Source organism: Gluconobacter roseus, from assembly GCF_046058915.1.
GTDB classification, from domain to species: domain Bacteria; phylum Pseudomonadota; class Alphaproteobacteria; order Acetobacterales; family Acetobacteraceae; genus Gluconobacter; species Gluconobacter roseus_A.
This window is the reverse complement of sequence record NZ_CP175538.1, coordinates 289,868-402,979: the sequence shown is the minus strand read 5'-3', so window position 1 is coordinate 402,979 and position 113,112 is coordinate 289,868. Positions and strand designations below refer to the sequence as shown.

The 113,112-nt window shown below is 59.3% G+C and carries 104 protein-coding genes, 3 tRNA genes and 4 pseudogenes (1 of these 111 running past the window's edge); 69 read left to right on the top strand and 42 right to left on the bottom strand.

What is annotated here, in order from left to right:
• The 4 genes from ACJ2A4_RS01935 to ACJ2A4_RS01920 form a co-directional block, all read left to right on the top strand.
• On the top strand, positions 1–2,417 hold the 3' portion of the coding sequence (locus tag ACJ2A4_RS01935; RefSeq protein ID WP_408873397.1) for a glycosyltransferase. It extends 676 nt beyond the left edge of the window; the window shows 2,417 of its 3,093 coding nt (coding positions 677–3,093); the start codon falls outside the window, past its left edge; its stop codon occupies positions 2,415–2,417.
• 106 nt (positions 2,418–2,523) lie between these two features.
• Positions 2,524–3,948, top strand: coding sequence for a M20/M25/M40 family metallo-hydrolase (locus ACJ2A4_RS01930; protein WP_408873396.1), 1,425 nt, complete (start codon positions 2,524–2,526; stop codon positions 3,946–3,948).
• A gap of 2 nt (positions 3,949–3,950) precedes the next feature.
• The gene (gene pdxA / locus ACJ2A4_RS01925; protein WP_408873395.1) at positions 3,951–4,952 is read left to right on the top strand and encodes a 4-hydroxythreonine-4-phosphate dehydrogenase PdxA; all 1,002 of its coding nucleotides are present in this window, start codon (positions 3,951–3,953) and stop codon (positions 4,950–4,952) included.
• Positions 4,952–5,650: a pyridoxine 5'-phosphate synthase gene (locus ACJ2A4_RS01920; protein ID WP_408873394.1), complete on the top strand. Its 699-nt coding sequence runs from the start codon at positions 4,952–4,954 to the stop codon at positions 5,648–5,650. The genes pdxA and ACJ2A4_RS01920 overlap by 1 nt, the downstream gene beginning before the upstream one ends.
• A 44-nt stretch (positions 5,651–5,694) precedes the next feature.
• On the opposite strand, the gene ACJ2A4_RS01915 is transcribed toward ACJ2A4_RS01920, so the two are convergent.
• Positions 5,695–6,294 carry a hypothetical protein gene (locus ACJ2A4_RS01915; RefSeq protein WP_408874070.1) on the bottom strand — a complete coding sequence of 200 codons (600 nt, stop codon included), beginning with the start codon at positions 6,292–6,294 and terminating at the stop codon, positions 5,695–5,697.
• A 188-nt stretch (positions 6,295–6,482) separates the two neighbouring features.
• Here ACJ2A4_RS01915 and ACJ2A4_RS01910 point away from each other — a divergent pair, with 188 nt between their 5' ends.
• A complete protein-coding gene (locus ACJ2A4_RS01910; protein ID WP_011253749.1) occupies positions 6,483–6,707 on the top strand; it encodes a DUF3126 family protein in 225 nt (74 codons plus the stop codon).
• Positions 6,708–6,711: 4 nt separating this feature from the next.
• Here the strand turns inward: ACJ2A4_RS01910 and ACJ2A4_RS01905 are convergent, their stop codons facing one another.
• On the bottom strand, positions 6,712–7,233 hold the full coding sequence (locus tag ACJ2A4_RS01905) for a DUF2939 domain-containing protein (RefSeq protein ID WP_408873393.1): 522 nt from the start codon (positions 7,231–7,233) through the stop codon (positions 6,712–6,714).
• Between the two features lie 101 nt (positions 7,234–7,334).
• Here ACJ2A4_RS01905 and ACJ2A4_RS01900 point away from each other — a divergent pair, with 101 nt between their 5' ends.
• The 4 genes from ACJ2A4_RS01900 to pyk all read left to right on the top strand — a co-directional run bounded on the left by ACJ2A4_RS01900 (position 7,335) and on the right by pyk (position 10,944).
• Positions 7,335–8,105, top strand: coding sequence for a HesA/MoeB/ThiF family protein (locus ACJ2A4_RS01900; protein WP_408873392.1), 771 nt, complete (start codon positions 7,335–7,337; stop codon positions 8,103–8,105).
• An 8-nt stretch (positions 8,106–8,113) separates the two neighbouring features.
• Complete coding sequence (locus ACJ2A4_RS01895) at positions 8,114–8,479, top strand: hypothetical protein (protein WP_408873391.1); 366 nt, start codon at positions 8,114–8,116, stop codon at positions 8,477–8,479.
• A gap of 84 nt (positions 8,480–8,563) precedes the next feature.
• Positions 8,564–9,490 (top strand): SH3 domain-containing protein, encoded by a 927-nt coding sequence (locus ACJ2A4_RS01890; RefSeq protein WP_408873390.1) that lies wholly within the window; start codon positions 8,564–8,566, stop codon positions 9,488–9,490.
• A gap of 23 nt (positions 9,491–9,513) precedes the next feature.
• The gene (gene pyk / locus ACJ2A4_RS01885) at positions 9,514–10,944 is read left to right on the top strand and encodes a pyruvate kinase (protein WP_062510514.1); all 1,431 of its coding nucleotides are present in this window, start codon (positions 9,514–9,516) and stop codon (positions 10,942–10,944) included.
• Between the two features lie 48 nt (positions 10,945–10,992).
• Here the strand turns inward: pyk and ACJ2A4_RS01880 are convergent, their stop codons facing one another.
• Both ACJ2A4_RS01880 and ACJ2A4_RS01875 read right to left on the bottom strand, forming a co-directional pair.
• Positions 10,993–11,874 carry a prephenate dehydrogenase/arogenate dehydrogenase family protein gene (locus ACJ2A4_RS01880; protein WP_408873389.1) on the bottom strand — a complete coding sequence of 294 codons (882 nt, stop codon included), beginning with the start codon at positions 11,872–11,874 and terminating at the stop codon, positions 10,993–10,995.
• Positions 11,871–13,046 carry an HpnL family protein gene (locus ACJ2A4_RS01875; protein ID WP_408873388.1) on the bottom strand — a complete coding sequence of 392 codons (1,176 nt, stop codon included), beginning with the start codon at positions 13,044–13,046 and terminating at the stop codon, positions 11,871–11,873. Before ACJ2A4_RS01875 ends, ACJ2A4_RS01880 begins: the two co-directional genes overlap by 4 nt.
• A gap of 134 nt (positions 13,047–13,180) precedes the next feature.
• Here ACJ2A4_RS01875 and hpnA point away from each other — a divergent pair, with 134 nt between their 5' ends.
• Genes hpnA through hpnC form a run of 3 tightly spaced genes read left to right on the top strand, consistent with a single transcriptional unit; the run spans position 13,181 to position 16,178 of the window.
• Positions 13,181–14,176 (top strand): hopanoid-associated sugar epimerase, encoded by a 996-nt coding sequence (hpnA, locus tag ACJ2A4_RS01870; RefSeq protein ID WP_408873387.1) that lies wholly within the window; start codon positions 13,181–13,183, stop codon positions 14,174–14,176.
• Positions 14,176–15,318, top strand: a complete 1,143-nt coding sequence (locus ACJ2A4_RS01865) for a glycosyltransferase (protein ID WP_408873386.1) — start codon at positions 14,176–14,178, stop codon at positions 15,316–15,318. The genes hpnA and ACJ2A4_RS01865 overlap by 1 nt, the downstream gene beginning before the upstream one ends.
• Positions 15,315–16,178 (top strand): squalene synthase HpnC, encoded by an 864-nt coding sequence (gene hpnC / locus ACJ2A4_RS01860; RefSeq protein ID WP_408873385.1) that lies wholly within the window; start codon positions 15,315–15,317, stop codon positions 16,176–16,178. Before ACJ2A4_RS01865 ends, hpnC begins: the two co-directional genes overlap by 4 nt.
• Positions 16,179–16,202: 24 nt before the next feature.
• Here hpnC and ACJ2A4_RS01855 read toward each other — a convergent pair whose 3' ends face one another.
• Both ACJ2A4_RS01855 and ACJ2A4_RS01850 read right to left on the bottom strand, forming a co-directional pair.
• Positions 16,203–17,372, bottom strand: a complete 1,170-nt coding sequence (locus tag ACJ2A4_RS01855) for a pyridoxal phosphate-dependent aminotransferase (RefSeq protein WP_408873384.1) — start codon at positions 17,370–17,372, stop codon at positions 16,203–16,205.
• A gap of 34 nt (positions 17,373–17,406) precedes the next feature.
• On the bottom strand, positions 17,407–17,853 hold the full coding sequence (locus tag ACJ2A4_RS01850; protein ID WP_408873383.1) for a cupin domain-containing protein: 447 nt from the start codon (positions 17,851–17,853) through the stop codon (positions 17,407–17,409).
• Positions 17,854–17,989: 136 nt separating this feature from the next.
• Between ACJ2A4_RS01850 and hpnD the strand changes: the two genes are divergently transcribed.
• From hpnD to ACJ2A4_RS01830, 4 genes are all read left to right on the top strand, one after another.
• Positions 17,990–18,865, top strand: coding sequence for a presqualene diphosphate synthase HpnD (gene hpnD / locus ACJ2A4_RS01845; RefSeq protein ID WP_408873382.1), 876 nt, complete (start codon positions 17,990–17,992; stop codon positions 18,863–18,865).
• Between the two features lie 5 nt (positions 18,866–18,870).
• Positions 18,871–20,166 carry a hydroxysqualene dehydroxylase HpnE gene (hpnE, locus tag ACJ2A4_RS01840; protein WP_408873381.1) on the top strand — a complete coding sequence of 432 codons (1,296 nt, stop codon included), beginning with the start codon at positions 18,871–18,873 and terminating at the stop codon, positions 20,164–20,166.
• Between the two features lie 73 nt (positions 20,167–20,239).
• A complete protein-coding gene (gene shc / locus ACJ2A4_RS01835; protein WP_408873380.1) occupies positions 20,240–22,234 on the top strand; it encodes a squalene--hopene cyclase in 1,995 nt (664 codons plus the stop codon).
• Complete coding sequence (locus ACJ2A4_RS01830; RefSeq protein WP_408873379.1) at positions 22,234–22,866, top strand: hypothetical protein; 633 nt, start codon at positions 22,234–22,236, stop codon at positions 22,864–22,866. The genes shc and ACJ2A4_RS01830 overlap by 1 nt, the downstream gene beginning before the upstream one ends.
• 58 nt (positions 22,867–22,924) lie before the next feature.
• Here ACJ2A4_RS01830 and ACJ2A4_RS01825 read toward each other — a convergent pair whose 3' ends face one another.
• Both ACJ2A4_RS01825 and ACJ2A4_RS01820 read right to left on the bottom strand, forming a co-directional pair.
• Entirely contained in the window at positions 22,925–23,731 is an 807-nt protein-coding gene (locus tag ACJ2A4_RS01825; RefSeq protein ID WP_408873378.1) for an RlmE family RNA methyltransferase, read from the bottom strand.
• Entirely contained in the window at positions 23,728–24,849 is a 1,122-nt protein-coding gene (locus tag ACJ2A4_RS01820; protein ID WP_408873377.1) for a Ppx/GppA phosphatase family protein, read from the bottom strand. The genes ACJ2A4_RS01825 and ACJ2A4_RS01820 overlap by 4 nt, the downstream gene beginning before the upstream one ends.
• 158 nt (positions 24,850–25,007) lie before the next feature.
• On the opposite strand from ACJ2A4_RS01820, the gene ACJ2A4_RS01815 reads away from it, so the two are divergent.
• From ACJ2A4_RS01815 to ACJ2A4_RS01805, 3 genes are all read left to right on the top strand, one after another.
• Positions 25,008–25,081: transfer RNA gene (locus ACJ2A4_RS01815), tRNA-Gln, on the top strand.
• Between the two features lie 150 nt (positions 25,082–25,231).
• Positions 25,232–26,725, top strand: coding sequence for an IMP dehydrogenase (gene guaB / locus ACJ2A4_RS01810; RefSeq protein ID WP_408873376.1), 1,494 nt, complete (start codon positions 25,232–25,234; stop codon positions 26,723–26,725).
• A gap of 55 nt (positions 26,726–26,780) precedes the next feature.
• The gene (locus ACJ2A4_RS01805) at positions 26,781–28,145 is read left to right on the top strand and encodes an RsmB/NOP family class I SAM-dependent RNA methyltransferase (RefSeq protein ID WP_408873375.1); all 1,365 of its coding nucleotides are present in this window, start codon (positions 26,781–26,783) and stop codon (positions 28,143–28,145) included.
• On the opposite strand, the gene ACJ2A4_RS01800 is transcribed toward ACJ2A4_RS01805, so the two are convergent.
• Positions 28,111–28,635: an N-acetyltransferase family protein gene (locus ACJ2A4_RS01800; RefSeq protein WP_408873374.1), complete on the bottom strand. Its 525-nt coding sequence runs from the start codon at positions 28,633–28,635 to the stop codon at positions 28,111–28,113. The two genes, ACJ2A4_RS01805 and ACJ2A4_RS01800, sit on opposite strands and share 35 nt — an antisense overlap.
• 92 nt (positions 28,636–28,727) lie before the next feature.
• Between ACJ2A4_RS01800 and ACJ2A4_RS01795 the strand changes: the two genes are divergently transcribed.
• Entirely contained in the window at positions 28,728–30,536 is a 1,809-nt protein-coding gene (locus ACJ2A4_RS01795) for a cation:proton antiporter (protein ID WP_408873373.1), read from the top strand.
• 6 nt (positions 30,537–30,542) lie between these two features.
• On the opposite strand, the gene ACJ2A4_RS01790 is transcribed toward ACJ2A4_RS01795, so the two are convergent.
• A complete protein-coding gene (locus ACJ2A4_RS01790; RefSeq protein WP_408873372.1) occupies positions 30,543–31,055 on the bottom strand; it encodes a L,D-transpeptidase in 513 nt (170 codons plus the stop codon).
• 160 nt (positions 31,056–31,215) lie between these two features.
• Here ACJ2A4_RS01790 and ACJ2A4_RS01785 point away from each other — a divergent pair, with 160 nt between their 5' ends.
• Positions 31,216–31,950, top strand: coding sequence for a response regulator transcription factor (locus ACJ2A4_RS01785; protein ID WP_408873371.1), 735 nt, complete (start codon positions 31,216–31,218; stop codon positions 31,948–31,950).
• Positions 31,951–31,973: 23 nt separating this feature from the next.
• Here ACJ2A4_RS01785 and ACJ2A4_RS01780 read toward each other — a convergent pair whose 3' ends face one another.
• Complete coding sequence (locus ACJ2A4_RS01780; RefSeq protein WP_408873370.1) at positions 31,974–32,771, bottom strand: exodeoxyribonuclease III; 798 nt, start codon at positions 32,769–32,771, stop codon at positions 31,974–31,976.
• A gap of 83 nt (positions 32,772–32,854) precedes the next feature.
• Between ACJ2A4_RS01780 and ACJ2A4_RS01775 the strand changes: the two genes are divergently transcribed.
• From ACJ2A4_RS01775 to ACJ2A4_RS01760, 4 genes are all read left to right on the top strand, one after another.
• Entirely contained in the window at positions 32,855–33,853 is a 999-nt protein-coding gene (locus ACJ2A4_RS01775) for a dipeptidase (protein WP_408873369.1), read from the top strand.
• Between the two features lie 315 nt (positions 33,854–34,168).
• Complete coding sequence (gene uvrC, locus ACJ2A4_RS01770) at positions 34,169–36,106, top strand: excinuclease ABC subunit UvrC (RefSeq protein ID WP_408873368.1); 1,938 nt, start codon at positions 34,169–34,171, stop codon at positions 36,104–36,106.
• Positions 36,107–36,196: 90 nt separating this feature from the next.
• Positions 36,197–36,799, top strand: a complete 603-nt coding sequence (pgsA, locus tag ACJ2A4_RS01765; RefSeq protein WP_194259971.1) for a CDP-diacylglycerol--glycerol-3-phosphate 3-phosphatidyltransferase — start codon at positions 36,197–36,199, stop codon at positions 36,797–36,799.
• Positions 36,800–36,901: 102 nt separating this feature from the next.
• The gene (locus ACJ2A4_RS01760; protein ID WP_408873367.1) at positions 36,902–37,507 is read left to right on the top strand and encodes a hypothetical protein; all 606 of its coding nucleotides are present in this window, start codon (positions 36,902–36,904) and stop codon (positions 37,505–37,507) included.
• Between the two features lie 48 nt (positions 37,508–37,555).
• On the opposite strand, the gene lexA is transcribed toward ACJ2A4_RS01760, so the two are convergent.
• Positions 37,556–38,272, bottom strand: coding sequence for a transcriptional repressor LexA (lexA, locus tag ACJ2A4_RS01755; RefSeq protein ID WP_408873366.1), 717 nt, complete (start codon positions 38,270–38,272; stop codon positions 37,556–37,558).
• A gap of 302 nt (positions 38,273–38,574) precedes the next feature.
• Here lexA and rpmG point away from each other — a divergent pair, with 302 nt between their 5' ends.
• On the top strand, positions 38,575–38,742 hold the full coding sequence (gene rpmG / locus ACJ2A4_RS01750; protein ID WP_011253780.1) for a 50S ribosomal protein L33: 168 nt from the start codon (positions 38,575–38,577) through the stop codon (positions 38,740–38,742).
• A gap of 83 nt (positions 38,743–38,825) precedes the next feature.
• Here rpmG and ACJ2A4_RS01745 read toward each other — a convergent pair whose 3' ends face one another.
• Together ACJ2A4_RS01745 and eno are read right to left on the bottom strand one after the other, a co-directional pair.
• Positions 38,826–39,155, bottom strand: a complete 330-nt coding sequence (locus tag ACJ2A4_RS01745) for an FtsB family cell division protein (protein WP_408873365.1) — start codon at positions 39,153–39,155, stop codon at positions 38,826–38,828.
• Between the two features lie 142 nt (positions 39,156–39,297).
• Positions 39,298–40,578 (bottom strand): phosphopyruvate hydratase, encoded by a 1,281-nt coding sequence (eno, locus tag ACJ2A4_RS01740; protein ID WP_408873364.1) that lies wholly within the window; start codon positions 40,576–40,578, stop codon positions 39,298–39,300.
• A 102-nt stretch (positions 40,579–40,680) separates the two neighbouring features.
• On the opposite strand from eno, the gene ACJ2A4_RS01735 reads away from it, so the two are divergent.
• The gene (locus ACJ2A4_RS01735; protein ID WP_408873363.1) at positions 40,681–41,157 is read left to right on the top strand and encodes a DUF3429 domain-containing protein; all 477 of its coding nucleotides are present in this window, start codon (positions 40,681–40,683) and stop codon (positions 41,155–41,157) included.
• On the opposite strand, the gene kdsA is transcribed toward ACJ2A4_RS01735, so the two are convergent.
• From kdsA to tpiA, 4 genes are all read right to left on the bottom strand, one after another.
• Positions 41,154–41,978: a 3-deoxy-8-phosphooctulonate synthase gene (kdsA, locus tag ACJ2A4_RS01730; protein ID WP_408873362.1), complete on the bottom strand. Its 825-nt coding sequence runs from the start codon at positions 41,976–41,978 to the stop codon at positions 41,154–41,156. The genes ACJ2A4_RS01735 and kdsA overlap by 4 nt on opposite strands.
• Entirely contained in the window at positions 41,975–43,606 is a 1,632-nt protein-coding gene (locus tag ACJ2A4_RS01725; RefSeq protein WP_062510462.1) for a CTP synthase, read from the bottom strand. Before ACJ2A4_RS01725 ends, kdsA begins: the two co-directional genes overlap by 4 nt.
• Before the next feature lie 103 nt (positions 43,607–43,709).
• Positions 43,710–44,051 carry a preprotein translocase subunit SecG gene (secG, locus tag ACJ2A4_RS01720; RefSeq protein WP_011253786.1) on the bottom strand — a complete coding sequence of 114 codons (342 nt, stop codon included), beginning with the start codon at positions 44,049–44,051 and terminating at the stop codon, positions 43,710–43,712.
• Positions 44,048–44,863 carry a triose-phosphate isomerase gene (gene tpiA / locus ACJ2A4_RS01715; RefSeq protein ID WP_408873361.1) on the bottom strand — a complete coding sequence of 272 codons (816 nt, stop codon included), beginning with the start codon at positions 44,861–44,863 and terminating at the stop codon, positions 44,048–44,050. Before tpiA ends, secG begins: the two co-directional genes overlap by 4 nt.
• Before the next feature lie 183 nt (positions 44,864–45,046).
• Between tpiA and ACJ2A4_RS01710 the strand changes: the two genes are divergently transcribed.
• The 12 genes and pseudogenes from ACJ2A4_RS01710 (at position 45,047) to ACJ2A4_RS01655 (ending at position 58,097) form a co-directional block, all read left to right on the top strand.
• Positions 45,047–46,984 (top strand): peptidyl-prolyl cis-trans isomerase, encoded by a 1,938-nt coding sequence (locus tag ACJ2A4_RS01710; RefSeq protein ID WP_408873360.1) that lies wholly within the window; start codon positions 45,047–45,049, stop codon positions 46,982–46,984.
• On the top strand, positions 46,984–48,396 hold the full coding sequence (trpE, locus tag ACJ2A4_RS01705) for an anthranilate synthase component I (RefSeq protein WP_408873359.1): 1,413 nt from the start codon (positions 46,984–46,986) through the stop codon (positions 48,394–48,396). Before ACJ2A4_RS01710 ends, trpE begins: the two co-directional genes overlap by 1 nt.
• Before the next feature lie 59 nt (positions 48,397–48,455).
• On the top strand, positions 48,456–49,052 hold the full coding sequence (locus tag ACJ2A4_RS01700; RefSeq protein ID WP_408873358.1) for an anthranilate synthase component II: 597 nt from the start codon (positions 48,456–48,458) through the stop codon (positions 49,050–49,052).
• Positions 49,049–50,140 carry an anthranilate phosphoribosyltransferase gene (gene trpD / locus ACJ2A4_RS01695; protein WP_408873357.1) on the top strand — a complete coding sequence of 364 codons (1,092 nt, stop codon included), beginning with the start codon at positions 49,049–49,051 and terminating at the stop codon, positions 50,138–50,140. Before ACJ2A4_RS01700 ends, trpD begins: the two co-directional genes overlap by 4 nt.
• Positions 50,137–51,063: an indole-3-glycerol phosphate synthase TrpC gene (gene trpC, locus ACJ2A4_RS01690; RefSeq protein ID WP_408873356.1), complete on the top strand. Its 927-nt coding sequence runs from the start codon at positions 50,137–50,139 to the stop codon at positions 51,061–51,063. Before trpD ends, trpC begins: the two co-directional genes overlap by 4 nt.
• Before the next feature lie 154 nt (positions 51,064–51,217).
• Positions 51,218–52,222 (top strand): pyruvate dehydrogenase (acetyl-transferring) E1 component subunit alpha, encoded by a 1,005-nt coding sequence (gene pdhA, locus ACJ2A4_RS01685; RefSeq protein WP_408873355.1) that lies wholly within the window; start codon positions 51,218–51,220, stop codon positions 52,220–52,222.
• A 3-nt stretch (positions 52,223–52,225) separates the two neighbouring features.
• Positions 52,226–53,593 (top strand): pyruvate dehydrogenase complex E1 component subunit beta, encoded by a 1,368-nt coding sequence (locus ACJ2A4_RS01680; RefSeq protein WP_408873354.1) that lies wholly within the window; start codon positions 52,226–52,228, stop codon positions 53,591–53,593.
• A 5-nt stretch (positions 53,594–53,598) separates the two neighbouring features.
• Entirely contained in the window at positions 53,599–54,831 is a 1,233-nt protein-coding gene (locus ACJ2A4_RS01675) for a pyruvate dehydrogenase complex dihydrolipoamide acetyltransferase (RefSeq protein WP_408873353.1), read from the top strand.
• 3 nt (positions 54,832–54,834) lie between these two features.
• Positions 54,835–56,241, top strand: coding sequence for a dihydrolipoyl dehydrogenase (gene lpdA / locus ACJ2A4_RS01670; RefSeq protein WP_408873352.1), 1,407 nt, complete (start codon positions 54,835–54,837; stop codon positions 56,239–56,241).
• 5 nt (positions 56,242–56,246) lie between these two features.
• Positions 56,247–57,211 (top strand): annotated as a pseudogene (gene lipA / locus ACJ2A4_RS01665) (lipoyl synthase).
• The gene (locus tag ACJ2A4_RS01660) at positions 57,211–57,690 is read left to right on the top strand and encodes a type II toxin-antitoxin system RatA family toxin (protein ID WP_408873351.1); all 480 of its coding nucleotides are present in this window, start codon (positions 57,211–57,213) and stop codon (positions 57,688–57,690) included. Before lipA ends, ACJ2A4_RS01660 begins: the two are co-directional and overlap by 1 nt.
• An 86-nt stretch (positions 57,691–57,776) precedes the next feature.
• Entirely contained in the window at positions 57,777–58,097 is a 321-nt protein-coding gene (locus ACJ2A4_RS01655) for a hypothetical protein (protein WP_408873350.1), read from the top strand.
• Between the two features lie 76 nt (positions 58,098–58,173).
• On the opposite strand, the gene ACJ2A4_RS01650 is transcribed toward ACJ2A4_RS01655, so the two are convergent.
• From ACJ2A4_RS01650 to ACJ2A4_RS01640, 3 genes are read right to left on the bottom strand one after another with little or no spacing between them, the layout of a single operon-like run.
• Positions 58,174–58,659, bottom strand: coding sequence for a CinA family protein (locus ACJ2A4_RS01650; RefSeq protein WP_408873349.1), 486 nt, complete (start codon positions 58,657–58,659; stop codon positions 58,174–58,176).
• Complete coding sequence (locus ACJ2A4_RS01645) at positions 58,649–60,538, bottom strand: lytic transglycosylase domain-containing protein (protein ID WP_408873348.1); 1,890 nt, start codon at positions 60,536–60,538, stop codon at positions 58,649–58,651. Before ACJ2A4_RS01645 ends, ACJ2A4_RS01650 begins: the two co-directional genes overlap by 11 nt.
• Complete coding sequence (locus tag ACJ2A4_RS01640; RefSeq protein WP_062510436.1) at positions 60,522–61,124, bottom strand: YjbE family putative metal transport protein; 603 nt, start codon at positions 61,122–61,124, stop codon at positions 60,522–60,524. Before ACJ2A4_RS01640 ends, ACJ2A4_RS01645 begins: the two co-directional genes overlap by 17 nt.
• Before the next feature lie 91 nt (positions 61,125–61,215).
• Here ACJ2A4_RS01640 and purB point away from each other — a divergent pair, with 91 nt between their 5' ends.
• From purB to ACJ2A4_RS01595, 9 genes are all read left to right on the top strand, one after another.
• Positions 61,216–62,547, top strand: a complete 1,332-nt coding sequence (purB, locus tag ACJ2A4_RS01635; protein WP_408873347.1) for an adenylosuccinate lyase — start codon at positions 61,216–61,218, stop codon at positions 62,545–62,547.
• A 135-nt stretch (positions 62,548–62,682) separates the two neighbouring features.
• On the top strand, positions 62,683–63,447 hold the full coding sequence (gene purC, locus ACJ2A4_RS01630; protein WP_062497937.1) for a phosphoribosylaminoimidazolesuccinocarboxamide synthase: 765 nt from the start codon (positions 62,683–62,685) through the stop codon (positions 63,445–63,447).
• Positions 63,444–63,686, top strand: coding sequence for a phosphoribosylformylglycinamidine synthase subunit PurS (purS, locus tag ACJ2A4_RS01625; protein WP_194259993.1), 243 nt, complete (start codon positions 63,444–63,446; stop codon positions 63,684–63,686). The genes purC and purS overlap by 4 nt, the downstream gene beginning before the upstream one ends.
• Positions 63,683–64,087, top strand: coding sequence for a Rap1a/Tai family immunity protein (locus ACJ2A4_RS01620; protein ID WP_408873346.1), 405 nt, complete (start codon positions 63,683–63,685; stop codon positions 64,085–64,087). Before purS ends, ACJ2A4_RS01620 begins: the two co-directional genes overlap by 4 nt.
• The gene (gene purQ, locus ACJ2A4_RS01615) at positions 64,084–64,785 is read left to right on the top strand and encodes a phosphoribosylformylglycinamidine synthase subunit PurQ (RefSeq protein ID WP_408873345.1); all 702 of its coding nucleotides are present in this window, start codon (positions 64,084–64,086) and stop codon (positions 64,783–64,785) included. The genes ACJ2A4_RS01620 and purQ overlap by 4 nt, the downstream gene beginning before the upstream one ends.
• Entirely contained in the window at positions 64,782–66,986 is a 2,205-nt protein-coding gene (purL, locus tag ACJ2A4_RS01610) for a phosphoribosylformylglycinamidine synthase subunit PurL (protein ID WP_408873344.1), read from the top strand. Before purQ ends, purL begins: the two co-directional genes overlap by 4 nt.
• Before the next feature lie 5 nt (positions 66,987–66,991).
• Positions 66,992–67,222 carry a BolA/IbaG family iron-sulfur metabolism protein gene (locus tag ACJ2A4_RS01605; RefSeq protein WP_011253808.1) on the top strand — a complete coding sequence of 77 codons (231 nt, stop codon included), beginning with the start codon at positions 66,992–66,994 and terminating at the stop codon, positions 67,220–67,222.
• Between the two features lie 89 nt (positions 67,223–67,311).
• Positions 67,312–67,647 carry a Grx4 family monothiol glutaredoxin gene (gene grxD / locus ACJ2A4_RS01600; protein WP_062510429.1) on the top strand — a complete coding sequence of 112 codons (336 nt, stop codon included), beginning with the start codon at positions 67,312–67,314 and terminating at the stop codon, positions 67,645–67,647.
• A gap of 175 nt (positions 67,648–67,822) precedes the next feature.
• Entirely contained in the window at positions 67,823–68,164 is a 342-nt protein-coding gene (locus tag ACJ2A4_RS01595) for a hypothetical protein (RefSeq protein ID WP_244926371.1), read from the top strand.
• Positions 68,165–68,168: 4 nt separating this feature from the next.
• Here ACJ2A4_RS01595 and ACJ2A4_RS01590 read toward each other — a convergent pair whose 3' ends face one another.
• The 3 genes and pseudogenes from ACJ2A4_RS01590 to ACJ2A4_RS01580 all read right to left on the bottom strand — a co-directional run bounded on the left by ACJ2A4_RS01590 (position 68,169) and on the right by ACJ2A4_RS01580 (position 70,995).
• A complete protein-coding gene (locus ACJ2A4_RS01590) occupies positions 68,169–68,501 on the bottom strand; it encodes a YraN family protein (protein ID WP_408874069.1) in 333 nt (110 codons plus the stop codon).
• 60 nt (positions 68,502–68,561) lie between these two features.
• Positions 68,562–69,536, bottom strand: a pseudogene (gene hemB / locus ACJ2A4_RS01585) (porphobilinogen synthase); the annotation flags it as partial.
• A gap of 16 nt (positions 69,537–69,552) precedes the next feature.
• On the bottom strand, positions 69,553–70,995 hold the full coding sequence (locus ACJ2A4_RS01580; RefSeq protein ID WP_408873343.1) for an APC family permease: 1,443 nt from the start codon (positions 70,993–70,995) through the stop codon (positions 69,553–69,555).
• Between the two features lie 92 nt (positions 70,996–71,087).
• Between ACJ2A4_RS01580 and glyA the strand changes: the two genes are divergently transcribed.
• Positions 71,088–72,392 (top strand): serine hydroxymethyltransferase, encoded by a 1,305-nt coding sequence (glyA, locus tag ACJ2A4_RS01575; protein ID WP_408873342.1) that lies wholly within the window; start codon positions 71,088–71,090, stop codon positions 72,390–72,392.
• A 256-nt stretch (positions 72,393–72,648) separates the two neighbouring features.
• Entirely contained in the window at positions 72,649–72,810 is a 162-nt protein-coding gene (locus ACJ2A4_RS01570; RefSeq protein ID WP_408873341.1) for a hypothetical protein, read from the top strand.
• Positions 72,811–72,833: 23 nt separating this feature from the next.
• Here ACJ2A4_RS01570 and ACJ2A4_RS01565 read toward each other — a convergent pair whose 3' ends face one another.
• Positions 72,834–73,436 (bottom strand): succinylglutamate desuccinylase/aspartoacylase family protein, encoded by a 603-nt coding sequence (locus tag ACJ2A4_RS01565; protein WP_408873340.1) that lies wholly within the window; start codon positions 73,434–73,436, stop codon positions 72,834–72,836.
• A 316-nt stretch (positions 73,437–73,752) separates the two neighbouring features.
• Here ACJ2A4_RS01565 and ACJ2A4_RS01560 point away from each other — a divergent pair, with 316 nt between their 5' ends.
• The gene (locus ACJ2A4_RS01560) at positions 73,753–74,946 is read left to right on the top strand and encodes a glycosyltransferase family 4 protein (RefSeq protein ID WP_408873339.1); all 1,194 of its coding nucleotides are present in this window, start codon (positions 73,753–73,755) and stop codon (positions 74,944–74,946) included.
• Positions 74,946–76,019 (top strand): glycosyltransferase family 4 protein, encoded by a 1,074-nt coding sequence (locus tag ACJ2A4_RS01555; protein WP_408873338.1) that lies wholly within the window; start codon positions 74,946–74,948, stop codon positions 76,017–76,019. Before ACJ2A4_RS01560 ends, ACJ2A4_RS01555 begins: the two co-directional genes overlap by 1 nt.
• Here ACJ2A4_RS01555 and ACJ2A4_RS01550 read toward each other — a convergent pair.
• Positions 76,016–77,185 carry a DEAD/DEAH box helicase gene (locus ACJ2A4_RS01550; protein ID WP_408873337.1) on the bottom strand — a complete coding sequence of 390 codons (1,170 nt, stop codon included), beginning with the start codon at positions 77,183–77,185 and terminating at the stop codon, positions 76,016–76,018. The genes ACJ2A4_RS01555 and ACJ2A4_RS01550 overlap by 4 nt on opposite strands.
• A 62-nt stretch (positions 77,186–77,247) precedes the next feature.
• Here ACJ2A4_RS01550 and ACJ2A4_RS01545 point away from each other — a divergent pair, with 62 nt between their 5' ends.
• From ACJ2A4_RS01545 to ACJ2A4_RS01535, 3 genes are all read left to right on the top strand, one after another.
• Positions 77,248–78,180, top strand: a complete 933-nt coding sequence (locus ACJ2A4_RS01545) for a mitochondrial fission ELM1 family protein (RefSeq protein ID WP_408873336.1) — start codon at positions 77,248–77,250, stop codon at positions 78,178–78,180.
• A gap of 12 nt (positions 78,181–78,192) precedes the next feature.
• On the top strand, positions 78,193–80,079 hold the full coding sequence (locus tag ACJ2A4_RS01540; RefSeq protein ID WP_408873335.1) for a hypothetical protein: 1,887 nt from the start codon (positions 78,193–78,195) through the stop codon (positions 80,077–80,079).
• Between the two features lie 94 nt (positions 80,080–80,173).
• Positions 80,174–80,248: transfer RNA gene (locus ACJ2A4_RS01535), tRNA-Val, on the top strand.
• A 24-nt stretch (positions 80,249–80,272) separates the two neighbouring features.
• Here ACJ2A4_RS01535 and ACJ2A4_RS01530 read toward each other — a convergent pair.
• Complete coding sequence (locus ACJ2A4_RS01530; RefSeq protein WP_408873334.1) at positions 80,273–81,493, bottom strand: tyrosine-type recombinase/integrase; 1,221 nt, start codon at positions 81,491–81,493, stop codon at positions 80,273–80,275.
• Between the two features lie 357 nt (positions 81,494–81,850).
• On the bottom strand, positions 81,851–82,663 hold the full coding sequence (locus tag ACJ2A4_RS01525; protein WP_408873333.1) for a hypothetical protein: 813 nt from the start codon (positions 82,661–82,663) through the stop codon (positions 81,851–81,853).
• Positions 82,664–82,782: 119 nt separating this feature from the next.
• Here ACJ2A4_RS01525 and ACJ2A4_RS01520 point away from each other — a divergent pair.
• Together ACJ2A4_RS01520 and ACJ2A4_RS01515 are read left to right on the top strand one after the other, a co-directional pair.
• A protein-coding gene (locus ACJ2A4_RS01520; protein WP_275877879.1) for an IS5 family transposase occupies positions 82,783–83,539 on the top strand; the annotation gives its coding sequence in 2 pieces (ribosomal slippage) (positions 82,783–83,108 and positions 83,107–83,539; 759 coding nt in all).
• 304 nt (positions 83,540–83,843) lie between these two features.
• The gene (locus ACJ2A4_RS01515; protein ID WP_408873332.1) at positions 83,844–84,923 is read left to right on the top strand and encodes an IS5 family transposase; all 1,080 of its coding nucleotides are present in this window, start codon (positions 83,844–83,846) and stop codon (positions 84,921–84,923) included.
• A gap of 200 nt (positions 84,924–85,123) precedes the next feature.
• Here ACJ2A4_RS01515 and ACJ2A4_RS01510 read toward each other — a convergent pair.
• Positions 85,124–85,646 (bottom strand): annotated as a pseudogene (locus tag ACJ2A4_RS01510) (transposase).
• 896 nt (positions 85,647–86,542) lie between these two features.
• Between ACJ2A4_RS01510 and ACJ2A4_RS01505 the strand changes: the two are divergent.
• The 4 genes from ACJ2A4_RS01505 (at position 86,543) to ACJ2A4_RS01490 (ending at position 91,052) form a co-directional block, all read left to right on the top strand.
• Entirely contained in the window at positions 86,543–87,007 is a 465-nt protein-coding gene (locus tag ACJ2A4_RS01505; protein WP_408873331.1) for a DUF1348 family protein, read from the top strand.
• A gap of 736 nt (positions 87,008–87,743) precedes the next feature.
• Positions 87,744–88,925, top strand: a complete 1,182-nt coding sequence (locus ACJ2A4_RS01500; RefSeq protein WP_408873330.1) for a zinc-dependent alcohol dehydrogenase — start codon at positions 87,744–87,746, stop codon at positions 88,923–88,925.
• Positions 88,926–89,186: 261 nt separating this feature from the next.
• Positions 89,187–89,972: an SDR family NAD(P)-dependent oxidoreductase gene (locus tag ACJ2A4_RS01495; RefSeq protein ID WP_408873329.1), complete on the top strand. Its 786-nt coding sequence runs from the start codon at positions 89,187–89,189 to the stop codon at positions 89,970–89,972.
• Positions 89,973–90,194: 222 nt separating this feature from the next.
• Positions 90,195–91,052 carry an SDR family NAD(P)-dependent oxidoreductase gene (locus tag ACJ2A4_RS01490; protein WP_408873328.1) on the top strand — a complete coding sequence of 286 codons (858 nt, stop codon included), beginning with the start codon at positions 90,195–90,197 and terminating at the stop codon, positions 91,050–91,052.
• Positions 91,053–91,573: 521 nt separating this feature from the next.
• Here the strand turns inward: ACJ2A4_RS01490 and ACJ2A4_RS01485 are convergent.
• Positions 91,574–92,179 carry a nucleoside 2-deoxyribosyltransferase gene (locus ACJ2A4_RS01485; protein ID WP_408873327.1) on the bottom strand — a complete coding sequence of 202 codons (606 nt, stop codon included), beginning with the start codon at positions 92,177–92,179 and terminating at the stop codon, positions 91,574–91,576.
• Between the two features lie 278 nt (positions 92,180–92,457).
• Here ACJ2A4_RS01485 and ACJ2A4_RS01480 point away from each other — a divergent pair, with 278 nt between their 5' ends.
• Positions 92,458–93,663 (top strand): tyrosine-type recombinase/integrase, encoded by a 1,206-nt coding sequence (locus ACJ2A4_RS01480; RefSeq protein ID WP_408873326.1) that lies wholly within the window; start codon positions 92,458–92,460, stop codon positions 93,661–93,663.
• A 240-nt stretch (positions 93,664–93,903) separates the two neighbouring features.
• On the opposite strand, the gene ACJ2A4_RS01475 is transcribed toward ACJ2A4_RS01480, so the two are convergent.
• Positions 93,904–94,683, bottom strand: a complete 780-nt coding sequence (locus ACJ2A4_RS01475) for an HNH endonuclease (protein ID WP_408873325.1) — start codon at positions 94,681–94,683, stop codon at positions 93,904–93,906.
• A gap of 318 nt (positions 94,684–95,001) precedes the next feature.
• A pseudogene (locus tag ACJ2A4_RS01470) lies at positions 95,002–95,231 on the bottom strand (transcriptional regulator).
• A gap of 166 nt (positions 95,232–95,397) precedes the next feature.
• Here ACJ2A4_RS01470 and ACJ2A4_RS01465 point away from each other — a divergent pair.
• The 5 genes from ACJ2A4_RS01465 (at position 95,398) to ACJ2A4_RS01445 (ending at position 99,914) form a co-directional block, all read left to right on the top strand.
• A complete protein-coding gene (locus ACJ2A4_RS01465; RefSeq protein WP_408873324.1) occupies positions 95,398–95,700 on the top strand; it encodes a hypothetical protein in 303 nt (100 codons plus the stop codon).
• 567 nt (positions 95,701–96,267) lie between these two features.
• A complete protein-coding gene (locus tag ACJ2A4_RS01460) occupies positions 96,268–96,456 on the top strand; it encodes an AlpA family transcriptional regulator (protein WP_194264665.1) in 189 nt (62 codons plus the stop codon).
• Positions 96,456–96,734 carry a hypothetical protein gene (locus ACJ2A4_RS01455; protein WP_408873323.1) on the top strand — a complete coding sequence of 93 codons (279 nt, stop codon included), beginning with the start codon at positions 96,456–96,458 and terminating at the stop codon, positions 96,732–96,734. The genes ACJ2A4_RS01460 and ACJ2A4_RS01455 overlap by 1 nt, the downstream gene beginning before the upstream one ends.
• 508 nt (positions 96,735–97,242) lie before the next feature.
• Complete coding sequence (locus ACJ2A4_RS01450; RefSeq protein WP_408873322.1) at positions 97,243–97,530, top strand: hypothetical protein; 288 nt, start codon at positions 97,243–97,245, stop codon at positions 97,528–97,530.
• A gap of 56 nt (positions 97,531–97,586) precedes the next feature.
• Complete coding sequence (locus ACJ2A4_RS01445; protein ID WP_408873321.1) at positions 97,587–99,914, top strand: DUF927 domain-containing protein; 2,328 nt, start codon at positions 97,587–97,589, stop codon at positions 99,912–99,914.
• Positions 99,915–100,019: 105 nt separating this feature from the next.
• Here ACJ2A4_RS01445 and ACJ2A4_RS01440 read toward each other — a convergent pair.
• From ACJ2A4_RS01440 to gatC, 5 genes are all read right to left on the bottom strand, one after another.
• A protein-coding gene (locus ACJ2A4_RS01440; RefSeq protein ID WP_408873320.1) for an IS3 family transposase occupies positions 100,020–101,206 on the bottom strand; the annotation gives its coding sequence in 2 pieces (ribosomal slippage) (positions 100,020–100,936 and positions 100,936–101,206; 1,188 coding nt in all).
• 487 nt (positions 101,207–101,693) lie between these two features.
• Positions 101,694–101,785: transfer RNA gene (locus ACJ2A4_RS01435), tRNA-Ser, on the bottom strand.
• 91 nt (positions 101,786–101,876) lie between these two features.
• Positions 101,877–103,334, bottom strand: a complete 1,458-nt coding sequence (gatB, locus tag ACJ2A4_RS01430) for an Asp-tRNA(Asn)/Glu-tRNA(Gln) amidotransferase subunit GatB (RefSeq protein ID WP_408873319.1) — start codon at positions 103,332–103,334, stop codon at positions 101,877–101,879.
• Positions 103,331–104,818 carry an Asp-tRNA(Asn)/Glu-tRNA(Gln) amidotransferase subunit GatA gene (gene gatA / locus ACJ2A4_RS01425; protein WP_408873318.1) on the bottom strand — a complete coding sequence of 496 codons (1,488 nt, stop codon included), beginning with the start codon at positions 104,816–104,818 and terminating at the stop codon, positions 103,331–103,333. The genes gatB and gatA overlap by 4 nt, the downstream gene beginning before the upstream one ends.
• The gene (gene gatC, locus ACJ2A4_RS01420; RefSeq protein ID WP_041112482.1) at positions 104,818–105,105 is read right to left on the bottom strand and encodes an Asp-tRNA(Asn)/Glu-tRNA(Gln) amidotransferase subunit GatC; all 288 of its coding nucleotides are present in this window, start codon (positions 105,103–105,105) and stop codon (positions 104,818–104,820) included. The genes gatA and gatC overlap by 1 nt, the downstream gene beginning before the upstream one ends.
• A gap of 69 nt (positions 105,106–105,174) precedes the next feature.
• Between gatC and ruvX the strand changes: the two genes are divergently transcribed.
• Positions 105,175–105,657 carry a Holliday junction resolvase RuvX gene (gene ruvX, locus ACJ2A4_RS01415; protein ID WP_408873317.1) on the top strand — a complete coding sequence of 161 codons (483 nt, stop codon included), beginning with the start codon at positions 105,175–105,177 and terminating at the stop codon, positions 105,655–105,657.
• A 367-nt stretch (positions 105,658–106,024) separates the two neighbouring features.
• Here the strand turns inward: ruvX and ACJ2A4_RS01410 are convergent, their stop codons facing one another.
• Genes ACJ2A4_RS01410 through ACJ2A4_RS01390 form a run of 5 tightly spaced genes read right to left on the bottom strand, consistent with a single transcriptional unit; the run spans position 106,025 to position 112,361 of the window.
• Positions 106,025–106,864 (bottom strand): transglycosylase SLT domain-containing protein, encoded by an 840-nt coding sequence (locus ACJ2A4_RS01410; protein ID WP_408873316.1) that lies wholly within the window; start codon positions 106,862–106,864, stop codon positions 106,025–106,027.
• A 46-nt stretch (positions 106,865–106,910) separates the two neighbouring features.
• Positions 106,911–108,692: an aminopeptidase P family protein gene (locus ACJ2A4_RS01405; protein WP_408873315.1), complete on the bottom strand. Its 1,782-nt coding sequence runs from the start codon at positions 108,690–108,692 to the stop codon at positions 106,911–106,913.
• A complete protein-coding gene (locus ACJ2A4_RS01400; RefSeq protein WP_408873314.1) occupies positions 108,689–109,234 on the bottom strand; it encodes an N-acetyltransferase family protein in 546 nt (181 codons plus the stop codon). Before ACJ2A4_RS01400 ends, ACJ2A4_RS01405 begins: the two co-directional genes overlap by 4 nt.
• Positions 109,234–110,139 (bottom strand): 50S ribosomal protein L11 methyltransferase, encoded by a 906-nt coding sequence (locus ACJ2A4_RS01395; RefSeq protein WP_011253889.1) that lies wholly within the window; start codon positions 110,137–110,139, stop codon positions 109,234–109,236. The genes ACJ2A4_RS01400 and ACJ2A4_RS01395 overlap by 1 nt, the downstream gene beginning before the upstream one ends.
• The gene (locus ACJ2A4_RS01390; protein ID WP_408873313.1) at positions 110,139–112,361 is read right to left on the bottom strand and encodes an ATP-dependent helicase; all 2,223 of its coding nucleotides are present in this window, start codon (positions 112,359–112,361) and stop codon (positions 110,139–110,141) included. The genes ACJ2A4_RS01395 and ACJ2A4_RS01390 overlap by 1 nt, the downstream gene beginning before the upstream one ends.
• Before the next feature lie 27 nt (positions 112,362–112,388).
• On the opposite strand from ACJ2A4_RS01390, the gene ACJ2A4_RS01385 reads away from it, so the two are divergent.
• The gene (locus ACJ2A4_RS01385) at positions 112,389–113,078 is read left to right on the top strand and encodes a RadC family protein (RefSeq protein ID WP_408873312.1); all 690 of its coding nucleotides are present in this window, start codon (positions 112,389–112,391) and stop codon (positions 113,076–113,078) included.
• Positions 113,079–113,112 lie beyond the last annotated feature (34 nt).

Sequence of the window (113,112 nt, the reverse complement as noted above, 5' to 3'; positions counted from 1 at the left end):
TTCACCATTATCTGACCAATGGCAATCCGACAGCTTACGATCCCAATCCGTGGTTCAGCGAAGCCTTTTATGCCGAAAAATATCCGGATGTGGGCAATATCGTTGCTCAGGGTGGCTTCCGGAACGGATACGAACATTTCGTCCGTTTTGGTATCACCGAACAGCGCCAGCCTCAGGCCGACGTCGATCTGGCCAGCTTCCTGAGGCGAAGCGGTATCCAGCGCCAGCTCCGCCGTCCGGACATCCCTGACATCTTTACGCTCTGGATCCAGTCCCAGGGAAACCCGCTGGAAGAGACCGTAGCAGAGATTCCGGAAAAGCAGTGCCAGTTGCTGGATTTGCACAGAGCACAGACGCTTATTCCCTCACTCGTGCGGGAACCACTGGATTTCCGTCCTGTGACCCTGCCGAACGTGACTGTTATCATACCGGTCTCAAACCAGTTTCAGGAAACACTCTCCACCCTTGCTGCCCTTTATGCGAACAGCGACCGAAGCCTGCAGATCGTTCTGATCGACGCAGGATCCACTGATGAAACGGCCCAGATCGAGCGGTTTGTCCGTGGGATCCACATTATACGGCCGCCCTATCGCACGACCCATGCCGAACAGATCGGGCTCGGACTTGAACTTGCGCGTGCAGACATTGTCCTGTTGCTTCCAGCCGGCGTCCAGCCGTTTCCCGGAAGCCTGAAAACTGCTCTGGAAGCATTTGCAGATCCCGAAATCTGGGCGGTGGGTGGCCAGTCTCTGGGACTGGACGGCAAGGTTCGGGAAGCGGGCAGCGTCCTGTGGAGAAACGCGACTTTCACACCGTTCGGGAAGGGCTTGCGGGCCAACGAACCTGAAATTGCGTTCCGGCGATGGGTGAACGGCTTTACCGGTGGACTTTTGTTCTGCCGGCGCCTTGCCCTGCGTGAACACAGCCAGCTGAATCCTGTCTGTATCGGCCCGGAAGCCGAGATGCTCGCAATCTGCTGCTCATTGCGTCAGGCCGGTGGTAAAATCCTGTATGATCCGGATGTGCTCGACCGGTCGGCAGCAGAACCGGAAATCGCCCCGGAACTGCGTGTCCGCAATAAATCCTGGCTGAAACGTCGGTTTGCAGGACTGCTGTCGAGACAGCCGCTGCCAGGCACCAATATCATGCGCGCCCGGTCTGCATGCGGTTCGCCGGGAATCCTGTTCCTGTGCGAAAGACTGCCCCATACCGTTCTGGGCACACCTTATCTCCGGCATCGCGATATGATGATCGGTCTCAGCCAGCTCGGATATCAGGTGACCGTTTTCCCGCTGGATGGAAGCCTCCATGACTGTGTCGCTACAGCTCTGGATTTTCCGCCGGACATCGAACTGATGGACGATTGTGACCTGTCCGAACTGCCGGATTTTCTGCAGGAACGCGCAGGGTGCTTCGACTACGTCTGGATCGGCAGTACGAAAACACTTCAGCGTACAGGCCCGATCCTGCAAAACCACGCAAAGTGCCTGCCCAGACTGGGAATGGTGGTGGACGTCCACGGAAGTCATTCTGCGGAATCCTATTACCGCAGACTTGTGGGGACGGTGGACAATCGCGAACTCCTTCTCGATGATCTGGAACTTGATATCGATCAGGCCTGGCTGACACAGTCCGTGGTCGTCGGTACAGCAGATGAAAAGGCCAATCTGCAAACGCTTGGCCTGACCAATGTCTGTGTGCTGGGCGCACCTCCCATTCCGACAGTTCTGTCTCCCTCATTCAGTGAACGTACTGGCATCCTGCTTGTTCTGCCTGTCCATGCCAGTGGCGATGCGGTGCATGATGGCCTGCACTGGTTTGTCCATGAGGTCCTGTCAAAACTGGATCGCAACCTGCCGCCGGAAGCAACTGTTCTTTTGGCAGGTTATCGGGCCGAGAAGATCGATCTTTCTGCATTCACGAGATATCGGCGGCTGGAAGCTTTTCCGGACGAGACCGATTTGCAGGCGCTCTACAGATCGCGCCGCATTCTTGTCGAGCCGTCGCGTGTGCTGGCAGCCGCGCCCCGTGAGGTGCTGGATGCGGCCGCGGCCGGGTTACCCGCTGTGGTCTCGGAAACTGTCTGTCAGACGCTGGGCCTGGAAGACGGGAAAATGTGTCTGTCGGGCGGTTTTTGTGATCCAAACAGGTTCGCTCAAGCCATAATCCGTCTGTATACGGACATGGATCTGTGGGATACGATCAGCCATGATGTACAGGAACGGATGCGCGATGAAGCCGCCCATTCCGGCTTTTATGACGGACTGAAAGAGGTTCTCTCCGTTGCAGTTGGAACCACGCCTCTTGCAGCTTCGACGGTACCGCTGCGTCATCACAAGATATCCGAGGCCGACGCCAGGTTTGCTCCGGCTCCGATCCGACTTCAGCCCCGTCGGATGACTGTCAGCAGTGATTGATTGAGAAAAAGACAATGGCCATGAGGCGACGCGCGAGGACGACAGCCAGTTTGTCAAAATTTTCGCGCTGCCTTCCGGCCTCAGGCAACTGAATATGGAAAACAAGATGACTGCCACTTCCGAGAAACTTGATACCGTTCTCCAGAATGTCGACGCTCATCTCGACGCTTCGGTCTCACGCCTCTTCGAAATTCTCCGCATTCCGAGCATTTCCACCCAGCCTGCACATGCAGCAGATTGCCGGAAAGCGGCAGAGTGGATGCAGCGGGAACTCAAAGAGCTCGGAATGACGGCTGATATCCGGGACGTCCACTGGGCTGCTCCAGGGCATCCGATGGTTGTTGGCCATGAAGGGGTTGCAGGGGATAAGGATCATCGACCGCACGTCCTGTTCTACGGCCATTATGACGTCCAGCCGACGGACCCGGAAGCGCTGTGGAACGCGCCTCCCTTCGAGCCGCGGCTGGTCGAAGATGCCACAGGTCGCAAGGTCATCGTCGCGCGCGGGGCAAGCGACGACAAGGGTCAGGTCATGACCTTCCTGGAAGCCTGCCGCGCCTGGAAACAGGTAACGGGTTCACTCCCGGTCAGGGTCAGTGTTCTTCTGGAAGGTGAAGAGGAATGTGGCGGTGCGAACCTGCTCCCGTTCCTCAAGGAAAATGCGGCCGAGCTGAAAGCAGACGTGGCGCTTGTCTGTGATACGGGCATGGCAGATCGCAAAACGCCCGGAATCACAACATCCCTGCGCGGCATGATGGCTGAGGAAGTGGTCATCCAGTGCGCCAGCCATGACCTGCATTCCGGTCTGTATGGCAATGCTGCGGCCAACCCGATTGCCGTTCTCTGTCAGGCCCTGGCAACGCTGAGGAACGCGGAAGGAGGCGTAACGCTGCCCGGCTTCTATGATGGCATCCAGGATCCGGCGCCTGCGACGCGGGCACAGTGGAGCAAGCTGTTTCCCGATGACCGGTCCCTGCTGGAAGAAGCAGGGCTGTCGGTCGCGGCTGGCGAAAAGGGTTATAGCGCCATCGAACAGACATGGTGCCGCCCAAGCTGTGAAATCAACGGGATTTCCGGCGGCTATGAAGGCGAGGGGTTCAAGACGGTTCTTCCTGCAAAGGCCATGGCAAAGGTGTCTTTCCGCCTTGTGCCAGGGCAGGACCCTGACCGCATCCGTGAAACCTTCCGCGCCCATATCCGTGCAGCCCTGCCTTCTGATGCTCACGTGACCTTCACAGGCCATGGCGGTTCGCCGGGCTTTGAAGTCTCCCGTGACAGCCGCTTTCTGACACCTGCACTGAAAGCCCTGACGGATGAATGGGGCGTCCCCGCCGCAACCGTGGGCTCCGGTGGCTCCATCCCGGTCGCAGGTGAAGTCCGGGATGCACTGGGACTGGATGCCCTGATGATCGGTTTTGCCCAGAATGACGACCGGATCCATTCTCCGAACGAACAGTACGGACTGGATTCCTTCCATAAAGGTATCCGCTCATGGGTGCGGGTGCTTGCGGCACTGGCAGACGCAGGCTGACGATGAAAACCCCGAAACCGCTTGCCCTGACGCTGGGAGACCCGGCCGGGATCGGATCTCAACTCGCGGTCGAGGCATGGCGAAGGCTGCGGCTTTCGGGGGAGGGAACATTTTTCTGGCTGGGTGATCCACGGTTGGTGGAAAGTGCAGTTCCGGTCAGCTGCATCGATAGCCCAGAGGAGGCAGGCGCCGTTTTCAGTGACAGCCTGCCTGTCCTGCCGGTATTCTGTGAAGCGGATGTCGTCCCGGGGCAGCCAAACTCCCGTAACGCCGAGGCGACGATCAGCAGCATCCGTCTGGCGGTTGAATATGCGCTCGCAGGGCAGGCCGGTGGTGTGGTGACAAACCCGATCGCCAAGCATGTTCTGGCTGCTGCCGGCTTCCCCTATCCAGGGCATACGGAATTCCTGGCGGCCCTTTGCGACTGTCCCGGGGAAGAAATCATGATGCTGGCCTCACCACAGCTCAAGGTCGTGCCCGTGACGGTTCATGTGTCGCTACGGCGGGCCTTGGACACGCTGACGACCGATCGCATCGTGAGTGTGGCAAAGGCTGCGAATACAGCTCTGAAGCGGGATTTCGGCATTTCGTCACCCCGGCTGGCGATTGCGGGACTGAACCCCCATGCCGGCGAACATGGCATGATGGGCGACGAGGAAACAACAATCATCCAGCCCGCCATCGACAGGCTTCGGGCTCAGGGCATCAACTGTCAGGGTCCTCTGCCGCCGGATACGATGTTCAGCGCCAATGCCCGGCCAAATTATGATACCGCGATCTGCATGTATCATGATCAGGCGCTCATTCCGCTCAAGACGCTCGATATGGCAGAAGGCGTGAACGTGACCCTTGGCCTGCCGATCATCCGCACGTCACCGGATCATGGCACCGCTTTCGATATTGCAGGGCCTGTGACAGGTTCTTGCCGGGCCGATGTGTCCAGCCTTCTGGCCGCCATCCGTCTGGCTGGCGAAATGAGTCTCTATCGGGAAAGGAGAGGGTGATGATCCGTCTTGGAGTAAATATCGATCACGTCGCCACACTGCGAAATGCCCGGGGCGGCACATTTCCGGATCCCGTAAAGGCCGCCGAACTCGCCATTGCGTCAGGCGCTGACGGGATCACAGCCCATCTGCGCGAAGACCGCCGGCATATCCGGGACGCAGACATGCCGCGCCTTAAGGCTCTGTCCGCCCCGCTGAATTTCGAGATGGCCGCAACCGATGAGATGGTCAGGATCGCCTGCGACCTGCGTCCGCATGCCTGCTGTCTGGTTCCGGAGAAACGTCAGGAAGTCACGACAGAAGGCGGGCTGGATGTCACAGGACAGCGGGAGGCCCTCGCACCCCGGATTGCCCGGCTGAAAGACGCCGGAATCCGGGTCTCTCTGTTCATCGACCCTGATGCCCGTCAGATCGAGACTGCGGCGGCTCTGGGTGCACCCGTGGTGGAACTTCATACCGGGGCCTATGCGCATGGAGGCGCGCATGAACTGGAGCGCCTGCAGGCGGCGGCTGACACCGTCGCGGCATGTGGGCTGGAACTCCATGCCGGGCATGGACTGACCTATGCCAATGTCGGGCCTGTTGCCGCGCTGCCCGGCCTTGCCGAGCTCAATATCGGACATTTCCTGATCGGACAGGCGATTTTCGATGGTCTCGGACCCGCAGTCCGAAAAATGAAAAACCTGATCAACAGCTGACAAAAAAAGGCCGGGATAGAAACCATCCCGGCCTTTTTTGAGGCTTACTTGACCGGCTGGATAACCGGCTGCGTATCGTCGTTCGTGAACTTGGGAACGTATTTCCCGGACTGGTCGGAATAGGTAGCTGTCCCACTCTGCGCCGGCGTACGCGGCGGATGGAAACCGGAGACGGGACCGAAGGGGCCACCATTCACACGACGCATCGTGGACTCACGCTGACGGGCACAGCCGCGGGTGATGATGGAGCAGATGCCGTCTGTTCCGATATATTCGTCGTCATTGCCGGTGTAATGCACTTCGGAGACCCGGTCATGATCCATGCGGACCAGCATGCGGCATGCCGTCCCACCGCCACCAAATGCAGACTGGTAGATGCGGATGGCAGACTGGACAGGGATGAAACCGGAATCCGATGGCATCGTCGGAAGAGCCTTGCTTCCGTCATACTGCCAGATCTCGGTTGTATCGTTCAGCTTCTTCGTGGAAGCCGGAATACCGGCGCAGGCCTGAAGATCATAGCTCGTCATGCCAACCATTTCGTACTGTGCCTTGTGAGCACTGCGGGAATCGAAATAGCCACATCCCGAGAGGGCCGCGGTCGCCGTCAGGGCAACGACCATCCGTGTGAAAACCGGGCGCATCATGTCTCCTTTGCGCATCAGGGGGAGCAGACTGCAGACCCGGAACAATTCATGACGAACAGGTCACAATCAGATGTGAAGTGTCCTGTTTCTACAACACCATCCCGGACGGGGATAGAGGAGGCGGGTTCCTTTGTGCCGGATGATGGGTTACAGGGCAGTTCCCTTGCAGCACAGGAATGCCATCAATGGCCGACATGACTCCATCCGAGGTGACACGCCTCCAGACCACGCTCCAGCGCCTGCTGGGCTCTCCGAAACTGACCGTCAACAAGCCCAGCCGCAAGGGCATGAGCGTTGAACTGGCCGTAGCTGGGGAAGTGATCGGCACGGTGCACCGTGACGAGGACGAGGGCGAAGTGTCCTACGCCATCCACATCACGGTTCTGGAAGAAGACCTTCCGGCCGCCTGAGTTTTCAGGCGGCGTGAGCCGGAGCAGGCATCTCGAATCGCGTGATTTTCCAGCCCCAGTGCTCAAACTTCATGTGCAGGACGAACGGTGTCTGTCCCGGCTGGTCCAGGCTCGCCTCGAATTTACCCGCGCTGACGAAATGGGCGTGCATGGAATGCCACATCCCAAGCCAGCTCGCTGTTGGTGCACTGTGAGGCATCACCTGATGGGCCGTCGTCATTAGCGTGGCTGGCGTGAGGTGCGTGTCGATCGCATTCGAGACAACCTGACCCGCAAATGAACTTCCAAAACCCGGAAGATCGTCATCAGCTGGCGCTGCGGGCGTGAACTGTTCTTTCAGGCAATGACTTAGCGACGCCCAGTCCACATGCGGAGCAAGGCGTGATGGATTGTTCCCGCTCATCGCCCGGTCGATATCCCACAGAGCCAGATATGGCGACACCGCATAGGCTGCCAGAACAGCACCGGCACTGACTTTAAGTCCCTGCCATGCGCGCGGCATGACCCTGCGAAAACCGTTTTTCATGATGACTTCTCTGTTCGGGTCCTGTGAGACACCAGGACAGTGATGGATGATAGTGACGCTAACGTCTTTCACCCGTGAAAGTCAGCAATTATCATCATGTCATGGACATGAATTTTTCCGATCAGGAACTGGAGCGGTATTCCCGCCACATTCTTCTGCCTCAGGTCGGAGCGACAGGACAGGCGCGACTGCGAAAAGCCGCCGTTCTTGTGGTCGGAGCCGGTGGTCTGGGCGTCCCGCTGCTTCAGCAGCTTGCCGCGTCAGGAGTCGGGCATATCGGGATCATCGATCATGACCGGGTGGATCTCAGCAATCTCCAGCGTCAGATTCTTTACGGCACGGACGATATCGGCCGCCCCAAGGTCGAAGCGGCCGCAGCCCGGCTTGCAGCGCTCAATCCGCTGGTGGAGCTCCGCCCTTATCCAATGCAGGCGACGGAGACGACACTGGATGAACTCGTCCCGCACTATGACCTGATCTGTGACGGCACGGATAATTTTGACACACGGCTGGCAGTCTCCGACGCCTGCGTCCGTCATGGACGTACTCTGGTCTCAGGCGCAGTGCAGGGATTTTCTGGACAGCTTGCTGTTTTCCGTCCCCAGAAAGGCGGTCCCTGCTATCGCTGCCTGTTTCCCGACGCCGCGCGGACATCCGCTCCAAATTGTGGAGAGGCAGGCGTTCTGGGAGCGGCAACCGGTGTCATGGGAAGCCTGATGGCCGTTGAAGTCGTGCGGGAGATCATCGGACTGGAAGGTCGGGACGAGACACGCGTGTCCATGTGGGACGCCCTGTCAGGCACGTTACAGAGCTTCGTGCTGCACCGGGACCCGTCCTGTCCGGCCCATCATGAAAAGGGCTCGTTGGCATGAGTTGTCCCATGTTCCTGACGCTGGGCGACGATTCATGGCAGCGTGCCCATTATGCGCTCATCGTCGCAGCTGGAGGCCTGTCGCTTGGGCGGAATGTCACAATCTTTGCCGGAGGACGCAGTGTACTGGCTTTTGCGAAGGACTGGTCCGCGCTTCAAGGCGTGCGTCCTGACTCCGAACTCGTCGCCCACGGCGTAGCGGGCTTCAGTGAGCTCCGGGGTGCCGTCATGGAACTCGGCGCAGACGTGATGGCCTGTGAGACCGGCCTGAAACTGGCCTCGCTGTCTCCAGCGGACCTTCTGGACGGTGTTTCAGTTGCGGGAATTGTCAGCTTTCTCGAACTGGCGGGAGACAATCCCATCCTTGCGCTGTAAGTTGCCCCCAAACATACGATTTTAAGATGTCTTTCCCGTTTTGATGACTTGCCGAAACTCTCGGCCCTTGGCAGGGATGCGCTCATGAGAATGTCTGTCTTCCCTCTGCGTCCTGCCAAAGGCCATTCCGCTCTTCTTCGCGCGCTTCTGGCCGGCACGGTCCTGTTCGCCGCTCCGGGCGCCTGGGCTGCCCATCACCACAAGAAGCATGGGGAAACGGCCGAAAAAACCGCAGACAAGCATGCGCCTGCCAAAAAACATCACAAGGCAGAAGCAGCGAAACCCGCGACATCAGGCGCAAAGCACAAGGCAGCGCATCATTCCGCCCTGAAGCATGCCGCTCCCGCAGTCGCGGCCGGCGCGGCCGCCGGTGCGGCCGGTGCCGCGGCAGGGGCAGCGGCCCAGCCTGCGACCCCGGCAGCTCCGCCTGCACCCGAAAATACGGACAAGGGCAGCAATACGGGCCTGCCATTGCCCCGCTATGCCGCACTGAGGGCCGACAAGGTCTATATGCGTCGTGGTCCCGGAGACCGGTATCCGATCGACTGGGTCTATCATCGCCGTGGCCTGCCTGTGGAAATTGAGCGTGAGTTCGATGTCTGGCGGCTTGTGGAAGATTCCGACGGCCAGAAAGGCTGGGTCCATCAGGCAACGCTTTATGGCAGCCGGACCTTTGTCATCCCCGGCCTTCCTCCCGAAGGTGTGAAGGCGCAGGCGGGAGAGGCCAGTGCGCAGGCAGGGGACCATATCGGTAAGGCCGATGCCCGTATTCTCGCCCGTGTCGCTACCCAGGAAGAAGCACGAGCACATAAAAATGATGTGCTCCTCATGAGCCATCCGGAAGAAGATAGCAGCGTCATCGCGGTGCTTGAGCAGGGAACAGTCGGCAATATCAAGCTGTGCCCGCAGAACTCTCAATGGTGCCGTGTCAGCGTGAAAGGCTACGAAGGCTGGCTGCCACGCCGTCTTTTCTGGGGACTGCTCCCCGGCGAGACGATTCAACCAAACTGATTTTTCGATCGAGGACGCCGTATATGACATCCAGTTCCCATCACCGCCGCACGCGGATCGTCGCTACTCTGGGTCCGGCCTCATCCTCGCCCGAGATGATTCTTTCCCTTGCGCAGGCAGGCGTGAACGTCTTTCGCCTCAATTTTTCCCATGGCGCGCACGAGGACCATGGTGAGCGTCACGCCGCCATCCGGGCTGCGGAAGAGAAGGTCGGTCATCCACTGGCCATTCTGGCAGATCTGCAGGGACCGAAACTGCGCGTCGGTGTGTTCGAAAACGGTCCGGTCATTCTTGAGGAAGGCAAGCCTTTCCGTCTGGATCTGGACCGCACACCGGGCACGACCGAGCGTGTCTGTCTGCCGCACCCTGAAATTATTTCCGCTGCAAAGCAGGGAAGCCATCTCCTGCTGGATGATGGCAAGCTCAAGCTGCGCGTCACGAATGTCGGGGAAGGTTTTCTCGAAACAGTTGTCGTAATCGGTGGCAAGCTCTCCGAGCGCAAGGGCGTCAATGTTCCGGACGTCACCCTGCCCATTCCGGCCCTGACCGAGAAGGATCGCCGTGACTTCGATTTCGCGCTGTCGCTTGGCGTGGATTTCGTAGCGCTCTCCTTCGTACAGCGCCCGGAAGACGTTCAGGAAGCCCGCGAGATCGCAGCAGGTCGCGCAGCGATCGTGACGAAGCTCGAGAAACCGCAGGCCATGGACGATCTGGCGGCCATCGTGCATCTGTCGGACGCCATCATGGTGGCTCGTGGCGATCTGGGCGTGGAACTCCCGCCGGAGGAGGTGCCCGTTGCCCAGAAGCGTGCCATTGCCGAAGCCCGCAAGCAGTGCCGTCCGGTCATCGTGGCAACACAGATGCTGGAAAGCATGATCGAAAGCCCGACCCCGACCCGGGCCGAAGTCTCTGACGTGTCCAATGCCGTTTATGATGGTGCTGATGCGGTCATGCTTTCAGCCGAAAGTGCAGCAGGCAAATATCCGCTTGAAGCCGTCTCGATGATGGCCCGGATTGCGGCACGGGTTGAGCAGGATCACGAATGGCGTATCCGCATGGACCGTCTGCGTCCCGTACCGGACGAGAGTGTTCAGTGCGCAATTGTTCAGGCCGCCTGGCAGGTCAGCCGGACGCTGCATGCAGGCGCCATTGCGTCGCATACGCGTGGTGGCGGCGGGGCCATGCGCATGGCCCGCGAGCGGCCCCATTGCCCGATCATCGCTCTGACGCCGGAACTGGACGTCGCACGGCGCCTGTGCGTCGTGTGGGGAACATTCCCGCATGTCGTGGATCGTGAGCAGACGGCTCACGGCATCGAGGACCTTGCTGGCCCGGCCGCCGATCTGGCGCGCAGCATGAAGTTCTGCAAGACGGGCGACCATGTTTTGGTTCTGGCAGGTCTGCCATACGGTCATTCCGGCAGCACGAACACCCTGCGGGTCGTCACGGCCTGAATCCCTATCTGCTGCGGGAGCATGCTCCCGCAGCAATGATATTCCGTATCAGGCCTGACGGTTTTCAATCAGGGTCCGCCGGATCGCACGTCCACGCTCGATCCGGCTTATGATACCGGCTTCATCGCCCTTACGGATCGCATCCGCCATCGCCTGCGTATCGGCTACGAACCTGTCGAGCGTGCCCAGAAGGGCCTCGCGGTTGGCAAGAAAAATATCCCGCCACATCACCGGATCCGAAGCAGCAATCCGTGTAAAATCGCGAAAACCCGAGGCTGCATAATCCAGCACGGCGGCACGAAGTTCATCAGAAAGATTGTCGGCCGTATCACAGATCGTGAAGGCCAGCAGATGCGGCAAATGGCTGACCATGGCACAGATCCGGTCATGCTCGTCATCAGTCAGGATCTTCGTACGGGCGCCGCACAGCGTCCAGAGCTTCTCGATCGTCGTAATGGCGTTCTGATCTGCGCCCTCGGGCGGTACCAGGAGTGCCCACCGATCTTCGAACAGCGTTGAAAAGCCCGCATCCGGGCCGGAATGCTCCGTTCCCGCCATCGGGTGCCCCGGGACGTAAGCCACGTTTTCGGGCAATATCGCCGTGATCTTCGGTCCAAGCTGACCGCGGACGGATGCCACATCCGTCAGAATGCTGCCTGACTTCATATGCGGAAGAAGCTGCCGGGCAACCTGTTCCACCGCGCCGACTGGCACGCAGATCATGACGCAGTCCGCCTGCGCAGCCTCAGCCAGATCAGCTGTCGTGACATCGGCGATATCAAGCTCACGCACCCGCTCAAGGACGCGGGAACTTGTATCCGCTGCAATCAGGGTTTCAGCAATGGTGCCTGTTTCCCGGGCACGGCGAAGGACGGATGATCCGATGAGGCCCGGACCAATAACCGCAAGAGACCTGAAAAGTGGTGTCATAGGACTCTTGGAGCCGTGACAAAGGAATTGTCGTCGGGCTTCTTGCCGTCCCGAGACGTCGCTTCTTTCTTGATGTTGCCAGCGAGCGCCGTCACAGCCGGAGCAATAACCTTCTTCCGGGCGGGCGCAGGAGCGGGCTCGCTCTTCTTCGCAGAGCCGTTGCGCTCGTGACGAAGGCGACGCATTTCAATGATCTGCCAGACCAGCAGGACCGGAATGCCGATCAGGATGTCGCGTCCACGGCGCAGAAGCGAAAGACTGAGGGAAATCTGGGCATCAATCCCGAAGATCATGCCCAGCGCGACATACGCGGCTTCCTGCACGCCGAGAGCGCCCGGCACGAGAAAACCGGCCGACATGATGCCACAGACCACACCTTCAATGGCGACGGAGGAGAAAAATCCGACATGGGCCCCGAGAAGCTGGAGGGCCAGCCACGTCATGGCTGCACTACCCATCCAGCATAGCAGGTGGCAGAATGCGCCGAGGGAAATCCTGTCCGGACGGCTCCAGAGGTCTTCGAGTCGTGCCTGGAAGGTTTCGGTATTGCCGATCAGGGCAGCACGCCATTCCGATGCGATATGGCGCCCGAGAAAAGCCGCGGCTCTGCGGATCATGGCGCCGCCGCGATGCTGGGTCCAGATAAAGCCCGCAATACCCAAGCTCAGCAGCACCATGCCACCAATCAGTGGCCAGACGAATTTCCCGGCACCATGATGACCGATCAGACAGAGAAGGGCGATCAGGACGAAGGCGATCTGTCCCAGCACTTCTGTCGTGATGTCCACCAGATTGGCTGCTACGCCTTCCGGCCAGTGCAGCTCTTCCCCTTCGCTGGTGCGCGGATCAACACCGGCGAGTGTGGCGCGGACACCAATGACCATTCCGCCAAGCTGGGAGAAGGGGAGACATGCCCCGGCGCTGTCACGAACCAGACGTGCTCCGATCAGGCGTCGTACGCCCAGCATCGGCACCGCTGCATGCCATGCAATTCCAAGGCCCACATCGATCAGGAGCTGGAAGGCCGCCAGAAGCAGGAAGCCGCCGACCCCGACTTTAGAGAGCGCTTCCATGACGGGATGGATACCCGCCTTGGCCGCGATAAAGGTGAACAGGGCCACCCCAAGAAGGGAAAGGAGAACTGGGAGAGTTTTTTTCAACGTCTTCGTCACATGCCGTTTGCACACGCTCTATCGCACACAGGGTGAATATTCCACCCTTGCAGACGCTTTCCCCGAAAAGCCGAGGGGATTATGCTGTCATAAATTGCAACCATCTGCTGATGACCCAAGGAGACACTGCCACCATGAACGATGTCACACTCGTTACGGGGGCTACCGGGTTTGTCGGCTCCGCCGTCGCCCGCGTCCTGGAAGAACGTGGACACCGCCTGAGGCTTCTCGTCCGCCCGACATCCGACCGTTCAAATATTGCTGAACTCAACGCAGAGATTGCCGTAGGCGACCTCTCCGACCCGGATACGCTGATCCCGGCGCTGAAGAACGTCAAAACGCTCTTTCATGTTGCGGCCGACTACCGACTCTGGGTTCCGGATCCGGAAACCATGATGAAGGCCAATGTGGAGGGCACGCGCAACCTGATGCTGTCCGCCATGGAAGCAGGGGTCGAAAAGATCATTTACTGTTCGTCGGTTGCGGCTCTGGGACTGCGCAGCGACGGGGTGCCGGCGGACGAAACCACGCCGGTTTCCGAAAGCCAGGTCATCGGGATCTACAAGCTTTCGAAATACCGCGCCGAACAGGAAGTCCTCCGCCTGGTTCGCGAAAAGAACCTTCCGGCCATCATCGTGAACCCCTCCACCCCGGTTGGCCCGAGAGACATCAAACCGACGCCAACGGGGCAAATGATCCTCGACTGCGCCAGCGGAAACATGCCAGCCTATGTCGAAACCGGGCTGAACATCGTGCATGTTGATGACGTGGCGGAAGGTCACGCCTTGGCGCTTGAGCGGGGAAAGATCGGTGAGAAATACATTCTCGGCGGTGAGAACATCATGCTGGGTGACCTGTTCCGCATGGTCAGCCAGATCGCCGGTGTGAAGCCTCCCGGCATAAAGCTCAAGCAGTCCTGGCTTTACCCTGTGGCCCTTGTGTCCGAATGGCTTGCACGCGGGTTCGGCATTGAGCCCCGAGTAACCCGTGAGACGCTGGCCATGTCCAAGAAGCTCATGTTCTTCTCGTCCGACAAGGCGAAGAAAGAACTCGGATATTCCCCGCGCCCGGCCCGCGATGCCGTGACAGATGCCATTGCCTGGTTTCGTCAGCACGGACGGATGAAATAATGCTGTTCGGAACTGCACTGACCAGTCTGGGAGCCTGGATCTATCTTTCGCTGTTTCACGGGAAGTTCTGGCAGAAAGGCCCCATTCTTCCCCAGAAACCCACACCAGCATCCGCACCTGATGTCGCCGTCGTGGTGCCGGCGCGTGACGAGGCGGAGTCCATTCAGGCCTGCCTGACCTCGCTTCTGGAACAGGATTATGACGGTCGTCTCTCCGTCATTCTCGTTGATGATGAAAGCACGGACGGAACAGGTGACATCGCACGCGCTCTGCCCGATCCGCACCAGCGCCTGACTGTCATCCCGGGCAAAAAGCGCCCTGCGGGATGGAGCGGCAAGCTCTGGGCCGTCCAGCAGGGCGAACAGGAAGCCCTTAAGCGGATCGGCCCCTATGGCTACATCCTTCTGACCGATGCGGACATCATGCATGCGCCGGGTCATCTGGCGTCTCTGGTCGCCAAGGCTCGGGAAGATGATCTGGATCTCGTTTCGGAGATGGTGGCCCTGAACTGCGAGAGCAGCGCAGAGCGTTTTCTGGTCCCCGCTTTCGTCTATTTCTTTGCGATGCTCTATCCGTTTTCGCGGATTGCCAGCGAGCATTCCCGGATCGCCGGCGCAGCGGGGGGCACCATTCTCCTGCGGCGGCGGGCCCTGGAGCGCATTGGCGGGATCGCCGCCCTGCGCGGCGCCCTGATCGATGACTGCACGCTGGCCGCGCATGTGAAGCGTTCGGGCGGGCGGCTCTATCTGGGTCACAGTGCGCTGGCATGGTCCGTGCGGCCATATCGCGGCATGAAGGACGTCTGGCAGATGATTGCCCGCACAGCCTACGTGCAGTTGCGACATTCGCCGGTTCTTCTGATCGCAACGATCATCGGTATGGCCATGATCTGGCTCCTGCCGGCCTATCTGGCCCTGTTCGGCAAGGGACGTGAACGGCGGGTCGGGCTTCTGACCTATCTGGTTTCGTGCCTGACATTCGTGCCGACACTCCGCCGTTTTGGCCTGCCGCTGTGGCGTGCCATTCCTCTGCCATTCGTTGCGGCTTTCTACATGGCGGCAACCATCGGCTCGGCCATTGACCATCACCGAGGGGTGGGCGTGCGCTGGAAAAATCGTTCCTATACGGATGAAACATCGTGACAGACAGCATCTGGGGGACGAAAGACGTCACCTCTGCCAAAGGCAAATCCGACGAGAACTTTCCCGTTGGCTCGTTCCTGATTGCGCCGCGGCTCCGGCCTTACGTCCATACCTACTATAATTTCGCGCGCGTCGCGGATGACATGGTGGACACAACCGAACTGACGCCGGATCAAAAGATCGCCCGGCTCAAAGGAATGGCCGGCGTGATCCGCGGAGAAATCACGGCCCCGCAGCGCGCCGACGCGCAAACCGCGGTCAAGCTGCGCGACGTGCTGCTCAGGACAGGCGTTCCGCTGGATACGGCAACGGATCTTCTTGAAGCGTTCTGCATGGATGCGGAAAAAACCCGCTACGACAGCTGGGACGAGCTGCTGCATTACTGCAAATATTCGGCAAACCCCGTCGGTCGCTTTCTCCTCCTGCTGCATGGGGAAGCCGAGGAAACGCTGGCTCCATCCGATGCACTGTGCTCCGCGCTTCAGATCGTCAATCATCTTCAGGATGTTGCAGGTGACCTGAAGGACCTCGACCGATGCTATGTGCCGCGGCCCTGGCTGGAAGAAGAAGGCGTCTGCGTGGACGATCTGCGTCTGATCCGGAGCAAGCCGGGCGTCCGGCGCGTCTTTAACCGGATGCTCGATGGCGTTGACAGTCTCAACAGGCAGGCGAGGGCTTTGCCGCATCTCATCCGCGACCGCCGGATGCGACTGGAAGCGGCTGTTATCGTTGAACTGTGCCACATTCTGGCAGCACGTCTGCGTCGTCAGGACACACTGCTGGAGCGCGTGGCCCTGACGAAAACGGACGGGGCGAAGGCCCTGCTCCGGGCCCTGCGTTATTTCCCTGCCGCAGGCTGACCCATACGGCAGGGCTGGACCGGATCAGGCGATGATCTGGTCCAGAGCCGTACAGAAGGTCTTCATTTCGTCCATCGAGCCCACGGTAATCCGCGAAGCGTTCGGCCAGATCGGCCAGGAGCGCCCGATCACGACTTTCTGCTGCAGGAAGGCGTCCTTGATGGGCTCTGCCGGTTTCTTCCAGTCGATGACAAACATGTTGGCCTCTGACGGAATGAAATGGATACCGCGCTTACGCAGATGCTGGAACGTCATGTTCCGGGCTGCAATCATCTCCTGACGACGCGCATCAATGGCGGATTTCATGGTCAGGCTCATCGTGCCACAGGCCATGGCCGGCACTGGAAGCATCGCGGTCGCGCTCTTGCCATCATAGCGCATCATGCTCTCATGCAGGTCGGGTCTGGCGAATGTCAGGCCAAGCCGCATACCCGCCATGGCGAACATCTTGGAGAATGTTCTCAGGACAACCACGTCCTTGTTCTTGCTGACGAGTTCGACAGCACTCGGGGCATGGGAGAAGTGGATATACGCTTCATCCACCAGAACGACCGAGCCCTTCGGCTTGTGCTCGACCAGCCAGGCAATGTCGCGCAGCGGCGTCAGGGTGCCGGTCGGATTGTTCGGAGAGCAGATATAATACACACCAGCATTGGGGTCGGCGGCCAGCATGGCGCGCACATCCGTGCGGTATCCGTTCTTTGCGGATAGCGGAACACGGGCCAGCGGGATTTTCAGCCATTCCGACGCAACCCATCCCGCTTCATAGCTGGGATCTGCCGTAACAAGACCACGGGTAGGCGAGCAGAACGTGACGATGGCACGGGCGAGGGGATCGGATGAGCCACACCATGTCATGACATGGGTCTGGGGAATCCCCTCGACGTCCGACGCGGCTTTGATGAGATCGTCGCGCATATGCCCGGTCGGATCATAGCGGTTGCTCTGGAACACGGAGGACGCGCCAGCCTGTGCAGCTTCCGGGAAAGGGCCCGTCCAGCATTCATTGCTGCCAAGGCGTGTCATGCCTTCGAAATTGATACCTGACGGAAGGATGGCGGCCTTCGCCGAATTCGTCAGGGCATGTGCAGTCGCACCTGCTGCGAGAAGAGTGGCAATCCGGCCGAAGCTGCGTCGGGAATATCCCCGGGCAAGAAGATCGCTGCGGGCGGCAGGAGAGAGGGGACTGGTCATTATGGGCCATACTCCAGACTGGGTCCGGAACATGTTAATTCCGAAACGTTTTCCCTGTCAAAGCAGGCCCGGAAGATATTTTCAGTATTCTTTCTGCTGGCCAGGCAGTGGAATGGACGTCGTTGACCAACTCCGCAAAAGCCTCACCCTGATGGAAGGTCCGCTTCTTGCCGCTTTCCCGATCCTCGATCGTCAGGGTTCCCTCCAGCACGTATCCGGCATTGGGATAGGGATGGACATGCCAGGGCAGGGCGGAATGCGCCGGGATTGTCAGCCGGATCATGCTGAGCATCGGGCGTGTCGTGGGATAATGATCGTAAGGTGTGCCATTCCAGGAATGATCATCGGCCAGAAGATGATCGGCATGACCGCTGGCGGTTGCGGGCGATGATGTCTGCGCGATGGCAGATGGCGCTGAGAGGGTTCCTCCCAGTATTACGCCTGCGAGAAGGACGGGGGTCGCGAGGGCGGGGAAACGCATGGCGAAAAACTCCTTTTCAGGTGTTGCCTTTTGGCATCACCATAACGCATGGCCATGCTTTCCGTTCAGGTCGTCTTTGTCTCGGGGGGATTTGGGGCTAGAACCCTGATCTTCTGAAACGAGACAGGGGTCAGACATGGTTTTCAGCAGGATGCGCGCTTCTTCCGGTCTTCCCTGCGCGCAGGCCGATCTGGACCATGTCGAGAGGATCGTCACGGCCTCCGGGACATCCTTCGCCCGCGGGATGCGTATTCTTCCGGCAGACCGGCGTCAGGCAATGTTTGCGGTCTATGCCTTCTGCCGCCAGGTGGACGACATCGCGGATGGTGACGCCGGCGTCGCAGACCCGATGGCAGCCCTGCAGGACTGGCACCAGCGGATCGACCGGCTCTATGAAGGTGTGGCAACAGATGCGCTCGACCGCATCCTGATCGTCGCCATTCACCGCTACCAGCTTCAGGCCAAGGATTTTCATGACGTCATCGACGGCATGGCCATGGATTGCGGCGCGCCGATCGTGGCACCGGATGAGGCGACGCTCGATCTGTATTGCGACCGCGTGGCCTCTGCGGTCGGGCGGCTTTCGGTCTGCGTGTTTGGTGACTCGTCCGACAATGCACGGCGCGTGGCCTATCATCTCGGGCGGGCGCTTCAGCTCACGAATATCCTGCGCGACATCGCAGAGGACGCAGCCCGTGGCAAACTCTATCTACCGTCCGAGCTTCTGACCCGGTTTGATGTCCCCAAAGACCCACATGAAGCGCTCTATGCTCATGGTCTGGATCATGTTGCCCGTATTCTGGCCGAGCGGGCAAAGGACCATTTCCGGGCGGCGAAAGCGGCCATGCAGATGTGTGACAGCAGGGCGATGCGTCCGGCGCGCATGATGGCCGCATCTTATGCGCCCATCCTGTCCGCACTGGAAAAACGCGGCTGGAAAACGCCTGATATTGCTCCAAAGGTCTCCAAACCCTGGAGAAAGCTCCGTACACTCGCAGCATATGTGAAGTAAGCCCCATGAGCCATGTCCACATCATCGGCGGCGGTCTGGCAGGCCTCTCCGCCGCAGTCGAACTGGCAGCACAGGCGCGGGTCACGGTGTACGAGGCGGGACCCGCCTGTGGCGGCCGGGCCCGTTCCTTCCACGACCGGTCTCTCGATACACGGATCGACAACGGCAATCATCTGATCCTGTCTGCGAATGATCTGACGTTCCGCTATCTGGACATCATCGGCGCGCGCCACACCCTGACGGGTCCGGGCCTGCCGATCTTTCCGTATTACGATCTTGAGGACAGCCTCGCCTGGACGCTGCGCCTGTCGAAAGGAAAGCTTCCCTTCTGGGCGCTTCCGGGAGGACGGCGCGTCCCGGGCATGAAACTGTCCGAACTGGCTTCACTGGGCCGTTTCCTGCGCGCCGGCGAGGATACGACGGTGCAGACCTGCCTCAGTTCTGGCCAGTTGAGCCGCAGGCTGCTGATCCCATTCGCGATTTCCGTCCTCAATACGGATATCCACACCGGCAGCGCGAAGCTGCTTGGAAACGTGATCCGCAAATCTCTGGCCAAGGGAGGCATGGCCTGCTGTCCGTGGTTCCCGGCAGTCGGACTGTCTGAAACGCTGATCGATCCTGCCGTAGCGTATCTCAGGCGCTTCCATGGCGACGTGCGCACAGGTGTTCGCGTCAGCGCCATCACGCAAGAGAATGGCCGCGCCATAGCACTGGAAACATCGGACGGTATCATTGAACTGGGTCCGGAAGATCAGGTCATCATGGCCGTACCGGGCCCTGTCGCGCAGTCGCTCATGCCAGCGTTGCCAGCGCCGGACGCATTCGAAAGCATCGCCAACGCGCATTTCCGCCTTCCACAAACGGTACAGGCGCGCGGCGTCGTGGCACAGGCCGGTTTCGTCGGACTGGTCGGCGGCATTTCGGAATGGATTTTCCTGAAGGGCGATGTTCTGTCCGTCACTGTCAGTGCGGCCAACCGTTATGCCGATCGCAAGAACAGCGAGCTTCTGGCAACGATCTGGTCCGAGATCAGGCGCGCTCTTGATCCCGTACTCTCACAGCCGCTTCCGGTCGCCATGCCGCCAGCCCGTCTGATCTGGGAGAAGCGTGCCACGTTCGCCGCAACGCCCGAGCAGAACCGCCTGCGCCCCGGAGCCAGAACAGACCTCGTCAATCTGGCTCTGGCCGGGGACTGGACCGACACCGGTTTGCCGTCCACGATCGAGGGCTCCATCCAGTCCGGTCTGCAGGCCGTTTCAGCGCTGGGGTTCCGGTCCGCCATTGAGCACACGGGATCGTGATGAGCGCTCACACTGTCATGATTGTAACACAGCTCCCGCCTTTCAGGACTGCCTGTGTCGGGAGAACCGAGCAATGCTGATCTATTCTGATATTCTGGAAAAGGAGGGCCGCGTGAGCGAGACCTTGTCCCGCCAATCCGTCGAACCCGATGAGATCAATCTTGCCATCGAAGGCGCACAGGCTGCGCTGGGTGGGAAGCAGAAGTCGGACGGACACTGGGTCTATGAGCTCGAAGCGGATGCCACGATCCCGGCCGAGTATGTTCTGCTCGAGCACTATCTTGACCGGATCGACCCGGAGAAGCAGGCCAAGATCGGCGTTTATCTGCGCCGTATTCAGGGCGACCACGGGGGCTGGCCTCTTTATCATGACGGCGGGTTCGACCTCTCCGCGACTGTAAAGGCCTATTTCGCGCTGAAGGCCATTGGGGACGATATTAACGCTCCTCACATGCGCATCGCACGCGAGGCCATTCTCGATCACGGTGGCGCAGCGCGGACGAACGTGTTTACGCGGATCCAGCTCGCACTGTTCGGGGAAGTTCCCTGGGACGCAACGCCCGTGATGCCGGTCGAGCTCATGCTCCTGCCACGCAAGGCGTTCTTCTCGGTCTGGAACATGTCCTACTGGTCACGCGCCGTTATCGCGCCGCTGCTGGTGCTCAATGCGCTCCGGCCCAAGGCCATCAATCCGCGCGGCATTCATGTGCAGGAACTGTTCGTCAAGCCGCCGTCTGAAGTTACAGACTGGATCCGCGGACCGTACCGTTCGGTGTGGGGCCGCTTCTTCAAGCATCTGGACTCGGCCCTGCGTCCGGTTCTGCCGCTGATCCCGCGCAGCGTTCATAAAAAAGCCCTCAAGGCCGCCAGCGATTTCATCGAGCCGCGTCTGAGCCGGGGAGGGCTGGGCGCCATTTATCCCGCCATGGCGAATGTCGTGATGATGTATCGCGCGCAGGGTGTCCCGGACACTGATCCGCGTGCAAAGACCGCCTGGGATGCGATCCAGGATCTTCTGGTGGATCATGGCGACGAAATCTATTGCCAGCCCTGCGTCTCGCCGGTCTGGGATACGGGTCTGTCCGGTCTGGCGATGATGGAAGCCGCATCCGGACCGGCTGGGACCAAGCGCGAGGAAACCATCGCTTCTCTGAAGAAAAGTGCCGAGTGGTTGCGGGATCACCAGATCCTGGACGTCAAGGGGGACTGGGCCATCAACGCGCCAGACCTTCGTCCAGGCGGCTGGGCATTCCAGTACGAGAACGATTACTATCCGGATGTGGACGACACCGCCGTCGTCGGCATGCTGCTGCATCGTGTCGATCCGGAAGGCAATCGTGACGCCATCTCCCGTGCGCGGGAATGGATCATCGGGATGCAGAGCACGAATGGTGGCTGGGGCGCCTTCGACATCGACAATGATCACGAGCTGCTCAACCATATTCCCTTTTCGGATCACGGGGCGCTTCTGGACCCGCCGACGGCTGACGTCTCTGCACGCTGCATTTCCTTCCTGGCGCAGCTGGGTGACCCTGACGACCGACCGGTTATCCTCAAGGCACTCGATTATCTGCGCTCCGAGCAGGAGCCGGAAGGCTGCTGGTTTGGCCGGTGGGGCACGAACTACATCTACGGAACCTGGTCTGTCCTGTGTGCACTGAACATCGCCGGCGTCCCGCATGATGACCCGATGGTTCTGCGCGCCGTGAACTGGCTCGAGAGCGTTCAGCGTCCTGATGGCGGCTGGGGTGAAGACTGCGCCACCTACGAAGGCGGCACCGCAGGTATGTACAAGAAGAGCCTGCCGTCCCAGACGGCCTGGGCTGTTCTGGCTCTCATGGCCGTCGGTCGCCGCGAGAGCGAAGCCGTCAAGCGCGGCGTCGCCTACCTGGTCTCGCAGCAGAACGAAAAGGGCGAATGGCAGGAAGAAGCCTATAACGCTGTCGGTTTCCCGAAGGTCTTCTATCTGCGCTATCACGGCTACAAACAGTTCTTCCCGCTGACTGCGCTGGCCCGCTACCGTAGTCTCGGTGTGAGCAACAGCGGCAAGGTGGAGTACGGGTTCTGATGCTGGGTGTTCTCGCAGGTCTGAAACAGGAAGCCCGTCTGATCCGGCGTTTCCTGCCGAATGCTCCCGTGGCATTGAGCAACGCCACGCCCGAAGGTGCGCGCAAAGGCGTGGAACGTCTGCTCAAGGCCGGCGCGACTGAACTTCTGTCCTTCGGATGTGCGGGAAGCCTCTCACCAGACGTTGCGCCCGGAACAGTCATCGTAGCGGACCATGTCCGTTATGAAGACAGGGATATCTCCTGCGACCCGGATCTGAGCCAGGTATTCGGTTCAGCCTATGCCCGACGTGGCGGCATTCTGCACAGTGACGTGCTGGTCGAACTGGGTCTGGAAAAAGCCTGGTATTTTTCCCAGACGAAATGCCTGGCCGTGGATATGGAAAGCGGCGTTGTTGCTGATGCAGGCGTGCCCTTCGCCGTTCTGCGTGTCGTCTGTGACGACGCAACACGGGATCTTCCGCCCGCAGTCAAAAGCAGCATTAAGAATGGCGCGGTCTATGTACCTGGACTGCTGGGGTCTCTGCTGCGACATCCGCTGCAGATCGGCGGACTGATCCGGCTGGGCCGGGAAGCGGCCGTCGCACAGCGCGCCATGGAATCATTCCTGCAGGCCAATCCGCCTAAGGCCTGAAAGTGAACCGTTACTGGCGCTGCCATCATGCAGGCGCCAGTAACGGTTCACCGGACGATCAGACTGTTTTGCTGTTTTCAGCCAGACGCTCCGGGCGGAAGCCGGTCGCGACCACATAAAGCTCGCTGGACTCCTTGCGCGAAGCAGGCGGCTTGACGTGTTTGACGCTGGCAAAAGCCGTCTTCATCAGGGCGAGCATGTCTTTTTCCGAGCCCCCCTGGAAGACCTTGGCAATAAAGCTGCCACCCTCGGCCAGAACCTGAAACGCGAAATCCAGCGCGCCTTCGGCGAGCCCCATGATCCGCATATGGTCTGTGGCCGCGTGCCCGGTCGTGTTCGGCGCCATGTCGGACATGACCAAATCGGCAGGTCCGCCCAGCATGTCCTTCAGCCGGTCAGGCATCTCGGGATCGGTGAAATCCCCCTCGATGATTTCCGCACCGGCGACAGGATCAACCGGAAGCAGATCAAGTCCCACGACATTTTTGGCACCGCGCTTGACCGCGACCTGTGTCCAGCCGCCTGGAGCCGCGCCCAGATCAATGATCCGCGTGCCTTCCTCGATCAGTTTGAAGCGGTCGTCGATTTCGATCAGCTTGAAGGCGGCGCGCGAACGCCAGCCCTGCTTGCGGGCGGCCGCAACGTATGGATCGTTCAGCTGGCGATTGAGCCAGCGCTGCTGGGCTGTCGTCCGTCCGCGGGCTGTTTTGAGCGAGACCGTCTTGTTTCTTGCAGTGCGTGACGTCGCAGAATTGAGCGTTGCGTCGTTTTCACCGGGGTTGGAGGCGCTTTTCAGGGCCTTGCCCGGAATACGCTTCGGTCCCGTGTCCTTACTGGAACCGGAGCGGGATCTTGGCGGCTTCATATTGTGGCATATGTCCCGAATGGGCCCCGTGACCGGGGCGTGGCATGGCGACTGGTCGTGTGACGTCCCTTGCCGGAACGCTGACCATGATCGCGGGCCATACGCAGCAACATCCCATCGCGCAACCCCCGGTCCGCAATCGTTACGTCTTCAACAGGCCACAGACGGTGAATTGCTTCAAAGATCGCACAGCCTGGCAGAACGAGTTTCATACGCTCTGCTCCCACACATGGATGGTTCGCGAGTTCATCACGATCCAGACTGCGCAGACTGCCAATAGCATCCATCATGCTGAGACCAGGCAATGTCAGACCGTCAATAGCCGTACGGTTGTAGCGGGGCAGGGACAGTGCAACTCCCGCAAGCGTGGTCACCGTGCCGGACGTGCCGATCAGGCGTGTCTTGCCATGCGTCACTTCCCGCCGGATGCGGTGAACGTTCTCGAAACCCTTCAGATAATCCTGAACGTGCTGCACCATGGTTTCATAAGATGCACCATGACCTTCACCGAACATTTCCTGAAGGGTGATCACGCCAACAGGAACGCTGGTGGTGCCAATCAGGGTCTGGGTCTGGCGTTCCGGATCGATCCGGACCCATGCCACTTCTGTCGATCCACCGCCGATATCGAACAGCACGCCACGATCGGCGCGAACGGGCTTGTGCTCCGGCTGACGGAAAAGGGGAGAGCAGCTTTCTAGCGCAAGCTCCGCTTCTTCCCGCGCCGTGATAATGTCGATCGTAAGACCTGTCTCATGCTGGACGCGCGCCAGAAACTCGCGACCATTGGCCGCCTGACGGCAGGCTTCCGTCGCAACTGCACGCACATGGACAAGAGGCCACTGCTTCATACGCTCCGCGCAGATGCGCAGGGCATCCAGTGCGCGCTTCATGGACTCTTCGGCAAGACGACCACTGGCCCGCAGACCTTCACCCAGACGGACCGAGCGGTTGAAGCTGTCCACGACACGGAAACCATTGGGCGTTCCCGCCGCAATCATGAGACGGCAGTTATTGGTGCCAAGATCAATGGCACCAAAGAACGGACCCGTACGTCGCGCAGACGCATGAACAGGCACCGGGCCTGACAGGTTGTGATCCGTTCCATACCTCATCATGTGTTTCGGCTCCCGCTTGCCCGTGATCTGGGACCTTGGAAAAGCAGCATGCGGCCCCCGGGACCCTACCCGCAAGAAAAATATCCGTTTTTTTAAAAAAAATGTCCTTATCCCTCTTGCGCCGCATGGGGGCGATTGATAAACACCCTCTCACCGCTTGGGAGATAGTTTAGCGGTAGAACTACCGGCTCTGACCCGGTCAGCCCTGGTTCGAATCCAGGTCTCCCAGCCAAGAAATCCTCAGAAAATACCGCAAAAAAGAGACTTCCCCTCAGGGGGTAAAGTGCTCTATGAGGACCCGCCAACGGCCGGACGGCCTCTTGGTCTCCGGTTCACACACATCGCGTCGTCACGACGCATGACGTAACGGGGGCAAGCGGGCATGACATCATCTTCCGGCACAACACATCTTAATGAGCGCATCCGCGAGGCGCTGGCATTTGACGACGTGCTCGTCGAGCCGGCTGAATCGTCGGTCCTGCCGGCGCAGACCTCGACCCGGACCCGCCTGACACGCTCCATCGAACTGAACATCCCCCTGATGTCGTCCGCCATGGATACCGTGACCGAAGACGGCATGGCCATTGCAATGGCGCAGCAGGGTGGCATGGGCGTCATCCACAAAAACCTCTCCATTGAAGAGCAAGCCGAGCAGGTCCGTCGCGTCAAGCGCTTTGAATCCGGCATGGTCGTCAATCCCGTCACGGTTGGCCCGGACCAGACGCTGGCCGAAGTTCAGGCCATTATGGCGCGCCACGGTGTGTCCGGTCTGCCGGTCGTTGAAGACGGCAGTGGCGTGCTGGTCGGTATCCTGACCAACCGCGACATGCGCTTTACGACCGATCCGAATACCCGCGTCCGCGACCTGATGACGCATGAGAACCTCGTGACGGTCCTCAATGGTGCAGCTCCGGACGAAGCCCGCACACTTCTGCATCGTCATCGGATCGAGAAGCTTCTGGTCGTTGACGAAAACCACCGCTGCATCGGCCTGATCACCGTCAAGGATATGGACAAGGCCATCGCGCACCCGCTGGCCATCAAGGACTCCCAGGGGCGCCTGCGCTGTGCCGCAGCAGTCGGTGTGGGTGAAGATGGTCTCAAGCGGGCTGCAGCCCTTGCCGAAGCTGGCGTGGACGTCATCGTCGTTGATACGGCCCATGGTCACTCCCAGGGCGTTCTGACGACTGTGGAAACGCTCAAGAGCCGTCACGGTGGACTTCAGATCATCGCCGGCAATGTTGCAACGCCACAGGCTGCACGGGCTCTGATCGCGGCTGGTGCTGATTGCGTGAAGATCGGCATCGGTCCGGGGTCCATTTGCACGACGCGCGTTGTGGCTGGCGTCGGTGTGCCGCAGTTCTCCGCCGTCATGGAAACGGCAGCTGCGTGTCATGAACTAGATGTTCCGGCAATCGCAGATGGCGGTATCCGGACGTCCGGCGATATCGTCAAGGCCATTGGCGCAGGCGCGGATGTCGTTATGGTGGGCTCGCTGCTCGCCGGTACGGATGAGAGCCCGGGCGAAACGTTCCTGTATCAGGGCCGCTCCTACAAAGCCTATCGTGGTATGGGCTCGCTGGGTGCCATGGCCCGCGGCTCTGCGGACCGCTACTTCCAGGCGGAAGTCCGCGACACGCTCAAGCTGGTTCCGGAAGGCATCGAAGGCCAGGTTCCCTACAAGGGCAGCATGGCCCCGGTCATCCATCAGCTCGTCGGCGGTCTGAAGGCCGGCATGGGCTATACGGGTTCGGCAACGGTGGCTGACCTTCAGGTCCGCACCATGTTCCGTCGCATCACGAATGCAGGTCTGCGTGAGAGCCATGTCCATGATGTGACGATCACGCGTGAAGCCCCGAACTACCGCCGGGACTGAGCTTCCGGCATCAAAGCCTCTCGCATTGAGAGGCCAAACGGGCTACGGGGGCACTATGACCCCCGCAGCCCGTCTTTCAGGCGCCATCGATCTGCTCTGTGCGATCCAGAATGCGCCCCGCCGTCCCGCCGACGCCACAGCCAACGCCTTCTTTCGCGAACGGCGCTATATCGGTGGCGGCGACCGTCGCGCCATTTCCACAATCGTCTGGGACATCCTGCGGGGCTGGCGACGGCTGCAATGGCATCTTAAGGATATTTCCGGCGACATTTCCCCACGCCTGCTGTGCTCGGCATCGCTTCTCCTTGGTGGAGAGACGATGGAGAACGTCCGCAAGCTGTTCAGTGGCGAGCGTTATGCGCAGAAGCCTCTGACGTCACGTGAAGATATGGCGCTCAAGGGACTGGAAGGAAAAGAACTTTCCACCCAGAAGCAGCCTATCGCAGTGCGGCTTGAATATCCGGACTGGCTGGACAGTGCGCTGCGCGAGACGTTCGGCAACCGGCTTCCGGACGAGATGGAAGCCATGCTGGGAACGCCGACGCTCGATCTGCGCGTCAATCTGCTGAAGGGAAGCCGCGAGGCGGCCATCCGAGAGCTGCGACGCGAATCGCTTCAGGCGGAACCGACGAAGCTCTCGCCCTGGGGGCTGCGGCTTGACGGGCGGCAGCCGGTCACGGCGACGGAGGCTTTCAAGGATGGCTTGGTCGAAATCCAGGACGAGGGCAGTCAGCTTGTGGTTGCGGCCGCAGATGCGCGCGGCGAGCACCGGGTTCTGGATTATTGTGCGGGTGCGGGCGGCAAGACGCTGGCACTGGCGATGACCATGGAGAACCGCGGACATATCGTGGCCTGCGACGTGCATGAAAAGCGCCTGGACGGAGCGGTCAAGAGGTTGCGTCGGGCAGGTGTCCATAACGTCGAGCGGCATCTTCTGGTGTCGGGTGACAAATGGGCCAAGCGTCGGGCAGGCAGCTTCGACCGGGTGCTGGTCGATGCGCCATGCTCGGGCACCGGAACCTGGCGCCGGAACCCGGATGCACGGCTGCGCCTGACGCCCGAAGACATTCAGGAACTTGTCATCAAACAGGCACAGATCCTTGATCGTGCAGCATCTTTGGTGAAGCCGGGTGGACGCATGATCTATGCGACCTGTTCGCTTCTGGCCTGCGAAAACGGACAACAGATCGATGCTTTCCTCAAGCGTCGCACGGATTTCGTGCGCCTGCCGAAAGAGCAGATGTCCGAGCTTCTGCCTGCCGAACTGCGAAACAAGTCACAGTTTTCGCTAACGCCGCTGCGAGACGGAACGGACGGGTTCTTTGCCTGCGTGCTGGAACGGGTCGTGACGGATACAAAGCCCGAAGAGACAGCTGAAGCCGCTGTCACGACGCCGGACGCAGAAGGTCCTTCCACATAACCAGCGCGTCCACATAGCCTTCAGACGGGTGATCGAATGCTCCGGGGAGCGTGCCGATCACCCGAAAGCCCAGCGTCTTCCACAGGGCTATGGCACGCTGATTCGTGCTGACCACAAAATTGAACTGCATGGCGCGGAAGCCGAGTTGTACGGCTTCCGCCAAGGCATGTTCGGCCATGAGGCGACCCGCGCCCAATCCGGACCGGGCGATGAAACCGGCATTGGCGATATGCGCGCCACCGCCTTTCTGGTTGGCCTGAAGATAGAACGTCCCGACGATCTCATAATCGCGGGTCTGCGCGACATAAACGCGGTGCTCGACATCCATCCAGTAGGCCAGTGCCTGTCGTCTGCCCCAGTGTCGGGGCAGGGCATATGTTTCGGCTTTACGAAGAACGGGAGACAGAAGCCGCCAGATGCCCTCGCGGTCCAAAGATTGGGCGGGACGGATCAGCAGATCCGTTTCAGTGTGGTGGAGCAAGGTCGTCATGATCGGCCATTCTTCCGCATTTTAGGCGCGTCGCGTGATGTGCGATATGATACCGCTTCATATCCATAACGCGGAGCCCGTCCCGAACATCCATGCAATATGACATTCTCATCGGCATTGCCTCGACTTTCGGAGCGGGGATGCTGGCCCAGTGGGTCGCCTGGCGCTTCCGGCTTCCAGCTATTGTTCTCCTGTTTTCGCTCGGCCTGATCTTCGGGCCCGGGCTTGGCATCCTTCATCCATCGGAAACAATGGGGTGGATGTTCCGGCCGCTGGTATCGCTGCTTGTGGCACTGGTGGTGTTCGAAGGGGGCATGGCGCTGGATTTCCGCCAGTTGCGCGAAGCCGGTGAGGGCGTCGCCCGACTGACGATGCTTGCACTGCCAATCAACTGGGTCCTCGGCTCGCTGGCGGCACATTATGTCGCGCATCTGGAGTGGGGCACGTCCATGCTGTTCGGCGCGATCGTCGTCGTCACGGGACCGACCGTTGTTCTGCCGCTGCTGCGCAGTGCCAAGCTTCAGCCGCGCGTGGCGGCGTTCCTGCGCTGGGAAGCCATCGTCAACGATCCGCTGGGCGCCATTCTGGCGGCCGTCGTGCTTCAGTTGATGACGTTGCATGTGGACGTTCATGCGGACGTATTCTTCACGCATACGCTGCCCGATCTTCTGGGCGCGATTGCGGTCTCGCTGTCCGCTGGGATCCTGCCGGCCTATCTGATCCGCTATCTCTTCACGCGCGACCTGATGCCGGAAATCCTTAAGACGCCGGTGCTGATCTCGATGGCGCTGGTGATCTTCTCCCTGTGCAACCTCGAAATGGGCGGTGCGGGGCTGATGGCAGTGACGATCTTCGGCATGGCCCTGGCAAACCTTCAGATCCCGGGCGTTGCGGAACTGCGACGCATGAAGGAATCACTGGTGGTTCTGGTCGTCTCGGTCCTGTTCATCATGCTGACAGCGGACCTGCATCGGGATGTTCTGGCGCAGCTCTCCATCCCGATCTTCGCACTGACAGTGGTGGTGCTGTTCGTCGTACGGCCACTGGGCATTTTCCTGTCCACACTGGGCACAAGCATGCCATGGAAGGAAAAGCTGTTTGTCGGCTGGATCGCGCCCCGCGGTATCGTCGCAGCAGCCGTCGCCGGTGAAGCCGGGATCAGTCTCAAGGAAGCGGGATACCAGTCGGCCGATCTCATCATGCCGGCCGTATTCGCGGTCATTGCGGTGACGATGATCCTGCACGGGTTTTCGCTTGGGCCCATCGCAAAGCTGCTGAAACTGACGCTGTCCAATGAACCGGCAATCGCCATTCTCGGCGCCAGCGCATGGTCCATCAATTTTGCCCGCTGCCTGCGGCAGGCCGGCGTACCGGTTCTGCTGGTGGACAACCGCTCCAGCGCACTTATTCCCGCCACGCGGCAGGATATTCCCGTTCTGCGGGCAGAGCTTCTGTCCCAGCATGGTCAGGAATCATTCGAGGAGCGTCCCGCTGATTACCTGATCGCGACGACCGGTGACGGCATCTATAACGGAATGGTGTGTGGACATCTGGCGCCAACCATGGGGCGGCAGCGCGTCTACCAGATCAGTCCCGGCGTGGCGCGGCTGGACTTCTATCATGGCCTGTCACGCGATGCGCGCGGCAAGGTCCTCGGCGAGCCTGCCTGGAATTACACCCTGTTCGATACCCTGTTCGAACAGGGCTGGCGGTTCGTGGCTGTGGAAGCCACGGAAGAGACCGCTCCGTCATTCGGTACGGATGAAAACAGGCTCGATATCCTCGTGGTCCGGCGTGATGGGGGCATCCTGATCCGCTCGGCCGAGGATAACGACAAGGCCGTGCCCCAGCCGGGGGACTACATGGTCTCCATGGTACCCCCGTCAACCGAGCTGGCCTAACAGGAACTAGGCTGGTGCCTCCACCGTAATATGCGAGAGACCGGCTTTCAGAAACGCACGCAGATCTTTCTCATCCAGGGCGATACAGCCCTCTGTGTAGCCGCTGGCGGGTGGCAGATGGAGAAAGATCGCGGAACCCCGTTCCGACTCGGCCGGGGCATCGTTCCATCCCATCACAATACAGAGATCGTAAACGTGGTCGTCCCGCCACAAATTTTCGCAGGAAGCGGGGTGAGGGAGGGTAACGGCCCGGTTGTAGTCAGGATGGGTCGGATCGTCGCACCAGCCGTCATTGAGGGCGATAGGCTCAACAGGCAATCCGGCGCCGGAAACCGGGCGTAATGTGCGGTCCGCACGATAGAGAATACGCCTGAGCGGCAGTTCCCCGACGGGAGTGCGGAGATCTCCTTCAGTCTTGTCAAGAGACAGACCGTATCGACCAATCAAAGCCGGAACGATTTTCCCGTGGAAGTGAAGAAAAGCGCGGTCTCCAGCGGTTTTCAAAATAGCTTTAGCCATAATCCTGTTTCCTTTTGCCGCTGTCCTTGCCATAGTCTGCCCACAGACATTCTGTACTTTCCTTACTCGCAGGAGAGGGAAGTCTGGATGTTCGAGTTACGAACGCCGATCTTTGCGGATGTGACTTCTTTTCCGTCGTGATAGAACGAGACAGGTTACTATGGCAGGTCCCCGCCCCATCCTGATTGTAGACGATGACGATACACTGCGTCGTCTGCTGGCCGAGCAGCTTCAGCACGGTGGCGAGCTGGAGGCTGTCGAGGCAACCTCCGTCGCTACGGCCCGTGAGCTTCTTGCCAAGCCCGGCGCCCGATATGACGCCATGCTGCTGGACATCACCCTTCCGGATGGTGACGGCCGCGATTTCTGCGCCGAATTGCGACGTGAAGGCGTCCGCATGCCGATCATTATCCTGACCGGATCCGATGACGAGCATGATGTCGTACGCGGTCTGGACGCCGGCGCGAATGACTATGTCGCCAAGCCGTTCCGCATTGGTGAGCTTCTGGCCCGTCTGCGCGCCCAGCTCCGGATTTTCGAGAACAGCGAAGATGCTGTGTTCGAAATCGGTTCATATGCATTCCGCCCGTCCGCCAAGCTTCTGGTCGAAACCGCCCGCAACCGCCGGATCCGTCTGACGGAGAAGGAAGCGGCGATCCTGAAGTATCTTTACCGTGCAGGTCAGCGGCCGGTAGCGCGTCAGGTTCTTCTGAACGAAGTCTGGGGCTACAACGCTGCTGTGACCACCCATACGCTCGAGACGCATATCTATCGTCTGCGCCAGAAGATAGAGCCCGATCCGGCCCGCACCTCACTGCTGATTACGGAAGGAGGCGGTTATCGTCTCGATCCGGAAGGACGTGGCGTCATCGGCTCCGACAGCCTGTCAGCCTGAAGGCTGACAGGGCAGGTTCCGGTTCAGGCTGGATCAAAATCCAGCACGACCGGGACGTGATCGGACGGGCTTTCCCAATCGCGCACGTCCCGCAGGATCCGGACATCACGCAGACCCGGCATAAGGTCGGGCGTCATCCAGACATGATCCAGCCGCCGTCCGCGGTTGGACTTCTTCCAGTCCCTGTTGCGGTATGACCACCATGTATAGAGCCTTTCAGGCTCTGGTGTGATCGTCCGCATGGCATCCTGAAATCCCGTTGCCATCCAGGCCTTGAGACGTTCGATCTCGGGCGGCGTGTGGCTAATAATTTTCAGAAGCTGCTTGTGACTCCACACATCATGTTCCAGTGGCGCGATATTGAGGTCGCCAACCAGAATGCTGCGGGCAGGCGAGATGCCAGTGAACCAGCCAGTGGCTTCGTCCACAAAGGCGAGTTTGTGGGCAAATTTTTCGTTTTCTTCAGGATCGGGAATATCGCCCCCGGCGGGCACGTAAAAATCGTGCAGCAGGATCGGACCAGCCGGCGTGGCAATACGGGCCGCCACATGGCGACAGTCAGAACGGCTGCACCAGTCCGGCGTGTCGGCGACACTCTGTAGCGGATGCCGCGACAGGATCGCCACGCCGTTATAACCCTTCATGCCTTTATAGACCTGATGAGGCAGACCCATTTCCGTCAGGGCCTGGGCCGGAAAGAGGGGATCCGGGACTTTCGTTTCCTGCAGACAGACGATGTCCGGGTTTTCCTGTTCGACGATCTGCTTCAGCAGAGGCAGCCTGAGTCGGAGGGAATTGATGTTCCATGTAATAAGACGCATGGACAAAAGGGATCGACCGGATCGGTTGTTTTGACAAGCTCCCTCTTGCGCATGAGGCGTTCTAGTCCGATCTAGAACAAACCATGACTGATCTTCACGACACGCTTCTGACCCTTGATTCCCATATCGATATTCCCTGGCCAGACCGCCAGGATGCCTGGGCGGAGGAAACTTCCCGGCAGGTAAACGTCCCCAAGACACGCAAGGGCGGTCTGCGGGCTGTGTGCCTCGCTGCCTATATTCCGCAAGGCCCGCGTGACGATGCAGGCCATGCTGAGGGCTGGTCACGGGTTCAGGCCATGCTGGACGTGATCTCCGGTCTCGAAAACGGGCAGGGCGTTCGCGTGTGCCGGACTGCTGCAGACGTGCGGGCCGCTTATGAGGCAGATGATCTGGCTGTCATTCCTGCGATTGAAAACGGACACGCCCTTGGCGGTCAGCCCGGACGGATCGCTGAACTCGCCCGCAAATATGGCGTGCGGTACATGACGCTCACCCATAACGGGCACAACGCACTGGCCGATGCCGCCATCCCCCGCAAGGATCTGGAAGACAGCGAAACCCTTCACGAGGGTCTGTCGGATCTGGGGCGTGAGGCGATCGCCGAAATGAACCGTTCCGGCGTTCTGGTTGATGTGTCCCACGGGGCCAAGTCAACCATGATGCAGGCCACCGAAATCTCGACCACACCGGTTTTCGCCAGTCATTCCTGCGCCCGTGCACTGTGCGATCACCCGCGCAATCTGGATGACGAACAGCTTGATCGCCTGAAAGAGACAGGCGGCCTGATTCAGGTGACGGCCATGGGCTCATTCCTGAAAAAAGGCGGGGGCGGAACCGTCGAAGATCTGGTTCGCCATGTCTCATACATTGCAGACCGGATCGGTGTGGAGCATGTCGGCATCTCTTCCGATTTCGACGGCGGCGGCGGGATCCCGGGTTGGAAAGACGCGACTGAAACCGCAAATGTCACGCGGGCCCTCCAGGCCGCCGGGTTCAGTGACAAGGACATTGCTGCCATCTGGGGTGGTAACATGTTGCGCCTGCTGGAAACCGCCGAGAAGGCTGCAACGCAGGCCTGATCAGGGGCAGGATGAAGTATTCATTCTGCCCTTCGGAAGAACAGAACATGATCATGATAGAGGAAAGAGGAGCCGGTTCGTCCACCATGATCCGCTGACATGTTCTGCGACCACCTTGCGGTCGATCTTTGTCTCCAGAGTGAAGCTGACCCTCCGGGAACGAAAGCAAGATGCAAGCGTTTTCAAAGACTTGCAAAACATGATTAAAAATTGGGCAATCTGATGGCAGGTCTGGCAAACCGGGGGTTTCATGATTCTGTCACGGAGCAGCCCACAGACTTTTCCACAGGTTCAGTGGATGACTGAAGAAGCCGAATGACCGACCTTCCTCCACATGACATCGACCCGGCAAGCGATCATGGCGAACCCGTTGTTCCTGCACAAAAAAAGCAGGGCGTGGAAGCCATCCGGGAAGCGCTGAAGACCATCCCCTACAGCCCTGGCGTGTATCGCATGCTGAGTGCCAAGGGTGAGGTCCTCTATGTCGGCAAGGCGCTGAGCCTGAAGAAGCGCGTGTCGTCCTATACCCGCCTCAACCAGCTGCCGGATCGGCTGCGGCGTATGGTGTCGATGACCGTCTCGATGGAGATCGTTATTACGCGAACGGAAGCAGACGCCCTGCTTCTGGAAGCCAATTATATCAAGCGGATGAAGCCGCGCTTCAACATCCTGCTGCGCGACGACAAGAGCTATCCGTGGCTGATGCTGACGGAGAGCCATGAGTTTCCGCAGATCACCAAGCAGCGTGGCAAACCGGTCAAGGGCGCGACTTACTGGGGTCCATTCGCGAATGCCTGGGCCGTCAATCAGACGCTAAATCTGGTACAGCGCAGCTTTCTGCTGCGGTCCTGCTCGGACGCGGTCCTGAACAGCAGGACGCGGCCCTGCCTACTGTACCAGATCAAGCGCTGCTCCGCGCCCTGTGTGGACCGGATTTCCAAGACGGATTACGCCGAACTGGTCAGCGAGGCACGGCAGTTCCTTTCAGGCCACAGCACCGAACTGCAGCAGCGCCTTGCGGCGGAGATGGAGCAGGCCTCGCAGGACATGAACTACGAGCGCGCCGCTGCGATCCGTGACAGGATCCGCGGATTTGCCAGCATTCAGGGCTCCAGCACGATCAATCCGTCCACGATCAATGATGCCGACATCATGACGATCTGGCAGGAGGCCGGCCAGAGCTGCATTCAGGTCTTCTTCATCCGTGGCGGCCGGAATAACGGCAACCGGGCGTTTTATCCGGCACATCTGGAGGAAGAGAGCGCGGCAGATGTGCTTTCGGCCTTCATGATCCAGTTCTACGACAACAAGCCGCCGCCGCCGACCATCCTGGTGAACTGCGAAATCCCCGAACTGAAACTTGTCGAGGAAGCCCTCAGCATCCGGCGGGGACAGAAGGTCGAAATCCTGAGGCCCCAGCGCGGTGAGAAGAAAGACGTCGTCGAGCATGCAGCGCTCAACGCCCGTGAAGCGCTGGAACGGAAGCTGGCGGAGAACACCGGACAGCGCAAACTGCTTGAAGGTGTGGCCGAAGTCTTTGGTCTACCGGAGACGCCCCAGCGGATCGAGACCTACGACAACTCCCATATCATGGGACAGGCGCCTTACGGCGTCATGGTCGTGGGTGGACCGGAAGGCTTCAACAAGCGCGCCTATCGTAAATACAGCATCAAGGGTCCCGTCACGCCGGGCGACGATTTCGGCATGATGCGGGAAGTGATGGAGCGCCGGTTCGGACGTCGTCCCGAAAACGGAGAACGACCCGAGGACTGGCCGGATCTGCTCCTCATTGACGGTGGGCTCGGGCAGTTCAACGCCGTGCGGGCTGTTCTCGCCGATATGGGCGTGACCGGCATTCCGATTGTCGCCATCGCCAAGGGGCCGGACCGGGACGCAGGACGGGAGTGGTTCTTTACAGAGACAAAGCCGCCATTCCAGCTGCCGCCGCGTGATCCTGTGCTTTACTATCTGCAGCGTCTGCGCGACGAGGCCCACAGATTCGCAATCACGACGCACAGGGCAGGGCGATCCAAGGGACTACGGAGTTCGGAACTGGACGACGTCCCGGGAATCGGAGCGGCTCGGAAAAAGGCACTGCTCAATCATTTCGGCTCGGCGAAGTCAGTGAGGCAGGCAAGTCTGGAGGAACTGGAGAATGCGCCGGGCATCAGTTCCGGCACGGCGACCGCGATCTACGGGCATTTTCACCCGGAATGGGTCCAGAAAGCTTCGGTTGACGATCGCAGCCATTAGAACGCCTGTCAGGATTTACACGAAAAATACATCTTTGACGGACACATTGGCGCATACCGGAGAGACGGAAACTGTTCTAGACTGGCGACGATGCTGACAGATCTGCCAAACATTCTGACACTGCTGCGTATCGCGTCCATTCCCGTACTGGTCGTGCTGCTCTCCGTGCATTCGCCGACTGCGAACGTGATTGCCTGCGTGGTCTACACGGCCGCATGCATCACGGACTATCTTGACGGGGCCCTGGCGCGTCGCTGGCATCAGCTCTCCGAACTGGGCCGGATGATGGACCCCATCGCCGACAAGCTTCTGGTCGGCTCGCTCCTGCTGGCTCTGGCCGGCCTCACACAGCTTCCCGTCTTCTCGCTTTATGCGGGCATCATCATCATGGTCCGGGAAATCCTGGTCAGCGGTCTGCGGGAATACATGGCGTCCCAGCGGGAAACGCTGCCATCGACGCGGCTTGCGAAATGGAAGACCGGAATCCAGATGGTCGCCATCGGATTTCTGATCGGTGGAGACGGCGCGGCCGGAATGCTGGGTCTCTCCTTCCTGCCCGCCAGCCTGATTGGCGGCATCCTGCTCTGGTTCTCGGTCATTCCGACCGTCATCAGCGGCTGGGGTTACCTGACTGCGGGGCTGACCCGCATCATGGCGGGACAGACCCGCAAATCATCCAAAATCAGCTTCTGATGCCGTCCGACGGAAGAATTGTTGCTGTGTTTGACTGTCTTCATCTGGCGCTCCGTTACAAGGACCGCTAAAGGTCATTTATTGACCTTGTGGGAGTAAGAAATGCGGAAGGCCGCTCTGCTGGCACTACCTCTCGCTCTGAGCGGCTGTTCAGGCATGGGCAAGTATATCCAGGACACAATGTTATGGACCGCGCTCGATAATCCTAATGGACCTCATGGTGACAGTGAGAACATTCATCGTGCACGTGGTGAGAAGTTCGCCGAAACCCCCATTTTTCCCGAGAGCGGCAATATCTGGCCAGGTCCTCCACAGCCACTTCCGACCCTCAAGGACGTCGAAAATCCCAACAGTACGTTCAGTCACGCCCTGGGCGATCCGGCGACCTATTTCGGTGGTGCGGCGCTTGACGAGAGCTTTATGAGTGGCATTGGCAGCAAGGGCGCCCTTGGGGCATCCGGTCCCCAGTTGAAGCAGGGACAGAGCATGTCGGTCGGCGAAAGTGTCGATATGCACCAGGGCGTGAGCAGCGACCGCAGCCACGTCATCCCCACGCTTCCTTCTTCCGTTCCCGACAACGCCGGACATTTCCTGAACAAGAATCCGAGCAAGACTATCGTCATTCCGAACGGAGACGGCACAAGTACGCTGATTGCTCCGGACGGAAGCGTGAAAGTCGTTCGCGGCGTACCCGCGGTTCCTAAATAAACCGGCAACTGGCGGCTTTCATAGCCGCCATTATTGTATGAGCCGTGCTTAATACTGCCGGAAAAGCGCGACCAGACGTCCCTGAATGTGGACACGTTCCGCCGGGAAAATGCGGGTTTCGTAATCCCGGTTGGCGGCTTCCAGCGCAATCATTGAACCACGGCGCCGCAGCTTCTTGAGCGTCACTTCCTGTCCATCGATCAGGGCAACGATAATCTGTCCGTTTTCCGCCGTTTCCCGACGCCGGATGATGGCAATATCCCCATCCAGAATACCTGCCTTGATCATGGAATCACCCGCAACCGTCAGGGCGTAATGCTCGCCGGTCCCGAGCAGAGAAATCGGAACCTCGATCCGGTCACTGTCATCCTGCATGGCCTCGATCGGCAGACCGGCTGCAATGCGTCCATAAAGAGGAATGGTGACGGTCTGACGGTCATTGGCCACACTGGCCTCGGAGAAAGCCCCTTCAAGCTCCGTCTGTGGCTGACTGATGACAGCCGGGACAAATCCCGTGCCAGCAGACGAGGCAGCAGGCGCTTCGGTTCCCATGTGAGGCAGACGAAGCACTTCAAGGGCACGGGCGCGATGATGGTGCCGGCGCAGGAAGCCACGCTCTTCCAGAGCGGAAATCAGGCGATGGATGCCAGACTTCGAACGCAGTTCAAGGGCGTCTTTCATTTCGTCAAAGGAGGGAGAATATCCCGTCCGGCGAAGATGATCATCGATATATAGTAAAAGCTGGTGCTGCTTGCGGGTCAGCATACAGGCGCTCCCATGCGCCTCGGCGGAGGCAGGTCGAGAAAACTGCAGAATGAGACGCATCCTGCATTTGTTCCTTATAGGTTCCTCTCTGTTGCCTCACAAGCAAAAGAGCAGGGGGCACACGGATGACTGATAAGATTTCCTGACAGCGAAAGTCTTTGAAAACAGAGCAAAACTGCGAAATCGTGCGGGAAGCTCTTGACCTTTGGGGCACAAATCAGCATGGTGCGCCCAATCTAGAGATCAACATGCTGCATCGACACCTTCGAGCGGCATCAGTATGGCGAAAGCCCGAGGGTATCATGGGAAAGAGCAACGTTATTCAGATCCGGCTCGTTTCGTCAGCCGAAACCGGCTACTTCTACGTCACGAAGAAGAATGCCCGTTCCGCTACGGGGAAGATGGAAGTGCGCAAGTACGACCCGGTTGCACGCAAGCACGTCGTGTTCCGCGAAGCCAAGATCAAGTAAGACTGCTCAAACAGTCTTTATGAAAAAAGCGGCTTAAAGGCCGCTTTTTTTGTGTCTGAAAGAATAGCTTTTCTGACTACTGCTCAGAACAGCTTATCATGCGGGCCGTAGGGCACAACCAGATCACCACTGCGCGTCAGGTTCATCGTAGCGCGCGCCCGTTCATCCAGCATATCGGCGTCCAGCGCCTTTTCCTTGAGAGCAACGACACGACGACGCCAGACATTCTGCTCGTCTTCGGCATCCTGCTTGGCCTGAACAGCATCTTTCTCAAGCTGCGTCTGTTCCTGATAGGCATGAATGCCATGTGCGCCGTGAAGCGCATTCCAACCGAAGTAAACGGTCAGGGACAGGAAAAAAGCCGGAGGAGCCACGGCGCGGACACCACGCTTGATAAGTCGGACCAGTGTCACGTCGTGCAAACTCCGTTCTGAATGACTGCGTCAGTCTATATCAGTCATCTGTGACCAGACAATGAATGATACGGATATCTTTCATATCCGGAGAAAAGAAGACGGCCCAGTCTCACAGAAAGACGGGGCCGCCTGGCAGAACTCAGGAGTTCTTGAGAATGCTGCGGCCAGCGTAACGGGCTGCGCTGCCGAGTTGCTGCTCGATCCGGATCAACTGGTTGTACTTTGCCGTACGGTCGGAGCGGGAGAGGGAGCCAGTCTTGATCTGACCGCAGTTCGTGGCGACAGCCAGATCAGCAATGACGGAGTCTTCCGTTTCACCTGAACGATGGCTCATGACGCAGGCATAACCGGCCTTGTGCGCGGTTTCGACAGCTTCAAGCGTCTCGGTCAGCGTTCCGATCTGGTTGACCTTCACGAGAAGGGCATTACCCGTGCCAGCCTTGATGCCACGGCGCAGACGGTCAGGGTTGGTTACGAACAGATCGTCACCAACAAGCTGAAGCTTCTTGCCCAGACGGGTCGTGAGCTCTGCCCAGCCTTCCCAGTCGTCTTCCGCCAGACCATCCTCGATGGAGACGATCGGGTAACGGTTGGCCAGATCCTCAAGGTAGGAAATCATGCCCGAAGCATCAAATTCCTTGCCTTCACCCTTCAGGTTGTAGCGGCCATACGCATAGAACTCTGTAGCAGCGCAATCGAGCGCGAAGGTCACGTCCTCACCAAGCTTATAGCCCGCAGCCTCAACGGATTTTGCAATAAATCCAAGTGCTTCGTCAGCAGACTTCAGATTCGGTGCGAAGCCGCCTTCATCGCCAACATTGGTGTTGTACCCGGCTTCGGACAGACCCTTCTTCAGACGTGCGAAGATTTCCGAACCCATGCGGATCGCGTCGGCAACCGTCGGCGCGCCAACCGGCTGGATCATGAATTCCTGGATGTCGATCGGGTTGTCGGCATGCTCACCGCCATTGACGATGTTCATCATCGGCACCGGCAGAAGATGAGCGTAGGCACCGCCGACGTAGCGGTATAGCGGCAGTTCCAGTTCCTCGGCCGTGGCCTTGGCAACGGCGAGGGAAACACCGAGGATGGCGTTCGCACCCAGACGGGATTTGTTCGGCGTTCCGTCCAGATCGATCATCGCATTGTCGATGGCGATCTGGTCTTCCGATTCGGCACCCTGAAGAACTTCGAGGATGTCGTTTTCAACGTGGCTGCAGGCTTTCAGGACGCCTTTGCCGCCGTAGCGGGACTTGTCACCATCACGCAGCTCCACGGCTTCGTGAGCGCCTGTAGAGGCACCGGACGGGACAGCAGCGCGGCCGCGGGCACCCGAGGACAGCTCGACCTCGACCTCGACGGTAGGATTGCCGCGGCTGTCCAGGATTTCGCGGGAGGTGATATCAACGATGGCGCTCAATGGAAGCTCTCCTGGATATGCGTGAACCGGGGTGGCTCGTGACCGTTCGGAATGGAACAGCTATTTCAAGTCTCAAAATCACGCCGTGAGGTCAACGACGACATGCGCCTTCCTTTTCCCGTTTTCGTGCTCGGCATCGCCGGACTGATCCCCTTCGTGACGCTCGGCGGCTGGATCTTCCTGGCCGGGCTGTTTGCGCCTCTGCCGCATCTGAAGATCATTCTGCTGGCGTACGGGGCCTGCATCCTGTCGTTTCTGGGAGCCGTGCACTGGGGTCTGGCCATGGAACGGCCTGATATCATCACGGTAGGCGGGACGTCACAGCGGGACCGTCAGCGTCTTGTACTGGGCGTCTGCCCTGCGCTCTGGGCATGGCTTGCGCTCTGTGTGGGTGTGCTGGGACATGTCCGTGCCGGTTTCGGACTGGAAATCATCGGCTTTGTCGGAACATTTCTTGTAGAGCGGGAAGCCTGGAGAAAAGGTGCTCTTCCCCCAGGCTATCTGCCGCTTCGGACAGGCCTTACGGCTGTCGTGGTCCTGAGCCTGTTTCTGGCGGCTCTGGCACCATCCGGCACCTAGGACAGGAAGGACTTCGCCAGAGCGTCAAAGGCTTTCAGGCGCGTCAGGAGACCGTGCATTTCACTGAGCGGTACCATGGTTGGACCATCGCTCGGGGCATGGTCCGGGTTCTGATGCGTCTCAATGAAAACGGCAGCCACGCCGATGGACAGGGCAGCGCGGGCCAGTGGTTCGACAAATTCGCGCTGTCCGCCCGTTGACGCCCCAAGACCGCCCGGCTGCTGAACCGAGTGCGTGGCGTCGAACACGACCGGATAGCCCGTCTGCGCCATGATCGGCAGGCCACGCATGTCGCTCACAAGCGTGTTGTAGCCAAAGCTCGTGCCACGGTCGCAGAGCATGATACGCTCATTACCCGTGGACGCGATTTTCGCCGCGACATTGGCCATGTCCCACGGGGCAAGGAACTGGCCCTTCTTGATATTGATGGCACGACCCGTTTCGCCAGCTGCCAGCAGCAGGTCCGTCTGGCGGCACAGGAACGCCGGGATCTGGAGCACATCCACGGCCTGAGCCGCAGGCGCGCATTGTTCGGCCGTATGGACATCCGTCAGGACAGGAACGCCAAAGCGCTCGCGGATACCGGCGAGAATGTCCAGACCGGCATCCATGCCGACACCGCGCGCGGCATTGACCGAACTGCGGTTCGCCTTGTCGAAGCTGCTTTTGTAGATCAGCCCGATGCCAAGCTCGCGACAGATGCCGGAGATGGCTGATGCCATCTCCGTTGCGTGCTCGCGGGATTCGATCTGGCAGGGACCAGCAATCAGCGTGAACGGCTGATCCTGGCCGACCGTAAGGTCTCCGATCCGGAAACTCACTTGCTGTGAGCCTCCTTGACGGCCGCAGCGATGAAGCCTGCGAACAGCGGGTGCGGGTCGAAGGGCTTGGAAAGCAGTTCCGGATGGTACTGCACGGCCACGAACCAGGCGTGATCCGGATATTCAATCACTTCCGGCAGCACACCGTCAGGCGACAGGCCGGAGAACCGCAGACCGGTCTTTTCAAGGCGGTCCTTGTAATGCGCGTTGACTTCCCAGCGATGACGATGGCGCTCACGGATTTCCGTGCGGCCATAGATTTCCGCTACGCGGGAACCCGGAACCAGCTTGGCCGGGTAGGCACCCAGACGCATCGTGCCCCCCAGATCGCCTCCTTCACGACGGCGGAGCATTTCACTGCCACGGGCCCATTCGGTCATCAGACCGACCAGAGGCTCATCCGTCGGACCGAACTCGGTCGAAGAGGCCTTGGGCAGACCCGCCAGCGAACGGGCACATTCGATCACGGCCATCTGCATGCCGAAGCAGATGCCCAGGAACGGGATGTTGTGCTCACGAGCATAGCGGACAGCCTGGATCTTGCCTTCCGCACCGCGTTCACCGAAGCCGCCCGGGACGAGGATGGCGTCAGCATCTTTCAGGCGCTCGGCGATATTGCCGTTCTTCTCGAACTCTTCCGATTCGATCCAGTCGAGCTTCACCTTCACATGATTGGCAATGCCACCATGCAGCAGGGCTTCGGCCAGCGATTTGTAGCTGTCGAGCAGAGCTGTGTACTTGCCGACGATGGCCACACGGACCTCGCCCTCGGGCTCGCGAATCGCATGGACGATCTTTTCCCAGCGTGAGAGGTCCGGCTTGCTGTCATAGGGCAGACCGAAATAGCGCAGGACTTCCTGATCCATTCCCTCATTGTGATAGGAAATGGGGCAGGCGTAGATCGTGTCCACATCCAGCGCCGCAATAACGGCTTCCGGACGGACGTTGCAGAAATTGGCAATCTTCCGGCGCTCGTTATCCGGAATGGGACGGTCCGAGCGGCACAACAGCATCTGCGGCTGGATGCCGACATTCTGCAGTTCCTTGACGGAATGCTGCGTCGGCTTGGTCTTGAGTTCGCCGGCTGCCGGAATATAGGGCAGGAGGGTCAGGTGCACGCACATGGTCTGGGCATGGCCGAGATCATTGCGCAGCTGACGGATGGCTTCGAGGAAGGGCAGGCTCTCGATGTCGCCAACCGTCCCGCCGATTTCCACGAGGACGAAATCATAGTCGTCAGTACCCGTGACCACGACGTCCTTGATGGCATCCGTGATGTGCGGGATGACCTGCACGGTTCCGCCCAGATAGTCGCCGCGGCGTTCGCGCGCGATCACATCCGAATAGATCCGTCCCGTCGTGGTGTTGTCAGCACGTGACGCATGGACGCCCGTGAAGCGTTCATAATGACCGAGATCGAGGTCGGTTTCGGCCCCGTCATCGGTAATGAACACCTCACCGTGCTGGTACGGGCTCATGGTGCCCGGATCCACGTTGAGATAGGGGTCCAGTTTGCGCATGCGGACCTTGTATCCGCGCGCCTGGAGGAGAGCAGCGAGGGCCGCTGAAGCGATGCCCTTGCCGAGAGAAGATACCACACCGCCGGTGATGAATACGAAACGCGTCATGGGCGGTCTTCATACACTGCCGACATGGGGCAGGGGAAGCGAAGAGACGCGTCTGTTGAAAAGATCCCCGTTAAAAAGTTTGAACGGGGATTTTCAGCCCCGATCAGTGAGCGGGTGCGGGAGCCGGAGCGGCAGGTGCGGCCGGGGTTGTGGTGGTGGTCGTCTGGGTGGCGGCAGGCGGCTCGGCCAGAATGTCATGCGAGCCGACGCCGGAAGAGGCGCCACGGTTCATGACGGCCAGCACCAGGCACAGCAGCATGAAGATACCGGCGAGGACGGACGTGGCACGCGTCAACAGCGTTGCCGTCCCGCGGCCGCTCATGAAGGAGCCCATGCCCTGGCCGCTGCCAATGCCGAGGCCGCCGCCTTCGCTGCGCTGGATGAGGATCACCCCGATCAGCGCCAGTGTGACCAGCAGGTTGAGAGCAAGCAGAAGAGTGGTCATGAACGATAGGGTCCGGACAATGGTTGGGACGTCAGGCGGAAAGACGCTGCTTCGGCGATGCGCAGGAAGCGCTCTGCTTCCAGACTGGCACTGCCGACCAGCACCCCTCCGAGCGACCCGATGGAAAAGATGGTCGGCGCCTGAGCCGGTGTTACGGAGCCGCCATACAGGATCGGGACACGAATGTCATCCGTCTTGAGACGGGACTGCAACAGTCCATGCAGCAAAGAGAGGGTCCGTTCAAGCTCGTCAATCGGCGGAACAGTGCCACTTCCGATGGCCCAGACGGGCTCGTAAGCCAGCACACCGCTGAAGCCATCCGTTAGGGAACCCTCGACCTGCGTGGCCAGAACAGTGGTCGTCCGCCCTTCAAGCCGCTCCTGCATTGTCTCGCCAATGCATACGATGGGAACAAGACCCGCAGCCTCGGCCGCCTCGACCTTCTGGCGAATCAGCGCGTCGGTCTCACCATGGGCCTGACGCCGTTCGGAATGGCCGAGAATGACATAGCGCACGCCCAGATCAGCCAGCATTTCGGCCGAGATGTCTCCGGTATGAGCGCCGGAGGACGTCATGTGACAGTCCTGCGCCCCGAGGCAGACAGGCGTTTCAGGCCCCGCAGCACTGATGATGCCGTGAACACTGGAGAGCTGCGTAAAGGGAGGGCACAGGACGAGCCGGACATCATCGGGAAGGGACTGCGCGCCTTCAGCGACGGCACGGGCCAATCTTGTGGACTGCTCGCGCAGGCCGTGCATCTTCCAGTTCCCTACGACAAGCCTGGGTAATGGGGGCACTTTTCCTCCTTGCATCGTCCCGGGGACGGACTGCGAAATGGCTGCGGTATCGCAGGCTCCGAACCAACAGAACACTCAACGACAGATCTCGTTCCGGTCTGCTTCTGGTCAAGCCGTTCTCACGACATTATGGTGCCGCAAGTTCTAGCGGGCCTTCCGCGCCCGCACCATCCCGTCATCCGGATCTGCCTTGACCCTATGATTACCACGCTCCGCCACCTCTTCGTTAACTCCTGGGCCGGCCGTGCCGCCGCGCTGCTGATCTTTCTGGCCTTCATCGGCTGGGGCGTCGGGGACGTGTATTCCAACATGGGGACGGCAAGCTCCAACGAAGTGGTGCGCGTGGGTGAGCGCAGCATCACGCCGGATGATTTCAGCCGCGCGCTCTCGGCCCAGCTCCCGGTCGTCGCCAAACAGATCGGTCTCGCCGATCCGTCTAAGCTGCCGAAAGGCGAGGTCGAACAGGTCGCCCGCCAGACGCTTCAAAATCTCGTGATCCAGAACGAGACCCAGCTTGCGGCCGCACGTGCCGGCATGGTGGTGCCTGACGAACTGGTCCGGCAGGAAATCTTCGCCATTCCGGCTTTCCATAATGCCGCCGGAAAATTCGACCGCAGCGTCTTCAATGACCGTCTGGCCCGGATCGGGCTCTCCGAAGGCAAGCTGCTTCAGGCCATCCGCGAGGATATTGCCTCCCGCGGCCTTCTGCAGGGCATGGGACAGTCCGTTGTCGCGCCATCGTCCCTGACGGAGCGGATGCTGTCTTTCGACGCCAGCCAGCGCGTGTTCGATCTGGTGCAGATCCTGTTCGCCAGCGGGACCGTCCCGGCAGCACCGACGGATGACCAGTTGCACCGCTTCTATGACAACCACCCGCAAATGTTCCGCACGACGGAATACCGGCATGCAAAAATGGTCGTCATGACGCCAGAAAGCGTTGCAAAGACGATCGAGGTTCCCGACGACGTCCTGCACCGTCTCTACGATTTCCAGGCACGAACCTATGACGTTCCCGAGACGCGGACGCTTCAGGTCCTGACCTTCACGGATCAGGCAAAAGCCGAGGCCGCCGCAAACGCCTGGAAGAGCGGAATATCCTGGGATGATATCCAGAAGAAGTTCCCCGAGGCCGCCGCTGTCTCGCTGCCATCCGTCCGTCAGAGCGACATCCCGAACCCCGAGCTCGCCAAGGTCGCGTTCGCCGCTCCGGCTGACCGGATTTCCGGTCCGGAAAAGACCGGCATGGGCTGGGTCGTCTTCAACATCTCTGCTGTCATCGCGCCTCACAAGACCACGTTCGAGCAGGCAAAGAATGATCTGAAAACGCAGGTCCAGAACCAGGAAGCCGGGGAAGCCCTTCAGGCCCGCCAGAAGCAGTTTCAGGATGCCGTCGCCGGCTCCTCGACGCTGGAGCAGATCCCGAGCGATCTCGGCGCCATCCCGGCTGCTGGCACGCTGGATTCCAACGGCATGACGCAGGACGGCCTGCCCGCGCCGATCCCCGGTGACGCCGCACTGCGTCAGGCGATCGTCCATCAGATCTTCACGCAGGCCAAGGGTGCCCAGCCAACCGTCGTCAACGGCCCGAACGGCACGGCATTTTCGCTGCTCGTCGATGAAGTGCACCCAGGTTCGCTCAAGCCGTTCGACAGCGTGCGCGATCAGGTTGTGCAGGCCTGGACGGCAGAGCAGAAGCACCATGCCGCTGATCTGCGCGCCACTGTACTGTTCAACGCCGCTAAGGCTGCAACGCTGCGCAAGGCTCTCGACGGACAGCCCGAAGCGTCAGCCCTGCGTCAGGACGTCACCGTCTCGCGGGTTCATCCGGATCAGAGCCTGCCGCAGAACGTCTTGCGCGGCGTCTTCGGCCTCAAGCCGGGCACGAGCGGCATGTTCGAAACGCCGGACGCATTCTGGCTGGTCAACGTAACGGCAGACAAGCCAGCCTCGGCTGAGGATATGAAGACCCTCGGCGGGCAGCTTTCGGGCGAATATGTCCAGTCCATGCGTTCCGACATCCCGGTCGCCCTGAACGCGGCCATGGAAAAGGCGGTTCCGCCGTCGCACATCAACATGGCGCTCTATAATCAGGTCGTAACTGCGGCCGCGCCGGCAGCAGGAAACGGGGCGCAGTAATGGGTATTGTCTACAGCATCGAGGCCGCCGATCTTCTCACGCCAGTCTCGGCCTTTCTCAGACTTTCGAAACTCTCGGACGATCCGTACCGGCTGCTGTTCGAAAGCGTCGAGGGCGGTGCGGCCCGCGGGCGTTATTCCGTAATCGCGCTTCTGCCGGATCTGGTCTGGAAGTGCCGGGACGGGAAGGTCACGCTGGACGGAAAGCCCGTCGACGGCGTGCCGCTCGAGACCCTGAAGACCATCGTGGATGAGAGCCAGATGGAGCTTCCGGCCGGGATGCCGCCGATGATCGGCGGCGTGTTCGGCGTGCTGGGTTATGACATGGTGCGCCAGATGGAGCGCCTGCCGAACGCGCCGGTCAACGATCTGGAACTGCCGGAAGGCATCATGATCCGTCCGCGCCTGTTCGCCGTCTTCGATTCCGTGCGGGACGAACTCACGCTGGCCGTGCCAGTGCGTGGTCATACGACAGATGCTGAGGCCCACGCGCTTCTGGATCAGGCACGCGCCGCTCTTGCCGCCCCGCTGGGGGATACGCGCGAAATGCTGCCGGCCGGCACGGAACTGACGCCACCGGTCTCGAACATGACGCAGCAGCAGTTCGAGGATCACGTCCGCAAGGCGCAGGACTATATCGCCGCGGGCGACGCCTTCCAGATCGTGCCGAGCCAGCGCTTCGCGACGCCATTCCCGTTATCGCCGCTTTCGCTCTATCGCAGCCTGCGTCGCGTCAATCCGGCGCCGTTCCTGTTTGTGATGGAGCTTGAGGACTACGCTCTGGTCGGGTCCTCGCCGGAAATCCTCGTGCGTTTGCGCGACGGCGAAGTCACGGTGCGACCGCTGGCGGGCACACGCCCACGCGGAGCAGACCGCGACGAGGATCTGGCACTTGAAAAAGAGCTTCTCGCCGACCGCAAGGAACTTGCCGAGCATCTGATGCTGATCGATCTGGGACGCAACGATGTGGGGCGTGTTTCAAGGCTCGGGACCGTCGAAGTTCCGGAGAAGTTCGTCGTCGAGCGCTACAGCCACGTCATGCATATTTCCTCAACCGTGACCGGCCGTATCAAGGACGGCAAGACGGCAATGGATGCGCTTGTCGCAGCTTTCCCGGCCGGGACCCTGACGGGCGCCCCCAAGATCCGCGCCATGGAGATCATCGACGAACTGGAACCGACGCGACGCGGACCATATTCCGGCTGCGTCGGGTATTTCGGGGCGGACGGGGAAATGGATACCTGCATCGGGCTGCGCATGGCCGTTCTCAAAGACGGGAACATGTATGTGCAGGCCGGCTGTGGCGTCGTGGCGGACAGCGATCCGAACGCCGAGTTCCGCGAGACGCAGGCAAAGGCCCGTGCGCTGTTCCGCGCGGCAGAAATCGCCGTCGCCACGGCTGCAAAAGCCTGACGGAGCCCCCGAAGCGTGATGTATTTGACGAAAACAGACACGGGCGTCATTCTGTTGTCATGATCCTTCTCATCGACAATTACGACAGCTTCACCTTCAACATCGTCCACCATCTGGGTGCGCTTGGGGTTGAATGTGATGTGCGGCGCAATGACGCGCTGAGTGTCGACGAGGCTCTGGCGCTCAATCCGTCAGCAATCGTGATCTCGCCAGGCCCTGGTGCTCCGGCCGAGGCCGGGATCTGCTGTGATCTGATCCGTGCGGCTGCGGGGAAGGTGCCGGTATTCGGTGTGTGTCTTGGCCATCAGGCGATCGGGCAGGTCTTCGGGGCAGATGTCGTACGCGCGCCTGTGCCGATGCATGGCAAGATCAGTGCGGTGCATCATGACGGGACGGGCGTCTTTGCCGGACTGCCGGATCCGGTGGATGTGGTGCGCTATCACAGCCTGACGCTGGCACCCGACAGCATTCCCGAAACACTTGTGGTCAATGCCCGCACGGAAGATGGCGTCATCATGGGCGTGCGCCATCGTGATTATCCCGTGCATGGCGTCCAGTTCCATCCCGAGAGCATTGCATCCGTTGCGGGCCGGGATCTGCTGGCCAATTTTCTGAAGATCGCAGGAATTCCGGTTCTTACGTCGCAGGCTGCATGACAGTGAGTGTGGATTTCACAGGCCTTCTGCATAAGGCGGCCTCGGGGCAACCCCTCGACAGTCATGAGGCGGAAGGTGCTTTCCATGCCATCATGGCGGGAGAAGTTGACCCGGTTCATCTCTCCGCTTTCCTGACAGCGCTGAAACTCCGGGGCGAGACTTTCGCTGAACTGACCGGAGCCGTTCAGGCTGTCCGTCACCACATGACGGCTCTGCCCGATGTGCCTGAAGGCGCAATCGACGTATGCGGGACGGGGGGAGACGAGCTGAAAACGCTCAATGTCTCGACCGCCGTGGCTTTCGTGCTGGCAGGGCTTGGTGTGCCGGTCGCCAAGCATGGCAACCGCGCCCTGTCCTCAGCCACAGGGGCCACGGACGTGCTGGAAGTTCTTGGCATTCCGCCCACGGATGATCTGGAATTGCAGGGCAGGCGGCTGCGGGAGGACGGTCTGGTCTTTCTGGCCGCCCCCCAGCATCATCCGGCGATGCGACATGCTGCTACTGTGCGGAAAGCACTGGGATTCCGCACTTTGTTCAACCTGCTTGGCCCGCTGTGCAATCCGGCACAGGTGCGCCACCAGCTGATCGGCGTGTTTGATGGTCGCTGGTGCGAACCCGTGGCCCGAGCGCTCGGCGCACTGGGCAGCCTTTCGGTCTGGGTCGTGCATGGTTCGACCGAAGAAGGCGGCAGCGATGAACTCACGCTGGCTGGCCCGTCTCAGGTTTCGGCCTGGCAAAACGACGCTCTCTTTTCATTCGGGATCGAACCGGAGATGGCTGGGCTCCAGGCCGCGCCCATCTCAGCCATCCGGGGTGGAGATGCCCGGACAAACGCTTCAGCACTGGTTTCCCTGCTCGATGGTGCCGACGGTGCCTATCGGGATACGGTGCTTCTCAATGCTGCCGCGGCCCTGCATGTGGCAGGACGCGGTGATATCGTGAAGGGCGGTGCAATTGACGCGCCGGCTTTCCGTCGCAATGTAGGACTGGCAGCAAACTCCATCGACCGGGGCCTTGCCCGTGCCGCGCTCGAACGCGCGCGCATATCAGCTCCCTCCATAGCTTCCACAGACGCAGGACGATCATGACATTCATGGACCATCGACCGGCGATGACCTATTCGCCTGAGGGAACAGAACAGTTCCCGGATCCGGAAGTTCCGGAAACGACGACTCCTCCCATCAAGGACCCCGAAGCGGAAACCGCGGCTGACCGCAGTGACGTTCTAGCGCGGATCTGCGCCCGGACACGGGTGGACATCGAGCAGCGCTCGCAGATCATGTCGCTTAAGGAGATCACAGCGCGCGCGCGGGAAGTTACGGTCCCGACACGGGGTTTCGGTCAGGCGCTGCAGCATCTCACGGCCGATCGTCAGGTCGGACTGATTGCCGAAATCAAGAAAGCGTCTCCGTCTGCGGGCATCCTGCGTCCGGACTACAATCCGGTCGAGATTGCACAGGAATATCAGGCGGCCGGGGCAACCTGCCTGTCCGTCCTGACAGAGGGCTCCTGTTTCCATGGCAGCACGGATGACATCCGGGCCGTGCGCGAAGCATGCAGTCTGCCAATCCTGCGCAAGGACTTCATTCTGGACCCCTGGCAGGTGCATGAGAGCCGCCTGATCGGGGCAGACTGCATTCTGCTGATCATGGCCGTCCTGACGGAGACGCAGGCTGCCGAGCTGATCGCGATTGCGCGCGGACTGGACATGGATGTCCTGCTGGAAGTCCATGATGAGGCCGAACTGAACCGGGCGCTCGCTCTGGATACGTTCCTGATCGGCATCAACAACCGCAACCTGCGCACGCTGAAGACCGACATCCAGACAACGATCGATCTGGCACCGCTGGTACCGCCCGATAGTCTGGTCGTGTCCGAAAGCGGCATCCGGACGCAGGACGACATGATGAAGGTCGGAGCAGTTGGAGCGAGCGCGGTTCTGGTGGGCGAGAGCCTGCTGCGCGAGCCCGATCCGGGCGTCGCCGCACGCCGCCTGCTTGGTTTCGTTTGATTTCAGGCCGCCTCTCGGGGCGGTCTGAGCCGTTTTTCCACGGCACATCCGGCAGGTCGATGCTTTCCGCAAAGGCGGAGACACGGTCTGGCTTTTGGCGGGTTCTGCCGTTAAGAGCATGCAGGATTTTGTGCATTTCCATCAGGAGACCGTCATGGACGAAACACCGTCCGCTTCAGGCCGGAGCAACGGTCCGGCCCTTTCGCCGGAGACCATGAAGCGCGCTTACAGGGACATGCTTCTTGTCCGGCGTTTTGAGGAAAAGGCCGGACAGCTTTACGGCATGGGTCTGATCGGCGGCTTCTGCCATCTGTATATCGGGCAGGAAGCCGTTGTGGTCGGGATCGGCCTCAACATGAAGCAGGGCGACAAGTCCATCACGTCCTATCGTGATCATGGGCATATGCTCGTGGCGGGCATGACGCCGCGTGGTGTCATGGCAGAACTGACGGGCCGCTCCGGTGGATATTCGCACGGCAAGGGCGGTTCCATGCACATGTTCTCCCGTGAAAAGGAGTTCTATGGCGGCCATGGTATCGTCGGTGCGCAGGTAGCCCTCGGTACGGGTCTGGCGTTTGCGAACAAGTATCGCGGCACGGACGAGGTCTCGATCGTGTATTTCGGCGAGGGCGCATCGGCACAGGGGCAGGTTTATGAGAGCTTCAATCTCGCCGCCCTGCACAAGCTGCCCTGCATCTATGTGATCGAGAACAACCGCTACGGCATGGGTACGTCCATCGAGCGCGCTTCGGCCTCCAAGGATCTGTCCCGCAATGGCGAACCCTGGGGGATTGCCAGTCGCAAAGTGGACGGCATGGACATTTTTGCCGTGCATGAAGCTGCGCAGGAAGCCATGGAATACTGCCGCTCGGGCAAGGGACCGTTCCTGCTTGAGATGGAAACCTATCGCTATCGCGGGCACTCCATGTCCGATCCGGCGAAGTATCGCCAGCGCGCGGAAGTCGAAGAAATGCGCCGCACGCGTGATCCGATCGAAACGCTGAAGGCCGAAATGCTGCGCAGCGGCATCGAAGAGAGTGTCTTCAAGGACATCGAGACGGACGTGAAGGCCATCGTGGCGGACGCGACCGAATTTGCGCAGACAAGCCCGGAGCCGGACGTGTCCGAACTCTGGACCGATATTCTGGTGGAGGCCTGATCCATGGCATCTCTGATTCTGATGCCGGCTCTCTCGCCGACCATGACCGAAGGGACGCTGGCCCGCTGGGTCAAGAAGGCCGGTGACACCGTTGCGGCCGGTGACGTGATTGCCGAAATCGAGACCGACAAGGCGACGATGGAAGTCGAAGCCGTGGACGAAGGCGTGATCGGCAAGACGCTGGTGGATGAGGGCACGCAGAACATTGCGGTCAATACGCCGATCGCCGTGCTTCTGGCGGAAGGCGAGGATGCCTCTGCAGCTGACGATGTCGTGCGGTCTTCCGATCCGGCAGTCGGCGCGCCTGTCGCCATCGAGACGCCGTCCGATCCGGCCATCACCGAAGCGCCTGAAGTGGCGCAGGCAGAGGATGATCGCGACTGGGGCGAAACCAGCGAGATCACCGTGCGTCAGGCCCTGCGTGATGCCATGGCGGCCGAGCTTCGTCGTGACGAGGACGTGTTCCTGATTGGTGAGGAAGTGGCGCAGTATCAGGGCGCCTACAAAATCAGCCAGGGTCTGCTGGACGAGTTTGGCGAAAAGCGCGTCATCGACACGCCGATCACCGAGCATGGCTTTACGGGCATGGCCGTTGGTGCGGCCCTGACGGGGCTGAAGCCGATCGTCGAGTTCATGACCATGAACTTCTCGCTTCAGGCTGTCGATCACATCATCAATTCAGCTGCCAAGACGCTGTACATGTCCGGCGGTCAGATAGGCTGCCCCATCGTGTTCCGTGGACCCAATGGTGCAGCGGCCCGCGTGGGCGCGCAACATTCACAGTGTTTCGCGAGCTGGTACGCGCATATTCCGGGCCTCAAGGTCGTCGCTCCCTGGTCAGCCGCGGATGCGAAGGGGCTGCTGCGCGCAGCCATCCGTGATCCGAACCCGGTCATCGTGCTGGAAAACGAGATCCTGTACGGCCAGAAATTCCCGTGCCCGGTGGATGAGGATTTCATCCTGCCGATCGGTCGTGCGAAGATCGAGCGGGAAGGGACGGATGTGACGCTGGTGGCGTTCTCCATCATGGTTGGCGTGGCTCTGGAAGCCGCGGCGATCCTGGCGGATGAAGGCATCTCGGCCGAGGTCATCAACCTGCGCTCGATCCGTCCGCTGGATACCGAGACGATCGTGCGCAGCGTGAAGAAGACGAACCGGATCGTCTCCGTTGAGGAAGGCTGGCCGGTGGCAGGTATTGGTGCGGAAATCTGCACCGTGGCCGTCGAGCAGGCCTTTGACTGGCTCGATGCTCCGCCGGCACGTGTCTGCGGGCTCGACCTGCCGATGCCCTATGCGGCCAATCTCGAAAAACTGGCGCTTCCGAAACCTGAATGGGTTGTGGATGCCGTTCGCAAGCAGCTGCGGGACTGACAACGATGGCTACCGATATCCTGATGCCGGCGCTGTCGCCGACCATGACCGAGGGCAAACTGGCCCGCTGGCTCAAAGCCGAGGGCGACACCGTCTCCGCTGGCGACGTGATCGCCGAAATTGAGACCGACAAGGCGACCATGGAAGTGGAAGCCGTGGACGAGGGCATCCTTGGCCGCATCCTGATTCAGGAAAGCGCCGAAGGCATTCCGGTCAACACGCCGATCGCCGTATTGGTAGAAGAGGGCGAGGCCGTTCCCGAAGCCTCTTCCACGCAGAGTGCCGCGGCTCCAAAGGCCGAAGCGGCGCCTGCGGAGGCGAAACCTGCTTCCGCGACGTCGAAGGCTCCGGCCGAGGACAAGGGCGAGCGGATTTTCGTCTCCCCGCTGGCCAAGCGCATGGCGCGTGAGCGGGGCATTGCCTTGGGCGCGCTGACGGGAAGCGGCCCGAATGGCCGTATTCTCAAGCGTGATGTTGAAAAAGGTCCGAACGCCCCCAAGGCAGCCCCGAAAACGGCTCCTGCGGCCGCTCCCGTCACGACTTCGGAAGAAACGGTCCGCCGCGTTCCGAATTCGACGATGCGCAAGGTGATCGCGCGTCGTCTGACGGAGTCCAAGACGCAGGTTCCGCATTTCTATGTCTCGGTCGATATCGAGCTGGATGCGCTGCTGGAACTGCGCTCGAAGCTGAACGCCACGGCGCAGGAAAACAGCTTCAAGATCTCCGTCAATGACATGATGATCAAGGCCGTCGCTCTGGCTCTGAAAAAGGTGCCGGGCGTGAACGTCCAGTTCACGGATGCCGAGACGCTGCATTTCGAGAACGTGGACATCTCGATGGCCGTGTCAGTCCCGGATGGGCTGATCACGCCGATCATCCGCAATGCCGATCGCAAATCCCTGCGGGAAATCAGCGTGGAAGCCAAGGATCTGGCCAAGCGTGCACGGGCCGGAAAGCTCAAGCCCGAGGAATTCCAGGGCGGGACGTTCTCCATTTCCAACATGGGCATGTTCGGCGTGCGCGAATTCGCGGCGATCATCAATCCGCCGCAGGCCGGTATCCTGGCGATTGCATCCGGCGAAAAGCGAGCCGTTGTGCGCGGTTCGGAAATCGCGGTTGCCACCGTGATGACGGCGACGCTGTCGGTCGATCATCGTGCGGTCGATGGTGCCCTTGGCGCTGAATGGCTGAATGCGTTGCGCGATATCGTGCAGAACCCTTACACTCTGGTGGTCTGAACCATGTCCGATACTTTCGATCTGATTGTTGTTGGCGGCGGCCCCGGCGGTTATGTGGCGGCCCTTCGCGCCAGCCAGCTCGGCATGAGCGTGGCAATCGTGGAAAGCACGCATTTTGGCGGTGTCTGCCTCAACTGGGGCTGCATTCCGACCAAGGCACTGCTGCGGTCTTCGGAAATCCACCATCTGCTGCATGAACTGGGGACATTCGGCCTTTCTGCCGACAACATCTCCTTTGACCTGTCCAAAATCGTTGGCCGGTCGCGTAGCATTGCACGCCGGATGGGCGGCGGCATCGCGCATCTGCTGAAGAAGGCCAAGGTTACGACGTTTGACGGTCGTGCAAAGCTGGCCGGTCGCTCAGGCGAGGCGCATCAGGTCGCCATCACCAAGGATGGCGCCACGGTTGCCACCATCAAGGCGCCGCATGTCATTCTTGCAACGGGTGCGCGCGGTCGTCAGCTTCCGGGTCTGGAAACGGATGGTACCCTGATCTGGGGTGCACGCGAGGCCATGACGCCGAAGGAACTGCCCAAGCGGCTCCTCGTCATCGGTTCGGGCGCCATCGGGATCGAGTTTGCGTCCTTCTACCGGAACATGGGCAGTGAGGTCACAATTGCCGAAGTCGCGGACCGAATCCTGATCGCCGAAGATCCGGAAATCAGTGCCGCTGCCCGCAAGGCTTTCGAGAAGCAGGGGATGAAGATCATCACCAGCGCGAAGGTCGGGCCGCTGAACAAGGGTGAGAACGAAGTCTCCACGACGATCGAGAGCCCGACGGGCAAGATCGATCTGACGGTGGATCGCGTGATCTGCGCGGTCGGTATCGTCGGCAATGTCGAGGATCTGGGGCTTGAGGGCACCAAGGTCCAGGTCGAACGGACCCATATCGTGACGGACGGCTTCTGCCGCACCGGCGAACCGGGCATCTATGCCATCGGCGACGTCGCGGGCGCTCCGTGGCTGGCCCACAAGGCGAGCCATGAGGGTATTCTGTGTGTTGAGAAGATTGCAGGCCGTTCGCCACAGCCGCTTCATCCGCTGAATATTCCGGGCTGCACCTATTCGCGTCCGCAGATCGCCTCTGTGGGACTTAGCGAAGAAAAAGCCATTGCCGCCGGTCACAAGGTCAAGGTCGGCCGCTTCCCGTTCATTGCCAACGGCAAGGCCGTTGCGATGGGTGAGACGGATGGCATGGTCAAGACCGTGTTTGATGCAACAACCGGAGAGCTTCTGGGCGCCCACATGATCGGTGCCGAGGTGACGGAAATGATCCAGGGCTATGTCATCACCCGCACGGGTGAACTGACGGAAGCGGAGCTGATCGAAACGGTCTTCCCGCACCCGACCATTTCCGAGACCATGCACGAGGCAACCCTGGCGGCCTTCGACGGCCCGCTCCATATCTGAGTACCATGTCCCAGCGCATCACCATCGATCATCGCGAGGCACCTGTCCGGCATCCGGAGAAGGCGCACCGGCCTGACAACCCGATCCAGCGCAAACCGTCCTGGATCCGGGTCAAGGCGCCGAACCATCCCGTCTATCACGAGACCCGTGCGCTCATGCGGGATGCGGGGCTGGTGACGGTCTGCGAGGAAGCGGCATGTCCCAATATCGGGGAATGCTGGTCGCAGCGTCATGCCACGATGATGATCATGGGCGAGATCTGCACCCGGGCCTGCGCGTTCTGCAACGTCACGACCGGTCTGCCGAAGCATCTTGATGCGGATGAGCCGCGGCGTGTCGGAGAGGCCGTGGCGAAGCTGGGTCTCAGGCATGTCGTCATCACCTCCGTAGACCGCGATGATCTGGAAGATGGGGGGCGGAGCATTTCGCACGGGTCATCCAGGCGATCCGCGAGACCTCTCCGCAGACCACGATCGAGATCCTGACGCCTGATTTTCTTCGCAAGGAGGGTGCTCTGGAGGTCGTGGTGGCGGCTCGGCCGGACGTTTTCAATCACAATATCGAGACCGTACCCCGCCTTTACCCCACCATTCGACCCGGTGCGCGTTACTACCAGTCGGTCCGTCTTCTGGACGGGGTAAAGAAACTGGATCCTTCCATTTTCACCAAGTCTGGCCTGATGCTTGGGCTTGGCGAGGAGCGGATGGAGGTGTCTCAGGTCATGGATGATTTCAGGATCGCGGACGTCGATTTCCTGACTCTGGGGCAGTATCTCCAGCCTTCCGCGAAGCATGCCGCTGTCGAAAAGTTTGTTACGCCCGAAGAGTTTGACGGCTATGCTGCTGCTGCCCGTTCAAAAGGATTTCTTCAGGTCAGTGCCAGTCCGCTGACCAGGTCCTCCTACCATGCGGACAGCGACTTCGCGAAGCTTCAGGCTGCGCGGAACAGCCGTTTGAAAGAAAGTCTCTGATGCCGACACATGCCGAGCAACGGTTGATCGCCTACACGCCGGACCAGCTTTTTGATCTCGTGGCGGATGTGGAGAAGTATCCGCAGTTCCTGCCTTGGTGCGTGAAGGCCAACATCCGCACCCAGACGGAGCAGGAACTGGTGGCGGATCTGACGATCGGATTTGGTCCGTTTCGTGAAACCTTCACCAGCCGCGTAACGCTGGAACGGCCATCGCGCATCCGCGTGCGCTATGAGAAGGGCCCTTTCCGTTATCTGAACAATGTCTGGACGTTTACGCCCGATCCACGGGGCTGTCTGGTCGATTTCTTCGTGGATTTCGAATTCCGCTCACGGCTTCTGCAGAACGCGATGGGCGTCGTGTTCAATGAAGGCGTGCGCCTGATGGTCTCCGCTTTCATCAAACGGGCACGGGACATTTACGGAACGCAGGGCGCAAAGAGTTCCCCTTCGACACCGGGCCTTTCCCAAAGGACGTAAAATTTCGTAGTGTTTCAAGAACCATCCGGTGCGTGAACCGTTTCAGGTCTCAAGCACCGTCATGGTGATATGAAAAGGATTACGTCATGAAAAAGATTTCTTTAGGCGCTTTCGCCCTGACCGCTCTGGTTGCAGCTGCTTCTTCCGCCATCGCGGCTGAGCACCATCACCACCACGGCAAGCATCACGACAAGATGGGTCAGCAGCACAAGACCGACGGCGAGTCCGCAACGGACGCCCTGAACGCCCGTTCGCTGCAGCAGGCCCAGACGCCGGTTTCCCCGATGGCACCGACCGCCGCCGTTCCCCCAGCAGCTCCGACGGCCGTTCCGACCGCACCGAGCCTCCAGGCTGCTCCGCCGGCTCCTCCTGCATCCACGATGCCGGCTCCGACGCAGGGCAACTGAAGCATCAGACAGACTTCAGGTCTGTCCGGGCTTTTACGAATACGGCTTCCGTCTCTTCGGAAGCCGTTTTTTTGTGTCAGGCGTTCAGAACCATCCGGAGAGCCTGCTGGACGGACTGCGTGCGAATGCTGCTGCGATCACCCGTGAAATGGCATTGCGCCGTTATGACCGGGCCTGAGCGGAGCGCCAGTCCGAAGCACACGGTTCCAACTGGCTTGAGATCGGTCCCGCCACCCGGGCCCGCTATGCCTGTCACTGACACGGCGATATCCGCACCCATTGCATGCACCAGCGCGCCTGTCGCCATCGCCTCGGCAGTCTGGACACTGACAGCTCCATACTGTGCCAGAATGCCCTCGGGAACATCGACTGCACTCATTTTCAATGCATTGGAGTAGGTCACGAAACCACCTTCCAATACGTCGGATGAGCCCGGAATGTCGCTCAGGGCTGCGCTGATCAATCCGCCCGTGCAGCTTTCTACGGTCACCAGTCTGCGGCCGGACGGACGCAGATGATCCAGAACCTGCTCGGCAAGTGTGCGGATCCCGTTATCCGGCACGGGTATTCCTGACGCGGTAGATCATCATGCCTGCCTCGATATTTTCGATGTAAAGACGTGTCTCGCGATAGGGCAGACGCTCGATCCAGTCGAGCAGACCGTCTTCGGAGAGCGGATCTGACGGCGGGTCAGCTTTCAGCCAAAGGTCCACCCTGTGCGGACCGGCATTATACGCTGCCAGCGCATAGGGGATCACGTTCCCGAAACGCTGCAAAAGCTGCGAGACATAGGCATTGCCCACCTTCAGGTTCGTCTGGGGATCAGTCAGAGCCGCTGCGGATACGTTGATTGGCCCCATATGCGCCTTGCGCACCACATCCTTCGCTGCAGCCGGCAGAAGCTGTAACAGTCCGACCGCATGCGCCCCGCTGAGCGCATCCGGATCAAAACCGCTTTCCTGCCGGATGATGGCGGGCAGGAGGCCATCCGGAACGGTCGAAGCGGAAGGGTAAGGATCGGGAAAGCCCTGCGGATAAAGGGCAATCCCCTTGCGGGCCAAGGCATAGGACGCAAACACTTCCGGCGCTGCCACCCCGAGGCCGGCAGCTGCATCTGCGACGGCTTTCTGACCTTCGGGCGACGGATTGACCACTTCCAGCATCATGAGGAAATCCCGGGCATGATCGGGATCCCCCGCCTGAACAAGATCAGTGGCCGCCTCAAGCAGGTCCGGGCGATTGAGTGTTCCGGCCTGCGGGGCGGGAAGGGACTGAAGGGCCTGAAGCAGTGCATTGTCAAAGGCCGGGGACGACTGCCCGCTTGTCAGAATCCCGTTGTCCCCGGTTATGGCTGCAAGAGCGAGCTGTCCGGGGAAGGTTGTGGGAAACGCGGCAGCCTTGCGAAAAGCGGCTTCAGCCTGTTGCTGTCGGCTGGCAGCCTGCAGGGCCCGGCCTGTCCAGTAATAACCGCGGGCCTGCATCTGAAGCGAAGTTGCGTTCTGGAGAGGCTCGAAGAATTTCTGGGCGCGGGCCGGGGCCTGCAGCTCCCTCAGGGCGATGATCCCGCTGAGCAACGCGGCTTCCTGACGGTCCGTTGTGTCGGGAGCCATGGTAGTGTCGTCTGCGAGATCCGCAGCTTCTTTCGGACGCCCGGCCAACAGCAGGGCCCGGGCGAGACTGATGCGTTCGGATGACCAGTCATGGGAGGGGCTGGCCTGCTGGAGGGAGACACCCTGCGTGTTCCACAGGGCGAGTGCTTCATCCAGCCTGTCGCCGCGGCGGAGAGCACGCAGGCGATAGCGAATTAGGGTTGGATCGGATTGCATATCCGCGGGCAGGGACGCAAATCGGGAATCTGCATCGGGTGAAGCCAGACGTTCGGCCAGACGTGCCTGGGCCAGAGGCTGCTGATCCGCAGACAGACGCTCAATCTGGCGGGAGGCGGCAGAGAATTGCCCCCGCAGTTCCAGCGCTTCATAGCGGGTCCACTGATCAGCATCCGTGAAAACCTGACCGAAACGCTGGAGCAGAGCCTGTTCTTCCGCAGCGGTCAGGGCATTGCCCGACAGCCAGAGACGGCGCGCAGTGGAGGCGGCGTCCGGCAGATGGTCCATGCAGGTACTGAACGCTGTGGGCAGCGTGAGGGGATATAACGGACAGAGCGTGTTCAGGATCTGCGGATCGGATGCCCGGGACAGCGCGTTCTGGTACCGCCACAGCATCCGGGCTCTCTGCGGCCACTGGGGCGTCTGTTTCAGAAAGTCTGCATAGCGCTGTGCCGGAAGGCCCGTACCGCCTGGCCCGACAAGGACCAGCCATTCCGCCAGCCGCTCCTTTACTGGTGGGGCAGACGGGACTGACGGTGTAGCGGCGAGGACAGACGATGCCGCAAGAAGCGCCGTCAGGCCGGTCAGGAAGGCTTTCTTATGTCGGAAGAACATGATGCCAGACCTCTCCGCCACCGCGGATGATAAGTTCGATTGCGACCCCCAGAACCACCAGCAGGCCGATCCATGCGATCCAGCTGTAACGGGCCAGAAGATTGGCGATAACAGATGCCGCAAGCCCCATCAGCAGGACCGACAGCACAAGCCCCGAAACAAGAATCCACGGATGCCCGACTGCGGCACCGGCAACAGCCAGCACATTATCAAGGCTCATGGACAGATCGGCCACCACAATCCGGAGCACGGCGGGGCCAAGGCGCGGCGGAGCGGGTTCGACGTCCTCGTGATGCTCGCCAACACGAAGTTCGCGGTACATTTTCCAGCAGACCCACAGCAGCAGAAAACCACCAGCCAGGGTCAGCCCCACCACGGAGAGGAGCGTCGTCGCCAGCAGGGCCAGGCCGACACGCAGGATGGCTGCAAAACCCGTTCCGAACAGGATGGCCAGACGGCGCTGTCGCCCTTCGAGATTGCGGACGGCCATCCCGATCACGACGGCATTGTCGCCGGCGAGGGTGATGTCGATCAGGGTGATCTGGCCGAGGGCGATCAGGGCATGAAGCAGAGAGTCAGGGGCCAAGGTGTCATTCTTCCGAAAAGGGGTCCGTGCAATATCTTCGTATTTGGTCTAAGCAGCCTCCGTAAAGACCCACCCCGCATCCGGAGTTCCCATGGTACCCCGTTACAGCCGTCCGCAGATGACTGCCATCTGGTCTCCCGCCAACCGTTTTCGCATCTGGTTCGAGATCGAAGCCCTTGCCTGCGAAGCCATGGCGAAACGGGGTGACATTCCCGCCGAATCAGCAAAGACCATCCGCAAGAAGGGGGATGCCGCCATGGCTGCGTTCTCCGATGCGGATCTGGCCCGCATTGACGAGATCGAAGCCGAAACGCGCCATGACGTCATCGCGTTCCTGACCTGGCTTGCGGAAAAGGTCGGCCCCGACAGCCGTTTCGTCCATCTGGGCATGACGTCTTCGGACGTGCTGGATACCTGTCTGTCCGTTCAGATGACACAGGCCGCCGATCTGCTGCTGGAAGATCTGGATCGCGTTCTCGCCGCCCTGAAAGCCCGTGCCTACGAGCACCGCAACACGGTCACGATCGGCCGCAGCCATGCCATCCATGCCGAGCCGACCAGCTTTGGCCTGAAGATCGCTGGACACTACGCCGAATTTGCCCGCAACCGCGCCCGTCTGATCCAGGCCCGCAAGGAAATCGCGGTCTGCGCCATCTCCGGCGCTGTCGGCACCTATGCCCATATCGATCCGGAGATCGAAGAATATGTGGCCGACAAGCTGGGTCTGGCTGTCGAGAGCGTGTCCACGCAGGTCATTCCGCGTGACCGTCATGCCGCGTTCTTCTGCACGCTCGGCGTGATTGCCAGCGGTATCGAGCGTCTGGCCGTCGAAGTCCGTCATTTGCAGCGTTCGGAAGTCCGGGAAGCGGAAGAGTTTTTCCACAAGGGACAGAAGGGCAGTTCGGCAATGCCGCACAAGCGCAACCCTGTCCTGTCGGAGAACCTGACGGGTCTGGCGCGCCTGATCCGCTCGCATGTCATCCCTGCGCTGGAAAACGTCGCGCTGTGGCATGAGCGGGACATCAGCCACTCGGCCGTCGAGCGCAACATCTGCCCCGATGCGACGATCGGTCTGGATTTCGCGCTGATCCGTCTGGCCGGAATGATGGAAAAGCTGGTCGTTTACCCTGAGCAGATGATCGCGAACATGGAGAGCCTGGGTGGCGTCGTCCATTCCGGCGAAGTGCTGCTGACGCTGGCCCGTGCGGGCATTTCTCGCGAGGACGCCTATCGTATCGTGCAGCGCAACGCCATGGAAACATGGACGACGCTGGGCAAGCCGGGCTTCAAAACCTTCCGCGAAAACCTTGAGGCCGATCCGGAAGTGTCGGGTCGTGTCAGCAAGGACATTCTCGATCAGGCGTTCGATCCGGCACAGCATCTGCGCGCCGTGGATCGCATCTTCGCCCGCATCTTTGACTGAGAGGTCTGCGGGACGTGGATTTCCTGCGTCCCGCACACTCGCAGTTCCGGTTCCGCAATGCTATGGAACCACAATTCGTCGCTGCTCCAGCCGTCCGCATTTCCTGTCAGGACGGCGCAACGCTAAGGATTGCTCATGGCTCGCCGCCGCCAGCTCTATGAGGGCAAAGCCAAGGTTCTTTTTGAAGGCCCAGAACCCGGCACACTCGTTCAGTACTTCAAGGATGATGCCACCGCCGGAAACGGCGCGAAGAGCGGCATCATCACCGGGAAGGGCGTGCTGAACAACCGCATCAGCGAATACCTGATGCTCAAGCTGCACGAGATCAACATCCCGACCCACTTCATCCGCCGGCTGAACATGCGCGAGCAGCTCATCCGCGAAGTGGAGATCATTCCGCTTGAAGTCGTGGTACGCAACGTGGCGGCGGGCTCTCTGGCCAAGCGGCTCGGCATCCCCGAGGGGACGCGTCTGCCGCGCACGATCATCGAATACTATTACAAGAATGATGCGCTCGGCGATCCGATGGTCTCCGAAGAGCACATCGCCGCCTTCAACTGGGCCGCGCCGCAGGACATGGACGACATGAACCAGCTGGCGCTCCGGACGAACGATTTCCTGATGGGCATGTTCACGGCTGTCGGCATCACGCTCGTCGATTTCAAGCTGGAATTCGGGCGGATCTGGGAAGGCGAGGAGATGCGCATCCTTCTGGCGGATGAGATTTCGCCGGATAACTGTCGTCTGTGGGATTCCAAGACGAACGAGAAAATGGACAAGGATCGCTTCCGCCGTGACATGGGTCGCGTCGAGGAAGCATATCAGGAAGTGGCAAAGCGTCTCGGGATCCTGCCCGAGTCCGGGAATGGTGACCTCAAGGGTCCGGAGGCAGTTCAGTGAAAATCCGTGTTTTTGTTTCCCTAAAAGACGGCGTTCTCGATCCGCAGGGCAAGGCCGTGGGCCATGCTCTCGAAACCCTCGGCTTCAAGGGCCTGGGTGAAGTCCGCATCAACCGCGTCGTCGAGCTTGACGTTCCGGCCGATAACGCTGCCGATGCGCTGGCGCAGGGTGAAGCCATGGCGCGCGCTCTGCTGGCCAATGAAGTCATCGAAGACTTTAGCGTCGAGGTGGCAGCATGACCCGTCTTTCCACGATGTTCCTGCTGGCCGGCCTTGTCGCTGCGCCGGCTCTCGTTACAGCCCCGGCCCACGCGCAGCGTGTCTCGAAGGTTTCAGGCAAGGCGCTGGGGCAGATGTGCTCCAGCAAGTCGTCCATCGGCATGTGCGATGCCTATCTGTCCGGTCTGATGGACGGGGAGGCCTGGGCCAAGAAGTACGACAGCTTTGCGCATGATGAGTCCGCTCCGGTGGCATTCTGCGTTCCGGCCCAGCAGACCGCACCGCAGGTGCGTGGCCTAGTCGTCGCCTGGCTGCATGCGCATAACGATGCGTTGACGGAACCGGCAGGCAAGGCCGTCTATCGTGCCCTGCATGACACCTATCCGTGCCATGCATCCGCTCCCGCGGAGGGCCAGAAATGAAGGCAGGTATCGTCGTATTTCCCGGTACGAACCGGGAGCGCGACATGGTCCATGCCCTGAAGCTGGTTACGGGGCAGACGCCGCGTCTGATCTGGCACGGGGAGACCTCGGTGGGGGATCTGGACCTCGTGGTGCTGCCAGGTGGTTTCAGCTTCGGGGACTATCTGCGCAGTGGCGCCATGGCCGCCCATTCGCCGATCATGCGGTACGTCAAGGCATTCGCGGGCAAGGGCGGTCATGTCCTTGGCGTCTGCAACGGCTTCCAGATCCTGACGGAATCCCATCTGCTGCCGGGTGCGCTTCTGCGTAATGCCGGGCTGCGCTTTCTGTCGCAGGACTGCCACCTGAAGGTCGAGAATGCGTCTTCGCCCTATACGCAGGGCTGGACGCGCGGCGACGTGTTCCGTGCACCGCTCGCGCATGGTGACGGCAACTACACGGCCTCACCCGAGACGCTGAAGCGCCTTGAAGGCGAGGGCCGAGTGGCGTTCCGCTATTGCGGTGCGGACGGCGCGGTTTCGGACGATGACCGCGCTACCAACCCCAACGGGAGCACGCGCTCCATCGCCGGTATCCTGAGCGAAAACGGCCGTGTCTGTGGCCTGATGCCGCACCCGGAGAACCTGACTGACCCCGAAATCGGCGCAACCGACGGCGTGCCGCTTTTCAAAGGCCTTGTGGAGGCTCTTGTCGGATGAGTGTGACGATTGATGCCCAGCTTGCCCAGTCTTTCGGACTGACCGGCGAGGAATACGACAAGCTTGTCACGATCATGGGACGGACGCCGAGCTTTACAGAGCTCGGGATTTTCTCCGTCATGTGGTCCGAGCACTGCTCCTACAAATCGTCCCGCATCCATCTCAAGACGCTGCCGACAAAGGCACCGTGGGTCATCCACGGACCGGGCGAGAACGCAGGCGTCGTGGATATCGGCGAGGGGCTGGCAGCCGTCTTCAAGATGGAGAGCCACAACCACCCGTCCTTCATCGAGCCCTATCAGGGTGCGGCGACGGGCGTAGGCGGTATCCTGCGTGACGTATTCACGATGGGCGCGCGTCCGGTTGCAAACCTCAATGCCCTGCGTTTCGGCGATCCGAAACATGCGGGAACGCGTCGCATCGTCGATGGCGTTGTCCGTGGCGTTGGCGGCTATGGCAACTGCGTTGGTGTTCCGACCGTGGGTGGCGAGGTCAACTTCCACAAGGCGTATGACGGCAATCCGCTCGTCAACGCCATGACTGTGGGTGTGGCCAAGCAGGACAAGATCTTCCTGTCCGCTGCAGCTGGTGTGGGCAATCCGGTCGTGTATGTCGGCTCCAAGACCGGACGTGATGGCATTCATGGCGCGACCATGTCTTCGGCCGAGTTCGATGAGGAAGCCGCGTCCAAGCGTCCGACCGTTCAGGTTGGCGATCCGTTCATCGAGAAGCTGCTGATCGAGGCCTGCCTTGAACTGATGGCAACGGATGCGATCGTGGCCATTCAGGACATGGGTGCCGCGGGTCTGACGTCTTCTGCCGTTGAAATGGCTGGCAAGGGTGGTGTGGGCATTGAGCTTAACCTTGATGCCGTTCCGCAGCGCGAGCCGAACATGTCGGCTTACGAAATGATGCTGTCCGAGAGCCAGGAGCGTATGCTCATGGTCCTCAAGCCCGAGCGGACCGAAGTTGCCCGTGCGATCTTCGCGAAGTGGGAACTGGATTTCGCTGTCATCGGCGAACTGACCGATACGGGCCGCATTACGATCCGCCATAAGGGCGAGGTCGAGGCCGATATTCCGCTGGCACCGCTGGCAGATGAAGCGCCGGTCTATAACCGCCCGACCGTGCCTCTGACGGTACCGGCGCGGATCGAGACTCCGGCAGACCCGGAAGGGATCGAGAAGGCGCTTCTAACGCTGATCGGCTGCCCGGATCTGGCGTCCCGCGCCTGGGTCTGGAACCAGTATGACGGCTCGGTCGGTGGCAACACGGCGCGTCGTCCGGGTGCGGCCGATGCGGCTGTCGTGCGCGTTGAAGGCACGCGTCTGGGTCTTGCCCTGACGACGGACTGCACGCCGCGCTACTGTCAGGCTGATCCGAAGACGGGTGGAGCACAGGCTGTGGCCGAAGCATGGCGCAACATCACGGCAACGGGCGCAACCCCGCTGGCCGTGACGGACAACCTGAACTTCGGCAATCCGGAACGTCCGGAAATCATGGCGCAGTTTGCCGATGCCATCAAAGGCATGGGCGATGCCTGCCGTGCGCTCGACTTCCCGGTCGTGAGCGGCAACGTCTCGCTGTATAACGAGACGCGTTCCCCATCCGGTGAAGCGCAGGCCATCCTGCCAACACCGGCGATCGGTGCGCTTGGCGTTCTGGTGGATGCGTCCAAGTCCATCGGGCTTGCGATGCCGGATGCCCATGATCTTGTGCTGGTTGGTGGCATTCGCGGCGAACTCGGACAGTCGCTGTGGCTGCGCGAAATCTGCCAGCGTGAAGATGGTGCACCGCCGGTGGTCGATCTTGCGGTCGAGCGTCGTAACGGTGACTTCGTGCGCAGCCAGATTGGCGCAGGTGCAGTGGCGGCCTGTCATGACATTGCCGATGGCGGTCTGCTGGTGACGGTGGCGGAAATGGTGATGGCGAGCGGCGTTGGCTGCACGCTTGAGGCGGCTCCGGCGGACGTTGCAGCGCATGCTTTCTGGTTCGGTGAGGATCAGGGCTGCTACGTTATCGCAACTTCCGATGGCGCAGCCCTTGTCGCAGCGGCGGAGAAGGCCAACGTTCCGGCAATGCGCCTGGGACGTTCGGGTGGCACCGATCTGGAGCTTCCGGGTACTGTCCGCGTCAGTGCCGAGCGTCTCCGGGAGATCAATGCCGCATTCTTCCCGCGGTTCATGGGTGAGGGGGCCTGATTTTCATGCCGATGGCAGCTTCTGAAATCGAACGCACGATCCTTGCCGCCATTCCCGATGCCCGGATCGAGATCGAAGATCTCGCCGGGGACGGGGATCACTACGCCTGCACGGTCACGAGTGAGGCCTTCCGTGGTCTTTCACGTGTGCGGCAGCACAAACTGGTCTATGATGCCTTCGGAACCCGCATGGGCACTGAACTGCATGCGATGGCCCTCAAGACGCTCACCCCTTAAGAGCCGGGGCTGACGTCCTTTTTTCCAGACGAGCACTGAGACAGCAGGTGCGGGCCTTTCGCCCGCCCTGCCGAAACAAGGAAAATCCAATGTCCGAAACCGTGTTCCAGCATATCCAGAACCTGATCGACGCCAATCCGGTCATGCTGTTCATGAAGGGTGACAAGCTCTTCCCGCAGTGCGGCTTCTCCGCCCGCGTGGTGCAGATCCTCACGCATCTCGGCGTTCCGTTCGAGACCTGCAACATCCTTGAGAGCGCCGAACTGCGTCAGGGCATCAAGGATTTCTCCCAGTGGCCGACCGTGCCGCAGCTCTACATCAAGGGCGAGTTCGTCGGCGGCTGCGATATCGTGACCGACATGTATCAGAGCGGCGAGCTTGAGACTCTGCTGGCCGACAAGGGCATCACGACGGCCAACGCCTGATTCGGGCACAGTCATGACGAAAGGCGCTGAATTCAGCGTTTTTTAAGCATTGCTCCTGCCACATTTCAGCCATGAAGCGGCGAAAAGTGGCAGGACCTTGATTTTTTCGGAAACTTTCCCAACAGGGGTTGTCGAACCCCGAGTTCAGCGCATAGGCTGGTTCCATCAGAACGGGATGGGACGAACGTCAATGGCGCGTAACTGGGTCGGCAGAATTGCTCTTGGGATCATGGGTGTCGGTATCTGCATGGGAGCTGGCAAGGCTCATGCCCGTCCGGCCATTACCGATTACGAAGCCAGCAAGCTGACCTTCGACGCACTGACCGCAACGCCGGTCTATCACCGTGTTGTCTTCCATCACGCTCTTGCACATCGCACGACGACGCATCACACGGCTCTTGCCTGGAATAACTCCCACGCTGTTGTCCGTAACGTCGCCTATCGTCCGCATGCGGTCGCTCATGCGCGCGTTGCAGTCGCTTCTGCTCACCGTCACGCCCGCGTTCGCCGGACCTGATCCTTCAGAACTGGCGCAGCGCATCCTGGATGCGTCGCGCCTGACCTGACGGGTCGACGACGATCAGATCAAACCGGGTGCTAGGTCTGTTCCACTCCGGTTTTGTCAGCAGGATATAGTTGAAGGCTTCCATCAGCCTCTGAGACTGTCTGACCGTCAGGCATGACGCACTTTCCCGCAGGCTGCGTCTCTGCTTGACCTCAACGGCAATCAGCCATTCCGAATCTGCCGCCAGAAGATCGAGTTCACCATAAGGCGTTCGCAGTCTCTGTGCGAGAATTGTCAGCCCGCGCTCCTCAAGGAGGCGGGCTGCAATGTTTTCGGCGTTCAGCCCCATGTAATAGGACTGAACGCCGCGTGTCTTCCGGCTTTTCAGCGTTCGTCCCGCAGGAGACGGGCTGGCATCCAGAGCAAAATAGGTGAGGATGCCGTTACAGCCAGCGCGCTTGAAGGCGATCAGGCTCTCCATGATCGTGCGGTCCCGATCAAGCCAGCCGTTCTGGATGGCCCCCATCAGCATCGCGTATTCACCCGACACCTGATAGGCGAAGGTTGGCACTTCGAAGCGCTCACGGACGCGACGGATGATGTCGAGATACGGCATGCCCGGCTTGACCATGATCATGTCCGCACCTTCGCGGAGATCCTGCTCGACTTCGCGCATGGCTTCGTTGGAATTGGCAGGGTCCATCTGGTAGGTCTTCTTGTCTCCGCTGAGGAGATCGCCGGACCCCAGCGCATCACGGAACGGACCGTAAAATGCGGAGGCATACTTGGCCGTGTAGGCCATGATGCGGGTCGTGTCGTAGCCGTTGCCGTCGAGCGTTTCGCGGATGGCCTTGACGCGACCGTCCATCATATCGGACGGGGCGATGATGTCGTTGCCGGCACGGGCCTGATTCAGGGCCTGCTGGCGCAGGATCTCGACGGACGCATCGTTGAGGATGCGGCCGTTCTCGATCACGCCATCATGTCCGTGAGAGGTATACGGGTCGAGCGCCACGTCACCGATGATGCCCAGATCAGGGAAGGCTTCCTTGATGGTACGTGACGCACGGCACATCAGGTTGTCCGGATTGAGGGCTTCGCTGCCGGTGGCATCGCGGACGCTCATGGGCGTCACCGGGAAAATGGCAACGGCCGGGACGCCAAGGTCCACGGCCTGCCGCACGTGTTCAACGACATTATCCACGCTGACGCGTTCGGCGCCCGGCATGGAGTCGACCTGCTGGCGCTGGTTTTCGCCTTCGCAGACGAAGATCGGCCAGATCAGGTTGTCGACATGCAGGCGATGTTCCTGCACCAGACGGCGGGTGAAAGCATCGTGGCGATTACGCCGCGGACGGGAGAGGGGGTATGCTGCATTGCTCATACCCCCGATCATGCTCCTAACTTTCGCGTCTGCAAAGTCGACTGTTGCGGATGCCGTAAGCAAAATAAACGGCAAGTCCAATGGCAAGCCAGACAACAAGCCGGATCCAGGTCAGCCTGTCGAGCGATACCATCACTGCACCGCAGGACAGGATGCCTAGCAATGGAACGAGCAGACCACCCGGAACGCGGAACTGTCGTGGCGCATCAGGATATCTGGCGCGCAGCACAGGAACACCAATGCAGACGATAATGAAGGCCAGCAGGGTGCCGATGGACGTCATGTTGCCGAGCTGACCGATCGGAAGCACCGCAGCAAGCACGCTGGTCAGCGCCGCGAACATCAGATGGGACGTCCAGGGCGTGTGGGTGCGGGTATTGAGCTTCGAGAAGACGGGCGGCAGCAGACCATCATGGGACATGATGAGGAAGACACGCGCCTGTCCCATCAGCAATCCGAACAGGACGGAGATGTAACCGGCCGTGATGCCGAGTTTCACAAGGCTGGCCAGCCAGGGCATTCCGGCGACATCGATGGCCGTGGCAACCGGGCTCGGATCATTGGCCATGGCGCGGTAATCGACCACGCCCGTCAGGACCATGGAGAACACGGCATAGACCACGGAGCAGACGAGCAGGCTTCCCAGAATACCAATTGGGATGTCTCGGGCAGGATTGCGGCTGTCCTGGGCTGTAGTGGAGACGATGTCGAAACCCAGATACGCGAAGAAGGCCATGCCCGCGGCGCGCATGACGCCGGACATGCCGAACTGTCCAAATGTGCCGGTATTCTGCGGGATGAAGGGATGATAGTGCGCGAAGCTAATATGGGGCGCGCAGGCCGCGATCACAGCCACGATGACGGCGAGCTTGATGCAGACGACGATCGTGTTGATGGTCGTGGATTCACTCACACCGCGCATGAGCAGAGCCGTGACACCCCAGAGCGCACAGACGGCCGGAAGGTTGAACCACGCAGAGGCCATGCTTCCATCCGGCATCGTGACGGGCGTCATTGGCGTTGCCAGCAGGCGCGGATCGATATGGATGCCCCAGCCCCCCAGCAACGACGCAAGATAGCCCGACCAGCTGGATGCAACGGCAGCGGCGCCCACGGTATATTCCAGCACGAGATCCCAGCCGATGATCCATGCGATCAGCTCACCCATCGAGGCATAGGCGTAGGAATAGGCTGAGCCGCCCGAAGGGATCATGCTGGCGAGCTCGCCGTAACACAGGCCCGCAAAGCCGCAGGCCACCGCTGCGATGACGAAAGAGAGGGTCACGGCCGGGCCGGCATTCTGGCCAGCGGCGACGCCCGTGAGGGAAAAAAGGCCAGCACCGATCGTCACACCGACGCCCAGGGCAACGAGCTGCCACGGGCCGAGGACACGCTTGAGGCCAGTCTGGCTGTCAGCTGCGGAAGATACGGGTTTGGTCCGCCAGAGCGGAGTGGTCATGAAGGATCCTCGTTTGATAGGCGGATTGTTTTTGCCGAGGCAGGCAATCTGGGCTAGTCACATGCCGAACTCACCCTGGAGAATGGACCACGATGTCGGAACACGCCAGCCAGTCCACGCTGAATCGTTTCTTTCATGCCCCCCTCAAGGAGGTTGATGCCGAAGTTGCCACCATCCTGAACGAGGAGCTGACGCGCCAGCAGGATGGCATCGAGCTCATCGCTTCGGAGAACATGGCCTCCTTTGCCGTTATGGAAGCACAGGGTTCAGTGCTGACGAACAAGTATGCGGAAGGCCTTCCGGGCAAGCGCTATTATGGCGGTTGCGTGGATGTGGACCGCGTCGAGAACCTCGCCATCGATCGTCTGAAGAAGATTTTCGGTGCCGAGTTTGCAAATGTGCAGCCGCATTCCGGCGCCAATGCCAACCAGGCCGCCTTCATGGCGCTGGCCAAGCCCGGCGACACGGTTCTGGGCCTGAGCCTTGCTGCGGGTGGACATCTGACGCATGGCGCGGCCCCGAACTATTCGGGCAAGTGGTTCAACTCCGTGCAGTACGGCGTGCGCGCCGAGGACGGTCTGATCGACTACGACCAGATGGAAGCGCTGGCCCGCGAACACAAGCCGAAGATCATCGTGGCTGGCAGCTCTGCTTATCCGCGCGTCATTGATTTCGCCCGTTTCCGGAAGATTGCCGATGAAGTCGGTGCGTATCTGATGGTGGACATGGCGCATTTTGCCGGTCTGGTTGCCGCTGGCCTGTATCCGAACCCGGTTCCGATTGCCGACATCACCACATCCACGACGCACAAGACGCTGCGTGGCCCGCGTGGTGGCATCATCCTGACGAACAACCCCGAGCTGGCGAAGAAGGTGAACTCCGCCGTGTTTCCGGGGCTGCAGGGCGGCCCGCTCATGCACGTCATCGCCGGCAAGGCCGTCGCTTTTGGCGAAGCCCTGTCGGATGAGTTCAAGGCCTATCAGCAGCGCGTTCTGGCCAATGCCCGTGCGCTGGCGGACGAGCTTCAGAACCGTGGCTTCGACATCGTCACGGGTGGCACGGACAGCCACCTGATCCTCGTGGATCTGCGTCCGAAGAAGGTGACGGGCAAGCTGGCCGAAGCCATCCTCGAGCGTGCCGGCATCACGGCGAACAAGAACGCCATTCCGTTCGATCCGGAAAAGCCGTTCGTAACCTCCGGCATCCGTCTGGGCAGCCCGGCGGCGACGGCACGCGGTTTCGGGGAAGCCGAGTTCCGCGAAGTCGGTCGTATGATCGACGAAGTGCTGACGGCGGCTCTTGAAGAAGACAATGCCGAGGCCGTGACGGCCCGCGTGCATGAGGAAGTGAAAGCCCTGTGCCGCCGCTTCCCGATCTATGACCGCGCTTCTGCCTAAGACCTGAACAGTGCTGCGGTCCGTCTGGCCAGGCGGACCGCAAGCTGCCCCGACGGGGGCGAAGATTGGGCATGATCAGCAGACACTCGTCATAGGGTGTGTAGATCAGGTCATGCCCGTCATGAGCGAGGGGTGTTCCGGCTTCCGGGATCGTCACTCCGCCCTCCCATGGCCTGATAAAACTGAAATCCGCATTCCGGGCGATGATATTGTCCGTCACCACCGCCATTTCAGGCTCGCAGGAGTCCTGTGTCGCTTGTCCGCAAAGATGGATGGTCTCGGCTTGCGCCAGAAGGCGCTCGATGGCGCTTTCCATGACCGTAACGGTGGCCGCCTCCCAGTGAGGGCCCGCTTCCAGCAGGCAACTGCGTCCCGTGCCGCCCGGCGACATGAAATGTGCATGCTCGATCAGGCGTGATCCCCCGTGATGGCCAAGATCCGTCAGAACGGTCCGGGGAAGGCCTTCGCCCGCCGCCAGAGCACAGGCAAATTCGGCAGATCGCTGGCGGGGGGCGCGATGAACAGGGGTTCGGACGGCCAGAGCGTGGAATGCAGGTCCAGCAGAAGATCAGCGCGCGCAATGAAGGGCTGAAGCTGACGTGCGCGGTCAAGTTCGCTGGAGTGATCCCGTCCGTTCAGCCGCATGTTGTGCCACAGACGGTTCAGATCCTCGTCAACATGACGGGCCATCACCGGATTTGTGGCATCAAAACGCTCGAAAGCCTCCAGATTGGCCAGAATCAGGGTCAGACGTCCCGAAAACGGAACCGGCGCCTGCCTGCGCAGGTTTTCCAGCGCCCAGCCACCGGCATATTCGTTTCCATGCACCAGAGCCGTAATGACGGTCTCCGGTCCCGCACGGCCCGAGTCGAAAATCCAGACACCGGGGACACCCGAAGGTGGCGCGCGCCAGGCCGACAGATCCGGAGGTGTGAGAGCAACCTTGAAGACGGGAGGCGGGCGACCGATCCCGGGCAGTGTTTCCGACAGGCGGGGCTGACGGATCCGGAGCGGATGGTGCCGCTGTCCCGCCTTGCAGCTCATGAGCTCTGCCGATCCACTGACGGATACCTGGGTCTTACGGAACAGGTCCTTTCATTCCCCGCCCAGTCACCCGGCAGAGCCATTCCTGCATCGCTGAGGATAGGACATGGATCGGTCATGGATTGTAGTGTAAGCACGTTAAGGACAGGTCGCCAGAGAGGGAATGACGCCTTTTTCTTTGTCCGTGCCTGACGAAAGTCACTTTTCGCCGAGGTTGGTTTGGCGCGTCCATGTTCCGTTATCCGCAGGATTTTTCGCAGGTTACGGCGCATGCCAGCAGTAACACCTGAAGCGGAAACGGGCACCTGAACGGACGATGAAACAGTCTCTCTCCATTTTTCACAAAGTGTGGCAACGGCTTCCTGCTGAATCCCGGCGACGTTTTTTTGCCTGGGCCACCGCTCTGGCTGTCCCTCCCATCAGGCCCGTGAAACCCGTATCCGCGCACGGGATCATTGTGGCCGGAGAATTCAGTCGCAGTTCCGGTCTGGGCGAGGGGGCGCGGCTGATGGTCCGGGCCTTGCGGGATATGAACATTCCCTGCGCAACCTGGGACATCGACCGGCGGGCTCTTGAAGGCGACGTGACCGGACCGGGCGCTCCGCTGGTGATGCATGTGAATGCGCCAATGCTGCCTTATGCCCAGCTTTTCATGCCACGGACGCTGCGTACCGGACGGCGGATTATCGGCTACTGGGCCTGGGAACTGCCGGTGGTATCCGAAACATGGCGTCATGCCCGGCGCCATGTGCATGAAATCTGGGCACCATCGCGCTTTACGGCGGATGCCCTGCGCCCGCTGGGAAGACCGGTCAGAGTTGTCGAGCATCCGGTCGGACTGGCGGAACAGAAACCATCAGACCGGAACCGTGCCTCGTTCGGACTGCCGGAAGACTGTGTTTTTGTTCTTGTTTCGTTCAGCCTTGCTTCCAGCATGGTCCGCAAAAGCCCGATTGAAACCATTCGCGCCTTCCGGGAGGCCTTTGGCGACAGGCCGGACCGGCTTCTGGTCATGAAAATCGGCCATACCGAGCATTATCCCGAGGATCTGGCAGCGATCCATGCGGCCATCGCAGGTGCGCCCAATATCCGCATCGAAACCGGACAGCTCAGCGGGCCTGACAGGCTCGCCCTGACGGCCTGTGCAGACATCATCCTGTCCCTGCATCGCAGCGAAGGGTTCGGGCTGGTCGTAGCGGAAGCCATGGCGCTCGGGCGATGCGTCATTGCGACGGACTGGTCCGCAACGACCGAATTCCTGGACGAAACCTGCGGCCTGCCGGTCGCCTATACGCTGATTCCAGCGCAGGACCCACGCGGGATCTGGGATATGCCTGCCACGAAATGGGCGCTCCCGGACATGGCATCCGCCGTACATGCCCTGCGAACCGCGGCGGATGATCCGGATCTGCGGGCGCGGCTTGGCGAGAACGCTACCCGACGGATTGCCAGCCGTCTGAACGGAGCGTCGCTCCGGGATGCGGTCCGGGCCATCGGGGTCAGGACGTGATGAAAGCCGTCGAACGTGTTCTGGTCTGGCAATGGGGGCGGCGAGGAGCTGGGCCACGGATTGCGGTGGATCTGGCTGACGGCCTGAAACGGCTACCGGAAACAAACGTCCTGCTATGCCTGTCGGATCGCGCGGAAATTCTGCGGAGCCGCAATGCTCCGGATGCCGTGGTCAAGATCGCAACCTACAGTTCACTCCGGGGACTGGCAGGGCGTCTGCTGAGCGCGCCAGGGCTCTGGAAACAGCTCACACGCATTGTTCGGGACTTCCGGCCGGACGTTGCAATCTGCGCCATGCCAGGTCCGCTCGACCTTCTAATGATGCATGTGCTGCGCCGGGCTGGCGTCAGGATTGTCATTATCATCCACGATGCGCACCCTCATCCCGGCGACGGATATCCCTTTCAGGCCACCTTGCAACACCAGCTGATCCGTCACGCCGATCAGATCGTTACGTTCAGCCGCCATGTCGCGAATATCCTGACGTCCGGGCCGGATGCGGCCCGTTGCCCCGTCATCTCCCTTACACACCCTCCATTCATTGGCGGAGCAGCCACGGCACCGTTCGCCCATGACGGAGCGCCACGGATCCTGATGTTCGGGCGTCTGCTGCCTTACAAGGGGCTGGATCTGCTGGCCGAAGCTCTTCCGCTGGTCGGACAGGCGCTCGAATGCCGGGTCGTGGGGCAGGGACCGGACAGCCCGGAACTGCGGACGCTGTCGGCATTGCCGCACGTTAGTGTCGAAAACCGCTGGGTGCCGGAAGATGAACTGCCCCGGTTGGTGGCGTGGGCCAATATCGTGGTGCTGCCCTATCGCGAAGCATCCCAGAGCGGCGTGGGCGCCATGGCGATTGCCAGCGGACGCTATGTGGTCGCAACACGGGTTGGCGGCCTGATCGAGCAGTTTGCCGAGGATACGCAGGCTGTACTGTGCGAGGCCGATCCGGCAGCGGTCGCAAAGGCGCTGGAGCATGTTATCCAAGACCCACCACCCGTCCGACCCCAAGTTGATAACGGGCAGGAATGGGAAAAGCTGGCGAAGAATATCCTCGCCAGCGGCAACGCGTCCTAACGGTCGAGCGAATCTTCCGTCGCGATCCGGACGCGGTAGCCGATGTGCTTTTCGACATCACGCAGGAAGGTGCGTTCATCGATATTGATGAGCGAGAACGCAACGCCCTTGCGCCCCGCACGCGCCGTCCGGCCGATCCGGTGAACATAGGCCTCAGGCGTCTCAGGCATGTCCATATTGATCACAAGATCCACATCCGGGATATCGAGCCCGCGTGAGGCAATGTCGGTCGTGACCAGAATAGGGACGCGCCCCTGACGGAACAAATCGAGTGCCTTGTTGCGTGCGCCCTGCGTGCGATCACCATGCAGCGTTTCAACCCGCAGACCCTGCCGACGCAGAACCTTGGCAAGCGCATCCACCGTGTTCTTCGTGCGCGCGAAGACAATACTGCGGCCCTCGAAATGCTTCAGAAGACGCACAGCGGTCTCGGGTTTGTCGTCTTTTTCAACGAAAATGGCCCGCTGGCGGATGTTCTTGGGCGTGAAGGACTCGGCCGCGATTTCCACGCGAACAGGATCTCGCGTCACACGCTTGGCTAGATCCATGACCGGTTCGGGCAGCGTGGCCGAACAGAAGACGGTCTGGGGCGGCTGGTCCGGGAAATACGGAATGAGCGCCGTCATGCTGGCCGAAAAGTCTTCGTCCAGCAGACGATCGGCTTCATCGAGCACCAGATAGGTCAGATGTTCCAAAACAAGATCGGCCTGCGTGACCAGATCCAGCAGCCGTCCATGTGTCGCAACCACGATATCGACGCCATCGCTGACGGACTGGACCTGCTGCTCGCGCGATGTGCCGCCACAGATGACCCGTGTTTTGAGCGAAAGCCTGCGTCCGAGCTGCCGACAGACGGACGCAGTCTGGGCGGCGAGCTCACGGGTGGGTTCCAGAATGAGCGCACGCGGGCCGGGTGCCGCACCCTCTTCATGAAGCTTCTGAAGGATCGGCAGTACGAAAGCAGCTGTCTTGCCGCTTCCCGTCTGGGAACCGACCAGGACATCTCTTCCTTCAAGCAGTGGAGGAATAGCCTGCGCCTGAATCAGGCTCGGGCGTTTGTGTCCCGCCTGGGCAAGAGTTGCCAGCAAGGGAGCAATCAGCCCAAGCTCCTCAAATCCCGGAGCGGGGGTGGTCGGCGTTTCGGTCGGCGTCTGTGGCGTTGTCATGGGCGCTTCTTGCCAAATTTCTCGCAGTTCGGGAAATACCTTCCTTTTTGCGGAGTTCCTTCATGAAAGCCACTATCATTGCGGAGGACTTCGCCGGCATGCGCGCCCAGGGGGCAGGACTGGCGGAAAAGGCCGGTCTTGAATGGGATTTCCGCCCCGTGCGCATCAAACCGTTCTGGTCCCGTTTTCCTGCACGTTACTGGCCATCTCCCCTAAGGAGGGTCGATCCGATCAGGATTCCCGAAGATACCGACCTCATCATCTGTATCGGCGGCACAGGTGGCGTCATTGGCAGAGCAGTGGCCCGGCGCGAAGGCCTGCCGGTCGTGCAGATCCAGAACCCCCGGATATCCGTCAGAAAATTCGATCTGGTGATCGCCAACACACATGACGGCATCAGCGGGGATAATGTTTTGATCTCACGCAATGCGCTCCATCCCGTAACACCGCAGAAACTCGACCTGGCTCGTGCCCAATGGGAGGATCGGCTGAAGCGGGATGGACGACCGCTGCTGTCTGTCCTGATCGGTGGAGCAAATGGTCGCTTTACGCTGGGACCGGCCGAAGCGGAAAAAATTGCAGAAGGGATCATCGCCTTTACGATGCGCAACGCTATGCAGGCGGTCCTTACGCCGTCCCGCCGCACTGATCCGAAAGCTGTCGCCATTTTCCGCGAGCGATTGGAACCCCACGGGATCGCTGTCCTGACAGGAAGTGGCGACGACAATCCCTATATGGGCATGCTGGCCTGCGCGGACATGATTGCTGTCACCACCGACAGTGTCTCAATGATTTCCGAAGCGGCGGCAACATCCGCACCCGTGATGATCCTTCCGTTGCCGGGGCGCTCTAGCCGCATCTCCCGTTTCGTCAAGACGCTGGAAAGCGCCGGGCGTGTGAAATGGTTCGATGCAGCCCTGAGCCCGTGGAAGACCGCCCCGCTTGACGATACCCCCCTCGTAGCGAGAGAAATGCACCGACGTCTGAAGCTCTGAAAGGGCCCCTGTATGCTCGATATCCGCACCTTTGGTCCGCAGGGTGGCAATGTTCTTTACAAGGTGCTGGCCCACCCGCTGGCTGCGGAAGCCCTTGTCCGGATGGAAGGCGAATTCGCCGGACGGACGCTCGCCGTCTATGATCCTGATGACGCAGCCCGTACGCTGGCCGCGCTGTATCCGGGGCTGAGACCCGCCTGCGTCTATGTGCATGACATCGAGCAGGTCGGCAAACCGGACGGCTTTGGCGGAACGCTGCGTGCCCTTGTCGATCTTCCTGCGACGGAAGCCGATGCCATTCTTGCCCTGTCCTTCGAAGATGCGAAGATGCGGACGCGTCTGAAAGACCTGCTGAATGGCCGCGATCTCTACACCCTTGCTCCAGCGCGCCTACCAGACGACATGCTGGTCATGGGGCGCCCTTACCTGGACAAGCTGAACTTCGCGACCAACTTTGCCTTCTTTCGCGAGACGAACCAGTTTTCCTGCCGGATTGTGACCGCCAATTATTGGTCAAACTATGCCTCAGAAAATCTTCGCTACTGGATGCGGCTCTACGATAGGGCAGGCAAGGTACTGGCCCAGTGGGAACAGCCTGTCACGGAAGCTGGGGCCGGAATCACGATCGACAGCGCCGAGGTGCGACGCAGGTTCGATCTGCCGGAGTTCACCGGACAGCTTTTCATCCATGTTCTGGGTGCACGTGGCCATGACGTCGTCAAATATGCCCTCGACAGTTGGGGCACGAATGGCGATCCGAGCCTGTCCGTCACGCATGACGCCAATGTCTGGCCTTCCGTGCGATACGCAACACTTCCGGCCCCCGAGCAGGACGAGACACTGACCGTCTGGGTCCAGAACAGCCACGCAACGACGATCCCGGCTGACGGCATTACCTTCAACCGCATGGGGGAAGACACGCCGCATCCGCTCGACCGATCGGTCGGACCGTTCGAAACTGTCGCCGTTGATGTCGGTGCGCTTTTCCCTGGTCTGCACTGGCCAGCACAGCTTGAAATGCGCTCCGGTCGGCATCTTGTTCGCCCACGTTACGAAATCACACAGCGCGGTCGCACCCGCATCGCCCATCTGAACGTGGAGCGGGACAATCTGCGTCCAGAACCCGCCATCCGTCAGTTTCCGCCGTCGCTGGGCCGTGGCTTCCTGCTGCCATTCCCGATCCTTGACCCCAGGCGTTTTGAGACGTTCCTCCAGCCCAATCCCATGTCCGAAGCACTCCAGTCTCTTCCCGTACGGCTGGATCTGTTCGATGAGGCGGGCAATAAAGTCAGGTCCCATTTCCTGGGTAATCTGCCCCGCAACCATGACACCGCAGTCGCCCTGCACACCCTGACGGATCAACCGGGTCATGCGGATCTGGTCTATGATTTCCGCGATGGGGGCGAAGCCGATGGCTGGCTCCACGCCCTGATGCGCTATCGGAACCGGGAAAGCGACCACGCCGCTGAAACCAGCTTCGGCGCCCATATCTTCAACACGCTCATGACCTGGCGCTCGGAGCCGCAGTCTTATTCCGGTCCCCCGCCGGGCCTGACTACACGTCTGTTCCTGAAACTGGGCCAGAAAACGGAGAACGACACGCTGCGCAGCTTCTGCTGCCTGATCCACCCGGCCTCCATCGAAGGAACAGAAGCGTCCGAGACGGTCCTCCTGCTACACGGCGCAAACGGAGCGCTCCTTGCCCAGACAACCATCAGGATCGCTCCAAACGGCTCCTTCATGGTGCGCCCCCACGAACTGTTCGAAGCTGCCCATATCGATCGGGCAGGGGAGGGCGGTTACATTCTTATCCGTGATCTGACCTGCCGCCTGTTCGGTTATCACGGGCTGGAAAACGGAAAAGGCGCCTTCTCGCTGGACCACATGTTCGGTTTCTGAATGTCCCGACAAGGAAGCCGCAATAGACCTGCGGCTTCCCAAGAAAAGGTCTTGTCAGCCCAACATCCTCTTGCTAGAAGCCCGTCCAGCGGATGGGCGCGTAGCTCAGCGGTAGAGCACTGCCTTCACACGGCAGGGGTCACAGGTTCAATCCCTGTCGCGCCCACCATCCTAATTCCCTGAAATCGCTGATTTATTCTTCTGGTCTTGCGAGTCGTTTTGCTGTCTCGATGCGCATAGCGATGCCGATTCGATGCAGGTGTGACTCGGACTGAGCTGGCAAAAATCCGTACAGTTTGTTCTGGCTCTGTTCAGGGCGTTCAGTCGTCCCGATTGAGCCAGTTTTCCACATCTTTTTTGTATTCATCCGGCATCTTCTTTGCGTACCTGGTGACGATCGAAAGCGTCGCCCATCCGCCATCATCTTTTGCCTGAGGATGTCGCGATGCAGGCAATAATGCCAGGTTGCCCAGGTGTGGCGCAGATCATGCGGGGTAATGTCGGGGACGAAGGCGGTCTTAATGGTATCACTGCCTTTTGGCTGCCATTTCCGCGTCCTTCCGGGCAGACCGGCCTTACGGCAGGCCACGCTCCAGGCGCTCTTGATCTGACCTCCGGCAAGTCGTCCCTTGCTGGCATATCCGTCGTTGATCACGCCAGATGCGTCCGGCCGACGAATTCGGGGACGGAATACGGGCCCATCGCGGTGCCCCAACGTGAGCAGGGAACGGATCACGCAAGGGGGCAAGTCGACGCGCCGCTCATTGCCCTGCTTCTGCCAGACAACTGCACGCTTACCGCGCAGATCCACGTCCCGCCACTCGAGTTCCAAAGCTTCGGAAAGGCGCGCGCCGGTGCCGACAAGAAAGATGATCAATGGGCGCAGGTGAGGGGTGGCGGCCTGGATCAGGCGGTCTACCTCGTCCGGCCGTAGGTAGTTTGTTTTCCGCTTGGGAATCTTCGGTGTGGCAAAGGCCGGCCGATCGCACCAGCGCCGGATGGCTGCAAATTCTAGAATCGCACGGAGAGGTGTCAATACGCCGCGCATCTTGGTCGCTGGAGAGGCATTTACTCCATCGCGCAGGATCGCCCGATAGGCATCATCAACCTGAGGTTGGGCGATATCCATGAGCCGCGTTGTGCCAAAGTGCTGCAGAAGCCGGCGTAGGTGAAACTTCGTAGTCTCCGAACGGGGCGCATCCTCGAGGTATGCGCCAACGGCATGCGCAAAGGTTACAACGGCGCGCTTGCCGTAGACCGATTCCTTCCAGAGTTCCGCTTCCCTCTTGGCGCGGTATTCTTCGGCGCGGATGGGGTCAGTAGTTCCTGTGCTTTCGCTAATGCTTTGTCCGCCGATGGTGCCGCGGATGTAGAGGCGATCGGTGCCGTGACGGTTGACGATTTTGAGGGACATTCAAAACTCAAGAGTAGACGTTCATAATCGGCAGGGCGAAACACGATACGGTTCGGCCAGCGGAGATGGGTGGGGCCGCCATGAAAGGATGGCGTGGCCTTCAAGTGGTCCAGAAGTTTCCTGCGGCCGATGCGGCCCTTTAAGTGGCAAAGCACATCATTGACCGTGAATACCTGGGTCAGCGGCAGGCTGGTCATCCGCGCCCCTCCGCGTCCATGGCTGCGTCGATGGTTCTCCGCAATTCTGTACGTCTTTGGGGGTTGTCTCTGCCCATCCAGTCATAACTCGACGTACATTTTTTAAGGATATCTGGACGATCGGCCAGAAAATCCAGTCGCGTTGTATCTGTCCGCTCGGTCATGGGTTGTACTCCGGCGTGAGAGAATTTGCGCAGTGTTTGCCGGCATCTGTAGTGAAGAAATAGACGTTACCTTCTTCCCATCCTCGATCCGACTTTCGCATCAGGCCTTTCTCTACCAGTGAGCAAAGAACAGGATTGGTTCGGTCTGTATAATAGTAGTCCCTAAAGCCTGCTTTCATGACATCGCCGCAAGTCGAACCATGGGCGTGCAAGAGCGCGTGGCGCTCCTTGGGAGTAAGTCCCAAGGCGATCCCGTCCGGAGCCGGAAGGCTGATGTCCTTTTCTTTACAGCGTCGGACTGTGATGTCTGCAAATGAGACATTGTCAACGTCCCTCTGTACTTTGGCGCGAACAGTACTGGCTGAGGGGCCATACAGGATGCAGCCATCTCCTTCATCCCATCTCGCGACATGCACTGTCCAAGCCTTCCGAATGCGCACAGCCGGCGGCAGCTGCAGCCTGTTTGCGATCAGGTAGTCCCGGTTCTTCTTATTTCTGACCACTACAGGGCCAGCGTTCCCATCGATTTGCCCGGGAGGCGGGGTAGTGGCGATTGCTTCTACGATTGATCGCAGAACGGCAAATCTCTCCCATCTTCCAGTGTACTTTCCTGTAGCCACGGAATACCGGCGTCGAGTCAGATATTCATCTTTTTCGACAACGACCGCCTTGGTGTAATCACCCGCCCAGGAAAGCGGGTATGCATACCCTGCAAAGTCAGGCCTCCAGAACGTGAGAAACGGTCGACGTGCCCACTCTCGGCGCAGGTCAACGATGACGTATTGATCCGTATCCGTCCGCCCGCTCATGCGACCCTCATCACATACTCGTGGCAGACAGTCCGAGCATCTAGGCTCAGGACTCATAGGCTCAGGACCCATTGATATGATTGCGGAAATCTGATTCAGCCTCTGTGAGGAGACTGAAGATGAGTGACCTGTATTGGTTGACGGAGGAGCAGATGGATCGTCTGCGGCCCTTTTTCCCGAAGAGCCATGGCAAACCTCGCGTTGATGATCGTCGTGTGTTGAGCGGGATCATTTTCGTGAACAGAAATGGTCTGCGCTGGCGTGATGCGCCCCGGGAATACGGTCCACACAAGACGCTCTACAACCGCTGGAAGCGCTGGAGCGCTATGGGGGTATTCATCCGCATGATGGAGGGACTGGCTACTGGCAAGGCAGAGCCTCAGACAATCATGATTGATGCGACCTATCTCAAGGCACATCGCACGGCTTCGAGCCTGCGGTTAAAAAGGGGGCTCAGGCCGTTTGATCGGGCGGACCAAAGGCGGGATGAATACGAAGCTGCATGCTGTCACCGACCGGAACGGACGTCCGCTCGACTTCTTCATGACAGCAGGTCAGATCAGTGATTATACTGGTGCCGCTGCCCTTCTGGACAGTCTGCCACCAGCCGAATGGATGCTGGCAGACCGGGGCTATGACGCTGACTGGTTCAGAGAGGCCCTGGAGGAGAAAGGGATCAAACCCTGTATTCCTGGTCGAAAATCTCGTGCAAAACCGGTCAAATACGACAAACGGAAATACAAAAGACGCCACCGTATCGAGATCATGTTCGGCAGGCTCAAGGACTGGAGACGGGTCGCAACACGCTATGACAGATGCCCGACCGTCTTCTTCTCGGCAGTCTGCCTCGCCGCAACCGTCTTGTTCTGGCTATGAGTCCTGAGCCTAACAATAAGTACCTTATTCGAAAATCCTCCAATTTTTTTTACTAGTATTTCTTCAGAATGATATACGTAATCAGGCGTCATAAATTCAGGTTCCAAAACAGAAAATAAATTATTTGATACAAATTTTTATCTTAAGAAAGTCTTTTTTGACTTTATCGGGCGCAATTATTTTTGTTTTTAACAATATGTATTCTTAGGATTGGCATGAATAATCTGGAGGGTTCGAAAAACCCTTGGCTCTGAGCTGTTCTGTGTGATTCCATTTCTTCGGCGTTGATTGGGGATGGTGGAAGATGAAGCAGCCTGGTTTCTTTGATGTTGAAGAGCGGCTTGCTCGGCTGAGCGGGCTTGGCGATCAGCTGGAGGCCTTTTCCCGGACTGTGGATTTTGAGGTGTTCCGCCCTGATCTGGAGCTGGCTCTGGCCTATTCAGACGGAAGTAAAGGCGGACGTCCGCCGTTTGATCCGGTGCTGATGTTCAAAATTCTGGTCATCCAGACGTTGAACAATTTGTCTGATGAACGGACAGAGTATCTGATCAACGACCGCCTCTCCTTTATGCGTTTCCTTGGTCTGGGGCTGTCGGATCGTGTGCCGGATGCCAAAACGGTCTGGCTGTTTCGTGAGCGTTTGACACAGGCGGGTGCCATTGAAAGGCTGTTTGACCGATTTGACGCGACCCTGCGGAACGCCGGGTATTTACCGATGTCCGGCCAGATCCTGGATGCCACACTGGTGGCTGCTCCAAAGCAGCGCAATACGAAGGCTGAGAAAGCGGATCTCCGGGCAGGACGTATTCCCGAAGACTGGCAGAACAAGCCCGCAAAGATGTCGCATAAGGATCGTCATGCACGATGGACACTGAAGTTCACGAAGGCGAAGCGGCAGGACGATGGAACCATACCGTCGAGCGATCTCGCCATCCCGTTCTTTGGCTACAAATCCCACGTCTCCATCGACCGGAAGTTTCGGTTCATCCGAAAATGGAAGACGACGGATGCCGCCGCCAGTGATGGTGCGCGATTGAGAGAGGGGCTGTTAGATAAAACCAATACGGCCTCAAGCGTTTGGGCTGATACAGCTTATCGCTCGAAAGCGAATGAGGACTTCATGGACAAAGAGGGTTTTGTCTCAAAGGTTCACAGAAAAAAGCCGCATCTCAAGCCTATGCCCCGACATATCCAGAAATCGAATGCTGGAAAGTCCGTGATCCGATCGCGCGTCGAGCACGTCTTTGCCGACCAGAAATCACAGACGGGATTGTTCATCCGAACTGTCGGTATCACCCGGGCCACCATGAGGATCGGGCTGGCCAATATCGTCTACAACATGCGCCGCTTCCTCTTCCTCGAAAGATTGAACGCGAGCGCATAGTCATCCAGCGGGAGAGCAGTCCCCGATCTGCTCAAAACGCAGATCAAAAGCTCCCCCAAAAACCGTCAATCAAATCGCCAAAAGCCTGAAATCACGAGCCAGGCGCATCAACCAACGGTTCTTCGATCCCTCCACCTCTGGCAAATGCCTGAATATCTTTTTTTTGGGCTATCTATATCACTGAAACTGTTACATTCTGGTCATTGGCTTAAGCATAAGACACATAACCAGAACATGACGGTTACAGCGAGGCAGATGGCCGAGAAGATGACATTCGTGCATCTGTCATGGCGTGTTGCGACACGCCGCCAGTCCTTGAGGCGTCCAAACATGATTTCGATGTGGTTGCAGTGTTTGTATCTGCGCTTGTCGTATCTGATGGGCATTGCTCGGGATTTTCGTTCTGGAATGCAGGGCGCAATCCCTTTTTCCGCCAGAACATCCCTAAACCAGTCGGCATCATAACCCCGGTCTGCCAGAAGCCATTTTGCCTTGGGGAGGCTGTTCAGCAGGGCAGTCGTCTTGGGTCCTTTTTTACCCGCAAGCTCGAAGTCGTGCGGTGTGCCTTGAGTGGCGCATCACGCCGGCGCAGTCCGTTCCGATTGACAAAAATTATACCGCCTAGCACGCGGCAGTCATCAACTCGCGGTCTGCCGTGGCTCTTTGGAAAAAGGGGCGCAGACGATCTATATGTTCGTCCGACAGCCAGTACAGGTCGCTTATATTCAGTATCCTTATGGAGACTGAATTATATTTTTAAAAAATCACGAGTGCCAAGCCTAGAGAAGCGTTTTTTACTCAACGCGTTCATAAATAATCCAAGCAAATTCCAGATAGAATTACTGCTTTCATCTGGCATGAATGCGACATCGTACACGACATCAGATCGACTTATCGTGTCCACTGATCCAGAGCATCGCTTGTGGGGCCACATTTTCTGTATGATTGGTAGCCGGGGTTACGGGATCCGGATGTCGCATCCACAGGACCATCATCAAAAGTCCAGCCATCGCGACGACTATGAGTAAAATGATCCAACGATTTGTCATGACAATCCTCCGTCCACTACGAGCATAGACCGCATGAAGGAAGAGAGTTGCATGACGAGTTCGATGACATTCCCGGGAAGTCATGTCCCGTGCGCCGATACTACAGATTTTCCCTATAATATTCTTTCAACCGGATAAGAACCCATTACCTGGCCTACCTTGGAAAGGCTTGAACAAGCCTCAGACTACGCTCGGTATAGGCCAGCGCCTTTGCAAAAGCCGGGCTGCCATGAGCTTACCAGATGTCAGCAGAAGATCTGGACCGGAACTGTTTATGCCTATGGTAGATTTCGATCGCTGCAAAGGAAGAAATCTGCACCATGATATGCCCATATAATATCTTTGATGCCTGGAAATCTGATGCGTCCAACTATCAAAGCCTTCAATTCACAAACAGCGCCGGAACTGCCGTTCGTGGCGGGAAAATTGCTTACACTCTAATACCGATCAGTGCCTCTCGTGCAGCCAGTGCGTAAAAGCCTGTTCTGAACACGAGATCGCATTTATGAAGGTCTTATTCCGCGGCCAAACAATGGGAACGTGGTTCCTGAACCAGAAATGGAACATCTAATGTCCCGCCCTCCGTTTCCCCCCTTCAATACTGAAACAGCCGTCCAGAAAGTCCGTCTCGCCGAAGATGCCTGGAACAGTCAGGACCCTGAAAAGGTGGCACAAGCTTACACATCTGACAGTCGATGGCGCAATCGTCTGGAATTTATTACCGGACGCGAAGAAATCGTCGCTTTTCTGAAGCGCAAATGGGAGCGCGAACACGACTATCGACTCATCAAGGAACTCTGGACGTTTCAGGACAACCGGATCGCCGTGCGTTTTGCCTATGAATGGAAAGATCACGCCGAGCAGTGGTTCCGGTCGCATGGGAATGAGAACTGGGAGTTCGATGAAGCGGGCTTGATGCGCTACCGTGCGGCATCGATCAACGATCAGCCTATTTCAGCCGATGATCGCCTGTTTTACTGGCCTGTAGGACGTCGTCCGGAGGATCATCCGGGACTTTCCGCGCTGGGACTTTAAAGATCCGATACCAAGACACAGTTTTCGTAAGCCCCGGCGTACTCGTATCGTAAGAATCTTCGTTGTACTCAGAAAAGCAGTACTGGTTGGAACCACATATCAGTGCAACTGCCAAGCAACTCCGCGGTCCATAACAGCCCGACAAAACACCCTTTCTTGGACTATATCGGATAACCAGTTGCCACCATCTGAGGTTTCTCATTCGGAATCTCAGATGGTGGCAACTGGCCTTTGAAAAACGAAAACAGGGTTACGTCAGCTGTGGTCCACCGGCACCGTCTGACTCTGTCTGAAGCGGATCATGGCGTGATATTTCTGATCATCGAGCAACATTGCCGATCTGAAATTATCGAATAACAATAAAACTCTATCTCACAACGCATACTGATCGTATGATTGTGTAGTGCAAAAGGCAGCCTGAAGCAGATCTTGATCACGTAGATATCATGGAATAGAAAATATCAACCTGATTTATCCGGTTTTATTTTACAATATAAATTAGATATTTATTGAACTAATCCTAATTATAATACAAATATCAGGATAACACCGACTAATACGATATTCTGATACCTAAACCCTCTTCCGGCGACGCGACGGGTGGCACGAACGGGGCTCAGGAAAACGTTCGCTCACAAGCCCGAGACCTGCATCAAGTTTTGTTTGCAGGAACCTTCCAAACTATCGACAGCATCAGGCGTTTCTCCTGCATCCCTCCAGAACAGGACGACCTCCCATGAAAGCTTTGACCTGGCAGAAAAAGGGCAAGATTACCTGTGAAAGCGTGCGTGACCCGGAAATCATTGAGGGAAGGGACGTCATCATCAAGGTGACGGCCTGTGCCATCTGTGGTTCTGACCTGCATCTGATGGACGGCCTCATGCCGACCATGAAATGTGGTGATATTCTCGGGCACGAAACGATGGGGGAGGTTGTCGAGGTCGGAAAAGACAACAAACGTCTCTCCGTTGGCGATCGTATCGTCATTCCGTTTACGATTTCCTGTGGCGAATGCAGACAATGCAAATGGGGCAACTGGAGCTGCTGTGAGCGCACAAACCCCAACGGGCGCCAGCAGGCCGAAACATTTGGGTACCCTCTAGCCGGCCTGTTTGGTTACTCGCATATCACGGGTGGATTTTCAGGAGGACAGGCTGAATATCTGCGTGTTCCCTATGCAGACGTAGGGCCCATTATTGTTCCCGAAGGACTGGAAGACGAGCAGGCCCTTTTCCTGTCCGATATTTTCCCTACCGGCTACCAGGCCGCAGAAAACTGCGAGATTACGCCCGAAGCCGAAAAAACCATTGCTGTCTGGGGATGTGGTCCGGTTGGACAGATGGCGATCCGCTCCTGCTTTCTGCTGGGAGCAAAGCGCGTCATTGCCATTGACGAGATCCCGGAAAGACTGGCCATGGCACGGGCTGCAGGCGCGGAAACCATAGATTTTCGCACTCAGAACATCCAGGAAACTCTTGTCGAAATGACTGATGGACTTGGACCGGATGCCGTTATCGAAGCCGTCGGCATGGAGGCACATGGCGCCGATACCATGATGCAGAAAGTCGGTTCAGCACTGCTTTCAGCGACAACACTCGAGAGGCCATTCGCTCTCAATCAGGCCATCCTCGGATGCCGACCAGGCGGCATTCTTTCCATGCCTGGTGTCTATGCCGGTGCCCTTGGGCCAGTCATGATTGGTATCCTCATGAACAAGGGACTGACCCTGCGGACTGGGCAAACAAATACGCAGAAATATCTCAAGCCTCTGCTGGAACGCATCCAGAAAGGGGAAATCGATCCTTCTTTTGTCATCAGTCATCGGTCTTCAAACTTGGAAGACGGGCCGGCACTGTATGAAAAATTCAGGGACAAAAAAGATCGCTGCACCAAGGTCGTTTTTCACCCCCATGGGTGAGGGCTGCTGAGGCTTGGACGCAGGCGACATTTGCCTCTCTGTAGATCCAAGAGGTAAATGTCGACTCTAAGCACAAATAATGTAGACAATCTTAGACATATGCTAAAATCTGATACCTCAATACTATAGAAATATTGAAAAATTCTTGCTGCCTGGTCCATTTTTTGAAATCGAATGTAGCTACGACCTTCACAAACTTTTCTGACAGCAACCATTCGCCCGACTGAGACTTTATGTCTTCAGACATAAAGGATATTTTTCATGCCTATTCAGGGTTTAACACGCTTTAACGGCCGCAAGGTTCTTGTAACGGGCGCCGCTTCCGGGATCGGACGTGCAACGGCGCTTCGTTTTCTGGCAGAAGGTGCGCAGGTCATTCTTGTCGATCGGGACAAGGATAAACTCGATGACACAATGAAGACATTGGACCCGCAGCAGGCCCTGTCGTCACTGACCGATATTTCTTCCCCCGAGCAGGTCAAAGCCCTGTACGCCTTTGTCAAAGCGCATTTTGGAACACTGGATGTTCTCGTGAACAATGCCGGTGTGACTGCTATGGGCACAGTGCTGGATTGCGATCTGGAAACATGGGCCACCGTCTGTGCCACGACCCTGACTGGTCCCCTGAATGTCAGTCGCACATTCCTGCCACTGCTGATTGAAACCAGGGGAAATATCGTCAATACCGCTTCGGTCTCCGGCATGCGGGGAGACTGGAACACGGCCTATTACGATGTTGCAAAAGGCGGCGTTGTGAACCTGACGCGGGCGATGGCCATGGATCACGGCAAGAACGGCGTGCGCGTCAACGCCATCTGTCCCTCCGTAACACGTTCAGCCATGACAGCAGATGCACTCAAAAACGAGGCATTCGTTACCAGCGTTGAAGCTCGCGTGCCATTGCAACGTCTTGGCGAACCTGACGACATGGCCGCCGCCATTACTTTCCTTGCAAGCGATGATGCCGCCTACATCACGGGCCTCATCATGCCGGTAGACGGGGGCGTTACCGCCTCCAATGGGCAACCCCCGTTTCCAATGTCGTAAAGACGATGCCAGACAGACCGGCCCTGACCAGAAAAAGTCCGGTCTGTCCCAATGCTGGACTCATCCAGTCAAATGAAATGATGTGCCGCTGATACTTTCGGGAACGGGGATCAAAAGCATAGGATATGCAGGGCTATGGCGTTATGAAGATGCAGCCATTCTTTTGAGAAAGTTGACCATGCACTTCACGACGCCTTCAGTTCAGACCGGTCTGCGCAGTACATGACTCTCTTTTCCATAAGAAAGAAGGCAACGTTACCATCACTCGCCGTCATGACAGGTGGAACAGGGGGCATTGGATGTGAAATTGCAGCCCTTCTTCTGGAGCAGGGATGGGACGTCATCCTTCTGACGCGCCAGCCTGGAAAGGCGGAGGAGCAGATTTCCAGAAGGAATGGTCGATTTGAAGCTGTCTTCTGTGATCTGACAAAGCCTGCAGAGCTTCAGGCAGTCAGCGACGAGATCCTTCGCAGAAAGAAGCCTGTAGAGCTTCTGATTCACTGTGCAGGAAAAATCCAACCTGAACCGACCAGGGACATCACGCCCCTCAGTCTTGATGAGCAGATGGCGATCAATTTGACGTCGCCCATGCTCATGACCAGTCAGTTGCTTCCCGCAATGTCCCCCAACGGCCACATCATATTCGTCAATTCCATTGCCGGCGTCATGCCGCTGCAGGGAAGCGCCGTTTACAGTGCCACGAAATTCGGACTCAGAGGCTTTGCGCGCTCGCTCGCACTGGAATTCAAGCCTGGAACACTTCGGGTTTCGTCCATCTTCCTTGCGGCGGTCGATACCCAGATGCTGCAGCAGGAAACGCAGGATGGTGGCTCTGTCCTGAACTTTGTCAGCCAGCCCCTGTCCGCCCGTGACGTTGCCAGAATGATTGTCCGGACGAGTAAAAAATCAGGACGCGAAATCTTTCTGCCTAAAATAGACGGGGTCTTTGGCCATGCCTGCCTCATGATGCCGTGGCTCCTGAGACTCAGCACACCAGTACTCGAAAAAATCGGCAAGATTGGATTACAGCGATTCCTGAAACACAGGGCTACTGTGGGCTCGGCTGTAAAGAAGGAATAACCGCAATGCTCCGTAGAAACTTACGATCATAAAATCGAGTTAAAAGTTACTCTTCGAAAACCTTAAAGCTCCAAGTCGCAATGTTAATCATTTAAAAACACTGTTACTTTGTTTTATCAATTTCTCTTTAATGATTTATTGACGAAAAAGCAGAAGCCTCCTACAGAAATAACTCTGTTTTACACTTTCGGAAGGCTGTAACGTGCCAAGTGTAACGTTGACTGATTTTCTGCAAGTGACTCAATGGTCTCCTGACCAGCTTGCACAGCAGATTGGGCGTACTACCGATGACGTCCTGTGGTGGTCGAACCATAGCGATGAGCTTCCACAGCAACTCCAGAGCTGGATAACGCGGATTGTAACAGCGTTCCACACAGAGCCCCCGCCACAGGGCTATGCCATGGAACGCCCGGCGTCCTGCGCATTCAACGATGATCCTTCAATGACCGTCGTGTGTAGTGTCTGCAATCTGGCGCCACGCTGTCGGCAGGGCATCTACGCAAAGAACTGACGCTAAAGCGTCAGCTCTTTTCATGCAGTCGTGCCGAGAGGCGTTTGGCGGCGTTCCGAAAAGCCCGAAAAAAATCCGGGTCAATGGAAACATGGCCGCCCGCCATGTTGATGAACCCTTCGACCATCCCGTTCTGAAGCAGCCCTTCGGAATGAACCAGCATGCTGTCGGGATCTTCCATGCTGCCTGAAGACGGCGCATCGCTCGCCGGCCGCTCCCGCAGATTTTCACTCCAGGCCTCGCGCCAGTAGGCCTCGACCTTTTTGGAATAAAGCCTGCCATCAACGGTATAGGCTTCCATCGGCTTGCCCAGCCCCATCATGTAACCGATCTCAACCGCCGTTCCCGGGTCCATTTCGGGCGAACGGCGGAACGGGTCAATACAGAACAGCCCAGCTGCACATTGATCCATCAGATCACGATCGGCGCGCACAAACGCAAGAATGGTTTCCCGCCCCGGAGGAAGAAGACGCGCTTCAGCCTGGCCATCAAAAGGGGCTACGCCTTCAAGCCCGTATTCTGCACAGATCGACTTCAGTCGCGCGAAAAGGGAGAGGGCTTCCGGACGGAAAACCAGATCCCCGGCCAGATAAACTGGAATGGAATGTCCTGACATGAGGCACAGCCTCTACACGCTCCGAGCCTGTGAAGAAAGCCCGGCAAAGCAGTTGACGCAGAATAGCTCAACTGACGTTCGATAAAGCTGTAAGAATTTTCTTTGGGATCGCGCTGGCGGAGGGGATGTCCGCCTAACCATAGGTTCAGACTGTATCCTGAAAACCCGTAAGTCATTGTATAATATTGGATTATTATAAGGTCGATCCCTCAATGTGTCAGATTGACCCGCTTGAACCCATGTTTTAAGAGGGGTTTTAAGGCGGGTAAGAGGACACTATGAGCAGACTGGCCCCTAATCAATTGACGACCCGCAAGGTCGAGACATGGAAGTCTGGAAACCTCTGCGACGGTGGCGGCCTATGGCTGATTGCAACGCCTACCTCACGCGGCTGGATATTTCGCTTCACCAGCCCTGTGACCGGCAAGCGTCGAGAGATGGGGTTAGGCTCTGCCTACGATGTGCCTCTTGCGACAGCGAGGCAACGCGCCAGTGAGGCTCGCTTGCTGCTTGCAGAGAAGATTGACCCCCTTGACCGCAAACAGGAGATCGATAAGGCCCGCAAGCTGGAACAGGCGTTAACCCTGACGTTCGAACAGGTCGCCCGGCGCTTCATCACGGAACAGGCATCAGGTTGGAAAGACAAGAAGGCCGAACCGATATGGCGGCGTTCTCTCGAGCAGCATGTGTTCCCGGTGTTCGGTGACAGACCCGTGAGCAGGGTATCCACAGACGACGTGCTGAATGCCCTACGTCCAATATGGGATAGCAAGACAGAAACAGCCTCACGGCTTCGATCCCGCGTTGAACGTATCTTAGGGTATGCCAAGGCTCATGGCTGGTGCGAGGGCGAGAACGCCGCCCGATGGCGTGGGCATCTGGATGCTATTCTCCCACCACCGAGCAAAGTGACAAAGGTCGAGCATCATGCAGCGGTTGAGCGCAAGGATATCGGCAAGGTAATGGCTTCTCTTGCGGCATCCGATGGACTCGCTGCCAAGGCCGTCCGTTTTGTCTGTCTCACGGCGGCACGTTCCGGTGAGGTGAGGGCCGCAACATGGAATGAAATCGACCTATCATCGAAGGTCTGGATCATTCCCGCCGGGCGTATGAAGGCGGGAAGGGAACACCGCGTCCCCCTTACCGATAGCTCAATGGCGATCTTGGAAGCCGTCACAACCCTACGCGACCCGGAAAATGGTGATCTGGTGTTCCCCGGTCAGAAGGCGGGCAAGCCACTCTCGGACGTGGCGCTATCCAAAGCCTTGCATCAGGCGGCAGGAACAAAAGGCGTAACGGTCCACGGCTTACGCTCGACATTCAGGGATTGGGCCGCAGAGGAAACACACTACCCGCGTGAGGTTGCCGAAATGGCTTTAGCCCACGCCATTGGGGACAAGGTAGAGGCCGCTTATCGACGCGGTGATCTATTCGAGAAGCGGCGGAAAATGATGGAAGAATGGGCGGCTTACTGTGGCATGTGAGGCAGCTAGTAAGCTGTATCCTACGTCATTTCGGCTTCGATAGCGCAGCAGCCCTCAATATCGTATTCATCAAACACGCTCTCTAGTACGGCGTAGGGTGGCCCACTATACCAAGATGGATCACGGCCCGGCTCTATGTGGATGGCCACCACAGTTCGCTGGCCTATGTCGGTGCAACGCCACTCCTTGAATGAGAACCAGAATGACGCGCCAATCTTAAATTCGTTGTGGTTCACAGCGCTACCTTAATCGGCTTCTGTGCTCGGTCAGATATGCCTTTTGCTGTGGTGTCAGAGGTTTCAGCAACCGCGCATCGGAAGAAACACCGAGCACAGCGCGGCCATCCGCCCCAAGAGCATCGGAGAGAAGCATTTCCCCGCTATCGGTGAAGGAAATGAGATGCTTGTCAAAAGCCGCATCCAGATTGGCAACCAATAGCAAGCCGTTGTGGATGTCTAGGCGTTCCTTATCTGTGGAACTAGCCCAAGGCTTTACATGCGAGGCCCGCAACAATTCCTGCACGGCAACGCCTGTTACGGCACACTTGCCGCCCCATAGCTTGATAAGACCCGCACGAAATGCACCTTGCCCCACACGAGCCTGTATCATGGTTTGTTTTTCAGTAGCGGTAAACGATGGTGAATTGGCGATAGCTTCAACATCGCTGCTCAGGGTGTCTTCTTCCTCCTCCGTCAAGGCAGTTATAAAACTATCGAAGGCGGATAGTGTCTCAAAATTGACGAAAAAGCCGACATTGCTGCCACCCGGACTTTTCTCTTCGAATGTTCGAAAGCCAGTGTTCATGCACCCATCGGCTAGAATGACGCCCGGCAATTTCAGGGCCGCTAAAAAGTCGTGAGTAGGACGGTCCACCACCAAGACCCTGTGTTGCCTCTTTATTGTGCGAATAAAAATGACACAGGGACCTAAATCATATTCATCAGCATATTGCCGCGAGGTCGATGTGCGGTCATAGCCCCGTTCCGTCAACCGTCTCTTGATAGCATCTTTCGTCAGCATGAATAGTTTTGCCCTTACGTGAGAATGAGGCAAAGCGCCACTAGCGAGTTATGTCGCAGAGAGCATCAAGGGGGTTAATATATTGCGTAATCCCCACCTTATCATCGACCCACTTGTCTAGATCTTCAATCAGATAGCCCTTACGGCGTTGCGTTAATCTGATGACGCGAATGTGGGGCTGAACGACTGTTCGGAACGAAGAGACAGACAAAGCCAAATAGGTAGCAGCATCCTGTTCGTTTAGTATGCGCGGGCGGACTTGAATGACTGCCTCTCGCGTTCCTGGCTTGTTTTTAGATGGTCGGGGCTCGTGACACTTCATGGTGTATGATGCTCCATTTTCTCTGTGTCCTTCCTCAACCTAACACCAGCACCTCCGCCATTCTCCGGCACAAACTCAACGCCAGCGGCTTCTAGGGCGGTGCGGATTGCTTCCACGGTGCGGCCATAGAGCGCGTCCCCCGCTCAAGGCGCGTGATGGTTGTGGGTGAGACTTCCGCCAAGTTCGCAAGTTCTCTCACACCGATCTGTAATGCAGCCCTTGCCATCCGGCACTGTGCAGCGTTCAAAGTGTTACCCTGTGACAAAGTTATTGACTTGAGACTAAAGATTGTCACATTGAGGCAACCTTGTCACGCGGTGACAGGCGACCGAGCGCAGAGGCCGCAATCCTCCACGCCCGGCCTAACCACAAACCGAAAAGGGATTTCGGCAATGGCTAACCTCGACTTTATCACAAAAGCACTCCACCGGCTTCTCCCTGTCCGAGAGGTCGAAGTGCCGACGCTTGGCGAAGACTTGGACTGCGTGATTGAAGTAGCATTGCGTGACCTTGGCGCGATCACATTTGCGCTTGAACGCATAGCAGAGACCCCAGAAGATCGCCGGGCGGTCGCGGCTTATGCCTCTCACTGCGTGGAAGAAATTTCCATCAGACTAAAACGCGCTTGGCGTGACGAGCGCGGGCGATGCGGCATGGACACTGACGTAGACGTAGGATGGCTAGGCGACTTTTGAGGTCAGCAGCGTCAGTTTTCGGAATTGGTGTTTTTTGCCATCGTCACTGGCCTCATGGCCTCAAGGAAGAAAAAAAGGCTATTTTCTGCCATTTGTCTCCTAGGGCTTGCTGCTACGAAGTGGCCTCATTACGGACGGTGAGGCCAGCGGCGGCACTTACAGGGCATCATTGCCCGGCCATTACATGACAGAACAGCACACCAGAAGGCGCGCTTTACCCCCACAAATTCTCATGCCGCAGTGGAGCGTAGATTTTTGCTCCCCTAGATAAATGGCCCGTGGCGGTCAGGACCGTTCCTGACCCACCCAACACGGAGCCCACGTGAAATTCCCCGCCCGGCGAAAGCCCACATTAAAAAAATGCACGGCCCATGAATTATTCCACGGATGAAGTGGAGCCAAGATCAAGCCGATCTTAGGTTGCCTCGTATCGGGCGTGGAACTTCCAGAACCGATACGGGCAGTGACGAAACTATCCCGAAATCCAGTGGAGAAGTCACAGGCTGCCTGCGAAAAAACCGTGGCGCGATCACCGCGTCTTCAATCAGACCATAAGAGTATTCTACCTTGAACAACCATAACCGCTACGCCTCGATCAAGAAGATCGGAGAAGACTTCGGCATGAGCCGGAGCACGATTTACCGCGCCCTTCACGCCGGGCGCTTCAAAGCCGTCAAATGCGGCAGACTGACCCGCATCTGTGTGGCAAGCGTGGAACAATATTTTGCTAGCCTTCCTGCGGTGGGTGCGGCCTGATGCTTCTGTCTCAACGCGACCTCGCAGCAATGCGGCGCTATGTCCGGCAATGCACGAGCCGCACGACGCTCGACCAGCACGCCGCAGACCTCTCCTTTATCGAGCACGCCACCGACTGGAACCACCGACAGGAACGGCACCTGTTCCCGGAACTCGCCGCCGCCCTGGACGCCTTCCACAATATCGCCGCGATCTTTGGCCGGGAAACAGCCGACAAGCTGGCTGCCCTCATGCCGCAGCTTACAGCCGAATATCTGAACGCACAGGAGACCGTGTGATGGCGCGGGCCATAAATCCGCTTGATGATCGAGATATCGACATTCTTCTTTCAGGGATCTCCGAAGCCCACGGCGAAGGGGTGTTCCTTACTCCCGAGCAGATAGCATGGACGAACCACCGCGACGACGAACGCCCACTCGGCCGCCTTGCGCGTCGGGTTTGGTGGAAAAGCGCGGGGGTGCCATCGGTCCATATCTGCCGGGCGCTTCTCATGAAGATAGTCAGCACAGAGGTTAATGGACGCCGATTAGTTTACTGCCCTGACGGGAAGTACCGCGGACGCTTCGCCGTCACGTCCGAGACTGTGCCGCCACTAGGGGATGAAAGCACTAAGGCTCTTCGCAAACTGTCCAAATGCTTGTGGGGACACTGGCCTGATAGCAAACTCTGGCGTCGTCGCTGTGCAGAGTTTAATGGCCTTCACCCTGAACTTTGTGAGCACGACCCGCAGAACGGGCATTACCACCTGACGCAGCGTGGCTTTCTTCTGACATCTAGAGGAATGCCGTGTTTCCCCGCATAAACGACACCGCACGCGCTGCATTGCCGTCCATCCTCTCCCGCTGGCTCCCTGATGGCGTCAGGGAAGGCCACGAGTGGGTGGCACTGAACCCCACACGAGCCGACAGCAAGCGCGGGTCATTCAAGGTGAATTTAAAAACAGGCCGTTGGTCTGATTTCGCAACCGGCGACCGGGGCGGCGACCCCGTATCGCTAGCGGCGTATCTCTTCAATCTCAAACAGCATGAGGCGGCCCGACAGATGGCCGTCATGCTCGGAATTTCCGATACCTGATGAACGAACTTAATAAAGCATTCGCCCCATTAGGGGAAGAGGTAACGCTTCCCCCCATGCCTTCCGAACCAACGGACGGTGTGGAAATCCTTCCCGCTCCTACGGAACCGGCGCGTCCTGCACATGCCACCGCCATGTGGGTTTACCGAACAGCAGAAGGCCAGCCCTTCCACGCCAAATACCGCAGCGAGAAGCCCGGCGGCGGCAAGACATACTCGCAGAAGACCTATGGAATGCTGGACGGCTTAAAGCAGTGGCACTCCAAGGCTCCCGCCGGGCATCCTCCGCTCTACAATCTCGACAGGTTGGCCGCTTCTGCTGATGCGCCTGTTCTGTTGGTCGAAGGCGAGAAGGCCGCAGACGCCGCGTTTAAACGGTTCCCCGATTACATTGCCACCACCGCAGGAAGCGCGGTCAGCATGGGAAAGGCAGACTATGCGCCGCTGGCCGGTCGGGACGTGGTGATCTGGCCCGACCATGACGAACCGGGACAGAAAGCCGCACAACAAGCAATGAAGCGGCTCCACGAAGCGGGCGTAGCATCTCTCCGCATCGTCAGCGTGCCTGGGACATTTCCGAAAGCGTGGGACCTTGCCGATGATGCGCCAGACGGACCCGATCTTCGGGCGTTACTGGATGAAGCACCGACCGTTGCCCGCGTGCAGATGCCCGGCGGTTTCGCCATGAAGGCAGACGGCCTGTTCTATACGCCGCCCGGTGACAGCGATAAGCCGCCTGTTCGCGTTTCGGCACCTTTTGAGATTGTGGCCCAGACCCGCGACCCCGAAAGCAATAATTGGGGGCTTCTTCTGCGATGGAAGGACCATGACGGCAAGCCGCATGAATGGGCTATCCCCTATAGCAAGATGCACGGCGACGCCCGCGAGATCAGCGGCGTTCTGGCTGAACAGGGGTTGCGTTGCCTCCCGCACGCCGCCCGCTTGCTGCAAAACTTCCTTGCGACGGTCGAAACCGATGCGCGGCTTGCTTGCGTGCGTCAGCCGGGCTGGCACATGACAGAGCGCGGCCCCGTGTTCGTTCTGGCAAACGGCACGAAGATCGGGCCGGGCGCGGGGTCGGTGACACTCCAAGCGGGCCGGGCGTCATCCGGCGACAAGTTTGCGGTGTCCGGCACTCTGGAAGGCTGGCGGGATGACGTGGCGCGGTATGCCATCGGGAACAGCCGCCTTGCTTTCTATATCTCCGCAGCCTTGGCCGGGCCATTGCTCGACATTGCTACGGAACAGAGCGGCGGCTTTCATCTGGTAGGCGGCGCGCGTTCCGGCAAAAGCACGGCGGCCTATGCGGCGGGAAGCGTATGGGGGCCGACAGGTCAGGTTCGGGCATGGCGTGCGACAGCCAACGGGCTTGAGGGCATCGCGGCGGAAATCTCCGATACCGTGCTGATCCTCGACGAGATCGGACAGGCCAGCGATTTTGAAGTTGGCAACATCGTCTATTCCCTTAGCAATGAAGCCGGGAAGCAGCGGGCCAACCAGCGCGGCGGAGCACGAAGCGCGTTCACATGGCGGACCCTGTTCCTCTCCACAGGCGAGTGTACGCTTGAGGACAAACAGAATGAGGCGGGCAAGAAAACGATGGCCGGGCAGAAGACGCGGCTTGCGAACATTCCCGCAGCACCGGAAGGCGGGCACGGACTGTTTGAGACGCTACATGGTTTCTCCGATGGCGCGGCACTTTCGAACCACCTGCGCCGGGCGGTCCATCGGCAGCACGGCACGGCATCGCGGGCGTTCCTTGCGAGACTGACCAGCGCACGGGCGGGCGATGACGCAGAGTTACGGCAATGGATCGACGCCCGGCGCAAGGCATTCGTAGCGGAGCACGCCAAGGATGCCGGAAGTCAGGCGCAAAGTGTCGCGGGCCGGTTCGCACTCGTGGCCTGTGCCGGAGAACTCGCCACACGCTTTGGTGTGCTGCCTTGGCCCGAAGGCGAAGCGATGGAAGCAGCGGCGGTATGCTTCAGGGCGTGGCTTGCCGAAAATGGCAGCGGTGAGGCGTTCGAGGAACAGGCCGCAATCGAACAGGTGCGGGCGTTCATTGCCGCACATGGAGATAGCCGTTTTCAGGCCATCGGCACTGACGGCGGCGTCGATATGAATGTAGACAGCCGCGTTGCAGTCATGAACCGGGCGGGCTTCCGTTGGCTCCGTGGCGGTGGCGTAGAATATTTTGGCATCCTTCCCACGGCGTTCATGAGCGAAGTTTGCAAAGGGCTTAACGCTCGGCGAGCGGTCGATATTCTCGCCAAGGCGGGACATCTCATTCTATCGAGTGGGGGCAAAAAGAAGGTTTCGCGTCGCGTGCCGGGTTATGGCAACAGCATCTCTCTTTACCTTATCCGCCCATCAATTTTAGCCTAATTGCTTTCCCCGCCGTCGTCAGCGTCGGCACTGACGACGGTTAGATGAGGTGGTCCCGTCCGTTCGGACAGTTTTGCGGGCTTGATAAGCTATACCCGGTTGTCGTTATGCCGCCCTTCTGACGGCGTTGCTGTTGGCCATCTGGTCCGGGGTTAACCCCGGACCAGATGGCGTCGGCACGTTATGATACGCCTCATCGGGCGTTCGTCCAGCCAGCGCCGTATGCGGACGCCTTTCGTTATAATGGGCGATCCATCTGCCAAGCCCGGCCCTCAGCTCTGATCCGGTCTCGAACGCGTACAGGTAGACGCATTCGTATTTCAGCGACCGCCACAGGCGCTCGATGAACACGTTGTCCAGCCAGCGACCGCGCCCATCCATGCTGATGCGGATCTGACGCTCTTCCAGTATCCCGCTGAAACGGGGTGTCGTAAATTGCGACCCCTGGTCAGTATTGAAAATGTCCGGGGCGCCATAGCGCATGAGGGCATCCTGTAGCGCCTCGATACAGAACTCCACGTCCATCGTGTTCGACAGACGCCAGGACAGGACCTTGCGCGTGAACCAGTCCATGATCGCCACGAGATAGAGAAATCCCCGTTTCATGGGGATATACGTGATATCGGAACACCAGACCTGGTCAGGCCGATTGATGACCAGATCCCGTAGCAGATACGGATATTTCCGATGCTCCGGATGAGGCACGGTCGTGCGCGGCTTCTGGTAGATCGCCCGCAGGCCCATGATCGCCATGAGCCGCCGGACCCGCTTGCGGCCCACTTCATGTCCCAGGCGGCGCAGATGCCATGTCATCTGCCGTGAGCCATAATACGGCGTTTCCAGGAACTGGGCGTCGATCAGCCGCATCAGCTCCAGATTGGCTTCGCTCTGTGGCACAGGCCGATAGTAGACGCCCGACCGGTTGAGTTGCAGTAGCGTGCATTGCCGGATTATCGGCAGGCATGCTCTCTTCGGGTCAATCATCTGCCGCCTCTGATCACGCCCAACCGAGCAGAGGCATCCCGCAAAAAATCCCGTTCCACGAGAAGTTCGCCTATCTTCGCGTGCAGTTTCTCCACATCAGCTGGGCTGACCGGCGGCTCAGCCACCGTCTTCCCGGAAAAGGTCGCCGCCATCCCCTCGATCGCCTGCCGTTTCCACTGTGCGATCATCGTCTGATGCACTCCATGTTTCGAAGCCAGTTCCGCCAGCGTCAGTTCCCCACGGATCGCCTCCAGCGCAACCCGTGACTTGAACTCTGCCGCATACCTCTTCCGCGTAACCTTGCCCATAAAACCCGTCCTCGTTCAGGCCAGATGATAGCTTATCGCCCTGTCCGAAAAATGGGGACCACCTCTAGAGGCCGGACGGGGAGCACCCAAAAACAGCAGAAAATCGCCAATCTTCACCGAATGAGGCCATGAGGCCAGTGACGACGGCACTTTTGACCACTTTCCGAAAAGCACCACGAAGAAAACAAAAAGTGCCCAAATTTTAGGCACGCACAACGCGCAAGCCGGGGTGTCGGGGCAGCCGCAAGAGAAAAGGTCTAGGAAGGACCCAAAGCATCCGGCAAACACATGAGGTAGCTGGGGGCGTCCCGCACCCGACGATAGGCCAGTAGACAAAGCCATCTTCCCAGAGGCCATTCGCCAGATAGGCGTCACACCGTCGCATAACGTATCAGGCAAGCGCATGTTTTAAGGGGGATTTTAAGAGGGGTACGGCTAGACCAGAAATGACTAACCATTTGATTTTATTGAGTTTTTTAGATCGCGCTGGCGGAGGGGATGGGATTCGAACCCACGATACGACTTGCATCGTATAACGGATTAGCAATCCGCCGCCTTCAGCCTCTCGGCCACCCCTCCGCTCTTTTACGCGGTTCGCACGGCGTATGCAGGAGTGTTCTTAGGGGGTAACCGTGCCGTGGTCAAACCCCCCAAGAACATTTTTTTCGCCTTACTCTGAAAGAAGTTTCTTCAGGGTTTCGTTGACGAGGGCAGGGTTGCCCTTGCCCTTCATGACCTTCATCGTCTGACCGACAAAGAAGCCGAAAAGCTTGTCCTTGCCGCCCTTGTATTCCTCGACCTTGTCGCTGTTTGCGGCGAGGATTTCGCGGATGGCGCTCTCGATTGCTCCTGTGTCAGTCACCTGACGCAGGCCCTTGCGCTCAACGATGGCAGAGGCGGAATCACCTGTCTCGACCATGTCTTCGAGAACTTCCTTGGCGATCTTGCCATTGATCGTGGAATTGGAAATCAGACCCAGCAGTTCCCGCAGACCTTCCGCACTGACCGGGCTGTTCTCGATCGCACGCCCCGTGCGGTTCAGTGCCGCAAAGAAGTCTCCCAGCATCCAGTTGGCTGCCAGACGGGCATCTGCACCACGTGCCACGGTCTCATAGAAATCCGCGATCGCCTGCTCAACGCAGAGCACGGACAATTCATAACGGCTGACACCGTATTCCTGCTCCAGACGGGCGCGCTTGGCTTCCGGCAGTTCCGGCAGAGCCGCTTTGAGCTCATCGACCCAGGATTGCTCGATCACCAGCGGCAACAGATCCGGATCCGGGAAGTAGCGATAGTCATGCGCATCTTCCTTGCTCCGCAGGGAGCGGGTTTCGCCGCGCACATGGTCGAACAGGCGCGTTTCCTGATCAACGGTTCCACCAGCTTCCCAGACCTCGATCTGACGCTGTGCCTCGACCTCGATCGCCATCATCACGAAACGGATGGAGTTGACGTTCTTGATCTCGCAACGCGTACGATATTCGGTCTCACCCGGCTTGCGGACCGACACGTTCACGTCGGCACGCATGGAACCTTCTTCCATGTTGCCATCACAGGTACCGATATAACGCAGAATCTGGCGCAGCTTGCGCAGATAGGCACCGGCTTCTTCAGGCGAACGGATATCCGGCTCACTAACGATTTCCATCAGCGCAACACCGGCCCGGTTCAGGTCGATGAAGGAGCGCGTCGGATCCTGATCATGGATCGACTTGCCCGCATCCTGCTCCAGATGCAGACGCGTCACACCGATTTCGCGCGTGCTGCCATCCGCCAGATCAACCAGAACCTTGCCCTTGCCAATGATCGGATGGGCAAACTGGCTGATCTGATATCCGGTGGGCAGATCGGCATAGAAATAGTTCTTGCGATCGAAGCGGCTGAACAGGTTGATCTCGGCTTCAAGCCCCAGACCTGTCCGGACGGCCTGCGCCACGCATTCCTGGTTCAGAACCGGAAGCATACCCGGAAAACCAGCATCGACGAGACTGACATGCGTGTTCGGTTCGCCGCCATATTCCGCCGAAGCGCCGGAAAAGAGCTTGGCCTCGCTGACGACCTGGGCATGAACTTCAAGACCGACAACGATTTCCCATTCGCCGGTGCTGCCGGTGATACGATAGCTCATGCCGACACTCCTGCATGAATGGTGGGTCTGTGATGGAATGCCGCTGCCTGCTCAATGGCATGACCAGCCGCAATCAGCGTCTCTTCATCGAAGAACTTACCGATAAGCTGCAACCCAAGCGGCACGCCACGCGCGTCCAGACCAGCCGGGACGGACAGGGCAGGGACGCCCGCCATGCTGGCCGGAACCGTAAAGACATCATTGAGATACATCTGCACCGGATCGCTCGGCTTCTCATCCTGGGCAAAAGCCCCCGACGGAGCTGTCGGCGTCAAAAGCACATCGACATTTTCGAAAGCCTTGAGGAAGTCCTGCTGGATCAGCGTCCGGACCTTCTGCGCACGCAGGTAATAAGCATCGTAATAGCCCGACGACAGCACATGCGTCCCGATCAGGATGCGGCGCTTGACCTCATCACCGAAACCGGCAGCACGGCTGGCTTCATACAGACCATCCAGCGTCGGGGCACTGACACGCTCGCCGAACCGGACGCCATCATAACGGGCAAGGTTGGAAGACGCCTCGGCCAGAGCCGCAATATAATAGGTCGGCAGACCGTACTTCGTATGCGGCAGAGAAACCTCGACGATTTCCGCACCGGCATCGCGTAGCCAGGTCATGCCCTGCTGCCAGAGCGCCTCGATCTCAGCCGGCATGCCCTCAACGTGATATTCCTTGGGAATACCAACGCGCAGACCCTTCACACCGCGCTTGAGCGCCGCTTCGTAATGCGGAACAGGGGTATCAACGCTTGTTGAATTGCGCGGATCGAACCCGGCCATCGACTCAAGCAGAATGGCGCAGTCCTGAAGATTGCGCGCCATCGGACCGGCCTGATCCAGCGAACTTGCGAAGGCGATCGTTCCAAAACGCGAGCAGCGACCATAAGTCGGCTTGATCCCGGCAATACCCGTGAAGGCCGCCGGCTGACGGATGGAGCCACCGGTATCCGTACCCGTGGCACCGAGAACGAGCCCGGCCGCTACAGCAGCCGCAGAACCACCCGAAGAGCCACCCGGAACCAGCTTTGCGTCAGAGTCCTTGCGCTTCCAGGGATTTTCCACCGGACCGAACGCAGAAGTCAGGTTCGCAGACCCCATGGCAAATTCGTCAAGGTTCAGCTTGCCAAGGAAAACAGCGCCATCCTTGAGCAGGTTGGCCGTCACTGTGCTCTCGTAAGGCGGCACGAAATTGCCAAGGATCTTGCTGGCAGCCGTGGTGCGGACACCATTCGTGCAGAACAGATCCTTGATGCCCAGCGGAATACCGCAAAGGCTGCCGCCTTCGCCCTTCGCCAGAACCTCATCGGAAGCCTTGGCAGCCTCGCGGGCCTGATCGGGGGTGCGGGTGATGAAGCTGTTGAGCTGGCCGTCCAGACGCTCGACCGCGTCAATATGGGCGTTCGTCAGCTCTACCGCAGAAATCTTGCGTGCCTTGAGCGCGTCCCGGGCCGAAGCCAGCGTAAAATCATGAATGCCGGACATTATTCGACCACCTTTGGAACCGTATAGAACGGGCCTTCCCGCTCGGGAGCGTTGGAAAGAACCTTGTCACGGCAGTTGCCATCCGTAACGCGGTCTTCGCGCAGGCGGGGCTTTGCGAGACCCGTGCCAATCATGGGGTCGACGCCCGTGACGTCCACTTCCTTGAGCTGCTCCACCCAGTCAATAATGGAGCCCATATCTTTCCCGAGGGTTTCAACCTCTTCGGGCTGGAGACCAATCCTCGCCAGTCTGGCGATGCGCGTAACCGTTTTCGCGTCGAGCGACATGAATATTCCTGAACAAGAGGAAATTTTATGGTGGCTTTTCAGCCGTCAGGGGGATCATAACGCCGTGCTATGCCCCTGTTCAATCCACATGATCTCCGTAATCTTCTTCAGTCCGGTCAGCGCGTCCTCGGTCTCGACCCCGGATCGAAGACCATCGGCGTCGCCCTGACGGATGTCTCGCTCATGCTGGCATCCCCCCTGATCGGCCTCAAACGCCGGAAACTGGGCGAAAATGCGCAGGAACTGGCCAAGATCGTCCGTACACAGGATGTCGGCGCTCTGGTCGTCGGGTTACCGTTATCTCTAGATGGATCTTTTGGGCCGGCGGCCCGTGCTGCATCGGACTGGACACAGGCCCTGTCGGAAAAGCTCGGGATTCCCGCAGGCCTATGGGACGAGCGCCTATCCTCAAGCGCCATCAACCGTTTTCTGATCAAGGATGCCGACATGACGCGCGGTCGTCGCGCCGAGGTTGTGGACAAGATGGCTGCAGCTTACATGCTCCAGGGCTGGCTCGATGCCTCCAGCCCTGACAGGTCAGACCTGTTCTGAATTTGGGATCATCCGTTCAGACACCCCGGCTTCCAATAAGCGAAGGACGTGAATAGGTGTTGGCCAGAACGCGGAACCACACGCGGGCGGTCATGACGCCCATGATCAGGCAGAACAGGAACTTCATGATATTTCTCCGGTCATGAAGCTCGAAAACGAACCAGAATGGTACGGGTTGCCGCAAGCGCCGGTTTCAAAGTGTAAAGGCAGGTGTGACATGAATTTTCGGATAGTGGCTCTGGCCCTGCTTCTTGGAATTGCCGCGTGCGCTCGAACGCCAGAGGACGGCAGCGCGTCCATTTCTCGACATCATGCGTCTCCTCGCGGAGCTTATGCCGGAGCCGGAAGTGGCTGGTCCGGATACTGATCAGCGCTGACGCCAGGCTAGCCGGACCGGCATGGCCCGATAGGAGGCCAGATCCCGGCCCATCTGCTGCGGGACACCACCAGCCGGCGCCCCGAATGCATGATGGATGATGCGTGGTGGTGGCGCATAAGACACCATATGCACGGAAGCTGCGCCCTGTGTGGAAAGCCCAGATGGAGCAGAATATCCACTCTGCCTGCCAGATGCGAAATAATGAGGCGCGCGGGCTACAGGGAACATGGCCTTCAGACCAGAAGATGTCATGATAATCTGTGGCAGAAAATCAGGTGGTCTGTAATTATCCGCCTGACCATTCCAGATCGCCATGACATGCCTGGCATATTCTTCCCCCAGCGCTGGCGTCAGGGAATGATAGGCTGCCGTCGCCGCAGGCCAGCCCTGAAGCTGACTGTGCAGCCCGGACAGGAAGCGGGCGCCATAACGGGCATTGCTGAACGGATCAAAGGCATCGTCGAGCGAGAAGAAAGCGTCCGGATGATGATGAAGGTTGATCTGCATGCAACCCACATCAATCGAGACGATCCCGCGCGCCTGAAACTCCCGCACGGCCGCAATAGCCTCGTCCTTGCTTTCGTAAAAATAGCCTTTCCCGGCCGCATTGACGGTCCAGGGCCAGGCGACAGTCGCTGATCCATTGGGATCACGGCGACCACTTTCCACACGGCTGATGGCATCAAGGAGACGCGACGGAATCCCGGCCTGCTGCTCCGCAGCCTGTGCCGCTACACGACAGACGGAAGACGCATCATAGGCGAACGCCGTGGGCATGCCCGAAAGCGTCGTAACAGCAGCAGAGAGGAGAACTTTCCCGATCATCATCCTGTATATGATCGGGAAAGGTAAAAATTAGGTTATGCCTGCAACTTTATCGAACGAGCGGTTTGCACACATCCGCCAGCCAGTCTGCGACCTCTGGCTCGACCTGCGGTGAGACACGCGCCTGAACCTCGGCGTGATATGCATTCAGCCAGTTCAGCTCGGCATCATTGAGCAGCGAGACGTCGATCAGGCGATGGTCGATCGGCGTATAGCTGAGGATCTCGAACTCAAGGAACGTCCCCTTGCTTCCCTTGAAGGAAGACGGCCGCACCAGCATCAGATTCTCGATCCGGATTCCGTACTGTCCAGGCTCATAATAACCGGGTTCGTTGGAAACAATCATGCCAGCTTCAAGTGCAACCGGACGGGGAGCAGGCGAGATATTCTGTGGGCCTTCATGGACCGACAGATAACTCCCGATGCCATGTCCGGTGCCATGATCGTAGTCCATCCCGACCTGCCAAAGAGCCGCACGCGCCAGCACGTCCAGACGATGACCGGTCGTGCCAGGCGGAAAGCGGATGCGGGAAAGGGCGATATTGCCCTTCAGAACCCGCGTGAACGCCTCGCGGATATGAGCCGGCGGCTCCTGATCTCCCACCCAGAGTGTCCGCGTGATGTCAGTCGTGCCAAACGGATACTGTCCGCCACTGTCGATCAGATAGACGCTGCCCGTTTCCAGAACGCGATCCTTGCCCACCTGTGCTCTGTAATGCGGGAAAGCACCATTTGGTCCGACGGCAGAAATTGCATCAAAGCTCTGTTCCCGGTAGTCGCCGGAGCGGGCACGAAACCCATCCAGCCGGGTCACAAGGTCCGTCTCGTGCTGTCCGATTCCCGAAACCGTCAGTGAATACAGGAAGCGGGCCATCGCCACGCCATCAAGGGCATGAGCTTTCCGCGAACCTTCCTGCTCAGTTCTGTTCTTAATGGCCTTTGGAAGCGTGCAGGGATCGGTTCCATCCACGACCGTTACACCAGCCGCCGCAAGCGTCGTGTCGAACCACACAGCCGTTGTCACCGGGTCCACACGCACTGTCCGGCCCTTGAGCGCCGTCAGACGATCCGCCAGCTCCGAAGGAGCATGGACCGTCACGCCATCACCACAGACCTCAATCACGCCATCTGTCAGACGATCCGAGGAAACGAACCATTCTGCCGAGCCATTTGTATGCAAAATCGCATAACCATGTGCGACCGGCGTGAGGGGCACATCGCTTCCCCGGATATTCAGCAGCCAGGCGAGGGAGGTGCAGTCCGCAATCACCGCTGCGTCCTGTCCGGCTGCCTGCAGCGCCTGTCCCAGACGTCGGCGCTTGTCCGCACTGCTTTCGCCCGAGAATTCAAGCGGCTGCGGCACGACCGATCCGGCTGGCGCCGCAGGACGATCCGTCCAGGCCTGATCAATGGGATTGCGCGGCAGCGGGACAAGCTCCACGCCAGCCGTCTGCCATGAGACCAGCATTGACCGGCTTACCAGACGCGGATCATAACCGATTTTCAGCCCCTTCGCGTGTTCCGCCAGCCAGTCGGAAAGCGGTTCCAGCGCGACATGGCGACGCTCCCACAGATCATGGGGAACCTGCTCTTCCATCTGCACCGTATAACGCCCGTCGGAGAATACGGCGGCTGTTTCCGGCAGAATCGCCGCAAGTCCTGCACTTCCCGTAAAACCCGTCAGCCAGGCCAGACGCTCGGCACAGGGGGCAACATATTCGCCCAGATATTCGTCACCGCGCGGGATGATGAAACCGTCAACGCCCAGTGTCTTGCAGGCTTTGCGGACGAGGGCAGGGCGCTCGTTGAGCGGGATGGAGGACAGGGTCATGAAAAGTCCTTTTCCACAGTATGAATATCGTCAAGGCAGAGTGTCATGAACAGCAGATCAAGCCACCGCCCACGCTTGCGTCCAACCTGAGGCAGCGTGCCACAGTTCTGAAAACCAAGTTCGCGATGCATGGCGATGGACGCCGCATTGTCCGCCGTAATCCCGGCCACCATCACATGAAAATCCGCGGCCTTCGCATGCTCGACTAGCGCGCGAAGAAGCAGCCGGCCAATGCCCTGACGCTGACAGTCCGGTGCGACATATACCGAATGCTCGACCGTTCGCGCATAGCCCTCATAGGCCCGGAAAGACCCATAGGAACCGTATCCCGCAATCACGCCAGCCGCATCGACAGCAACAAGCACTGGGTAACCCTGCGCCAGCCTGTCCTCAAACCACTGGCGCCGCTGCTCCAGCGTAAAAGGCGTCGTGATCCAGAGTGCATCGGTGTTTTCGATGGCATCATTGGTGATCCGCAGGATAGCCGGCAGGTCATCAGGTCCAGCGTCCCGGATCAACGGAAATGATCCCGGCACACCCATCAGCCGCGACGGCGCAGGATCAACGTGGCCCAGTCGCCTTCACGCAGGATACGCTCCAGCACGAGACCCTGACGCTGATGTGCCGCCAGCACCATCCGGGCCTGGCTATACAGCAGACCAGCGAGAATGGCCGTCCCGTTCGGCGCAAGGTTCAGCGCCAGAGACTGCGCCATCCGGCACAGCGGACGGGCGAGAATGTTGGCGAAGACCAGATCATAGGGCGCCTTGGCGCGTACGGCCTCGGTTTGCCAGCCATTGCCAAAACGGCAGTCCAGCAGGTTACCCTGACCATTCAGCCGCGCATTGAGCTTCGCCGTCCGCACGGACCAGGGCTCGATATCGACGGCCAGAACCGGACGGTGCAGCAGCTTCGCCGCCGCCATCGCCAGAATGCCAGACCCGCACCCCATATCCAGAATACGCTGCGGCTTGCGATACGCGACCATCTCAAGTGCCCGCAGACACCCGCGCGTAGACCCGTGCTCGCCAGAGCCGAAGGCGATTCCGGCATCCAGCGTAATCGTCAGGCGGGACTGATCCGGCGCGCCATGTAGATGGGTGCCGCGAATGGCAAAGCGCTTGCCGACATTCTGCTGCGGGAAGGATTCATAGGTCCGGGCCAGCCAGCCCTCGGACTCGGTGGGAGTCCGCTCGAGTTCCGCCTCACAGCCGGTCAGCATCCTCGCCACGGCCAGAGCGTTTTCGAGCTCTTCTTCCTTGAAGCCCGTATCTTTCACGCCTTCCACACGCCAGTATTTCTGCGCGTCATCGGCTTCGAAAATACCAACAGTCTCGCAAGCACACATCAGGGCCTGCTCGAAAAGGGGAACAAAGGGCTCTTCCACCGTGATGGACAGGGTTTCGAGCGCACTGGCATGGCGACGGCCAATGCTGCGGGGTGCCATCACGATCTGATCTCCACGAAGTTTGACATGACGCGCTTGACGCCACCGTTTTCAAAATTGATGTGCAACTGCGGCCCATCGGCCCCGATCACCGTGCCCTCACCAAACCGGTGATGAAACACCGTGGTCCCGATGGCGACCGTCGGTGCTGGCTTTACATCATGAATTTTTGGACGCGGTGCCCGAAAGCCCGACGGCCGCGTACTGGTCAGCGGTCCGGATGCGAACATGGACGGGGCCGCCGCAGCCTGCCGGCGCGTCTCGAACGCCTGTCCCGTCAGTTGCACATATTCAGACGGGATTTCCTCAATAAACCGGCTCGGCATCGAGGACTGCCAGTTGGCATAGATCCGCCGGCTCGCCGCATGCAGCACAATCGCCCGACGCCGCGCGCGCGTCAGCCCCACATAGGCCAGCCGCCGCTCTTCCTCGAGTGCCCGGTTGCCACCCTCGTCGAGCGATCGCTGGGACGGAAACACACCTTCTTCCCAGCCCGGGAGGAACACGGTGTCGAACTCAAGCCCTTTGGCACCATGCAGCGTCATCAGACTAACCTTGTCATCCGACGTTTCGCTCTCGGTGTCCATGACAAGTGCCACATGCTCCAGAAAGCCCTGAAGCGTCCCGAACTCTCCAAGAGCCCGCAGAAGCTCGCGGATATTGTCCAAACGCCCCGGCGCCTCGACGGAACGGTCATCCCGCCACATCTGAAGATAGCCACTGTCCTCGAGAAGCTGCTCGGCGGCTACCACATGACCTTCGGTCTCAAGCGTCGCCTTGGCGCGCTGGAACGCCGCCATCAGCCCGTCCAACGCGTCCTTCGACTTGCCCTTGAGCAGCCCTTCCTGAAGCTGCCACATCACCGCCGCCGTCAGCGGACCGGGCAGGGCACGCGCCTGGGCATGCAGCTTCTGCACGGCCACGGCACCCACGCCACGTTTGGGAACATTGATGATCCGCTCAAACGCCAGATCGTCCGCGGGCTGCGACAGCACACGCAGATACGCCAGACAGTCCCGGATTTCGGAGCGTTCGTAGAATCGCAGTCCACCCACGACGCGATACGGGATGCCGATCATCATCAGCCGCTCTTCGAACGGTCGCGTCTGAAATCCGGCCCGCATCAGAATGGCGATTTCCGACAGCGGATGCCCATCGCCGCGCAGACGCTCGATCGCGCCCCCCACGATCCGCGCTTCTTCGTCCGAATCGCGTACTCCGATGATCTGGACCTTCTCGCCCTGCGCATCATCGCGTCCGGGCCGCAGCGTCTTGCCAAGCCGTCCTTCGTTATGAGCGATCAGCCCGGCAGCCGCGGCGAGAATCTGTGCCGTCGAGCGGTAGTTCCGCTCCAGACGCACGACTTCCGCCCCCGGAAAATCCTTCTCGAAGCGCAGGATGTTCTCAACTTCCGCCCCGCGCCAGGAATAGATGGACTGATCATCATCACCCACGCAGGCAATGTTGGACGGTCCATGCTCACGCTTGGCCAGCAGACGCAGCCAGAGATATTGAACCGTATTCGTGTCCTGATATTCGTCCACGAGAATATAGCGGAAAATCCGGTGATACTGCGCCAGCACATTGGGCTGGTTGCGCAGGATCTCCGTCATGTGCAGCATCAGATCGCCGAAATCGCACGTATTGAGCGCGATCAGACGTTCCTGATACGCCCGGTAAATCGCCAGCGCATGACCATTCGCAAAATCGGAATCTTCCGCCGGTGTCACCCGGTCAGGCGTCAGCCCGCGATCTTTCCAGCGCTGGATGATCCCCATGAGCTGGTTGGGCGGCCAGCGTTTGGTGTCGATCTTCCACGGTTCCATGACCTGCTTGAGAAGCCGGATCTGGTCATCCGTATCGAGGATGTTGAAACTGCTCGTCAGCCCGACATATTCCGCATGACGCCGCAGCATCCGCGCACAGATCGAATGGAACGTCCCCAGCCACAGCCCTTCGGCTGGCTCGCCCAGAATCGCACTGACGCGCTCGCGCATCTCGCGCGCAGCCTTGTTCGTAAACGTCACGGCCAGAATCTGGCTCGGATAGGCGCGGCCCGTCAGGAGAATATGGGCAAACCGCGTCGTCAGGACGCGCGTCTTGCCCGTTCCCGCACCTGCGAGAATGAGGAGCGGCCCTTCGGTTGTCTCGATGGCACGTCTCTGCTCCGGATTGAGGCGGGAGAGATACTCGGGCGTGGGGGAGGGTAGGTCTTGCGGCACCCTCCCGATATAGAGTGAGATACCGTCATGGCCAACATATATCCCCGGATCGATCTCACACGTGGCACCGGCCCGCAAGGACACCGCGCCAGAATGCGCGCCCGCGTGCTGGCCAATGGTGCCCACACGCTCGCCGATTACGAGATCCTTGAAATGCTGCTCTTCGCAGGCGTGCCACGCAAGGATACCAAACCGCTCGCCAAGGGACTGATCGGCCATTTCGGCAGTCTGGTGGATGTTTTCCGCGCCCCCACACAAGCCCTGCGCGCCGCAGGACTGAAAGATGACGCCATCCGCGTCCTGCGTCTTCCAGGAGTAGCCGCTGAACGTCTGGCCTCTTCGGAACAGCGTGAACGTCCGACACTGAGCAACTGGGAACAGCTCATGGCCTATCTCGATCAGGCGCTCGAAGGCGGCATCCCGGGACAGTTCCGGCTGCTCTATCTTGATAACCGTAACCGGCTTCTGGCGGACGAAGCCGCGCCAGAGGCCGACAGTCTTTCAGATCGCAACCGCGCCATCGCCATCCGGGCCCTCGCACTGCATGCCACGGCCCTGATCGGTTTTCACATTCGTCCTAAGGAACGCCCCGTAGATCTGTCACAATCGGCCCGGCAACTGGACTTCGCGATGCGTCCCCTGTCCATCACGCTTCACGACGTACTCGTCACGGGCGAGGGGCGTCCGTCAAGCCTGCGTCAGGAAGGGCTGCTGTAAGATGGACGACAGGGACGCTGGAACAACCGGATTT

Coding starts and splice junctions, on each gene's coding strand:
- ACJ2A4_RS01930 (WP_408873396.1), top strand. CDS start 2,524: ATGACTGCCACTTCCGAGAAACTTGATACCGTTCTCCAGAATGTCGAC.
- pdxA (WP_408873395.1), top strand. CDS start 3,951: ATGAAAACCCCGAAACCGCTTGCCCTGACGCTGGGAGACCCGGCCGGG.
- ACJ2A4_RS01920 (WP_408873394.1), top strand. CDS start 4,952: ATGATCCGTCTTGGAGTAAATATCGATCACGTCGCCACACTGCGAAAT.
- ACJ2A4_RS01915 (WP_408874070.1), bottom strand. CDS start 6,294: ATGCGCCCGGTTTTCACACGGATGGTCGTTGCCCTGACGGCGACCGCG.
- ACJ2A4_RS01910 (WP_011253749.1), top strand. CDS start 6,483: ATGGCCGACATGACTCCATCCGAGGTGACACGCCTCCAGACCACGCTC.
- ACJ2A4_RS01905 (WP_408873393.1), bottom strand. CDS start 7,233: ATGAAAAACGGTTTTCGCAGGGTCATGCCGCGCGCATGGCAGGGACTT.
- ACJ2A4_RS01900 (WP_408873392.1), top strand. CDS start 7,335: ATGGACATGAATTTTTCCGATCAGGAACTGGAGCGGTATTCCCGCCAC.
- ACJ2A4_RS01895 (WP_408873391.1), top strand. CDS start 8,114: ATGTTCCTGACGCTGGGCGACGATTCATGGCAGCGTGCCCATTATGCG.
- ACJ2A4_RS01890 (WP_408873390.1), top strand. CDS start 8,564: ATGAGAATGTCTGTCTTCCCTCTGCGTCCTGCCAAAGGCCATTCCGCT.
- pyk (WP_062510514.1), top strand. CDS start 9,514: ATGACATCCAGTTCCCATCACCGCCGCACGCGGATCGTCGCTACTCTG.
- ACJ2A4_RS01880 (WP_408873389.1), bottom strand. CDS start 11,874: ATGACACCACTTTTCAGGTCTCTTGCGGTTATTGGTCCGGGCCTCATC.
- hpnA (WP_408873387.1), top strand. CDS start 13,181: ATGAACGATGTCACACTCGTTACGGGGGCTACCGGGTTTGTCGGCTCC.
- ACJ2A4_RS01865 (WP_408873386.1), top strand. CDS start 14,176: ATGCTGTTCGGAACTGCACTGACCAGTCTGGGAGCCTGGATCTATCTT.
- ACJ2A4_RS01855 (WP_408873384.1), bottom strand. CDS start 17,372: ATGACCAGTCCCCTCTCTCCTGCCGCCCGCAGCGATCTTCTTGCCCGG.
- ACJ2A4_RS01850 (WP_408873383.1), bottom strand. CDS start 17,853: ATGCGTTTCCCCGCCCTCGCGACCCCCGTCCTTCTCGCAGGCGTAATA.
- hpnD (WP_408873382.1), top strand. CDS start 17,990: ATGGTTTTCAGCAGGATGCGCGCTTCTTCCGGTCTTCCCTGCGCGCAG.
- hpnE (WP_408873381.1), top strand. CDS start 18,871: ATGAGCCATGTCCACATCATCGGCGGCGGTCTGGCAGGCCTCTCCGCC.
- shc (WP_408873380.1), top strand. CDS start 20,240: ATGCTGATCTATTCTGATATTCTGGAAAAGGAGGGCCGCGTGAGCGAG.
- ACJ2A4_RS01830 (WP_408873379.1), top strand. CDS start 22,234: ATGCTGGGTGTTCTCGCAGGTCTGAAACAGGAAGCCCGTCTGATCCGG.
- ACJ2A4_RS01825 (WP_408873378.1), bottom strand. CDS start 23,731: ATGAAGCCGCCAAGATCCCGCTCCGGTTCCAGTAAGGACACGGGACCG.
- ACJ2A4_RS01820 (WP_408873377.1), bottom strand. CDS start 24,849: ATGATGAGGTATGGAACGGATCACAACCTGTCAGGCCCGGTGCCTGTT.
- guaB (WP_408873376.1), top strand. CDS start 25,232: ATGACATCATCTTCCGGCACAACACATCTTAATGAGCGCATCCGCGAG.
- ACJ2A4_RS01805 (WP_408873375.1), top strand. CDS start 26,781: ATGACCCCCGCAGCCCGTCTTTCAGGCGCCATCGATCTGCTCTGTGCG.
- ACJ2A4_RS01800 (WP_408873374.1), bottom strand. CDS start 28,635: ATGACGACCTTGCTCCACCACACTGAAACGGATCTGCTGATCCGTCCC.
- ACJ2A4_RS01795 (WP_408873373.1), top strand. CDS start 28,728: ATGCAATATGACATTCTCATCGGCATTGCCTCGACTTTCGGAGCGGGG.
- ACJ2A4_RS01790 (WP_408873372.1), bottom strand. CDS start 31,055: ATGGCTAAAGCTATTTTGAAAACCGCTGGAGACCGCGCTTTTCTTCAC.
- ACJ2A4_RS01785 (WP_408873371.1), top strand. CDS start 31,216: ATGGCAGGTCCCCGCCCCATCCTGATTGTAGACGATGACGATACACTG.
- ACJ2A4_RS01780 (WP_408873370.1), bottom strand. CDS start 32,771: ATGCGTCTTATTACATGGAACATCAATTCCCTCCGACTCAGGCTGCCT.
- ACJ2A4_RS01775 (WP_408873369.1), top strand. CDS start 32,855: ATGACTGATCTTCACGACACGCTTCTGACCCTTGATTCCCATATCGAT.
- uvrC (WP_408873368.1), top strand. CDS start 34,169: ATGACCGACCTTCCTCCACATGACATCGACCCGGCAAGCGATCATGGC.
- pgsA (WP_194259971.1), top strand. CDS start 36,197: ATGCTGACAGATCTGCCAAACATTCTGACACTGCTGCGTATCGCGTCC.
- ACJ2A4_RS01760 (WP_408873367.1), top strand. CDS start 36,902: ATGCGGAAGGCCGCTCTGCTGGCACTACCTCTCGCTCTGAGCGGCTGT.
- lexA (WP_408873366.1), bottom strand. CDS start 38,272: ATGCTGACCCGCAAGCAGCACCAGCTTTTACTATATATCGATGATCAT.
- rpmG (WP_011253780.1), top strand. CDS start 38,575: ATGGGAAAGAGCAACGTTATTCAGATCCGGCTCGTTTCGTCAGCCGAA.
- ACJ2A4_RS01735 (WP_408873363.1), top strand. CDS start 40,681: ATGCGCCTTCCTTTTCCCGTTTTCGTGCTCGGCATCGCCGGACTGATC.
- ACJ2A4_RS01725 (WP_062510462.1), bottom strand. CDS start 43,606: ATGACGCGTTTCGTATTCATCACCGGCGGTGTGGTATCTTCTCTCGGC.
- secG (WP_011253786.1), bottom strand. CDS start 44,051: ATGACCACTCTTCTGCTTGCTCTCAACCTGCTGGTCACACTGGCGCTG.
- tpiA (WP_408873361.1), bottom strand. CDS start 44,863: ATGCAAGGAGGAAAAGTGCCCCCATTACCCAGGCTTGTCGTAGGGAAC.
- ACJ2A4_RS01710 (WP_408873360.1), top strand. CDS start 45,047: ATGATTACCACGCTCCGCCACCTCTTCGTTAACTCCTGGGCCGGCCGT.
- trpE (WP_408873359.1), top strand. CDS start 46,984: ATGGGTATTGTCTACAGCATCGAGGCCGCCGATCTTCTCACGCCAGTC.
- ACJ2A4_RS01700 (WP_408873358.1), top strand. CDS start 48,456: ATGATCCTTCTCATCGACAATTACGACAGCTTCACCTTCAACATCGTC.
- trpD (WP_408873357.1), top strand. CDS start 49,049: ATGACAGTGAGTGTGGATTTCACAGGCCTTCTGCATAAGGCGGCCTCG.
- trpC (WP_408873356.1), top strand. CDS start 50,137: ATGACATTCATGGACCATCGACCGGCGATGACCTATTCGCCTGAGGGA.
- pdhA (WP_408873355.1), top strand. CDS start 51,218: ATGGACGAAACACCGTCCGCTTCAGGCCGGAGCAACGGTCCGGCCCTT.
- ACJ2A4_RS01680 (WP_408873354.1), top strand. CDS start 52,226: ATGGCATCTCTGATTCTGATGCCGGCTCTCTCGCCGACCATGACCGAA.
- ACJ2A4_RS01675 (WP_408873353.1), top strand. CDS start 53,599: ATGGCTACCGATATCCTGATGCCGGCGCTGTCGCCGACCATGACCGAG.
- lpdA (WP_408873352.1), top strand. CDS start 54,835: ATGTCCGATACTTTCGATCTGATTGTTGTTGGCGGCGGCCCCGGCGGT.
- ACJ2A4_RS01660 (WP_408873351.1), top strand. CDS start 57,211: ATGCCGACACATGCCGAGCAACGGTTGATCGCCTACACGCCGGACCAG.
- ACJ2A4_RS01655 (WP_408873350.1), top strand. CDS start 57,777: ATGAAAAAGATTTCTTTAGGCGCTTTCGCCCTGACCGCTCTGGTTGCA.
- ACJ2A4_RS01645 (WP_408873348.1), bottom strand. CDS start 60,538: ATGTTCTTCCGACATAAGAAAGCCTTCCTGACCGGCCTGACGGCGCTT.
- purB (WP_408873347.1), top strand. CDS start 61,216: ATGGTACCCCGTTACAGCCGTCCGCAGATGACTGCCATCTGGTCTCCC.
- purC (WP_062497937.1), top strand. CDS start 62,683: ATGGCTCGCCGCCGCCAGCTCTATGAGGGCAAAGCCAAGGTTCTTTTT.
- ACJ2A4_RS01620 (WP_408873346.1), top strand. CDS start 63,683: ATGACCCGTCTTTCCACGATGTTCCTGCTGGCCGGCCTTGTCGCTGCG.
- purQ (WP_408873345.1), top strand. CDS start 64,084: ATGAAGGCAGGTATCGTCGTATTTCCCGGTACGAACCGGGAGCGCGAC.
- purL (WP_408873344.1), top strand. CDS start 64,782: ATGAGTGTGACGATTGATGCCCAGCTTGCCCAGTCTTTCGGACTGACC.
- ACJ2A4_RS01605 (WP_011253808.1), top strand. CDS start 66,992: ATGCCGATGGCAGCTTCTGAAATCGAACGCACGATCCTTGCCGCCATT.
- grxD (WP_062510429.1), top strand. CDS start 67,312: ATGTCCGAAACCGTGTTCCAGCATATCCAGAACCTGATCGACGCCAAT.
- ACJ2A4_RS01595 (WP_244926371.1), top strand. CDS start 67,823: ATGGGACGAACGTCAATGGCGCGTAACTGGGTCGGCAGAATTGCTCTT.
- ACJ2A4_RS01590 (WP_408874069.1), bottom strand. CDS start 68,501: ATGGGGCTGAACGCCGAAAACATTGCAGCCCGCCTCCTTGAGGAGCGC.
- ACJ2A4_RS01580 (WP_408873343.1), bottom strand. CDS start 70,995: ATGACCACTCCGCTCTGGCGGACCAAACCCGTATCTTCCGCAGCTGAC.
- glyA (WP_408873342.1), top strand. CDS start 71,088: ATGTCGGAACACGCCAGCCAGTCCACGCTGAATCGTTTCTTTCATGCC.
- ACJ2A4_RS01565 (WP_408873340.1), bottom strand. CDS start 73,436: ATGAGCTGCAAGGCGGGACAGCGGCACCATCCGCTCCGGATCCGTCAG.
- ACJ2A4_RS01560 (WP_408873339.1), top strand. CDS start 73,753: ATGAAACAGTCTCTCTCCATTTTTCACAAAGTGTGGCAACGGCTTCCT.
- ACJ2A4_RS01555 (WP_408873338.1), top strand. CDS start 74,946: ATGAAAGCCGTCGAACGTGTTCTGGTCTGGCAATGGGGGCGGCGAGGA.
- ACJ2A4_RS01550 (WP_408873337.1), bottom strand. CDS start 77,185: ATGACAACGCCACAGACGCCGACCGAAACGCCGACCACCCCCGCTCCG.
- ACJ2A4_RS01545 (WP_408873336.1), top strand. CDS start 77,248: ATGAAAGCCACTATCATTGCGGAGGACTTCGCCGGCATGCGCGCCCAG.
- ACJ2A4_RS01540 (WP_408873335.1), top strand. CDS start 78,193: ATGCTCGATATCCGCACCTTTGGTCCGCAGGGTGGCAATGTTCTTTAC.
- ACJ2A4_RS01530 (WP_408873334.1), bottom strand. CDS start 81,493: ATGTCCCTCAAAATCGTCAACCGTCACGGCACCGATCGCCTCTACATC.
- ACJ2A4_RS01525 (WP_408873333.1), bottom strand. CDS start 82,663: ATGAGCGGGCGGACGGATACGGATCAATACGTCATCGTTGACCTGCGC.
- ACJ2A4_RS01515 (WP_408873332.1), top strand. CDS start 83,844: ATGAAGCAGCCTGGTTTCTTTGATGTTGAAGAGCGGCTTGCTCGGCTG.
- ACJ2A4_RS01505 (WP_408873331.1), top strand. CDS start 86,543: ATGTCCCGCCCTCCGTTTCCCCCCTTCAATACTGAAACAGCCGTCCAG.
- ACJ2A4_RS01500 (WP_408873330.1), top strand. CDS start 87,744: ATGAAAGCTTTGACCTGGCAGAAAAAGGGCAAGATTACCTGTGAAAGC.
- ACJ2A4_RS01495 (WP_408873329.1), top strand. CDS start 89,187: ATGCCTATTCAGGGTTTAACACGCTTTAACGGCCGCAAGGTTCTTGTA.
- ACJ2A4_RS01490 (WP_408873328.1), top strand. CDS start 90,195: ATGACTCTCTTTTCCATAAGAAAGAAGGCAACGTTACCATCACTCGCC.
- ACJ2A4_RS01485 (WP_408873327.1), bottom strand. CDS start 92,179: ATGTCAGGACATTCCATTCCAGTTTATCTGGCCGGGGATCTGGTTTTC.
- ACJ2A4_RS01480 (WP_408873326.1), top strand. CDS start 92,458: ATGAGCAGACTGGCCCCTAATCAATTGACGACCCGCAAGGTCGAGACA.
- ACJ2A4_RS01475 (WP_408873325.1), bottom strand. CDS start 94,683: ATGCTGACGAAAGATGCTATCAAGAGACGGTTGACGGAACGGGGCTAT.
- ACJ2A4_RS01465 (WP_408873324.1), top strand. CDS start 95,398: ATGGCTAACCTCGACTTTATCACAAAAGCACTCCACCGGCTTCTCCCT.
- ACJ2A4_RS01455 (WP_408873323.1), top strand. CDS start 96,456: ATGCTTCTGTCTCAACGCGACCTCGCAGCAATGCGGCGCTATGTCCGG.
- ACJ2A4_RS01445 (WP_408873321.1), top strand. CDS start 97,587: ATGCCTTCCGAACCAACGGACGGTGTGGAAATCCTTCCCGCTCCTACG.
- gatB (WP_408873319.1), bottom strand. CDS start 103,334: ATGAGCTATCGTATCACCGGCAGCACCGGCGAATGGGAAATCGTTGTC.
- gatA (WP_408873318.1), bottom strand. CDS start 104,818: ATGTCCGGCATTCATGATTTTACGCTGGCTTCGGCCCGGGACGCGCTC.
- gatC (WP_041112482.1), bottom strand. CDS start 105,105: ATGTCGCTCGACGCGAAAACGGTTACGCGCATCGCCAGACTGGCGAGG.
- ruvX (WP_408873317.1), top strand. CDS start 105,175: ATGCCCCTGTTCAATCCACATGATCTCCGTAATCTTCTTCAGTCCGGT.
- ACJ2A4_RS01410 (WP_408873316.1), bottom strand. CDS start 106,864: ATGATGATCGGGAAAGTTCTCCTCTCTGCTGCTGTTACGACGCTTTCG.
- ACJ2A4_RS01405 (WP_408873315.1), bottom strand. CDS start 108,692: ATGACCCTGTCCTCCATCCCGCTCAACGAGCGCCCTGCCCTCGTCCGC.
- ACJ2A4_RS01400 (WP_408873314.1), bottom strand. CDS start 109,234: ATGGGTGTGCCGGGATCATTTCCGTTGATCCGGGACGCTGGACCTGAT.
- ACJ2A4_RS01395 (WP_011253889.1), bottom strand. CDS start 110,139: ATGGCACCCCGCAGCATTGGCCGTCGCCATGCCAGTGCGCTCGAAACC.
- ACJ2A4_RS01385 (WP_408873312.1), top strand. CDS start 112,389: ATGGCCAACATATATCCCCGGATCGATCTCACACGTGGCACCGGCCCG.